Genomic DNA, 115,343 nt, shown 5'->3' with positions numbered 1-115,343 from the left:
AGAAAAAGATGACTTCAACTATGTGAAATATAATTTATATGAAACTGAAATTACACCAATCATTGAAGAAGCATTAACAATGCCATTTTTTTCAGATAAAAAGGCAATTTTAGTTCAGAATGCATATGTCTTTACGGGTGAAAAGGTTACCAAAGAATTGAATCAAAATACCGACCAATTACTTGAATTTATTGAAAAATATGATGGTGAAAACCTTATAGTTTTTGAAGTATTTCAAAATAAATTAGATGAACGAAAAAAATTAACCAAAACACTTAAGAAAAATGGACAATTAAAAAAAGTTGAACAAATGTCTGAAGAAGAAATAAAAAAATGGATTCAATCAAAATTAAATGATAATTTTAAGGACATCAAACAAGACGCACTAAATAATATGATTGAGTTAACCGGTATTAATTTCAATATTATCTCACAAGAATTAGATAAATTAATGCTATTTTTAGGTGATAGACCGACTATAAATAAAGACGATGTGAATCAAATCATTAATCGTAGTTTAGAACAAAATGTATTTCTGTTAACAGAATATATTCAAAAACGCCAAAAAAATAAAGCAATACAACTGGTCAAAGATTTAATTAATATGAAGGAAGAACCAATTAAATTATTAGCATTGATAACTAGTAATTATAGGTTATATTACCAATGTAAGATTTTAAGTCAAAAAGGATATAGTGGGCAACAAATAGCTAAAACAGTCAATGTGCATCCATATAGAGTGAAATTAGCATTGGGGCAGGTAAGACATTATCAGTTAGAAGATCTTTTAAATATTATAAATTCTTGTGCAGAAACTGATTATAAATTGAAATCTTCATATATGTATAAACAACTGATTTTAGAATTGTTTATTTTATCATTATAAGATTGATTGGTTATTACATAAAAAAATAAAAGCTAGTTCGACCTATTAGGCGAACTAGCTTTTATTTATAATTATTTGTTAGCGCTCATCAATTGTGATTTTACGCGATCAGCTTTGTTAGAGTGGATTAAGTTGCTTTGAGCAGCTTTATCTAATTGCTTAATAGCAAAGCTTACTAATTCATTTTTGTTATCGGCATTTGTCTCAATAGCTGATTTCGCACGTTTAACTGCTGTACGCATAGTATTTTTCTTAGAAATATTACGTTCTTCAGCAGTTTGAGTTGTTTTAACACGTTTAACTGCAGATTTAATGTTTGGCATTACTGTCACCTCCTAAAAGTGAACTAACTTATCAAATTAAATTATATTTGATTACAACAAGAAATATTTTATCAAATGTACTATCTTTGTGCAATCATTTATTTAATGGCTACGCTAATAAATGAATATCACATTATAGTATTGGAATTAAGTTCATTACACTTTATAATAAAGTATGCAATATTAAACTTAAACCAATATAAGTATTAGTTTATCAAAGTAAATGGTTTATTTAAACGATTAATTAGATGTTTGCATTTACAATTTAAAAACGTTATCATATCAAAGATGTACAAATACGGGTTATAAATATGAAAGTGAGAAGGATATAATGGATAAGCAAGAACGATACAATAGAAGAGATAAGATTAGAAATTTCTCTATTATAGCTCATATAGACCACGGTAAATCTACCTTAGCTGATAGAATTCTTGAAAATACGAAATCAGTAGAAACTAGAGATATGCAAGATCAATTGTTAGATTCAATGGATTTAGAAAGAGAACGTGGTATCACAATTAAATTAAATGCTGTTAGATTAAAATACGAAGCTAAAGATGGAGAAACATATACATTCCATTTAATCGATACACCTGGACATGTCGATTTTACATATGAAGTTTCAAGATCATTGGCTGCATGTGAAGGTGCTATTTTAGTAGTCGACGCTGCACAAGGTATAGAAGCACAAACACTAGCTAATGTATACCTAGCTTTAGATAATAACTTAGAACTATTACCAGTAGTTAATAAAATTGATCTTCCAGCAGCTGAACCTGAAAGAGTTAAGCAAGAACTTGAAGATGTTATTGGTCTTGACCAAGATGATGTAGTTCTTGCAAGTGCAAAATCTAATATTGGTATTGAAGAAATTCTTGAAAAAATTGTAGAAGTTGTCCCACCACCTGAAGGAGACCTAGAAGCTCCATTAAAAGCATTAATTTTTGATTCAGAATATGATCCGTACCGCGGTGTTATTTCATCAATTAGAATTATTGATGGCGTAGTAAAAGCTGGAGATAAGATTAAAATGATGGCAACAGGTAAAGAATTTGAAGTGACTGAAGTAGGTATTAATACTCCAAAACAACTACCTGTGGACGAATTAACTGTCGGTGATGTTGGTTATATCATTGCAAGTATTAAAAATGTTGATGATTCACGTGTCGGTGATACTATTACTTTAGCGAATAGACCTGCTGAGAAACCATTACAAGGTTATAAAAAAATGAATCCAATGGTTTATTGTGGTTTATTCCCAATTGATAATAAAAATTATAATGATTTACGTGAAGCGCTTGAAAAACTACAATTAAACGATGCTTCATTAGAATTTGAACCAGAATCATCACAAGCCTTAGGTTTTGGTTATAGAACTGGATTCTTAGGTATGTTACACATGGAAATCATTCAAGAAAGAATCGAACGTGAATTTGGAATTGAATTGATTGCAACTGCTCCATCAGTAATTTATCAATGTATATTAAAAGATGGATCTGAAGTCACAGTTGATAACCCAGCACAAATGCCTGAACGTGATCGTATAGAAAAAATTTATGAACCATATGTTAGAGCAACAATGATGGTACCTAATGATTATGTGGGTGCAGTCATGGAACTATGTCAACGTAAGCGTGGCCAATTTGTTAATATGGATTACTTAGATGACATTCGAGTTAACATCGTTTATGAAATTCCTTTATCAGAAGTTGTATTTGATTTCTTTGATCAACTTAAATCTAATACTAAAGGTTATGCATCATTTGATTACGAATTTATTGAAAATAAAGAAAGTGATTTAGTTAAAATGGACATCCTACTTAATGGTGAAAAAGTAGATGCGCTTAGCTTTATAGTCCACAAAGAATTTGCATATGAACGTGGTAAATCACTAGTTGAAAAATTAAAAACATTAATCCCTAGACAACAATTCGAAGTACCTGTACAAGCTGCAATTGGTCAAAAAATAGTAGCACGTACAAACATTAAATCTATGGGTAAAAACGTATTATCTAAATGTTATGGTGGGGACATTAGTCGTAAACGTAAACTTTTAGAAAAACAAAAAGCTGGTAAAGCTAAAATGAAAGCTGTTGGTAATGTAGAGATTCCTCAAGATGCATTCTTAGCAGTACTTAAAATGGATGAAGAATAATAATGACGTTATTAAGTGTGACTTTGTATTTAAAAACACTTTTTAATTAAGATTTAAACATTAACATTTGATACGAGGTGGGACCAGAATTGATTTTTAACTTAATTCTATCCCGCCTCTAATTTTTTAATAAAAATAAAGTCATATCTTGTGGAGGAATTAAAGTGACCATACAAAGTGCTTATATTCATATACCGTTTTGTGTCAGAATATGTACTTATTGTGATTTCAATAAATATTTTATTGATAAGCAACCAGTTGATGACTATTTGGATTCATTACTATTAGAAATGGAAAGACGTACTAAACATTCAAATACCAATTTAAAAACGATGTATGTTGGTGGAGGTACGCCAACTGCATTGAATATAGATCAACTTACAAAATTATTATCAGGAATCAATAATCTATTTAATATTGAAGGCGAATACAGCTTTGAGGCAAATCCAGATGAACTTACATTTGAGAAAGTGAAATTACTAAAATCTTATGGTGTAAATCGCATATCAATGGGTGTACAAACGTTCAAACCAGAACTACTAAATATTTTAGGAAGAACACATAAAACCGAAGATATTTATAATGCAGTTAAAAATGCTAGAGATGCTGGTATAGAATCTATTAGTTTAGATTTAATGTATCATTTACCACAACAAACTCTTCAAGATTTTGAAAATAGTTTAGATTTAGCAATGCAAATGGATATTGATCATATATCTAGTTATGGACTCATACTAGAACCCAAAACCCAATTTTATAATATGTATAGGAAAGGTCATCTCAAACTACCTAACGAAGATTTAGGTGCAGAAATGTATCAATTATTAATGCATAAAATTGAAAATTCAAGATTCCATCAATATGAGATTTCAAATTTTGCTATTGAAGGACACGAATCTGAACACAATAAAGTTTATTGGTTAAATGAGGAATATTATGGTTTCGGTGCGGGCGCAAGTGGATATACAAATGGAGTACGTTATACAAATGTTAACCCTGTTAATCATTATATTAAAGCTATTAAAAATGAAGAAGTACCTCTTCTTACTCAAACTGAACCAACTATAAATGAGCAAATGGAAGAAGAGATGTTTTTAGGACTAAGATTAAATCAAGGCGTTAGTATGACTAAATTCAATGAGAAGTTTAATACATCAATTGAAAATGTATTTGGTCAAACTATTAATGATTTAAAAAATAGAAAGTTGATTGAGGAAAAATCAGATTATATTTATCTTACGGAGAGAGGTAAAGTCATTGGTAACGAGGTTTTTGAAGCATTTTTATTAAATATCTAAAATAAATTTAAATTTCTAATGCTTTAACGTTGACTTACTTTGACCAATTTGATAAATTATAATTAGCACTTAAGAGAAAAGAGTGCTAATGAGGTGAAAACATGATAACAGATAGACAATTAAGCATTCTTAATGCAATTGTTGAAGATTATGTTGATTATGGACAACCCATTGGTTCTAAAACTTTAATTGATCGTCACGACTTAAATGTAAGTCCAGCGACAATTCGGAATGAAATGAAACAACTGGAAGATATGGATTTCATTGAAAAGGTTCATACATCTTCAGGAAGGTCACCATCCGAATTAGGTTTTAGATACTATGTAAATCAATTATTAGAACAAACATCTCATCAAAACTCAAACAAAATTCAACGTTTAAATCAGTTAATGATTGAGAATCATTATGATACTTCTTCTGCATTAACGTATTTTGCAAATGAACTATCTATGATGTCTCAATATGCAACGTTGGTTGTTCGTCCCAACCATAATCAAGACATTATTAATAATATTCATTTGATTCGAGCAAATAATCATTTAATAATAATGATTTTAGTATTTTCATCAGGCTATGTTGAAAATGTGCATCTTACATCTGAATTACCTTTAACTAATGATGAATTGAATAAGATATCCAATTTCCTATCAAATCAATATAATAAGTTAATTAAAGGTCAAATTGATGAAATAGAAAGATTCGCACAAACTCAAAATGAAGCACAATTCATTAAAGAATTAGTTAAAATGATGAATTTACACATTTCCAATCAAAGTAATAGCATTTACATGGGTGGAAAGGTTAAACTGATTGATGCATTGAATGAATCTAATGTATCTTCTATTCAACCAATTTTGCAGTATATCGAATCAAATAGAATTATTGAATTTTTAGATGATATATCCAATTCTCAAATCAATGTAAAAATTGGTAAAGAAATAGATGAAAATTTAAGTGATATATCAATAGTATCAACACAGTATCACTTTGATGAGAAACTCAAAGGTCAAATTGCGGTTATTGGACCAACTGCGATGCATTATCAAAATGTAATTCAATTACTTAACCGAATTTGGTAACGTAATTAGAATTGTATTGGAGGGCACAAAATGACAGAAAAAGATGAATCAGTGAAACAAAATACTGAAACAGAAACAGACAACCAAACAACAGATACACAATCTGAAGAAACAGCGACTTCAGTTGATAACACTGAATCTAATAATACGCAAGATGTAGAAACGCAAGAAGAATCAAACAATGAAACAGTTTCTTCTGAAGAAACTGATAATGAAAGCATTGATCCAAAAGATCAAGAAATTAATGACTTACAAAAGTTAGCAAATGACAACGAAGAGAAATATTTAAGATTATATGCTGAATTTGAAAACTATAAACGTAGAATTCAGAACGAAAATAAAATCAATAAAATGTATCAATCTCAAGGTGTACTAACAGATATTTTACCAACTATCGACAATATTGAACGTGCACTACAAATTGAAGGTGAAGATGAATCATTTAAATCACTTCAAAAAGGCGTTCAAATGGTTCATGAAAGTCTGTTAAGAGCCTTAAAAGACAATGGTCTTGAAGAAATTGAATCTGAAGGACAAGAATTTGACCCTAATGTACACCAGGCAGTAGTTCAAGATGACAATCCTGAATATGGTTCAGGTATTATCACTCAAGAACTACAAAAAGGGTACAAATTAAAAGATAGAGTATTAAGACCATCAATGGTTAAAGTAAACCAATAATATTGGCGAAAAAACATTGAAAACATAAATATAACAATTGGAGGAATTTTATTATGAGTAAAGTAATCGGTATTGACTTAGGAACAACAAACTCTTGTGTAGCAGTATTAGAAGGTGACGAACCAAAAGTTATTCAAAACCCTGAAGGTGCTCGTACAACACCATCTGTTGTGGCTTTTAAAAATGGTGAAACACAAGTCGGCGAAGTAGCTAAACGACAAGCTATTACTAATCCAAATACTGTACAATCTATCAAACGTCATATGGGTACAGATTACAAAGTAGATATAGAAGGTAAATCATACACACCACAAGAAATTTCAGCAATGGTATTACAAAACTTAAAAAACACTGCTGAAAGCTATTTAGGTGATAAAGTAGATAAAGCTGTTATCACAGTACCTGCATACTTCAATGACGCTGAACGTCAAGCAACTAAAGATGCTGGTAAAATTGCTGGTTTAGAAGTAGAACGTATTATCAATGAACCAACAGCTGCTGCATTAGCTTATGGTTTAGATAAAACTGAACAAGATCAAAAAGTATTAGTATTCGACTTAGGTGGCGGTACTTTCGACGTTTCAATCTTAGAATTAGGTGACGGCGTATTTGAAGTACTTTCAACTGCAGGTGACAACAAATTAGGTGGGGATGACTTTGACCAAGTAATCATTGACCACTTAGTATCAGAATTCAAAAAAGAAAACGGTGTAGATTTATCACAAGACAAAATGGCTTTACAACGTCTTAAAGACGCTGCTGAAAAAGCTAAAAAAGACTTATCTGGTGTATCTCAAACTCAAATCTCATTACCATTCATCTCTGCTGGTGAAAGTGGTCCATTACACTTAGAAATCAACTTAACTCGTTCTAAATTTGAAGAGTTAGCAGATTCATTAATCAAACGTACAATGGAACCAACTCGTCAAGCAATGAAAGATGCTGGATTATCAAACACAGATATTGATGAAGTCATCTTAGTTGGTGGTTCAACACGTATTCCAGCAGTTCAAGATGCTGTTAAAAAAGAAATCGGTAAAGATCCACATAAAGGTGTAAACCCAGACGAAGTAGTAGCAATGGGTGCAGCAATTCAAGGTGGCGTAATCACTGGTGATGTTAAAGACGTTGTACTATTAGACGTAACACCATTATCATTAGGTATTGAAATCATGGGTGGACGTATGAATACGTTAATTGAACGTAATACTACTATCCCAACTTCAAAATCACAAGTATACTCAACAGCAGCTGATAATCAACCAGCAGTAGATATTCATGTATTACAAGGTGAACGTCCTATGGCTTCAGATAACAAAACATTAGGTCGTTTCCAATTAACAGACATTCCACCAGCTCCACGTGGTGTACCTCAAATTGAAGTAACATTCGATATTGATAAAAATGGTATTGTAAATGTTACTGCAAAAGACCTTGGTACTAATAAAGAACAAAATATTACTATCCAATCAAGCTCTTCATTATCAGACGATGAAATCGATCGTATGGTAAAAGACGCTGAAGAAAATGCTGAAGCTGATAAAAAACGTCGTGAAGAAGTAGACTTAAGAAACGAAGCAGATAGCCTAGTATTCCAAGTTGAAAAAACTATTAACGACTTAGGTGAAAATATCGGTGAAGAAGATAAGAAAAATGCTGAAGACAAAAAAGAAGCATTAAAATCTGCTCTTGAAGGCGAAGATGTTGAAGACATTAAAGCTAAAAAAGAAGAACTTGAAAAAGTTGTTCAAGACTTATCAGCAAAAGTTTACCAACAAGCTCAAGGTGAATCTGGTGAACAAAATCAAGATAGCACTGTAGAAGATGCTGAATTTAAAGAAGTTAAAGACGACGAAGATAAAAAATAATATTTAAGTCGAACTAATCAACTTCAATTAAAGCTATTTTAAAAAAGTCAAAGTCAATTGTACATTGGCTTTGGCTTTTTATTTGGATAGTTGTTATGAATTAGTTAAACTTATCTTGTTAGTAAAAAAGGAGAGGTTACTGTGGCCAAAAGAGATTATTATGAAGTCTTAGGGGTAAGTAAAAGTGCTTCTAAAGACGAAATTAAAAAAGCTTACAGAAAATTATCAAAAAAATATCACCCTGATATAAATAAAGAAGAAGGCGCAGATGAAAAATTCAAAGAAATATCTGAAGCCTACGAAGTTTTAAGTGATGATAACAAACGAGCAAATTACGATCAATTTGGACATGATGGTCCACAAGGTGGTTTCGGCAGCCAAGGATTTGGCGGCGGTGACTTTGGTGGATTCAGTGGCGGCGGTTTCGAAGATATATTTAGTTCATTCTTCGGAGGTGCCTCTAGACAAAGAGATCCAAATGCACCACGCAAAGGTGACGACTTGCAATATACTATGACGATCACATTTGATGAAGCAGTTTTCGGTGGTAAGAAAGAGATTTCAATTCGTAAAGATGTAACTTGTCATACATGTGATGGTGAGGGTGCTAAACCTGGTACTAAGAAAAAAACATGTAGCTATTGTAACGGAGCAGGTTCTGTTTCAGTTGAACAAAATACGATCTTAGGAAGAGTTAGAACTGAACAAGTTTGCCCTAAATGTGAAGGTAGTGGACAAGAATTTGAAGAGCCATGTCCAACTTGTCACGGTAAAGGTACTGAAAATAAAACAGTTAAATTAGAAGTTACTATTCCAGAAGGTGTCGATAATGAACAACAAATTCGTTTAGCTGGCGAAGGTTCACCAGGTGTAAACGGAGGACCAAGTGGAGACTTATATGTTGTATTCAGAGTTAAACCTTCTGAAGTGTTTAAACGTGATGGAGACGACATTTACTATGATTTAAATATTAGTTTCCCTCAAGCAGCACTAGGTGACGAAGTGAAAATACCAACTTTAAATAGTAACGTTGTATTAACTATTCCTTCTGGAACTCAAACAGGTAAACAATTCCGCCTTAAAGATAAAGGTATTAAAAATGTTCATGGTTATGGACACGGTGATTTATTTGTAAACATTAAAGTGCTTACACCAACTAAAATGACTGAACGACAAAAAGAAATTATGAAAGAATTTGCTGATATTAATGGTGAAGAACTAAATGAACAGCCTTCAAATTTTAAAGATAAAGCTAGAAGATTCTTCAAAGGAGAATAACAAAAATGAATTGGACGGAACTTTCGATCGTAGTTAATCATGAGGTTGAATTCTTGGTTACTGATATACTTGAGAACTACGGGTCTAACGGAGTAGTAGTAGAAGACTCAAATGATTTAATCAATCCCCCAGAAGATAAGTTCGGTGAAATTTATGAACTTAAACCTGAGGACTATCCAGAAAAAGGAGTACGTTTAAAAGCTTATTTCAATGAAGTGAATTTTAATGAGAATTTACGTACTAGTATTGAAGAAGAAATTCTAGCATTAAAAGATATAGATAAATCTATTTTTAATATAAGTGAAACTACAATTGCAGAAGAAGATTGGGAAAATGAATGGAAAAATTATTTTCATCCTTTCCGAGCATCTAATAAATTTACTATCGTTCCTAGTTGGGAAACTTACAATAAAGAATCAGATGAAGAGTTACTTATAGAATTAGATCCAGGTATGGCTTTCGGAACGGGAGACCATCCAACGACGAGTATGTGTTTAAAAGCTATTGAAACATATGTGACTCCACAACACAGTGTCATCGATGTTGGTACAGGTTCTGGAATATTAAGTATAGCTAGTCATTTGATAGGTGTTAAAAGGATAAAGGCATTAGATATTGATCAAATGGCTGTTAATGTAGCCAAAGAAAACTTTGAAAAAAACCATTGTCTAAATGAGATTGAAGCTGTTCCTGGTAATTTATTAAAAGATGAAAATGAAAAATTTGATATTGTCATTGCAAATATTTTAGCTCATATTATTGATGAAATGATTGAAGACGCTTATAATACAGTCAATGAAGAAGGTTACTTTATAACTTCAGGTATAATTGAAGAAAAATATGAAGAAATTGAAGAACATATGAAGCGTGTAGGTTTTAAAATTATTTCAGTTCAACATGACAACGGTTGGGTATGTATCGTTGGTCAGAAAGTGAGTGACTAATTTGCAAAGATATTTTATTAATCAAAACGCTGATGAAAGTCAGCGTTTTTTTATTACAGATAAAGAAGATATGCATCATATTAAAAATGTAATGCGCCATTCTGAAGGACATAAAATAGTAATCACATTTAATGATAAAAATGTTTATACGTGTAAAATAACTAATATATCTGATCAAAATATAGAGTTAGAATTAATCGAAAAGCAAGAAATTAATACTGAGTTACCGCAACATATTACTATTTGCAGTGGTTTGATTAAGGCTGATAAATATGAATGGATGATTCAAAAAGCAACTGAACTAGGTGCCAGTGAATTTTTGGCAGTAGAAATGGACCGATCTATTGTTAAATTAAACAATGCAAAAATCTCTAAAAAACTAGAACGATGGCAAAAAATAATCAAGGAAGCTGCAGAACAAAGCTATAGATTAACAATTCCTCAAATTAATTATCTATCGAATTCAAAGGCAATTTGTGATATCATAATTCAGTATGATTATGTTCTTGTTGCTTATGAAGAACAAGCCAAACATAACGAAAATAGTCATTTCAAACATATGTTAAAACAATTTAAGCCACAAGATCGTGTATTACTTATATTTGGTCCAGAAGGCGGACTTTCTGATGAAGAAGTGTCAATGTTAAAATCAAATTCACAGTTAGTTGGTTTAGGACCAAGAATTTTACGGGCAGAAACAGCGCCACTATATGCATTGAGCGCGTTAAGTTATGAAAAAGAATTAATGGGGTGAACAATATGTCAACAGTTGCGTTTCACACTTTAGGTTGTAAAGTTAACCACTATGAAACTGAAGCAATTTGGCAATTATTTAAAGAAGCAGATTACGAAAGAGTAGATTTTGAAACAAATGCAGATGTATTTGTTATTAATACTTGTACTGTAACGAATACCGGAGATAAAAAAAGTAGACAAATTATAAGAAGAGCAATCAGAAAAAATCCTGATGCTGTAGTATGTGTAACTGGTTGTTATGCACAAACATCTTCTGCTGAAATTATGGAAATTTCAGGTGTAGATGTAGTCGTAGGTACACAAGACCGTCATAAATTACTTGATTACATTGATGAATTCCAAAAAGAACGTCAACCAATTAATGGTGTTGGTAATATTATGAAAAATCGTAAATATGAAGAGTTAGATGTGCCATACTTTACAGATAGAACAAGAGCATCATTAAAAATTCAAGAGGGATGTAATAATTTCTGTACATTCTGTATTATTCCATGGGCTCGTGGATTAATGAGATCTAGAGATCCTGAAAAAGTAGTGGAACAAGCGACTACTTTAGTTAACTCTGGTTATAAAGAAATCGTATTAACTGGTATTCACACAGGCGGATATGGACAAGATTTAAAAAATTATAATTTAGCTCAATTATTAAGAGATTTAGATCAAGTTGATGGTTTAGAGCGTATTCGTATTTCATCAATTGAAGCAAGTCAATTAACTGATGAAGTAATCAGTGTTCTTGAAAGCTCAAATAAGATTGTAAGACATTTACATGTACCTTTACAATCTGGATCAGATACAGTGTTAAAACGTATGAGACGTAAATATACAATGGAACACTTCTCAGAAAGAATTACTAAATTACATCAAGTTTTACCAGATGTAGCTATTACTAGTGACGTTATCGTTGGTTTCCCTGGCGAAACAGAAGAAGAATTCCAAGAAACATACGACTTTATTGTGAAGCATAAATTCTCAGAATTACATGTTTTCCCATATTCATCTCGTATTGGTACTCCAGCTGCAAGAATGGACGACCAAATCGATGAAGAAATCAAAAATGAACGTGTGCATAAATTAATTGAATTAAGTAATCAATTAGCTAAAGAATATGCATCTAAATTTGAAGATGAAGTACTTGAAGTCATTCCTGAGGAAAGTGGAGAAACACCAAACACTTTAGTTGGATATGCTGATAATTACATGAAAGTTGAATTTGAAGGCAATGAAGATTTAATAGGTCAAATTGTGAAAGTTAAAATTCAAAAAGCCAATTATCCTATAAATAAAGGTAAAGCTATTCGTATTGTTGATCATGCTACAAATAAATCTGAACAAGAAGTACTTGTTTAATTATTTTAAAAATATAAATATTAGTAATTGACCGGATATTACAGATATATTATACTAATAAAAGCATAGTTTTACTATGCGATTGAATATAAAGTTCCGTTGATATTTGGAGGGAGGGAAATACAGATGTCTAAAACAGTAGTACGTAAAAATGAATCACTTGAAGATGCTTTACGTCGATTTAAGCGTTCAGTTTCAAAAAGTGGTACTATCCAAGAAGTACGTAAACGTGAATTTTACGAAAAACCTAGTGTTAAACGTAAAAAGAAATCAGAAGCTGCACGTAAACGTAAATTCAAATAATTAATAACACTGTTGACTCCCTCAACAAGAATGTTAATTATAAATATGAAACACCTTAGTTGTAATAACTGAGGTGTTTTTTGTTATCTATAGAAAACTAACTTTTATAAATTGAGTTTAAATTTAATTTAATAAATATTTTTATATATTACTAAATCACTATAATATGTCTGCGTTTTCATGTATAATTATGGTGAGAGTGAGGTGAAATAGTGACATATTCAAATGTAATACATACTTTACTGTTAACTCAATTTTCAACTGAAAATAGTTGGGTTAAAGATATAACTAACGTAATTGTCCATCCGTTGGTATCACTTCTTCTAACATGTATTATTTTTCTAGGGTTTTTATATCAATTATATTCTAAAAAAATAAATATGATTGGTATCTTAGCATCATTATCGTTATTAATTTTGTTTCTAGGTTTTCTTATTAAAGGTGATGTCAACATATTATCTGTAATACTTTTTGCTATTGGCGTTTTATTCGTTATTATCGAATTATTTATTGTTGGTGCAGTCATAGGTATTATTGGCATAATACTCATATCAATTAGTATTGTGATGTTAGGCAATAACCTGCTACTTATGTTAGGTAATGTGATTGTAGCTCTAATATTATCAATAATTGAATGGGTGGTATTAGTGAAAATATTTAAGAAAAATATTCCATTTTTAGATAAAGTTATTTTGAAAGATTCAACTAATGCTGAATCAGGGTTCACTTCTCACGATGATCGCTCTCATTTAGTCGGTAAAACGGCTCAAACCGTCACGGACCTTAGACCTGCTGGTATCATTAAGTTAGATGATGAACGTATTGATGCAGTTTCTGATGGCACATTCATATTAAGAAACAGACAAGTAAAGATACTTGAAGTTGAAGGCACACGTGTCGTAGTAAGAGAAATAGAATAGTTATAAAGGAGAGTTAAAATGATTAGTATTGGATTTATAATAATTGCAGTCATTATTGTTGTAGCTTTATTAATACTATTTTCATTTGTACCTGTAGGCCTATGGATTTCAGCTTTAGCAGCTGGTGTTCATGTTGGTATCGGTACTTTAGTAGGTATGCGTTTAAGAAGAGTATCACCAAGAAAAGTAATTGGTCCTTTAATTAAAGCACATAAAGCTGGTTTAAATTTAAAAACAAATCAACTTGAATCTCATTATTTAGCAGGCGGTAATGTAGATAGAGTCGTTGATGCAAACATTGCTGCTCAACGTGCAGACATAGATTTACCATTTGAACGTGGTGCAGCGATTGACTTAGCAGGTAGAGATGTTTTAGAAGCAGTTCAAATGTCTGTAAATCCTAAAGTAATTGAAACACCTTTTATCGCTGGTGTAGCTATGAATGGTATTGAAGTTAAAGCTAAAGCACGTATCACTGTACGCGCGAATATTGCCCGTTTAGTCGGTGGTGCTGGTGAAGAAACAATTATAGCACGTGTAGGTGAAGGTATTGTTTCTACTATTGGTTCAAGTCAACACCACACTGAGGTTCTTGAAAATCCGGATAATATTTCAAAAACAGTGCTAAGTAAAGGTTTAGATTCAGGAACTGCATTTGAAATTTTATCAATTGATATTGCCGATGTAGATATTAGTAAAAACATTGGTGCCGATCTACAAACTGAGCAAGCACTTGCAGATAAAAATATTGCACAAGCGAAAGCTGAAGAACGTCGTGCAATGGCAGTAGCATCAGAACAAGAAATGAAAGCAAGAGTTCAAGAAATGCGTGCTAAAGTTGTAGAAGCAGAATCAGAAGTTCCATTAGCAATGGCTGAGGCTTTACGTTCTGGAAACATTGGTGTAAAAGATTATTATAATCTAAAAAATATTGAAGCTGACACAGGCATGAGAAATGCCATTAATAAACGTACTGATCAAAATGATGACGAATCACCAGAACAATAATTGTGGGGTGATTAAATGAATATTGGGATAATTATTTTTGTCATATCGATCATAGCAACAATAATTAGTACCCTACGTGATAAGAGTCATGAGGAAAGACAAAATCAAAAACCACCGTCCACACCTAAAGAAAACCAACAACCAAAAAAAGGTGGTTTTTTCGAAGAATTTGAAAAGACATTTAAAGAACTTAGTGATGAAATTAATGGAGAAACATCAAGTGATAAAAAAAGAACATTTGATGATAATCTCCCTCCATTGAATCAAGAAATAGAGAACAGTAAACCTACATCTGAAGAATTACATCGTAGACCTACTGACTATGATGATTCCATTCCTAAACCAGATCCAACACCTTATCATAATGAAAAAGAAGTACGTGAACCTGTAAAACAATCAACATCTAGAGATGAAAGCGCTGAAAATTTACGTAAAGAACTTGAATCAAATTTACATCAAGATTTAAAGAATGTAAGAAGTGAGATAGATAGGGAAAAAGAAAAACAGCTCGCTTTAATTGAGAAAAAGGCGCAAGATATTATTAATGATAAATATCTTTCAGAACGTACGAAAAGAGTCAGATTAAAACAATTACTCAATTCACAAAATGTAGAACGTAATATGAGTAAGTCAGCTTTTCAATTTGATAATGATGAAATAGTGAATGGTATTATTTGGAATGAAATTTTAAATAAACCTAAACAACTTTAATTTGTAATAGCTCGGGGCAGAAATGTCTCGAGCTTTTTTCAACATTAAATACTACTTTTAAATATTGTTTTTAGAAGTATCTTTTTTATTACTTATATTAATAAAATTTGAGTAGATATTTAGAATTTAGTAAAATTTAGTTGTATTACCACTTCTTGTTTTAAAAGGTTAAGTCTACGATAGCTCACTTCGTTATTGAAAAAGCTAGTTTTATAGTAAATTGTTATTTAAATTGAAACGAATCTTAATTAATATATGTTCAAGAATGGTATAATATAAGTATGTTAGCCCTTAAAATGGGTGTATTGAATTATAAAACTGTAATTTGAAAAGGAGCGCGTTTATGCCTGGAATAATTCAAATCGACGACATTAATCAATCCCAAGCTTTAATTGGAAATAATGATGAACATTTAAAAGCTATTGAAGATAGTTTTGATGTCGTAATTCATGCTCGTGGACAAGAAATCGCTGTTAAAGGTGAAAAAATTGAGCATGTAGAAAAAGCCGAATTAGTTCTAACCAATTTATTAAAAGTGATTGAATTGGGAAATAATATTACGCTTAAAGATGTTGAAGCTGCTATTAAGATGGCAGAAAATGGAACCATTCAACAACTTTTAGATTTATATGAAGAAGAAATAACAAAAGATGCGTTCGGCAAAACTATCCGCGCTAAAACAATGGGACAACGTATGTATGTCAATGCTATGAATAGAAATGACTTAGTATTTGGTATTGGACCTGCTGGTACAGGTAAAACATTTTTAGCTGTTGTATATGCTGCTAAACAATTGCGTAAAGGGAATGTTAAACGTATTGTGTTAACACGTCCAGCTGTTGAAGCAGGTGAATCACTAGGTTTCTTACCAGGTGATTTAAAAGAAAAAGTTGATCCATATTTAAGACCACTTTATGATGGATTGAATACTGTATTAGGTAGAGAACAAACAGCTCGATTCATTGAAAGAGGTATTATTGAAATCGCGCCTTTAGCATATATGCGTGGTCGAACATTAGATGATGCATTCGTAATATTAGACGAAGCACAGAATACAACACATGCACAAATGAAAATGTTCTTAACGCGCTTAGGTTTTGGTTCAAAAATGGTAGTAACTGGTGACCAAACACAAATAGATTTACCAAAAGGTGTTAATAGTGGTTTGAAAGAAGCAGTAAAAAAACTACATGGCGTTAAAGGAATTAGTATCATGAAACTAGAGCAAGACGATGTAGTAAGACATCCACTTGTAAGTAAAATCATAGATAGATACGAAGGAGAGGACTAAATGTTTACAATAGATTTTAGTGATCACACAGAATTAGTAAATGATGATTGGTATGAACAAATAGAAAATTTATTGAACTTCGCTAAACAAGAAGAGCAAATTAATGAAAACGCTGAATTATCCATAACCTTCGTTGATAAAACTGAAATTCAAGAAATTAATAAAATGTACAGAGATAAAGATAAAGTGACAGATGTAATATCATTTGCTTTAGAAGAAGATGAGCCAGAAATTGATACAAGCGAATTTGATATTCCAAGAGTATTGGGAGACATTATAATATGTACGGATGTTGCACAAGAACAAGCAGAGTCTTATGGTCACTCTTTTGAACGTGAATTAGGGTTTTTAGCGTTACATGGTTTTCTTCACTTATTAGGATATGATCATATGAATGAAGAAGATGAAAAAGAAATGTTTGGTCGTCAAGATGCTATATTAAATGCTTATGGATTGACGAGAGATTAATCGTGAAAAGATTTAGCTATGCACTCAATGGCTTGAAAACACTATTAATTAAAGACCAAAAGTTTTCTCTTCACATTTATGCTAGTATTATTGCAATTGTTTTTGGCTTCATTTTTCATATCAATCGCTTAGAGTGGTTATTTATTCTATTAGCAATAAGTTTAGTCCTAGCTTTTGAAGCGATTAATACTGCAGTAGAATACGTCGTAGACCTTGTTACATCTGAATATCATGATTATGCCAAATATGCAAAAGACATTGCCGCATTTAGTGTAATGATTGTGTCAATTTTAGCTTTATTAATTGGTTTAATTGTTTTTATTCCATATTTTATTAACTTATTATAGGAGGGCAACATGAGCTATCAATCTCATTATTTTAAAGAAGTCAGAGAAGCACAACAAAGATCTTATTCACCATATAGTCATTTTAAAGTAGGCGCCTATTTAAAAGCTAAGGATGGACGTACATTTTACGGAACGAATGTTGAAAATGCAGCATATTCAATGTCAATTTGTGCTGAAAGAGCTAGTTTAGTTTCTGCGATATCTGCTGGTTATCAGCCCGGTGATTTTGAATCAATTACTGTCACTGTAGACGCTGATCAACCATCTTCACCTTGTGGGGAATGTCGTCAAGTATTGAAAGAATTATGCGACGATGATATGCCAGTATATATGACTAATCACAAAGGTGATATGATTGAATCATCAGTTAAAGAATTATTACCATACGGATTTTCTGGAAAGGATTTAAATAAATGACAGAACATAAATCAGGATTTGTTTCAATTATAGGAAGACCTAATGTAGGTAAATCTACATTTGTAAATAGAGTTATTGGTCATAAAATTGCAATTATGTCTGACAAAGCTCAAACTACACGTAATAAAATTCAGGGTGTAATGACTAGAGATGATGCTCAAATTATTTTTATTGATACACCTGGGATTCATAAACCTAAACATAAATTAGGCGATTATATGATGAAAGTGGCAACAAATACGCTTTCTGAAATAGACGCAATTATGTTTATGGTCAACGTTAATGAAGATATCGGTCGTGGCGATGAATATATCATGAATATGCTAAAAGATTTAAAGACACCTGTATTTTTAGTATTAAACAAAATTGATTTAGTTCATCCAGATGAGCTAATGCCACAAATTGAAAAGTATCAAAAATATATGGACTTTACTGAAATTATTCCAATTTCTGCGTTAGAAGGTTTAAATGTTGATCATTTTATTGATGTTTTAAAATCTTATTTACCAGAGGGACCAAAATATTATCCTGATGATCAAATTTCCGATCACCCAGAACAATTTGTAGTAGGTGAAATCATTCGTGAGAAAATTTTACATTTAACTAGCGAAGAAATTCCTCATGCTATTGGTGTAAATGTTGACCGTATGATTAAAGAAGATGAAGATCGCGTACGTATTGAAGCTACAATCTATGTAGAACGTGATTCTCAAAAAGGTATTGTTATCGGTAAAGGTGGCAAAAAACTTAAAGAAGTAGGTAAACGTGCAAGACACGATATAGAAATGCTTTTAGGTTCTAAAGTTTATTTAGAATTATGGGTTAAGGTTCAGAAAGATTGGAGAAATAAAGTTAATTTTATTCGCCAAATTGGATATATAGAAGATCAAGATTAACTCAAAAGATGGTGAGTTAGTATGTTAATGAAACAAAAAGGGATTATTTTAAAATCTGTAGAATACGGCGAATCAGATAAAATCATTACGATTTTAAACGAACATGGCGCTAAAGTACCGCTGATGGCTAGAAGAGCTAAAAAAGTTAAAACAGGTTTACAAGCACATACACAAATGTTTGTGTATGGCTTATTTATTTATAATAAGTGGCGAGGTATGGGGACACTTAATTCTGTAGATGTCATTGATCAACATTATGAATTACAACTTGATTTGTATGAAAGTAGCTTTGCGACATTGTGTGCTGAAACAATTGACCGTTCAATGGAAGAAGAAGAAATATCAAAATTTAATTTTGACTTATTACAGTTTGTTTTAAATAAAATTTCTTCAGGACAATCTGCACAATTAATGTCTATCATAGTCTTACTCAAATGTATGAATAAATATGGTTTTTCTGCCTCGTTTAATATATGTGCTGTTAGCGGCAATACAGACCAATCTCAATTAATAGGGTATAGTTTTAAATTTGATGGTGCCATTTCAAAAAGTGAAGCATATCAAGACCCTCATGCATTACAATTATCAAATAGAACATTGTATCTATTAGATATATTATTAAAATTACCAATTGATAAGATGAATGAACTAAAAATACATCAAGACATTTTAGATGAAATGTCAGAATTAATGATAATGCTTTATAGAGAATATGCAGGCATGTTTTTTAAAAGTCAAAAGTTAATCAATCAATTGAAAAGATTAGAATTAAATGATTTAGATAAATAATTAGTTTAAAATCTAGATAAAAGACCGCAATCACAAAGCTCTTGTGATTGCGGTCTTTAGTATTAATCAATGAGAAATTATCTCAACATAATTAAAATTTAATTTTTTCTGCTAAGAATGTCTCTAGTTCTGAAATAGGCATACGAACTTGTTCCATAGAATCTCTGTCACGTACTGTAACTTGATTATCTTCTAATGAATCAAAGTCAAATGTAATACAATATGGTGTACCAATCTCATCTTGACGACGGTAACGTTTACCAATAGATTGTGATTCATCAAAATCTATTGAGAATGTTTGACTTAATTGTTCAAAGATTTTAATTGCTTCACTTGATAATTTTTTACTCAATGGTAAGATTGCAGCTTTATAAGGTGCTAAAGCAGGGTGGAATTTTAAGACTGTACGTTCATCTTTACTTCCTTCTACTCCTTCTTGAGCGTAAGCATCACATAAGAATGCTAATGTTACACGATCAGCACCTAAAGAAGGTTCAATACAATATGGGATATATTTTTCATTTGTTTCTGGATCATGATATTTGAAATCTTCACCTGAATGTTCACTATGCTTTTTCAAGTCAAAGTCAGTACGACTTGCGATACCCCATAGTTCTCCCCAACCAAATGGGAATTTGTATTCGATATCAGTTGTAGCATTTGAATAGTGAGATAATTCATCAGCATCATGATCACGTAATTTTATATTGTCTTCATTAATATTTAGATCTTTTAACCATTGACTAGCAAATGTTTTCCAATAATTTTGCCATTCAATTTCTTCACCAGGTTTACAGAAGAATTCAAGTTCCATTTGTTCAAATTCACGTGTTCTGAAAATGAAGTTACCTGGAGTAATTTCATTACGGAAAGATTTACCAATTTGTCCAATACCAAATGGTAATTTTTTACGCATAGAACGTTGAACGTTTTTATAATTTACGAAAATACCTTGTGCTGTTTCTGGGCGTAAGAATAATTCGTTAGTTGAATCTTCAGTTACACCTTGGAATGTTTTAAACATTAAATTGAATTGACGGATATCAGTCCAATTAGCAGTACCACTTACTGGACACACAATACCTTCATCATCAATGATTTTTTTCATTTCATCAAAGCTTAAGCCATCAGCAATAAAGTTTTCATCGCCTTTTTCTTGTTGCATGTAATCTTCAATTAGTTTGTCTGCACGATAACGAATTTTACTATCTTTGTTATCAATCATAGGGTCATTAAAGTTACCTAAATGTCCTGATGCTTCCCATGTTTTAGGGTTCATTAAAATAGCTGCATCTAAACCAACATTATATGGTGATTGTGTAATGAATTTTTGCCACCATGCTTTTTTAACATTATTTTTTAATTCAACACCTAGTGGACCGTAATCCCAAGTATTAGATAAGCCACCATAGATGTCACTACCAGGGAATACGAATCCTCTGTGCTTTGCAAGTTGTACGATTTGTTCCATATCATTTGCCATTAATAATTCTCTCCTTACACATAAAAACGCCCCAAGACAATAAAACACAATTAAATATGCTTAATCATCTTGGGACGAGTTAATTTTTATTTAGTATAATTCATATACATTAAAATATCATTTAACCCGCGGTTCCACCCAAATTAGTGTAGCCACTCGCTTTAAAATAAATTTAATTTTATGCCAATATTTATATGCTAAGCTTACACCATCCTTAGCTCGCTTTATAATTATTCTAATTGATTAAATATTTAATAGCAAGCGTTTATATGTGTTTGTGGCAAATAAAAATAACAGTTATAATATATAATGTATATAAGAGGGGTGAAGACCTATAGAACTGAATCAAAGACAAGAACAAATAGTTGAAATCGTCAAGCAACATGGACCAATAACAGGTGAGCATATCGCCGATCAATTAAATTTAACACGCGCAACATTAAGACCAGATTTAGCTATTCTTACGATGTCAGGATTTTTAGAAGCAAGACCTAGAGTAGGTTATTATTATTCAGGCAAATCTAAAAATAAAATCATCCATGAACAACTACGCCAGTATGTTGTAAAGGATTATATGTCACAACCGGTAGTGGTAAAAGAAGATATGTCGGTTTACGATGCCATTTGTACTATATTTTTAGAAGATGCTGGTACTTTGTTTATCACAAATAAGGATAATGATTTTATTGGAGTTTGTTCACGAAAAGATTTATTGAGAGCTTCAATGATTGGAAATGATATTCATACAATGCCGATTAGCGTTAATATGACTCGTATGCCTAATCTTACTTATTTAGAAGAAAGTGAACTAATTATCTATGCTGCTAATCAAATGATAGATAAAGAAATAGATGCTATTCCCATTGTAAGATTAAAAGATAATCAAAAATATGAAGTCGTTGGAAGAGTATCTAAAACGACAATTACAAAATTATTTGTATCATTATTTAAAGAATAGGTGGTTAATAGATGGATAATATAAACATAATTGTTGCTTCAGATTCAATTGGAGAAACTGCAGAGTTAGTTGCTCGTGCAGGTGTTTCACAATTTAATCCTAAGCAATGTAAACATGAATTTTTACGTTACCCATACATAGAATCATTTGAAAACGTAGATGAAGTGGTTCAAGTAGCCGAAGATACAGATGCTATCATCGTATATACTTTGGTTAAACCAGAAATCAAAAAATATATGGTAGCTAAAGTAAAAGAACATAATTTAAAATCAGTTGATATTATGGGACCTTTAATGGATTTATTATCTGGTTCAATTGAAGAAACACCTTACTATGAACCAGGTATTGTCCATAGATTAGACGATGCCTATTTTAAAAAGATTGATGCAATTGAGTTTGCTGTTAAATATGATGACGGGAAAGATCCTAAAGGTTTACCAAAAGCAGATATCGTCCTTTTAGGTATCTCTCGAACATCAAAGACACCACTATCACAATATTTAGCTCATAAAAGTTATAAAGTCATGAACATACCAATTGTGCCAGAAGTTACACCTCCTGATGCACTATTTAATATTGATTCATCAAAATGTATTGCTTTAAAAATTAGTGAAGAAAAATTAAATAGAATACGAAAAGAAAGATTAAAACAACTTGGTCTTGGTGACACAGCAAGATATGCTACTGAAGCACGAATAAAAGAAGAATTAAATTATTTTGAAGAACTAGTGGAGAAAGTTGGTTGTCCAGTTATAGATGTAACAGATAAAGCAATTGAAGAGACAGCTAATGACATCATCTATTATATTGAAAATAATAAAACAAAATAATTTCATTTAATGCATAAAAAAGGTATAATATTAAGACTAATATTTAATAGGTGATTTATTTTGCGTATAGAACAATCGGTCATTAATGAAATCAAAGATAAGACAGATATACTTGATTTAGTAAGTGAATATGTAAAACTTGAAAAAAGAGGACGCAATTATATCGGTTTGTGTCCTTTTCATGATGAAAAGACCCCTTCTTTTACTGTGTCAGAAGATAAACAAATCTGTCATTGTTTCGGTTGTAAAAAGGGTGGCAATGTTTTTCAATTCACACAAGAAATAAAAGATATTTCCTTTACAGAAGCTGTAAAAGAGTTAGGCGAACGTGTCAATATATCAGTTGATGTGGGTAATAACCAATATCAAAATACAAACACACAAATCGCAACTGATGATTTACAAATGATAGAAATGCATGAACTCATGCAAGAATATTACCATTATGCACTTATGAAAACTGTTGAAGGTGAACAAGCGCTTAATTATTTGAAAGAACGTGATTTTCCAGAACAATTAATTAAAGAAAGAGGAATTGGTTATGCGCCTAATTCGTCTCATTTTTGTCATGATTTTTTAGAGAAAAAAGGTTATGATATCGAATTAGCGTATGAAGCGGGACTTTTATCTCGAAATGAGGAAAACTTTAGCTATTATGATCGATTTAGAGATAGAATTATGTTTCCTCTTAAAAATGCTCAAGGAAGAATTGTTGGATATTCAGCAAGAACCTATACTAATCAAGAGCCTAAATATTTAAACAGTCCAGAAACACCTATTTTCCAGAAAAGAAAGTTATTATATAATCTCGATAAAGCTAGAAAAAATATAAGAAAAAATGATGAAATTATATTACTTGAAGGCTTTATGGATGTTATTAAGTCAGACCATGCTGGTTTGAAATCTGTTGTAGCAAGTATGGGGACTCAACTTTCAAATGAACATATCACATTCATAAAAAAATTAACATCCAATATTACTTTAATGTTTGATGGAGATTTTGCAGGTAAAGAAGCAACATTAAAAACTGGACAAGCGCTTTTAGAGCAAGGTTTAAATGTATTTGTCGTTCAATTGCCTTCTGATATGGACCCAGATGAATATATTAGAAAGTATGGAAATGAAGCATTTCTAGAATTTGTTCAAAAAGATAAAAAATCTTTCGTCTTGTTTAAAGTTCAAACACATAAAGATGAAATTCAAAATAATGATTTGGCTTATGAAAGATATTTAAAAGAAGTAACTCAGGATATAGCTTTAATGCGTTCATCCATACTTCAGAAAAAGGTATTGCAAGACGTTTCAGAATTGTTTAAAGTTAGTTTTGAGACTTTGGACTATGAAGTGGCTCATCAACAGCAAACACAAAATGTTCAGTCTTCTTACCCAGATCAATCTTATTTTTATAACGAGCCACCGCAACAAACGATACAATTCAATCAATTGAATCGCCATGAAAAGGCAGAACGTTCCTTGTTAAAACACTTTATGCAAGATAAAGATACATTTTTAAATTACTATCAAAAAGTCAATTCTGACGACTTTACAAATGAGTATTTCAAGCGTATATTTAATACTTTGCATGATTATTTTTCTAATAATGATGTTTACCAATTAAGTACAATGATTCAATATATAGAAAATAATGACTTAAGAGAAGCGTTGATATCACTTGATTCATATAACTTAAATGAAGAACCATTTGAACAAGAATTAGAAGATTATATTAATATCATGAACGAGAATAAAGATGGCGAATCTTTAGAAGTTTTAAATCATAAATTGCGAGAAGCAACTCGTATAGGAGATACAGAACTACAAAAATATTATCTTCAATTAATTGTTAATAAAAACAAAAGTAGAATGTAATCTTACAAAAATTTATGATATCGTTGTATTTTAGAGATTTATGAATGGTTACCATGTATTTACATTGGGTAAACAAATAATATCTAAAAATGACTATTCAGAATAATTATATGTATTTTAAAGGGAGTTATTTTGACTGATATTTCATAAGAAAGTAATATTTTTCAGAAGATGATTAATCTACTGGTTTATTTAACGCATCATTGAAAATACATTGCTTTTAACTAAACGAAAATATGAAATTTAGTCTATATTTTATTAGCATTACCATCATTATAATCAAATTACTAATAATAAAAATGAATAAATTGAAAGTTTATATTAATACCGGGAGGCCGTTTCATGTCTGATAAAGTTAAAATTAAAAAACAAACAATTGATCCGACTTTAACAATGGAAGATGTTAAAAAACAATTAATTGAAAAAGGTAAAAAAGAAGGTCATTTAAGTCACGAAGAAATTGCTGAAAAATTACAGAATTTCGAAATGGATTCTGATATGATGGATGATTTCTTTGATCAATTAAATGACAATGATATCACATTAGTAAATGAAAAAGACAATTCAGATACAGATGCTAAATTAAATCCTAATGATTTAAGTGCACCTCCAGGCGTTAAGATTAACGATCCAGTACGTATGTATTTAAAAGAAATCGGACGTGTTAACTTATTAAGTGCACAAGAAGAAATTGAGCTTGCTAAAAGAATTGAACAAGGTGACGAAATAGCTAAATCTAGATTAGCTGAAGCAAACTTACGTTTAGTAGTAAGTATTGCTAAAAGATATGTAGGTAGAGGTATGTTATTCCTTGATTTAATTCAAGAAGGTAATATGGGTCTAATTAAAGCAGTTGAAAAATTCGACTTCAATAAAGGATTTAAATTCTCTACTTATGCAACTTGGTGGATTCGTCAAGCAATTACTCGTGCTATTGCTGACCAAGCACGTACTATTCGTATACCAGTGCATATGGTTGAAACAATTAACAAATTAATTCGTGTTCAACGTCAATTATTACAAGATTTAGGACGTGACCCTGCACCTGAAGAAATTGGTGAAGAAATGGATTTACCACCTGAAAAAGTTAGAGAAATCCTTAAGATTGCTCAAGAACCTGTATCATTAGAAACACCTATTGGTGAAGAAGATGATAGTCATTTAGGTGATTTCATTGAAGACCAAGAAGCACAAAGTCCTTCAGACCATGCTGCATACGAGTTACTTAAAGAACAGCTTGAAGATGTTTTAGATACTTTAACAGACCGAGAAGAAAATGTCTTACGTTTAAGATTTGGTCTTGATGATGGAAGAACTAGAACACTTGAAGAAGTTGGTAAAGTGTTTGGCGTAACTAGAGAACGTATCCGTCAAATTGAAGCTAAAGCATTAAGAAAGTTAAGACATCCAAGTAGAAGTAAACGTCTTAAAGACTTTATGGATTAAATAGTTTTGGACTGGGGCATAAAGCTTGTCCCAGTCTTTATTTTTTATAAACCGATGATTTATTATTTTAATACATATAGAGGCATTTATGATTTTAATAAAATAAAGGAGAATACCTTAGTGATCACATTAAACCAAAGATTATTAAAAGTGTCAGAATTTATTAAACAAGGTACACTTGCCGATATTGGGTCCGATCATGCATATCTACCTATTTTTGCTATTCAGTCTAATCTAAGTACTAAAGCAATTGCTGGTGAAGTTATCAAAGGACCTTTTGAAGCTGCCCAAAAAAATGTTAACGCCAATGAACTGGATAATGAAATTGAAGTGCGACTAGGTGATGGTCTTAGCGTAATTCGTGATAACGAACAAATAGATAACATAACGATATGTGGCATGGGAGGGCCTTTAATAGCTAAAATATTAGAAGAAGGCCAACATAAATTACATTCTCATCCTAGATTAATACTACAAAGTAATATTCAAACTCAGAATGTAAGAACATTATTACAAAGTATTCAATACAAAATTTTAGATGAAATCATTTTAGAAGAAAAAGGCCATATCTATGAAATAGTTATAGCCGAATACCAAACTTCACCTTTTGAATATAATGAATATGAACTCAAATTCGGTCCTATTTTACTAGAAAATAAAAATAAACATTTTTATAATAAATGGGAAAGAGAATTGAAGGCATTAGAAAAGATTAAGCAACAACTCAATCCAGAATTACACTTACATCGATATAATGAAATAGAATCAGAAATAAAATTGATTAAAGAGGTGTTAAATAGTGAAAGTTAATGAATTAATGGCTATGTTAGATGAGCATGTTCCGTTTAATACTGCTGAATCATGGGATAATGTAGGTTTATTAATAGGCGATGAATCTCAAGAAGTGAATGGAATATTAACAGCATTAGATTGTACTATTGATGTTGTTCAACAAGCAATTAATGAAAATGTTAATATCATTATTAGTCATCATCCACTTATTTTTAAAGGCATTCAATCAATTACTAATCAAGGATATGGCGAAATAATCAGATTACTTATTCAAAATAATATTAATTTAATAGCTATGCATACAAATTTAGATGTTAATCCTAATGGTGTAAATGCAATGTTAGCTTCCAAAATTGGTTTACAACATACACAGTTAATTAATAAAGAACCAATTCAATACTATAAAGTTCAAACATTTATACCTGAAGATCATCTAGAAACATTTAAACAACAGCTCAATGATATTGGTCTTGCTAAAGAAGGCGATTATGAATATTGTTTCTTCGAAAGTAAAGGGAGAGGTCAATTTAAACCTGTTGGTGATGCAGATCCGTATATTGGTTCAATTGATGAAATAGAATTCGTTGATGAAGTGAAATTAGAATTTATGATATCTTATCAACAACGTCAGTTAACTGAGCGAGCTATCCATCACTATCACCCTTATGAAACACCAGTATATGACTTTATTGAATTGAATAAAGAAGGTAATTACGGTTTAGGAATAATGGGAGAATTAAAAGAACCAATGAAAATTGAGGACTTTGTAGAACAAGTGAAAAGACAACTTCAAATTCCAAGTGTTCGATACGTAGGTAATTCAAATGCTATGATTAGTAAAGTTGCTATGATTGGTGGTTCTGGAATAGGTTTTGAATATAAAGCTGCTCAATTAGGTGCCGATATATTTATTACCGGTGACATCAAACACCATGATGCATTAGATGCGAAAATAGAAGGAATAAATTTATTAGATATCAACCACTATAGTGAATATGTGATGAAAGAAGGATTAAAACTTTTACTACAGGAATGGTTATTAGAAGAAAATTCAAATGATATCAAAGTTGTTGCTTCTAATATTAATACAGATCCTTTCACATATATTTAAAATCTTCATCATTTACATTATAATAGTAAAGATGAACTTATAAGGAGGCCATAACATGGCAAAACATCCATTCGAATACTTCGGTCTTGAAGATAGTATGATTGAAGCAGTTAAAGATTTAAATTTTGAAAAACCGACAGAAATTCAAAATCGAATTATTCCAAGAATTTTAAAGAAAACTAATATTATTGGACAGTCACAAACAGGTACAGGAAAATCACATGCCTTTTTATTACCTTTAATTAGTTTAATAGATATAAATATTCAAGAACCACAAGCTATTGTTGTAGCACCAACTAGAGAACTTGCACAACAACTATATCAAGCCGCTAATCATTTAAGTAGTTTTAAAGAAGGCGTAAGCGTAAAACTATTTATTGGTGGTACTGATATTGAAAAGGACAAGCAAAGATGTAATCAACAACCACAATTAGTTATTGGTACACCAACTAGAATTAATGACTTAGCTAAAAGTGGTCATTTACACACACATTTAGCTTCTTATTTAATTATTGATGAAGCTGATTTAATGATTGATTTAGGTTTAATTGAAGATGTAGACCTTATAGCATCTCGCCTAGAAGATAGTTCAAATATTGCAGTATTTAGTGCAACAATTCCTAAATCTCTACAACCATTTTTAAATAAATATTTAGAACAACCAGATTTTGTAGAAGTTGATAGTCAGTCTCAAAATAAGAAAAATATAGAATTTTATTTAATTCCTACAAAAGGTGCAACCAAAGTTGAAAAAACACTTAAATTAATAGATATTCTAAATCCATACCTATGTATTATATTCTGTAATAGTAGAGACAATGCCGATGAATTAGCACGTTCATTAAATGAAGCAGGTATCAAAGTTGGTATGATTCATGGTGGATTAACACCTCGTGAACGTAAACAACAAATGAAACGTATACGTAATCTTGATTTCCAATTTGTAATTGCGAGTGATTTAGCTTCAAGAGGTATTGATATTGAAGGTGTTAGTCATGTTATTAATTTCGATGTACCAAATGATATAGATTTCTTTACTCATCGTGTTGGACGTACTGGTCGTGGTAATTATCACGGTGTTGCTATTACGTTATATAGTCCTGATGAAGAAGAAAATATTTCAGCAATCGAAGATAGACGATACGTTTTCGAAAATGTTGATATCAAAAATGATGAACTTACACCTATCAAGGCGCATAACACTCGACGTACTAGACAACGTAAAGATGATCATTTAACAAATGAAGTTAAAAATAAAGTACGTAGTAAAACCAAACGTAAAGTTAAACCTGGTTATAAAAAGAAATTTAAGCAGGAAGTTGAGAAAATGAAACGACAAGAGCGTAAACAATACAGTAAACGTCAAAATCGTCAAGATAGAAAGAATAGAAAAGGATAGGTGAAAAAGATGTTATTAGGTTCACATGTATCTATGAGTGGTAAAAAAATGTTAGAAGGGTCTGCAGAAGAAGCACATAAATTTGGCGAATCAACATTTATGATATACACAGGAGCGCCACAAAATACACGTCGTAAAAGTATTGAAGATTTAAATATTACAAAAGGTCATGAAGTGATGGAACAATATGGTCTATCTAATATTGTAGTACATGCTCCATATATCATTAATATTGCTAACACAACTAAACCAGAAGTATTTGAATTAGGTGTCAATTTCTTACAGAACGAAATTGAGCGTACACAAGCAATTGGGGCTAAAGATATTGTATTACATCCCGGTTCTCATGTTGGCGCTGGTGCAGATGTAGGTATACAAAAGATCATCGATGGTCTGAATGAAGTATTAACAAATGATAACAATGTTCGTATCGCTTTAGAAACAATGGCAGGTAAAGGTTCTGAAATAGGTCGTAACTTTGAAGAAATTGCTCGTATCATTGATGGCGTGAAATATAATGAACGCTTATCCATTTGTTTTGATACATGTCATACGCATGATGCTGGATACAATATCAAAGAAGATTTTGATGGTGTTTTAAATGAATTTGATAAAATTATAGGTGTAGACAGAATTAAAGTCGTACACGTAAATGACAGTAAAAATGAACAAGGTGCACATAAAGATAGACACGAAAATATTGGATTTGGTCATATAGGCTTTGATGCATTAAATTACGTTGTTCATCACGATACTTTCAAAGACATTCCAAAAATTTTGGAAACACCTTATGTTGGTGAAGATAAAAAGAATAAGAAACCACCTTATAAACATGAAATTGAAATGTTAAAATCTCAGACATTTGATCCAGATTTAAAAGATAAAATTTTAAACTAATAATATTAAAAGTAGGCGTTACAGATATTTCTGTAACGTCTTTTATTAGTCGTAAGCATTACTATTTACATTAAGTTCATCAACATGTATAGTATACAATGAGGTGAAAAAATGACTACACCAGTATTTGAACTTAAAAATATAGATTACTATTTTGATCATAAACAAGTCTTAGAAAATATAAATATTAAAATTAACAAAGGTGAATTTTTAGCAATTGTTGGTCCTAATGGAGCCGGCAAATCAACACTTTTAAAAATCATACTTGGTTTGCTGCCATTACAATCCGGCGACATTTTTATAGATGGTCATCCTATTAAAAATAATAAATCAGCTCTAAAAATAAGTTATGTTTCACAAAAGGCCTCTTCGTTTACAGCTGGTTTTCCAGCAAGTGTTAAAGAAGTAGTTTTAAGTGGTTTAACTAAAACAAAAAAACTTTTTCAACGTTTTAATAATAAAGACATCAAGAAAGTAGAACATGTTTTAGAAAGATTAAATATAGAACATTTAATTGATAAAAACATTGCAGAATTATCAGGTGGCCAACAACAACGTGTGCTTATTGCACGTGCTTTGATTTCTAATCCTAGCGTGCTTGTATTAGATGAACCTACTAATGGTATTGATGCTAAACATGTAAATGAATTTTATGAAACGCTTGATCGATTAAAAAAGGAAGGCATAACCATTATATTAGTTACACATGATATTGGTGTAGTAGCAGATACAGCAACAGAAGTTGCATGCTTAAATAAACATCTTCATTTTCATGGTACGACTGAAGATTTTAAATCTCTTGATGAGGTTGAAATTTCCAAAATATATGGACACCCAGTTCAATTCGTTGATCATCAACATGATAGAGAATGTTGTACCTAAATTAGAATCGATTCATAGAAATAAATTTGAGGAGTGTAACTCGTGATAGATGCATTATTAAACTTTGATTTTATGAGATACTCCTTGATCAGTGGTATCTTAATAGGATTTATAGCACCATTAATTGGAGCTTTTATAGTAGTACGAAGGTTGTCACTTATTGCTGATGCACTAAGCCATGTAACATTGGGCGGTATATCATTTGGCATGTTTATTATAACAGTATTGCCAGCACTAACTTTCATTAATCCTATGTGGTTTGGAATATTATTCGCCATTATTGGTGCATTATTAATTGAAAAATTGCGTACCTCATATACTAATTATCAAGAAATTGCCATTCCAATTATTATGAGTGCAGGTATTGCCTTAAGTGCTATATTTATTTCATTAGCAGATGGTTTTAATCAAGAGATAGTTGGTCTATTATTTGGTTCAATTAGTGCAGTTAATTTCAGTGATTTAACTACAATTATCTTCATTACAATACTAGTTTTATTATTCATAACTTTATTTTATAAAGAGTTATTTATTTTATCTTTTGACGAAGAGTATAGTAAAGTTATAGGAATACCAAAATGGATTCAGTTTTTATTTATTGTAGTTGTTGCAATGGTTATTTCTGCTTCTATGAGAGTAGTAGGTATATTGTTAGTTAGTGCGTTAATCACTTTACCTGTAGCAATAGCGATGCGTTGGACAAAAGGATTCAAACAATTAATTATCCTTAGTATCATCATAGGTGAATTATCAGTGATACTTGGATTAGTTCTCGCATTTTACATTAATATTTCACCTGGTGGCGTGATTGTAGTACTATTAGTCATTATGCTAATGATTACAATGACTTATCAAAAGTTAAAATTAAAGTCACAAAAAGGGGATCGTAAATATGAACACTAGTGATGCTATTAAAATATTAAAAGATAATGGTTTAAAATATACAGATAAACGTAACGATATGCTTAATATATTTGTTAAAGAAGATAAATACATTAATGCTAAACATATTCAACAAGTTATGGATAAAGATTATCCAGGTATATCTTTTGATACCATCTATAGAAACCTTCATTTATTTAAAGACTTAGCAATTATTGAAAGTACTGAACTAGATGGAGAAATGAAATTTAGAATCGCTTGTACTAATCATCATCACCATCATTTTATATGTGAAAATTGTGGTGATACTAAAGTTATTGATTTTTGTCCAATTGACCAAGTTAAACAATATTTACCAAATGTTGATATTCATACTCACAAACTCGAAGTTTACGGTACTTGTGAAAAATGTCAAAAAGTAAATCATTAATCTTACTAGCCATAGTCTATCGACAAGAAGACTATGGCTAGTTTTTATATTAGAAAGCGAAAATACACATAAATACTAAAAAAACATACTCCATTAGTACGAATTCACTAATTATAGTAAATAAATGTTTAAATATCATCGTTTTGAGATATATAATACATGTAACAATAATTAGCAGTTATATATTAAGCACATTTATTGTCGAAATTGTGACTGCTTGTTATGATTAAGATACAGACATTTTAGGAGGATGATTATTTATGGCATTTGAATTACCAAAATTACCATATGCATTTGACGCATTAGAACCACACATCGATAAAGAAACTATGGAGATTCACCATGATAAACACCATAACACTTATGTAACAAAATTAAACGCTGCAGTTGAAGGTACTGATTTAGAAGCTAAATCAATCGAAGAAATTGTAGCTAATTTAGACAGTGTACCTTCTGATATCCAAACTGCTGTTAGAAATAATGGTGGCGGACACTTAAACCACTCATTATTCTGGGAATTACTAACACCTAACTCAGAAGAAAAAGGTGAAGTAGTAGATAAAATTAAAGAACAATGGGGTTCTTTAGATGAATTCAAAAAAGAATTTGCTGACAAAGCAGCAGCTCGTTTTGGTTCAGGTTGGGCTTGGTTAGTAGTAAATAACGGGCAATTAGAAATCGTTACAACTCCAAACCAAGATAATCCATTAACTGAAGGTAAAACACCTATCTTAGGTTTAGATGTTTGGGAACACGCTTATTACCTTAAATATCAAAACAAACGTCCAGATTATATCAGCGCTTTCTGGAATGTAGTTAACTGGAATAAAGTTGACGAATTATATAACGCTGCAAAATAATTTATATTTTGATGTTAGAGTCTAGAACATTGTTATAATGTTCTAGGCTCTTTTTTCTATGATTAATATGATATTATGTCTATTAATGAAAATGATTTGAATGTAAAATTAATTATAAATAAGGATTACAAAAAGGTCGTCATAAATAAAAAACGATAGTGTTTTAATTAATGTCTGTTCACTTTTTTATCAAAATGATAGAAAAATTTTTGTTTTTCATATATCATTTTAAAGAGATACTTTGAATAGAGGTAGGTTGTTTTGCTTAAAAGATTAAAGGAAAAATCAAATGATGAAAAAGTAAGAAACACGATGAACCGGAGAATTAATTTCATTTTTGGTTTGGTTGTGTTTATATTTGCAATTATAGTACTCAGACTCGGTTACCTACAGATTGCCCAGGGTTCTCATTATAAGCAATTAATCAAAAGCGATGAGAATATCACTGTGAACGAATCTGTGCCTAGAGGTCGTATTGTAGACCGTAATGGTAAAGTATTAGTTGATAATGCCTCTAAAATGGCGATTACATATACTAGAGGTCGTAAAACCTCACAAAAAGAAATGTTAGATACAGCTAAAAAATTATCATCATTAATCAAAATGGATACTGACAAAATTACTGATAGAGACGAAAAAGACTTCTGGGTCACTTTACACCCTGAAAAAGCTAAAGCTTTAATGAAAAAAGAACAATCTCTATTAGAAAATGGTAGCATTACACAAGAACAATATGATGAACAGCAAAGAAAGAAAATTGGTAAAAAACAATTAGATGACTTATCTGACAAAGAGTTACAAATTTTAGCTATATACCGTGAGATGAATGCAGGTAGTACACTAGATCCGCAAACTATTAAAAATGAGGATGTAACAGAAAAAGAATACGCTGCAGTATCTCAACAATTATCTAAGTTACCTGGTGTAAATACATCTATGGATTGGGATAGAAAGTATCCATATAAAGATACGCTTAGAGGTATATTTGGCGAAGTTTCAACATCTACAGAAGGTTTGCCTAAAGAACTAACTGAACAATATTTATCTAAAGGTTATTCACGCAATGATCGTGTCGGTAAATCATATTTAGAATATCAATATGAAGATGTACTTCGTGGTAAGAAGAAACAAATGAAATATACGACTGATAAATCTGGTAAAGTAATAAAATCTGAAGTTATTAATCCAGGTTCTAGAGGACATGATTTACAATTAACAATAGACATTGATTTACAGAAAAAAGTAGAATCATTATTAGATAAACAAATTGAAAAATTACGTAGTCAAGGCGCTAAAGATATGGACAATGCCATGATAGTTGTTCAAGATCCGAAAAATGGTGACATTTTAGCTATGGCTGGTAAACAAATAAGTAAAAGCGGCAAATTAACAGATTATGATATTGGTAACTTTACTGCTCAATTTGCAGTAGGTTCATCGGTAAAAGGCGGAACTTTACTTGCCGGTTATCAAAATCATGCCATTAAAGTAGGAGAAAAAATGGTCGATGAACCATTAAAATTCCAGGGCGGTTTAACTAAACGTTCATACTTTAATAAAGATGGTCGAGTGACAATAAATGATAAAGAAGCACTTATGCATTCATCAAACGTTTATATGTTTAAAACAGCCTTAAAATTAGCTGGAGATCCATATTATTCTGGTATGCCATTACCAAACGATATTACATTAGCTGGTCAAAAGCTTCGAAAAGGTTTAAATCAAGTTGGTCTTGGTGTTAAAACAGGTATAGATTTACCAAATGAAACAAATGGTCAAATTGAACCATTAACTAATAATCCAGGTAATTACTTAGACTTATCTATTGGTCAATACGATACTTATACACCATTGCAACTTTCTCAATATGTATCAACAATCGCAAATGACGGTTATAGAATTCAACCGCATATTGGACTGTCTATACACGATTCAACTAATAAAGATGAACTAGGACCGGTAAAACGAAAAATTAAAGGTAATGTATTGAATAAAGTAAATAATTCTCAAAGAGAAATAAATGAAGTTCAAGACGGATTCAAAATGGCATTTAATGAAAAAGATGGTACCGGTTATGCTAGCTTTAAAAACACAGTTGTACCTTCAGCAGGTAAAACAGGAACAGCAGAAGTATTCCAAGATGGGGAATCTAGAGTAAACTCAACTTATATTGGTTATGCACCAATTAAAGATCCAAAACTAGCATTTTCTATTGTCTATACCAATCAACCAGTTCCACCACCTTGGTTAAACGGTGGAGACTTAGGAAGAGATGTTATCAATTATTATTTCAAAGATAAAGATAAAAATGGAGATAGCACTGAAAATAGTAGTGATAAATAATTAAAATTTAAATAAATTACAAACTATTGATACAGATTCTTAAAATTTACTTTGCAATTAATAAAGTAATTGGTATAATGTAAAGGTCGTATTTAGAAAAGGTAAGGAGGAATAATCATGCGCGTTAACGTTACATTAGCTTGTACTGAATGTGGTGAAAGAAACTACATCACTACAAAAAACAAAAGAACTAACCCTGAACGTATTGAAATGAAAAAATACTGTGCACGTGATAATAAACAAACTTTACACCGTGAAACTAAATAATTAATTTATTTAACAAATATTCAATACCAAAAGACGAAATTCCTCAGACGGAATTTCGTCTTTTTAAATTTTGTAGTCAAATATTTTATGTTTACAAAACCTCATTTTATTCAAAGCTTTTAACAAAATTTGTACAATCGCTTATTTTAATATCATTAAAAAGTTAATATCTTAGTCAATATAATGACATAAAATTAGATAAACGTTATAATATGGGGTAGTAAAAGTAGGTGAAAATTTGAGCAAAAAAAATATAAGAGCTAATATTTTAACTAAAATGAAACAGCATAATAGCATGCAGAAAAATGAGGCAGACAATTGGTTAGCCACAGAACTTATTAATTCTCAAGCATATCAAAATGCATCTTCTATAGGATTTGTGTTGTCATTGTCACATGAAGTAAATACATATCAAATGATTCAACAAGCTTTAAACGATAATAAAGAAGTATATGTACCTGAAGTTAATTATCAGACTAAAGTTATGACTTTTAAACAATTATTAAATATTAATGACATAGAAAAAGATGAAAAAGGTATTAATCATTCAGTTTCTGAATCAAATACTTCCAATCATTTAGATTTAATCGTCGTACCTGGTGTTGGCTTTAGAAAAGATGGCTATCGAATAGGATATGGAGGGGGTTACTATGATCGCTTTCTATCAAATTTCAAGACCAATACAATAAGTTTGCTATATGATTTTCAATTAACTGATTTTCAACCCGATACACACGATCAACCGGTCGATCAATTAATTATTTATAATAGCCACCAATGGAGGCATACATGAACATTAAAAAGCAATTTTGGAAAACCATTTATTACTGGATTAGGTATTTAAACTACGATGTAATTAATAGAGAAAAAGATGACCAAGAAATTTGGTTAAGTAACAAAAGAAAGAAAACAATTGTAATTTTTTCGAATCATATCACTACGACTCAGGAAATTCGGTTTGATAAAAGCAGAGTTATTGAAAATAAGGAAAATATAGAACAACTAGCTGGCTTTCAACCTCAAACAATTCTATTTTATTATTTTACTGATAAATCATTATCGACTGAATCATTAGATGAAACCTATCCGCAAAAAATAAAATTTAGAAGGATTAGTGATGAGAGGGAATTAGAACTTGCAATGCCAAATGTTATTTTATCTAAAATGATAAATCGAGAGGATTCTAAAAAGACATCTATCTTTTATAGAAACAAAGTTCTTTCATCTAATCTCTTAGATAAACATATGCAACGCTTTTCACCAGTTACATATTCCTTAATAATAATTAATATAGTCTTATGGCTATGCATGATACTTTATTTTAATCGTTTTTCTGATGTAAAATTACTTGATGTAGGTGGATTAGTACACTTCAACGTCGTACATGGTGAATGGTATCGTTTAGTTACCTCAATGTTTTTACATTTTAATTTTGAACATATACTCATGAATATGCTTTCACTTTTTATTTTTGGTAAAATAGTTGAATCGGTATTAGGTTCATGGCGTATGTTAGTCATCTATTTATTTGCAGGCATATTTGGAAATTTTGTTTCTTTATCATTTAATACAACAACGATTTCTGTTGGTGCCAGTGGTGCTATTTTTGGGCTTATTGGTTCAATTTTTGCAATTTTATATTTAAGTAAAAGCTTTGATAAAAAAGTAATTGGCCAATTATTAATAGCTTTAGTTATTTTAATCGGATTATCAATATTCATGTCTAATATTAATGTTATGGCACATTTAGGCGGATTTATTGGTGGTCTCTTAATTATCTTAATTGGTTATTATTTTACTGTTAACCGTAATATTTTCTGGATACTACTGATTATTTTATTAGTATTGTTTGTGGCAATGCAGATAAGAATTTTTAGTATTAAAGAAGATAATATTTATGATAAATTAATTCGGGATCAAATGTTATCCGGTAATTATGATGAAGCTAGAAAAATTGTAAATAAATCTATTAAAAAAGATTACGCTGATGATCAAACATATTACCTAAGCGGTTTAATTACAGCTGCTAAAAGTTCTAAAGCTGAAGCAATGGCGGAATGGGAACGTGGATTAAGGCTGTTTCCTAATTCCGGTGCATTGAATTATGAAATGGCAATTGCTAATCGTTCACTAAAAGATAAAAGTAAAGCTTTAAAATATATTAAAAAAGCTAGAAAAGCTAATCCTCAAAATGCTCAATATAAAAATTTAGAAAAAGAGTTGAGTGAGAAAAGTGACTCGTAAAATTAATAATTTCTATGATGTTTTGCAATTATTAAAAAAATATGGATATATCATCTATTTCAAAGATCCAGAAGATATGTATGAAATGATGTTACAAGAAATCAAATCTTTATACAGTTATGAATTATTAACTAAAGATGAATATCTTAAATGTATATTGATAATAAACCAAAGAAGGAATGAACATAAATGACAAAAATTATTTTAGCTGCTGATATTGGTGGGACTACTTGTAAATTAGGTATTTTTAATACTAATCTAGATAGAATTGAAAAATGGTCAATTCATACAGACACTACTGATCATACAGGAAAACTACTTTTAAAAAATATACATGAATCATTTGAAGCAAAAATTGCAGAATTAAATTACAACATGTCTGATGTAATCGGTGTTGGTATTGGAGTTCCTGGACCTGTAGATTTTGAAACAGGCATCGTTAACGGAGCTGTTAACTTACATTGGGACAACAATGTTAATGTCACTGAAATCTATCAAAATTTCATCGATTGTCCAGTGTATGTTGATAATGATGCCAATGTTGCTGCATTAGGCGAGAAACATAAAGGTGCTGGTAATGGTGCTGACGATGTTGTAACTATCACATTAGGTACAGGCCTTGGTGGAGGTATTATCTCAAATGGTGAGTTAGTACATGGTCATAATGGTTCAGGTGCTGAAATTGGCCATTTTAGAGCTGATTTCGACCAACGTTTCAAATGTAACTGTGGCAAATCAGGCTGTATTGAAACGGTTGCCTCTGCTACAGGTGTTGTCAATTTAGTTAACTTTTATTATCCAAAATTAACGTTTAAATCTTCAATTTTACAACTTATAAAAGATAATGAAGTTACAGCTAAAGCTGTGTTTGATGCAGCTAAAGAAGGTGACCAATTCTGTATCTTTATCACTGAAAAAGTAGCAAATTATATCGCTTATTTATGTAGTATTATTAGTGTTACTAGTAATCCTAAATACATTGTACTAGGTGGTGGAATGTCTACAGCTGGTTTAATTTTAGTTGAAAATATTAAAACTGAATATCGTAATTTAACGTTTAATCCAGCTCAACATGAAACAGAAATTGTACAAGCAGAATTAGGTAATGATGCAGGTATTACAGGTGCAGCAGGACTTATCAAAACATATATTTTAGATAAGGAAGGTGTAAAATAATGGCAATTGTTGACGTAGTAGTTATTCCAGTAGGTACTGAAGGGCCAAGCGTTAGTAAATACATTGCTGAAATTCAAACAAAGTTAAAAGAATTTAAAGATCAAGGTAAAATCGATTATCAATTAACACCTATGAATACACTTATTGAAGGTGATTTAAAGGATTTATTCGAAGTTGTACAAGCAATACATGAATTACCATTTGATAAAGGATTAGATAGAGTTTGTACAAATATAAGAATTGATGATCGCAGAGATAAATCTAGAAAGATGAATGATAAATTAAAATCTGTACAAAAACATTTAGATAATAGTGGGGAATAAATCATGAGAATTTCTAGTTTAACTTTAGGTTTAGTAGATACTAATACCTATTTTATTGAAAATGAAAACAAAGTATTACTCGTAGATCCATCTAGTGAATCTGATAAAATTATAAAAAAATTAAATCAAATTAATAAACCTTTAGAAGCTATTATACTGACACATGCCCATTACGATCATATTGGGGCATTAGACGATATTATAGAAAAATATAATGTACCAGTTTATATGCATAAAGAAGAATTCGACTTCTTAAATGATCCAGAAAAAAATGGTGCATCAAAATTCAAACAATATGGTATGCCTCAAGTTATAAGTCAGGCCAAACCAAAATCACTTGATGAGGGACCAGCTCAAATTGGTGATTTTACATTTGATGTATTGCATACACCTGGACATTCACCTGGAAGTTTATCTTTTGTTTTCAAAGAATTCGCAGTAGTCGGTGACACATTATTTAATAATGGCATTGGTAGAACAGATTTATACAAAGGCGATTATGAAACTTTAGTAGATTCTATTAAAGATAAATTATTTGAATTAGATGGAGATTTACCATTATTCCCAGGCCACGGTACTTATACAACTGTTGATGATGAACAATTAAATCCATTTTTAAATGGTTAAAGTAAAACTAACACCTCCTACGTTAATATATGTAGGAGGTGTTTTTATGAAGATTCTATTTCAAGAAATAATTAATAAAGGAATTGCATATAAAGCGAGTGATATACACTTTATTCCTATGGAGCATTATGTTCATATTAAATTTAGAGTAAATGATACATTAACACCTTATGAAACACTTGATATTAATATTTATCGTAAGTTATTGGTGTTTATGAAATTCCAAGCTGGATTAGATGTTTCTACACAACAAATCGCTCAAAGTGGCCGCTATACATATAAATTAAGGTCAGTTTATTACTTACGTATTTCAACCCTTCCTTTATCAATTGGATGTGAAAGTTGTGTTATAAGAATTGTGCCTCAATATTTTCAGAGTAAAAAGGAAACATACGAGTTTAAAGATTTTAAACATTTTATGAATAAGAAGCAAGGTTTATTGCTTTTTACTGGTCCTACAGGTTCAGGAAAGAGTACATTAATGTATCAAATGGTTATGTATGCACAAAAGGAGTTAAACCTAAATGTGATTTCTATTGAAGATCCAGTTGAACAAATTTTAAAAGGTATTACTCAAATTTCTGTTAATAACAAAGCAGGTATTACATACGCTAGTTCATTTAAAGCAATTTTAAGATGTGATCCAGACGTTATTTTAATTGGAGAAATTCGAGATGCCGAAATCGCTAAATATGTCTTTCAAGCTAGTCTAAGTGGTCATTTGGTATTAAGTACATTACACGCCAATGATTGTAGAGGGGCTTTACTTAGATTATTAGAAATGGGAGTAACAGTTCAAGAATTATCTCAAGCTATCAATTTAATTTCCAATCAACGATTAATTACAACATCACATAATCATAGACAATTAGTGTGTGAACTAATGTTTAAAAATCAAATTAATTACTTTTTTGAACATAACCAAACGATGCCAAAATCTTTTAAACGATTAGCATCAAAATTAGATGATATGACTAAAGAAGGTATTATATGTGAAACCATTGCTGATAAATATATTTAAATTTAGACAAGCCAAATGCCTAACTAAATCTGAACAATTAGATTTAGTGTATAGATTACATCAATTACTTAAACATGGATTTACTCTTTACGAATCATTTAAATTTTTAAATTTACATTTTAAATATAGAGGAGATAAATGACATGATGAAGTTTTAAATAAAATAGAACAAGGTGCAACTTGCTGGGAAGTATTTAAATACTTAGATTATTCAAGTGACATTGTTACTCAAACATATTTAGCTGAAAGATTTGGAAATTTAGAACTTTCTCTATTGGAATCTAATAGATATTTAAAAAAGCAACTACAAGTTACTCAAAATGTTTTAAAGACCATACAGTATCCCATCGTATTAATAATTACTTTTATATTAATATTAACGTTACTCAATTTTACAGTTATACCTCAATTTAAAGAATTATACCAATCTATGAATATAGAACTTTCTCCATTACAATCTATTCTTTCTTATTTTATTACGACATTCCCTTTATTCATCATAATTTTATCCAGCGTAATATGTATATTATCTATCATATTTAAATATCGTTTTAATAAGATGACTATAGAAAATCAAATTCAATTTTTGTGTCACATTCCAATTATTAAGCATTATTATAAAATTTTAAAAACGTATCAATTATCAAATGAGTTTGCTCATTTTTATAGAAATGGTGTTAATTTACAGATAATCGTTAGAATATATAAACAATCAGAGAATAACCAATTTCATCAATTTTTAGGAGACAAATTACTCAAGCAGTCAAATCAAGGAGAAAATCTACCTAATATATTAAAAAAACTGAATTGCTATGAAAATGACTTGATTAAATTTATAGAACAAGGAGAAAAAAGTGGGAAACTTGATATCGAATTAACGCTATATAGCCAAATACTTATACAACAATTCGAAGCTATGGCTAAAAGACACATTAAATTCATTCAACCAGTTATCTTTTTAGTATTAGGATTATTTATCGTTGCACTTTATTTAACTATTATGCTACCTATATTTGACATGTTGCAGTCAATTAAATAGTTAGGAGGACTTATAAATTGAAGATATTCAAAACACTGTTTAACAAAAAGGCATTTACATTAATTGAAATGTTACTAGTTTTATTAATAATTAGCTTATTGCTTATTCTAATTATTCCCAATATAGCTAAACAAACCGCTCATATACAAACTACTGGTTGTGATGCTCAAGTGAAAATGGTTAATAGTCAAATTGAAGCATATACTTTAAAACATAATAGAAATCCTAATACCATCCAAGACTTAATTTCTGAAGGATTTATTAAAGAAAACCAAAAAAATTGCAAATCAGGAGAAACTATTAGTATTAATAATGGCGAAGCGGTTGCAAATTAAATATTTAGCATCATTTACTTATCTAGAGATGTTAATGGTTATGTTTATTCTAGCTATACTAACTGCATGTACACTTATTGGTAAAACACTATTATCAGTATCAGCTTCTAATGATGAACTAAACATTAATCATCTGATAACTCAAATGAATTATTTAAAGTCTAAAGCTATCAATGATAAACAATCAATTTCATTAATATTTACTAATCAAACAAATTCTATAAAAGTAAAAGAAGAACATGGTTCAAAATATCAGTTGAAAATTAAAGGCGGAAAAATAGTAAATATAGCTAAGATACAATTATTAACATTTAATAAAGATGGACATATTAATAATTTTGGTTCAATAAACTTAAAAATGAAACATGGGAATTATAAATTAATATTTCACATAGAAAAGGGGCGTATAAGGTATATTAAAATATAAAATTAAGGGGAGTGTTCTATTAGATAGTTTATTGGCCTTTTTAATCATGAGTACGATTACGCTTGTGTTCATGAGTTCAATTAATCATCTTATTAAAACTTATCAAAATCAATTAGATTTATTAGAAATGCAAAAAGTCATTATAGTAGCCTTAAATAAATTCGATATAAAACAAATAAAGCAAGGAGTATTTATTGATCAATTTCAAGTTACAATGTCTAAACAAAAAATTTGTGTTTCAAATTAGGCGAAAAAGAAAAACTATTGTGTTAAGAAATAGGTTACAAGGGTTTACTTTTATTGAAATGATTTTTGCTCTACTTATTACCATAGTAATCCTTACTTCACTCCCCTTAACTATAAAACTAGTGAGTCATTATAAAGCGTTAGCTAACGAAAACAGTTCAATAGAATTTGAATTCTTTCATAGAGATTTAATAAGAGACATAAATCAACATAATCTTAAATTATTTATGAAAAACAATCATACATTAATTTTAAGGAATAATGAAAGCAGTATAGAATATACATTTAAAAACAATAAAGTATATAAACAAATTAACGGCAAGGGGAATGTTAATTTATTAAATCAAGTTATTGTAGAAAAAATAATAAAGTCGAATGATAACGTAATCAAAATTATACTAAAGGTAGGAAATCCGAATTATAAACAAATTAAAACCCTCTATTTATAAGCAAAAAGCATTTATAAGTCCTTTTTTAATGATTATATTTTTCATTTATTTAACCATTATATCTTTTTATGTAAGCCAATATAGTTTAAAATTAAAGACAACACATAACTTAGAAAAAACATATCAAGAAGTTATAGTTAATAAGCTTAAAGAGGTAGATGTTGTTGCAATTAAATAAAACACCAATTATATTAATAGGCTTCATGGGTACTGGTAAAACTACAGTAGGAAGTTACATGAGAAATCAATTAAATCTTAGTTATGTGGATTTAGATCAATATATTGAACTAAAAGAACATATGACAATACCTCAAATCTTTGATGAAAAAGGTGAAACACACTTTAGAGATTTAGAGTATAAATATTTAGAAGACACTTTAAATAAGTTTGATATTATTTCTACAGGTGGTGGAATAATTGAAAATCAAGCTTCTCTTGATTTATTAAAATTACAAAAAAATGTAATATGGTTAGATTGTGACATTGAAACTGTATTTGAAAGAATCGTTAATGATCCTCATAGACCAAATGCTAATAATAAGTCACTAAATCAACTAAAAAACTTGTATTCATCAAGGATTTCAAGATATAATGAAATCGCATTCATGAAAGTGAATAGTAATCAAAATGTATCAAATATTTATCAAGAAATTACAACTTCATTAACTAGCGATTGATCAGTATTAGAGAGAATAAAAGATAGCTTTTATCGCCGAAGGTGCAAGTAGCAATACTACGAAACTCTCAGGCAAAAGGATAATACTGTTACGCGTTCCTGGAGAATAACTTTAAACAGGGTAGCAATTGATTTGCTACTCTGTTTTTAAATAAATATAGGGGGTTTTGACATGACAAGCGAGTTAAAAAAGACGCCATTATATCAAAATTATGTAGACAGTGGTGCTAAGATAGTAGAATTTGGTGGATGGGCAATGCCTGTTCAATTTTCAAGTATTAAAGAAGAGCACAATGCTGTTCGTTATGAAATTGGTTTATTCGATGTAAGTCATATGGGAGAAGTTCAAATTCAAGGTACAGATGCAAAAGCATTAGTACAATATATTTTATCGAATGATACTAACAATCTAACTGATTCAAAAGCAATATACACTGCTTTATGTAATGAAGAAGGCGGCATTATTGACGACTTGGTTACATATAAATTAGCAGATAATGACTATTTATTAGTTGTTAATGCCGGAAATACCGATAAAGACTTCCAATGGATTGAAAAACAATCTAAAAAATTTGATGTTGAAGTTAAAAACGTTTCTAAAGATTATGGTCAATTAGCATTACAAGGACCAAAAGCTAGAGACCTAATGCAAAAATTAGTAGATATAGATATTTCTGAAATGGGTATGTTTGAATTTAAAAAAGATGTTCAACTTTTAAATAAAAACGTTATTCTTTCACAATCAGGTTATACAGGTGAAGACGGTTTTGAAATTTATTGTGATGCTAAAGATACTGTAGATATCTGGAATGGTTTATTAGAATACGACGTAGTTCCTTGTGGTTTAGGTGCTAGAGATACTTTAAGATTAGAAGCTGGTTTACCACTACATGGTCAAGATTTAACTGAATCAATTACTCCATATGAAGGTGGAATTGCATTTGCTGCTAAACCTTTAATTGAAGAAGATTTTATCGGTAAATCTGTATTAAAAGACCAAAAAGAAAATGGTTCAACAAGACGTACTGTTGGATTAGAAATTTTAGATAAAGGTATTGCTAGAACTGGATACGAAGTTTTAGATTTAGATGGTAATCAAATTGGAGAAGTAACTTCAGGAACAAAATCACCTTCTTCTGATAAATCAATCGCATTAGCTATTATCAATAGAGATGAGTTTGAAATGGGTAAAGAAGTACTAGTTCAAATTAGAAAAAGACAAGTAAAAGCAAAAATTGTTAAGAAGAACCAAATTGAAAAATAGAACAAAGGGGTGGACGAATTGAGTGATCGTTATATACCGTTAACTGATAAAGATAAGCAAGAAATGTTAGACACTATAGGTGCAAAATCAATTGATGAATTATTTGGAGATGTTCCTTCAGATATTTTATTAAATAGAGATTTAGGCATTGGAGAGAGTGAATCTGAAACAACTTTATTAAAACGTTTAAATAAAGTTGCTAGTAAAAACGTTACAAAAGAAACTCACGCATCTTATCTTGGTGCTGGCGTGTACGACCACTATGCACCTTCTGTTGTAGATGCAATGATTTCTAGATCAGAATTTTATACTGCTTACACACCATATCAACCAGAAATTTCACAAGGCGAACTACAAGCTATTTTCGAATTTCAAACATTAATTTGTGAATTAACTAATATGGATGTAGCAAACTCTTCTATGTATGATGGTATGACTAGTTTTGCTGAAGCATGTATTTTAGCTTATAGTCACACTAAAAAGAATAAAATTGTTGTATCAAAAGGATTACATTATCAAGCATTACAAGTATTAAATACGTATGCTAAAACACGTCAAGAATTTGAAGTCGTAGAAGTAGATTTAGATGGTACTATAACTGATTTAGAAAAACTAGAACAAGCAGTTGACGATGAAACTGCAGCATTAGCTGTACAATATCCAAATTTCTTTGGTTCAATAGAAGACTTAGAGAAAATTCAAAGCTTTATAGAAGATAAAAAAGCATTATTTATTGTTTATGCAAATCCTTTAGCATTAGGTTTATTAACACCTCCTGGATCATTCGGTGCTGATATAGTAGTTGGGGATACACAACCATTTGGTATTCCATCTCAATTCGGTGGACCACATTGTGGTTACTTCGCTACTACTAAAAAGCTAATGCGTAAAGTACCAGGTAGATTAGTTGGTCAAACCCAAGATGATGAAGGAAACAGAGGTTTTGTATTAACTTTACAAGCACGTGAACAACATATTCGTCGTGATAAAGCAACTTCAAATATTTGTTCTAACCAAGCGTTAAATGCTCTAGCTTCATCTATTGCAATGTCAGCTTTAGGTAAACAAGGTATATATGATATAGCTGTACAAAACTTTGAACATGCTAACTATGCTAAACAATCATTTAAAGACGCTGGATTTAATGTTTTAGAAGGTACTTCATTCAATGAATTCGTAGTAGAATTTAATAAACCAATTACCGAAGTTAATAAAGCTTTAGCTGAGGAAGACATTATTGGTGGCTTTGACTTGAGTGTAGTTTCAAGTGAATTCAATAACCATATGCTAATTGCAGTTACTGAATTAAGAACTAAAGAAGAAATCGATACATTTGTTAAGAAAGCTGGTGAAATTAATGGTAAGTAAATCAAGTCCACTTATTTTTGAAAGATCTAAAGAGGGTAGATATGCCTATTCTTTACCGCAAAGCGAAATTAACAACAATTCATTTGAATCGATTTTAGATGATAAATTTATTAGAAAAGATAAAGCTGAATTCCCTGAAGTAGCTGAATTAGATTTAGTACGTCACTATACAGAGTTATCTAACAAAAACTTCGGTGTCGACACTGGTTTTTATCCGTTAGGCTCATGTACAATGAAATACAATCCTAAAATTAATGAAAAGGTAGCAAGAATTCCTGGTTTCAGTGAAGCACACCCACTTCAAGATGAAAACCAAATCCAAGGATCTCTTGAAATTATTTATAGTTTACAAGAAGAACTTAAAGAAATTACAGGTATGGATGAAGTTACGCTTCAACCAGCTGCAGGGGCACATGGTGAGTGGACTGCATTAATGATTTTCAAAGCTTACCACCAAAATAATGGTGAAGGTCATCGTGATGAAGTTATCGTTCCTGACTCAGCTCACGGAACAAACCCTGCGTCAGCATCATTTGCTGGGTTCAAATCAGTTACCGTAAAATCAAACGAACGTGGAGAAGTCGATATTGAAGACTTAAAACGTGTTGTAAATGAAAATACAGCAGCGATCATGTTAACGAATCCTAATACATTAGGTATTTTTGAAAAAAATATTATGGAAATTAGAGAAATTGTCCATGAAGCTGGTGGTTTATTATACTATGATGGCGCTAACTTAAATGCTATTATGGATAAAGTTCGCCCAGGAGACATGGGATTTGATGCAGTTCATTTAAATCTTCATAAAACATTTACTGGTCCACATGGTGGCGGTGGCCCTGGTTCTGGACCTGTGGGAGTTGTAAAAGAATTAGCAAGTTATTTACCAAAACCAATGGTAATTAAAGAAAATGACTATTATAAATATGATAATGATATCAAAAACTCTATTGGACGAGTTAAACCATTCTACGGTAACTTTGGTATTTATCTAAGAGCTTATACTTATATTAGAACAATGGGTGCAAAAGGCCTTAAAGAAGTTTCAGAAGCTGCGGTATTAAATGCTAACTACTTAAAAGCACGCTTAAATGATCATTTTGAGATTCCATATCAACAATATTGTAAACACGAATTTGTGTTAAGTGGTATTAAACAAAAACAATATGGTGTTAGAACATTAGATATGGCTAAAAGATTATTAGACTTCGGTGTACATCCGCCAACAATTTACTTCCCATTAAATGTGGAAGAAGGTATGATGATTGAACCTACAGAAACTGAATCTAAAGAGACATTAGATCATTTTGCAGATACTTTAATCCAAATTGCTAATGAAGCTAAAGACGATCCAGATAAAGTTCTTGAAGCCCCTCATACTACAATAATAGACAGATTAGATGAAACAACAGCTGCAAGAAAACCAATTCTTAAATTTGAAAATCTACATGCTGAAAAATAATAATTTTTATAGAGCCCGTTAGTGTATCATTCCAGTACACTAACGGGCTCTTTTTACATAAAAAAGAGTAAAGATAATGCGACTTTATATAAGTCACATTATCTTTACTCCGAAATCATTTAATATTTTCATAAAAATATCAAATGACTATTTTTTGGACTTAATTTTACCAGTCCATTTTTTATAGCCGCCTTTAAGCATATAAATATCATTATAGCCATTTTTTCTTAACATACGAGCAGCACGATAGCTTGCTATACCGTTCGCATCACAAAGATATATAGGTTGATCTTTTCTTAAACCTTGGAATCTTTGTTTAAACATAGTAATTGGAATATTTCGAGCACCGTTAATGTGACCATAATCATAATCAACTTTTTCTCTCACATCAACTACTTGTGCTTTACGTAAACCTTTATGAAATTCATTTTGGTCTAATTCTTTAACAGCTCGTTTATTAAGAATTTGTTGAACGACCATATAACCAATTATTATTATTAAAATAATAATTGCAATATACAAAGAGATACTCATGTTGCATCCTCCCTAATTTACCGATATTATAATTATAAGACTGTTAGAACAAATTATCAAAATATTTTTATACATTTACAGATGTTTTAATAATTTATTCGTAATTATAGGGCTATAATCAAATTTGTTACTAAAGCAATTATTAATGGGGGATTTAATCATGACAGAAACATGGAATTTTATTAACACTGGTAGTAAAGATCCATATTACAATATGGCAATGGATGAAGCACTACTTAATTTCGTTTCTAGGGGGGAAATTGATCCGGTCATACGGTTTTATACATGGAATCCTGCGACACTATCAATAGGTTACTTCCAACGATTAAAAAAAGAAATAGATATTGAAAAGGTAAAAGAAAAAGGCTATGGACTAGTGAGACGACAAACAGGTGGAAGAGGAGTGTTACACGATAAAGAACTAACTTACAGTGTTATTGTTCCTGAATCACATCCTAAAATGCCTACAACCGTAACAGAAGCTTATAGAGTTATTTCTCAAGGATTATTAGAAGGCTTTAAAAATTTAGGTTTCGAAACTTATTTTGCTGTTCCTCGTTCCAAGGAAGAAAGAGAAAAATTAAAACAACCACGTAGTTCAGTTTGCTTCGATGCACCTAGTTGGTATGAACTCGTTGTTGAAGGTCGTAAAATTGCTGGAAGTGCACAAACACGACAAAAAGGCGTGATTCTGCAACATGGATCTATTTTACAAGACATTGATGTAGACGAACTTTTTGACTTATTTATTTTTAAACATGATCGATTAAAAAACAAAATGAAAGAAGCATTTGTAGATAAAGCGGTAGCGATTAACGACATCTCAGAAAAGCACATAACCCTAAATGAAATGGAAGATGCATTTAAAGAAGGTTTTAAAGAAGGTTTACAAATTGAATTTAAACCATTAACACTTACCGATGAACAAATGAACAAAGTTAAAGAACTAGAAGAAAAATTCCGTTCAGATGAATGGACATATAGAAAGTAATATAATCAATAATAAAGCAGTAGTCATCATCAAATTAATGATATCAATGACTACTGCTTATTTTTATTACTATTTATTTCTTTTACGATATTTTCTTGCAGCTCGTTTATACTTTCTTTGATCTTCTGTTAAAAAGAAAAAGTAGTATATTAGATAAATAATTAACACTAAAACTGCGAAACTAATTAACATTTTAACGATTGAAAACAAAAATACGTCTAAATTCATTATCAAACCAAATGCTGCAATCGCTATAACGATATAAAACATTATATTTTTCATTTAAATCCACCTAATTCTAATTAACTTCACTTTGTACACTAGCTAATTTTTTCTGTCCTTTATTAATTTTCTTTTTATTTTTTTCTTGATAACCTTGTTCGATGTCACTAAAGGCTGAAGTTATATTTTTATTTATCTTATTAATACTTTTTTTCGTTGATTTATCTTCACTTGTCATTGAGTCTTCATCTATATCAGATTTATATGTACTATAAGCATCGTTTAAATCAGATGTAATTGTTGATAATTTCTTTTGGATAGAGTTACTTCCTTTATTTTTAGTCACATCCGCATCTATGTCATTATACTTCTCTATAGATTTTGCAACTTTATTATAATAAGAAGAGCTTGCATTTAAATTCTTTTCTTTTTTCTTATTAGTAGCTGTTTGCTTACTATTTTCTTTATCTTTTTGTAATCCTGCAATTTTAGATTTTTGATCGCTAATATCTTGATTTAATTGCTGAATATCTAATTTTAATTGATGATTGTCATCTCTAAGTTTTGTAGTTTTATCTTCTAGTGGTGCAAGATTTTGACTACCACAACCAGCTAATAAGCAAGATGCGCCAATCACGATTATATATTTCTTCATGATTATCTCCCTAAACTAAAAACTATTATATTATTTATTGATTATGCTATCATTTTAATGTATTCAAATAAAATGTACAAACGTTATACTAATTATGGAGGTATTATATGAATAAATTAGAGCAAGTTCAACAATTATTAAAATCTAAAAAACTAGATGCAATTGTCATCCTTTCAGATTACAACAGAAGATATTTATCAGAATTTACTGGTACAAGTGGGGCATTGATTATTTCATCAAACCACAAATATTTAGTTACAGATTTTAGATATACAGAACAAGCTAAAAAACAAGCTACTGAGTTTGAAATTGTAAATAGAAAAAATGATATGATTTCCGAAATCAAATCTATTCTTGAAAAAGAAAAATTAGAAAATGTAGGTTTTGAAGGTCATGAGGTGAGTTATGATACGTACCTCGAATTAAATAAAGGTATGATTACATTAATCAGTATTTCTGATGCAATTGAAAAAATTAGAGAAGTAAAATCAGAAGAAGAAATTGATATAATTAAAAAAGCTGCACAAATCGTTGACGAAACATATGACTATATATTAACAGTTGTAAAAGCTGGTATGTCAGAACGTGAAGTCAAAGCTGCCTTAGAAAGTAAAATGTTACAATTAGGAGCAGATGGTCCTTCTTTTGATACGATTGTAGCATCAGGTTATCGAGGCGCTTTACCTCATGGTGTGGCAAGTGATAAAATTATTGAGCAAGGCGATATGATCACATTGGATTTTGGCGCATATTACAAAGGTTATTGTTCTGATATAACAAGAACATTTGCGATAGGTGAACCAGATCCAAAAATGAAAGAAATTTATGATATAGTATTAAAAGCACAAATAAAAGCTATCGATGAAATTAAACCGGGCTTAACTGTTAAAGAAGCAGATGCATTATCCCGTAATTACATTGAAGCAAAAGGATATGGTGAGCATTTTGGCCATTCATTAGGTCACGGTATTGGTTTAGACATACACGAAGGACCATTGCTTTCACAAAAAGCATCTGGACATCTTCAAGTTAATAATTGCGTTACGATTGAACCAGGTATTTATGTTGATGGATTAGGTGGCGTTAGAATTGAAGATGATATTTTAATTACAGAAAATGGTTGTGAAGTCTTTACTAAATGCACAAAAGACCTTATTATTTTAGAATAAGCGTGTATATTGAGGAGGAAACTGAATGATTTCAGTAAATGATTTTAAAACAGGTTTAACAATATCAGTAGATAATGGTATTTGGAAAGTAATTGATTTCCAACATGTAAAACCAGGAAAAGGATCTGCATTCGTTCGTTCTAAATTACGTAATTTAAGAACTGGTGCTATTCAAGAAAAAACATTTAGAGCAGGCGAAAAAGTTGAACAAGCTATGATTGAAAATCGTCGTATGCAATACCTATATGCAGATGGTGATAATCATGTATTCATGGATAATGAAACATTCGATCAAACAGAATTACCAGGCGATTATCTAAAAGATGAATTAAATTATTTAAAAGCTAATATGGAAGTTCAAATTCAATCTTATGATGGAGAAGTAATTGGACTTGAATTACCAAAAACTGTTGAATTAGAAGTTACTGAAACTGAACCAGGTATTAAAGGTGATACTGCAACTGGTGCTACAAAATCAGCTACAGTTGAAACTGGTTATACATTGAACGTACCTTTATTCGTTAACGAAGGTGACATTCTAGTAATTAATACTGGAGACGGAAGTTACATTTCAAGAGGATAGTCATCAAATTGATGTTCTTCAACACTCATAACTGTCAGAAATGATAGTTGTGAGTGTTTTTTTGCATTTTAATTAACTAAAATATTATATTGTAGGCTTGATAATTTTATAAGTATACAATGTAATTGTATAAAAATACGAAAAGAGGTTTAAGTATGCGTATTAGTATTGTGGGGATTACTGGTTATTCTGGATTAGAATTAGTGCGACTTATCCATTCGCATAACCACTTAGAAGTTGTTTCTATACATGCGACTCAATCTACTGGCACTAAACTATCTGAAATCTATCCACATTTAAAAGGTATCTGTGACTTAGTAATTAAACCATTTGATGCTCGTTACATAATGAAACATGCAGATTTAGTAGTATTTGCCACACCTAGCGGAATAGCAAGTCAATTATCTTCATACTTTATTAATTATCAATTTCCAGTCGTTGATATATCCGGAGATCATAGACTGCCTCCTGATGATTACCAATTATGGTACAAGAAAGAAGTAGTTTCATTAGATATACAAGAACAATTTACATATAGTCTTCCTGAATTTTCTAATATAAAAAACCAAAAATTCATTTCAAACCCAGGTTGTTACGCAACAGCAGTAGAACTTGCACTTATACCACTAGTAAAAGATAAATTAATTCAGTTAGATTCAATCATCGTTGACGCAAAGAGTGGATTATCTGGAGCAGGTAAAAACCCAACCACTACTAGTCATTTTGTAAATATAAACAATAATTATATTACATATAAATTGAATGAACATCAGCATATACCAGAAATTCTACAAATGCTAAAAAAGTACGATAAAAATTTACAGAATATTCAATTTTCTACATCATTAATACCTGTTAATAGAGGAATTATTTCTACTATTTATTGCAAGTTAAATAGTGACATTCATCCAAGTAAAATTAAACTTAGTTATGACTCAGCATATAAAGATAAGTATTTTATACGTATAGTGAATAACATGCCTCAATTGACAGATGTGATTGGTTCAAATTTTGTAAATATTGGTTTTAAATATAATAAATCTATGAATATTTTAACAATTATGGTAGTGTTAGATAATTTAATCAAAGGCGCTTCTGGACAAGCCCTTCAAAATATTAATCTTATGTATGGGTTTGATGAAACAGAAGGTCTTCGCACTTTACCATCAATAGTGTAGTAAGGAGTAACAACATGATAGAAATCACAGGAAACATAGCAAGTCCTATTGGTTATACCGCAGATGGTATTCATTCAGGCATAAAAAAGAAAAACTTAGATTTAGGATGGATTGTGTCTGAAATACCCGCAAGTGTTGCATATGTACAAACAACTAATAAAGTTAAAGCCGCTCCCTTAATTTTAAATAATGAAACTATTCAGGCAAATGGTAAAGTACAAGCTATTATTGTTAATTCTGGTATTGCAAATGCATGTACTGGCTCTCAAGGTATGGAAGATGCTGTCTCAATGCAACAACTCACTGCTAATGCACTGAACATTAATCAAAATCTAGTAACTGTCGCATCTACAGGTGTCATTGGTAAACACTTGCCAATGGATATCATCGACAATGGGATTAGACGGTTAAATAAAAATGGTAACGCTCATCATTTTGCAAAAGCTATATTAACTACTGATTTAACTACTAAAACATGTGTGGTCACTGAAACCATTCATCAACAGAAAATCACTATGGCAGGTGTCGCAAAAGGATCAGGTATGATACATCCAAATATGGCTACGATGTTAGCGTTTATCACTTGTGATGCCAATATATCAACTGAAACATTACAGCTGGCATTACAAACTAATGTCAATAAAACGTTCAATCAAATCACAATAGATGGAGACACATCAACTAATGATTTAGTACTTGTATTATCAAATGGCTTAGCACGTAATCAGGAAATTTTACCGAACACGGAGGAATACATAACGTTTTGCAATATGTTAGAGCACGTCATGCGAAATCTTGCTATGAAAATCGCTAAAGATGGAGAAGGTGCAACCAAACTAATAGAAGTTAAAGTAATGGGAATGCCTACAGAAACATCTGCTAGAATGATTGCTAAAACAGTAGTGGGGTCTAGTTTGGTTAAATCAGCAATTTTTGGAGAAGACCCGAATTGGGGACGTATTCTTGCCTCTATAGGCTATACAAAGACAAACTTTGATGTAACAAATATAGACATTGCTATTGAAGATATACTTGTTATGACTCATTCAACTCCTGAAGCTTTTGATAAACAACAAATGCAACATCTATTAAAAAAAGATCATATTAAAATTTCTATCAATATGCATCAAGGAAATCAAAATGGAACTGCTTGGGGATGTGACCTAACTTATGACTATGTAAAAATAAACGCTTTATATACAACTTAGAGGTAATAATATGAATAAAATTATAGTAATAAAAATGGGCGGTATTGCAACAAAAAACATTACACCTGAAACAATTCAACAATTAAAAATTTGGATTAAACAACGATATAAAATTATTATCGTACATGGCGGAGGAAAAGTGATTGAAGAATTATTAATCAATGCTGGCCATACTACAATAAAAAAAGATGGTCTTAGAATAACATCACAATCAGATCTTCCTATAATAAAAGAAGCACTTTTCAATCATGTCGGGGCACAATTAACTGCATATTTAAAGAAGCAAAACATAGCAGTCAATCACTTAAAAGATAAGCAACTCTCTTTTATACAAGCAGAGTATTTGAATTATAAAATATATGGTTCTGTAGGTACATCTATACAAATTAATCCAAATTATATTAACGATCTTTTAAATAAAAATAATATCCCAGTATTAGCATCATTAGGAACTCATATAAATGGTGAATTAATCAACATTAATGCGGACCATTTAGCAACTGCCATAGCTATTTCACTAAAAGCACAAAAATTGATTCTAATGACAGATGTAAAAGGTGTCTTAGAAAACGGAAAACTTATCAATCGATTACATATAAATGAGGTACAAACTAAAATAAAAGAAAACATTATTACTGGTGGAATGATACCTAAGATTGAAAGTGCTGTTGATACAGTAAAATCAGGGGTCAAGAAAGTTATCATAGGTGACAACTTGTTAACAGGGACAGTCATAGAGGGGAACATCTAATGAGTTATTTATTTCAAAATTATAAACTATCAAATATTGAATTCGTAAAAGCACAGGGCAATGAACTAATCGATGAAAATGGTAATAAATATCTCGATTTTTCATCAGGAATTGGTGTTACAAACTTAGGATTTCATCCACTACTTATTGATGCATTACAACAGCAAATTAACCTTATTTGGCACACGCCTAATTTATACATAAATACATTACAAGAAGAAGTTGCAAAATCGTTAGTAGATGATCAAGACTATTGTGTTTACTTTTGTAATAGTGGTGCCGAAGCAAATGAAGCAGCCATTAAATTAGCACGAAAATTCACTAGTAAACAATCTATAATTTGCTTTGAACAATCATTTCACGGTAGGACTTATGGTGCAATGTCAGCGACAGGACAATCTAAAATTAAATATGGATTTGGTGATGGTGTTCCACATTTTTCGTTTGCCAAATTCAATGATATTGAAAGTGTTAAATCATTAATTTCTAGTGATACTGCAGCAATTATGCTCGAATTAATTCAAGGTGAATCAGGTATACATCTGGTGCAATCAACATTTATTAATCAATTAAATCAGTTATGCAAAGACAACAACATATTATTGATAATAGATGAAATTCAAACTGGAATAGGTCGCACTGGAACGCTATTTGCATATGAACAGTATGGTATTCAACCTGATATTATTACATCTGCTAAAGGGCTTGCAAATGGTATACCGTGTGGTGCTATGATAGGACATCGTCGTTTGAGCCATGCCTTTGATTATGGTAGTCATGGATCTACATTTGGCGGAAATAAATTAGCAATGACAGTGGCTAAAGAAACCCTCTCAATAGTAAAAGATAAAGAATTTTTAAATCAAATTAGTTTAAAAGGTAAAACTTTACTTGCTAAATTAAAAAAACAATTAAATGATAATCCAAATATTATAGACATCCGTGGTAAAGGGTTAATGATTGGTATTGAAACAACATTAAATATAGAACAATTAGTTAACGAAGCTCGTCGCCGAGGATTAATTGTTTTACCAGCAGGCCAAAATGTTATTCGATTACTACCTCCACTTACTATTACTTCACAACAAATTGATAAAGCAATAAGCATTTTAAATCAAATTTTCAATAAAAAATATTAAACTAACACAATAACGTGAAAGCAATCAACATACGATCTTTCACGTTTTTTATGTTTTACAAATGACTATATACGATTAATCTATTTATATTACTTATCAATTTAATCGTTGATATATCGCTCTCAATTTAAAATGAAATTAGAGGATATCTTCTCATGCTTGAATTGAGCGGTTTACTCAAGTAAAATAGACGGGTAGATGAAAACAAACTGAAGGAGTCAGTAATAATTATGAACTTTAAAGAAATAAAAGAATTAATTGAGATTCTTGATCAATCAAACTTAACTGAAATTAACATTGAAGATAACAAAGGTAGCGTAGTTAACTTAAAAAAACAAAAAGAAACTGAAATTATAACGCCACAAGTAGCACAAGCGCCAGCGCAATCAATAGCACAACCTCAACATGCTACTCAACCTGTGCAACAACCTAGTGAAGATAATCAAACTCAAGAAACAGCTTCAGACAATTACGAAACAATTAACGCACCAATGGTAGGAACGTTTTATAAATCACCTTCTCCAGAAGAGGGTGCATATGTACAAGTTGGAGATAAAGTTTCCAACGATACAACTGTTTGTATCTTAGAAGCAATGAAGTTATTCAATGAAATTCAAGCTGAAATTTCAGGAGAAATAGTAGAAATATTAGTAGAAGACGGACAAATGGTAGAGTATGGCCAACCGTTATTCAAGGTGAAATAATGAAGAAAATACTCATCGCTAATCGTGGTGAAATTGCTGTAAGAATTATAAGAGCATGCCATGAGTTAGGTATTCAAACAGTTGCAGTCTATTCAGAAGGAGACAAAGACGCTTTACATACTCAAATTGCTGATGAAGCATACTGCGTCGGTCCAACCCTGTCTAAAGACTCATATTTAAACATTCCCAATATCCTATCAATTGCAACATCAACTGGTTGTGATGGCGTACATCCTGGCTATGGATTTTTAGCTGAAAATGCTGACTTTGCAGAATTATGTGAAGCATGTCAGCTAAAATTTATCGGACCTAGCTATGAATCAATCCAAAAAATGGGTATCAAAGACGTTGCGAAAGCAGAAATGATAAAAGCTAATGTACCTGTTGTACCTGGTAGTGAAGGCTTAGTTCATAATATCGATGATGCAAAGAAAGTCGCTAAGAAAATTGGTTACCCAGTCATTATTAAAGCTACTGCAGGTGGCGGCGGTAAAGGTATCCGTGTTGCTCGTGATGAGAAAGAACTTGAAACTGGATATAGAATGACACAACAAGAAGCGGAAACTGCATTTGGTAATGGCGGTTTATACTTAGAAAAGTTCATCGAAAACTTCCGTCATATTGAAATCCAAATTATTGGTGATAGTTTCGGAAATGTTATCCATTTAGGTGAAAGAGACTGTACAATTCAACGTCGTATGCAAAAATTAGTTGAAGAAGCACCATCACCTATATTATCTGAAGAAACACGCCAAGAAATGGGTAATGCAGCTATTAGAGCAGCTAAAGCTGTAAACTATGAAAACGCAGGTACAATCGAATTTATATATGACTTAAATGATGATAAATTCTACTTTATGGAAATGAATACACGTATCCAAGTTGAACACCCAGTAACTGAAATGGTAACAGGTGTTGATTTAGTTAAATTACAATTAAAAGTTGCAATGGGTGAAGCATTACCATTCAAACAAAAAGACATCAAAATTAATGGTCATGCTATTGAATTTAGAATAAATGCTGAAAATCCATATAAAGATTTTATGCCTTCTCCAGGTAAAATTACTCAGTATTTAGCACCGGGTGGATTCGGAGTAAGAATCGAGTCTGCATGTTATACTAATTATACAATTCCACCTTATTATGATTCTATGGTAGCGAAATTAATCGTTCATGAATCAACGCGCGATGAAGCTATCATGACAGGTATTAGAGCTTTAAGTGAGTATTTAGTTTTAGGAATAGATACGACAATACCTTTCCACCTAAGATTATTGAATAATGATGTATTCAGAAGTGGTGAATTTAATACGAAATTCCTTGAAAAATATAATATTATGGCTGATGACAAACAATAGGAGGTTAAAACAATGGTCAATGTTGCAGATTATTCTCATACAAATTTAGGCAAAATCGAAATTGCTCCAGAAGTTTTATCTGTTATTGCAAGTATTGCCACATCAGAAGTAGATGGCATTACAGGACATTTTGCAGAACTTAAAAATACTAACTTAGAAAAAATTAGTCGTAAAAATTTAAATAGAGATTTAAAAATAGATGCAAGAGAAGACGGTATTTATATTGATGTTTATTGTGCACTTAAGCATGGTATCAATATCTCCAAAACCGCAAATCAAATTCAAACTGCTATTTTTAATCAAATATCAACAATGGCAGCCATTGAACCACAACAAATTAATGTTCATATTACTCAAATAGTAATAGAAAAATAAATATTAACTTAAGATAGGTACTTGTTCAGAGATTTTAAAATTAAAATAATATTTCTCAACAGTACCTTGTCTTTTATAAAAACGTTTGAAGGAGTAATTTATGAGTCGTAAAGAATCAAGAGTCCAAGCTTTCCAAACTTTATTTCAATTAGAGATAAAAGATACAGATTTAACAATTAATGAAGCTATAAACTTTATCAAAGATGATTATCCAGATTTAGATTTCGATTTTATTCATTGGCTTGTAACTGGAGTTAAGGATCATGAACCTGTTTTAGATGAAAAAATAAAACCATACCTTAAAGATTGGTCACTTGAAAGATTACTAAAAACAGATCGTATCATCTTACGTATGGCAACATTTGAAATTTTGCATAGTGAAACTCCAGCAAAAGTAGTCATTAACGAAGCCGTAGAACTAGCTAAGCAATTTAGTGATGACGACCATTATAAATTTATCAATGGTGTATTAAGTAATATAAACTAATAAAATTGAGTGATAATTATGACTGATTACTTAACAGTTTCAACATTAACCAAATATATTAAATACAAATTTGATCAAGATCCACATTTACAATCAGTTCTAATCAAAGGCGAGTTATCCAATTTCAAAAAACATTCTAGCGGCCACTTATATTTTAATGTGAAAGATAAAGAAAGTGTCATAAGTGCAATGATGTTTAAAGGTAGTGCGTCAAAACTTAACTTCGAACCTAAAGAAGGCGACGAAGTTTTATTAGAAGCACGAGTCTCTGTTTATGAGCGTAGAGGTAACTATCAAATTTATGTTAATAAGATGCAGTTGGATGGAATAGGCAATTTATATCAAAAATTAGAAGAACTCAAAAAGAAACTTTCAAAAGAAGGTTATTTTGATAATAGTAATAAAAAATCTATTCCTAAATTCCCTAAGAAAATTGCGGTATTAACAGCATGTACAGGAGCAGCTATTAGAGATATATATTCAACAATTAATAGTAGATATCCTTTAGTTGAACAAGTACAAATAAGTACACTGGTACAGGGACAACAAGCAAAAGAAGACATTATAGAGAAAATTAAATATGCTGATAGTCTTGATGTTGATACAATTATAGTTGGTCGTGGCGGTGGTTCCATAGAAGATTTATGGAATTTCAATGAAGAAGAGGTTGTTAAAGCAATCTTCGAATGTGAAACACCTATTATTTCTGCAGTTGGGCACGAAACAGATTTTACATTAAGTGATTTTGTGGCGGATGTACGCGCTGCAACGCCAACTCAAGCTGCTGTCATGGCAACGCCAGACCAGTATGAATTATTGCAACAAATCAAACAATATCAATTCACATTAACTAGACACATTAAACAATATGTCGAACAGCAAAAGAAACATCTTGAGCATTTGTCATCATATTATAAATTCAAACAACCATCTTTATTATATGATCAACAAATTCAAAAAAGAGACGATTTAGAAAAGCAATTAAAACAAAAATTAACGATTAAATTAGAACAACAACAACATCAACTCAATTTATTAAAGCAACGATTTAATCCTAAACACATACAAACATCTATTATTAGAAATCAGCAACAAAATGATCAATTCAAATCTCGTCTGTCACAAAAGATGAATTATGATTTAACTCAATATAAAAAAGAACTTAAATCTAAGCTAGAACAACTTAATCAGTTAAGTCCAACAAATACGATGTTACGTGGTTACGCTATTGTTAATAAAGATGACAATGTTATAACTAGTACTAAAGATATGTCTGAAAATGATGACATAGTATTAACTATGAAAGATGGTCAAGTCGACGCCATTGTTAAGAAAGTAAGGTGTAATGATGAGTAAAGAAAAACAAAGCTTTGAAGAAATGATGCAAGAATTAGAAAGTATCGTACAAAAATTAGATAATGAAACCGTCTCATTAGAGGAATCTTTAGATTTATATCAAAGAGGAATGAAACTATCTACAGCGTGTGACTCAACATTAAAAGATGCCGAGAAAAAGGTAAACAAATTAATGCAAGAGGAAAACGAGGAGCAAGATAATGAAGAATCTACAAATGAATGATTTAATTAATGAGATTAATATCGCTCTAAAAGAAACTATTCCACAGTCGAATTTAAATACTGATTTAGAGGAAAGTATGCTTTATTCACTTAATGCAGGCGGCAAAAGACTCCGTCCAGTTCTCCTGCTTCTTACATTAGATATGTTAGAAGTAGATTACCAAAAAGGAATGCAAACTGCTTTAGCATTAGAAATGATTCATACATATTCGCTTATTCATGATGATCTTCCAGCGATGGATAATGATGATTACCGTAGAGGTAAACTAACAAATCATAAAGTATATGGCGAATGGAAAGCAATTTTAGCAGGTGACGCACTTTTAACAAAAGCTTTTGATCTAGTATCGAATGACACAAATATAAACGATACAACTAAAATCAAAGTCATCCAACGTCTAGCATATGCTAGCGGACACTTAGGCATGGTCGGTGGACAAACTCTTGATATGCAAAGTGAAGACAAAGCAATAGATTTATCAACTTTAGAAGCAATTCACCGAACAAAAACAGGCGCACTATTAACTTTTGCAATTATGAGTGCAGTAGATATTGCTCATACTGACGAACAAACTTCAGAAATGTTAAACGAATTTAGTGATCATTTAGGATTAATGTTCCAAATTAAAGATGATTTATTAGATATCTATGGTGACGAACAAAAATTAGGTAAAAAAGTTGGTAGTGATTTAGAAAATGATAAAAGTACGTATGTATCACTATTAAATAAAGACGGTGCAGAAGAAAAGTTAAATTATCATAAAAATGAAGCACTTAAATCTTTAGAAAATATTAATGATAAATATGATACTTCTAACTTAAAACAAATCGTAGAATTATTTTACAATCGAGATCACTAAACCATTTAGTACTTATAATAATTTTTCAATAAGAGGTTAACAGAAATTACATTCAATTTTTGTTAACCTTATTTTATGTTTTAATTAGAATCTCACTGTCGTTATACAATAAATATTCACTATATTTCTAAAATGCATATAATTAACTATTAATTAATTTATCTTCAGTTGTTATTACATCATTATCATCATGCCTATTGAACTTAATTTATAGTAGTATTTCGAATGGTGATGAGTAGTAGATATGAAATGCATATGTTAAAATAATTGTATAAATATTCGTAACTAGAGGTGTTAATTTTGCCAAAGAAATCTGTAAGACATATAAAGATTAGAGAAATTATTTCGAATGAACAAATTGAAACACAAGATGAATTAGTAAAACGTTTAAATGAATACGAACTTAATGTAACACAAGCAACTGTTTCACGAGATATTAAAGAACTACAATTGATCAAAGTTCCTGCTGCTTCAGGTCAATACGTATATAGTTTACCAAATGATCGTAAATATCATCCTTTAGAAAAATTAGGAAGATATTTAATGGATTCATTTGTAAATATAGAAGGAACTGGTAATCTTCTTGTACTCAAAACATTACCAGGAAACGCTCAATCTATAGGCGCAATTTTAGACCAAATTGATTGGGAAGAAGTATTAGGAACAATTTGTGGTGATGATACTTGCCTTATTATTTGTCGTAATGAAGAAGCAAGTGAAGAAATTAAAACTAGAATTTTCAATTTATTATAAGGATGCGATGAATTTATGTTACAAACCTTATCAATAAAACAATTTGCAATCATCGATGAATTAGAAATTCAATTTTCAGATGGTTTAAATGTTTTAAGTGGTGAAACTGGTGCAGGTAAATCAATCATTATCGATGCAATTGGTCAACTCATTGGTATGCGAGCTTCATCAGATTATGTTAGACACGGTGAAAAGAAAGCTATAATTGAAGGTATTTTTGATATCGATAACAGTAAAGATGCAATTCATGTCTTACAAAATCTAAATATTGATATAGATGAAGATTTTTTATTAGTAAAGAGAGAAATTTTTAGCTCAGGTAAAAGTATTTGTAGAATTAATAATCAGACAATAACTTTACAAGATTTAAGAAAAGTGATGCAAGAATTATTGGATATTCATGGCCAACATGAAACACAATCTTTATTAAAGCAGAAGTATCACTTACAGTTACTCGATGATTATGCTGGTGACCAATATAGTCAGTTACTTTCAGAATATCATAGTGTATTTAATCAATATAAAGCTAAACGTAAAGAGCTAGAGGAATTAGAATCAGCTGACCAAGCGTTATTACAAAGATTAGATTTAATGAAATTCCAATTAGAAGAGATATCTGAAGCTTCATTAAAAGAAGGTGAAGTTGAACAGTTAGAAACAGATATTAAAAGAATACAAAACTCAGAAAAATTAAGTCTTGCTTTAAATAATGCGCATTTAACACTAACTGATGAAAATGCTATCACTGATCGATTATACGAATTAAGCAATTTTCTAAATGAAATTAATGATATTGTTCCAGATAAATATGTAAAATTAAAAGAAGAAGTGGATCAATTTTACTATACTTTAGAAGATGCAAAACATGAATTATACGATGAAATGACAAATACAGAATTTGATGAGCAAATGTTAAATGAACTAGAATCGCGTATGAATTTACTTAATAATCTAAAAAGAAAATATGGTAAAGATATTTCTGAACTCATCGCATACCAAGGTAAATTAGAAAATGAAATAAGTAAAATTGAAAATTATGAAGAAAGTACTTCTCAATTACGCGAAGAAATTAACGATTTATATAAACAAGTGATTAAAATAGGTAAATCTTTATCAGGAGAAAGACGAAAAGTTGCAAGAGAATTAAGAGACCACATCGTCGCAGAAATTCAAAATCTCCAAATGAAAGACGCAAATCTTGAAATATCTTTCAAACCCTTAGATGAAACTAATATCGAAGGTATAGAATTTGTAGAATTTTTAATCAGTCCTAACAAAGGTGAACCTCTAAAAAGCTTAAATAAAATAGCTTCAGGAGGAGAATTATCTAGAATTATGTTAGCGTTAAAAAGTATATTTGTTCAATCTAGAGGACAAACTGCTATTTTATTTGATGAAGTTGATTCTGGAGTATCTGGTCAGGCAGCCCAAAAAATGGCAGAAAAAATGCGTGATATTGCTGAATATATTCAAGTTATATGTATTTCTCACTTACCACAAGTTGCAACAATGAGTGATCATCATTTACTTATTTCTAAACAGACAACAGAAGATCGTACGACGACTCAAGTAAAAGAATTAGAAGATGATGATAGAATTGATGAAGTTGCACGTATGATTTCGGGAGCTAGCGTAACTGATCTTACCCGAGAAAATGCAAAAGAAATGATTGCTCAAAATCAAAGAAAATCATAAACTTTGAAATTTCTTTTAAACAAATAATGTGTTTAGTCACTTTTTATTCAAAAAAATGAACATTTTAGAATTTCTAAAATGTTTTAACTGATGTAAAATATTAAAGTATTGTTTTATTTGAGAGAACGTTAGATAGTTAATAACAATTTATATGAGAATATTCAATAACACATGTATATTGAATTTCTCTATACATAGAGTTAGGAGTAAGCAAATGTCTGAAAAACAATATGATTTAGTAGTACTCGGTGGAGGAACTGCTGGTTATGTGGCAGCAATTCGTGCATCACAACTTGGTAAGAAAGTTGCAATTGTAGAAAAGTCTCTTTTAGGTGGTACATGCTTACATAAAGGTTGTATCCCTACAAAATCATTACTAAAATCTGCAGAAGTCTTCCATACAGTGAAACACGCTAAGCAATTTGGGATCGAAGTTCCTGAATATAGCCTTAATTATGAACGAATATTAGAAAGAAAAGACGAAATTGTCAATCAAATGTATCAAGGTGTACAACATTTGATGAAACAAAACCATATCGACATTTATAATGGAACTGGACGCATATTAGGTGAGTCTATCTTTTCACCACAAAGTGGAACTATCTCAGTAGAATTTGAAGATGGCGAAAATGAAATGATTCCTAATCAATTTGTATTAATAGCTACCGGTTCAACTCCTTCAGAATTGCCATTTTTACAATTTGATCATCAAGTTATTTTATCTAGCGATGATATCTTAAAAATGGATCAATTACCTAATAGTATAGCTATTATAGGTGGGGGCGTAATTGGATTAGAATTTGCCTCATATTTAACTGATTTAGGTGTTTCAGTTACCGTAATTGAGGCTAATGAGCGTATTTTACCGAATGAAAGTAAACAAATTGCTAAAACAATTAAGAATGAGCTCGAAAATCGAGGAACTAAGTTTTTTGAAAATGTTGCCTTAGATAATCAAAGTGTTTCTATTAATGATGAAACTAATGAAGCAACAATTAAAATTAATGATGAACAAATCACTGTTGAACGTATCCTATTATCAGTTGGTAGAAAGCCTAATACAACTGATATTGGACTTAATAATACTAAAATTAAGACAACAAAATCTGGTCACATTATTACGAACCAATATCAACAAACTGAAGATAAACATATATATGCAGCAGGTGATTGTATTGGTAAACTTCAGCTTGCTCATGTTGGTTCTAAAGAAGGAATAGTGGCAGTTGAACATATGTTTGATAATGCTCCACTTCCAGTTAATTATGATTTAATGCCAAAATGCATTTACACTTATCCTGAAATTGCATCAATTGGTAAAAATTTAGAACAAGCTAAAAATGATAATATTAAAGCCAAGAATTTTAAAGTATCTTTTAAAGCAATTGGGAAAGCCATGATTGATTCAATTGATAATCAAAATGGTTTTTGTGAAATCATTATTGATCAAGAACAAGATGAAATTATTGGACTAAATATGATAGGTCCACATGTAACTGAGTTAATTAATGAAGTATCATTACTACAATTTATGAATGGGTCTTCATTAGAACTCGGATTAACTACACATGCCCATCCATCACTTTCTGAAGTATTGATGGAACTTGGACTAAAAGTTGAAGACAGAGCAATTCACGTATAATTAGGGAGGAAATGACATGATTGACTATAAGTCAGCAGGCCTTACAGAAGAAGACCTAAAAAATATGTATAAATGGATGGATCTTGGCAGAAAACTGGACGAAAGACTTTGGTTACTCAATAGAGCTGGGAAAATTCCTTTCGTTGTTAGTGGTCAAGGACAAGAAGCAACTCAAATAGGAATGGCTTACGCTATGAAACAAGGTGATATATCTTCTCCTTATTATAGAGATTTAGCTTTCGTAACATATATGGGTATTACACCTTTAGATACGATGTTAGCTTCTTTCGGTAAAAGAGATGATGTTAATTCAGGTGGTAAACAAATGCCATCCCACTATAGTCACAGAGAAAAGGGGATTTTATCACAAAGTTCACCCGTGGCTACTCAAATACCACATTCAGTTGGTGCAGCTTTAGCTTTAAAAATGGACAACAAACAAAACATAGCAACTGCAACAGTTGGTGAAGGTAGTTCAAACCAAGGTGATTTTCATGAAGGTTTAAATTTTGCAGGTGTACATAAATTACCTTTTGTTTGTGTCATTATTAATAACAAATATGCTATTTCTGTTCCAGATTCTTTACAATATGCTGCTAAAAATCTATCAGATAGAGCAATAGGTTATGGTATGCATGGAGAACAAGTTGATGGTAATGATCCAATAGCTGTATATAAAGCGATGAAAGAGTCACGTGATCGCGCACTTAACGGAGAAGGTGCTACACTAATAGAAGCCGTAACTTCTCGAATGACTGCTCATTCATCTGATGATGATGATAAATATAGAACACAAGAAGAACGTGATGGATTAAAAGAAGCAGATTGTAATATTCATTTTAAAAACCATTTATTAGATTTAGGAATTATTGATGACGCTTGGTTAGCAGAAATTGAAGAGGAGCATAAACAAATCATTAATCATGCTACTAAAGCTGCTGAAGAAGCACCATATCCTTCTGTAGAAGAAGCTTATGCCTATGTTTATGAAGAAGAAGGGAGTATCAATCATGACTAAGATGACTTATTTAGACGCGATTCGCCAAGCTCAAGATGTAGCTATGGAAAAAGACCAAAATACTTTTATTCTTGGAGAAGATGTTGGTAAAAAAGGTGGCGTATTCGGTGCTACTCTTGGTCTACAAAGTAAATATGGTAAAGAACGCGTCATTGATACACCTTTAGCAGAATCTAATATAGTTGGTACAGCTATTGGTGCTGCAATGTTAGGTAAACGTCCTATTGCAGAGATTCAATTTGCCGACTTTATTTTACCTGCAACAAACCAAATTATTAGTGAAGCTGCAAAAATGCGTTATCGTTCAAATAATGATTGGCAATGTCCAATTACTATAAGAGCGCCTTTTGGTGGTGGCGTGCATGGTGGTTTATACCATTCACAAAGTATTGAAAGTATTTTTGCATCAACACCAGGTTTAACAATCGTTATCCCTTCATCTCCATATGATGCTAAAGGATTATTATTGTCTTCAATTGAATCAAATGATCCAGTACTTTTCTTTGAACATAAAAAAGCATATCGTTTCTTAAAAGAAGAAGTACCAGAAAAATATTATACAGTTCCTTTAGGTAAAGCTGATGTAAAACGTGAAGGTGATGATATCACTGTATTTTGTTATGGTTTAATGGTTAATTATTGCTTACAAGTTGCCGATATTCTTGCAGAAGATGGTATCAATGTAGAAGTTGTTGATTTAAGAACTGTTTATCCATTAGATAAAGAAACAATCATTGATCGTGCTAAGAAAACAGGAAAAGTACTACTAGTAACTGAAGATAACTTGGAAGGTAGCGTAATGTCAGAGGTTTCAGCTATTATTGCTGAAAATTGCTTATTCGAATTAGATGCACCAATTATGCGTTTAGCAGGTTCTGATGTACCATCAATGCCATTCTCTCCAGTATTAGAAAACGAGTTAATGATGAATCCAGAAAAAATACAAGCGAAAATGCGAGAACTCGCAGAATTTTAAGGAGGCTTAATAATGGATATCAAAATGCCAAAACTAGGCGAGAGTGTACATGAAGGTACTATAGAACAATGGCTAGTATCTGTTGGCGATTATGTTGAAGAATATGAACCGTTATGTGAAGTAATTACTGACAAAGTAACTGCTGAAGTGCCTTCTACTGTTGCAGGTACAATTACTGAAATAGTTATTAGCGAAGGTGAAACAGTAGAAATTAATACTGTTATTTGTAAAATCGATTCACCTAATGAAAATAATGTAGAAAATACTTCTAATGATAATAAACAACAAGAGAAAACTGAAAACACTCAAGTAAATCATCAAGATACACAATCTAGTGTCCAACAAAACTCGACATCAAAAGAAAACTCAGACAAACCTAAAAATAATGGACGATTTTCACCAGTAGTATTTAAATTAGCTTCTGAAAATCAAATCGATTTATCACAGGTTACGGGTACAGGTTTTGAAGGTAGAGTTACAAAAAAAGATGTATTAGCTTATATTAATAATCCAACTGAAAATCAAACTAATAACAATCATGCACAACCACAAAATGAACCAAAATCAACTACTATACCTAATCATTCACAAGATCAAATCGAATCTACTCAAAATGCAATGCCAGTGAATGGTGTGCGTAAAGCGATTGCTCAAAATATGGTTACAAGTGCTACTGAAATTCCACACGGTTGGATGATGATTGAAGCTGATGCAACTAACCTAGTGAAAACTAGAAATCACTTTAAAAATAGCTTTAAGAAAAATGAAGGTTATAATCTTACATTCTTTGCTTTCTTTGTAAAAGCAGTAGCGGATGCATTAAAAGCTTATCCAATGTTAAACAGTAGTTGGAATGGTAACGAAATTAAAATTCATAAAGATATTAATATTTCTATAGCAGTAGCTCATGAAAATAAATTATTCGTTCCAGTCATTAAACATGCTGACGAAAAATCAATTAAAGGTATAGCAAGAGAAATTAATGAACTTGCTCAAAAAGCTAGAAATAACAAATTAACTCAAGAAGATATGCAAGGTGGAACATTTACAGTGAATAATACTGGCTCATTCGGCTCAGTATCTTCTATGGGTATTATTAATCATCCTCAAGCTGCTATATTACAAGTTGAATCAATCGTTAAGAAACCTGTTGTTATCGATGATATGATTGCAATTAGAAGCATGGTTAATTTATGTATTTCTATTGATCATAGAATTTTAGATGGCTTACAAACTGGTCAATTTATGAATCATATTAAGCAACGTGTTGAACAATATACTGTAGAAAATACAAATATTTATTAAACTTACTATATAGTTAACTCTATACAATAACATTACCGTTCATAAGGTCAGAATGATTAAAAGATATTTAGATTTATAAAGCAAGAGTAAATTCAACTATAAGATTAGGCATAAATGCTTTCATATGTTAGGAAGTATTTATGCCTATTATCATATAGGTTAATCAAGCATGTTGAAGTATGTAACTATAATTAGTAAAATAAAGACAGTAAATTAAAAAAATGAAAGGTGATTCTAATTTATGGATTTAAATTTTGATTTATATATGAATGGAGTCGTAGATCAAGCTAGAAATGAAATTGAAGAAGCTGGTTATGAACAATTAACTACAGCAGACGAAGTAGATAAAGTTTTAAAACAAGATGGCACAACATTAGTTATGGTTAATTCTGTATGTGGTTGTGCGGGTGGTATTGCTCGTCCTGCGGCTACACATGCACTTCATTATGATAAATTACCTGATAGACTCGTAACAGTGTTTGCTGGTCAAGATAAAGAAGCAACACAACAAGCAAGAGATTATTTTGAAGGTTATGCACCATCAAGTCCTTCTTTCTCACTTATTAAAGATGGTAAAATCACTGAAATGATTGAACGTCATCAAATCGAAGGACATGATGTAATGAATGTCATTAGTCAATTACAAGGATTATTTGATCAATATTGTGAAGAAAGATAAGAGGTCATAATTAGATGCTCAAGTTAAATCCTTATAAGATTGGATTTAGAACACTCAAGACAGCTGTTGGTATGACTCTAGGCGTTATTATTTGTAAACTACTAGGCCTTGATAATTATGCTTCAAGTGCGATCCTAGTAGTTCTTTGTATAAAACATACAAAAATACATTCTTTAACTGCTATTATTTCACGTTTAGTATCTTGTTTATTAATATTATTTTTAGGTTCTGCAATATTTTCCATACTTGGACAACACGCAATTGTGTTAGGTTTAATAGTATTGCTATTTATACCGTTAACAGTTGTATTGAATGCACAAGAAGGTGTCATTACAAGTTGTGTTATTTTATTACACGTTTTTAATGCTAAAACAATCGATGGACATCTTATAATAAATGAAATACTATTACTCATTGTTGGGCTAGGTATAGCATTTATTATGAACTTAATGATGCCAAGTTTAGATAAAACATTAAAACGCTATAAAAATGACATTGAACACCAAATTACTGATGTATTTATTGCATTTGACAAAGCTTGCAAACAACAAAACCATGACCTAAATATAACGTTCGAACCACTGGTTTTAAATATTAAAAAAGCAAAATCTTTAGCTTTTAGAGATGTTAAAAACCACTTCGTGAGAAATGAAAACTCATATTATCATTATTTTGATATGCGAGAAGAACAAGTTGAATTATTAAAACGAATGAAATTTTTAATAGAAAATATTCAAACTAAAGATCCTATTTTAGAGCATATTTCACAATTGCTTTGTGAAATTGGTCATAACGTCAATAGTAATGATTATACTGCTTTAAGATTACATTCCTTATATGAAATACGACTATCATTAGATGAATTACCTTTACCAACATCACATCAAGCACTCAATTCACGTGCTAATATCATTCAGTTGTTAAATGAATTAGAAGAATATTTGAATATTAAATCTCACTTTGGTTCATTAAAAATGCATAGTGAAATTAAGAACTTCGCATAAAAAACTAATAAGTATATTAAAAAATAGCCAGTGGCATATATGCCACTGGCTACTTCTATTAAGAACATCTTTTAATATCAGATTAATTCATCATAGGAACTAAACTTGTAAGTAGTAGTGCTAAAACTACAGCAACTAACATAACAATAATAATAATACGTAAAACTTTATTCATCATAAGGTGTTCCTCCAATTGCCTAATACATATTAAATTGTGTCTTAATTTAATACGAAATCTAATTATAAGATAACATTATATGATTTAAATCGAGAATGCAATCAATTTATTTTTGATATATTCAGAATTCAGTTAAACTATAGTTATATGATTAAGGGGGAATATTAAAGATGAATAAAGAACGTCTCTTAAATACATTTTTAGAATTAGTAAAAATTGACTCAGAAACTGGACATGAACAAGTCATCCAACCCATTTTAAAAGAGAAATTTGAATCACTTGGTTTAGAGGTTAAAGAAGATCAAGCAAGTGAAACAGAAGGATTAGGTTCTAACAATCTTGTTTGTACATTAAGAAGTAATTTATCAGATAAAGATGTTCCGAAGTTGTATTTTACAAGCCATATGGACACAGTTGTGCCAGGAATTAAAGTTCAACCTAATGTAGCGGATGATGGCTATGTATACTCAGATGGAACAACAGTTTTGGGGGCTGATGATAAAGCAGGTTTAGCCGCTATTATAGAGGCAATCACTACAATTAACGAACAAAATTTATCACATGGACAAATCCAATTCGTTATTACTGTAGGTGAAGAATCAGGATTACTTGGTGCCCAAGCACTAGATACTTCTTTATTAGATGCTGATTTTGGCTATGCAATTGATGCGAGTGTTGACGTTGGAACTACAGTTGTTGGTGCGCCAACACAAATGAAAATCAACACAACGATAAAAGGGAAAACCGCACATGCTAGTACGCCAAAAGAAGGTATAAGCGCTATAAATATTGCAGCTAAAGCGATTAGTAAAATGAAACTTGGTCAAATTGATGACTTAACAACTGCTAATATAGGTAAGTTTCATGGTGGTTCTGCTACTAATATAGTGGCTGATGAAGTTGTTATAGAGGCAGAAGCACGTTCACATAATGACCAAAGTATTGAACAACAAGCTCAACACATGAAAGATACTTTTGAACAAACTGCAAGTGAACTTGGAGGTCAAGCTCAAGTAGAAATCGAGAAAAGTTATCCTGGTTTCAAAATTAGTGATGATGCCGAAGTAACTAAATTTGCTAAAGCAAGTGCAATTAGTTTAGGTCTTAAAGGTGATACTGTTATTTCTGGTGGTGGATCAGATGGTAGTATTATCAATACTTATGGAATACCATCTGTCATTTTAGGTGTTGGTTATGAAAATATCCATACTACTAGTGAAAGAATAGCAGTAAAAGACCTTAATTTATTAACAAATCAAGTTCTAAAAATAATTGAACTCGTAGCAGAATAGCACGGTCAATTTAGTGAAGTAAATACTTAATTTGTGATACAATACTATTGAAATATTCGAATAAGAGAGGTAAGTAATATGACACAACAAATAGGTGTAGTAGGTTTAGCCGTAATGGGTAAAAACCTTGCATGGAACATCGAATCACGTGGTTACAGTGTATCTGTTTATAACCGTTCAAGACAAAAAACAGATGAAATGGTGGAAGAATCAAAAGGAAAAAGTATCCACCCAACATATTCATTAGAAGAATTTGTTAATTCTTTAGAAAAACCCCGTAAAATTTTATTAATGGTTAAAGCCGGACCTGCTACTGATGCAACAATAGATGGTTTATTACCTTTATTAGATGATGATGATATTCTTATTGATGGCGGTAATACTAACTATCAAGATACAATCCGTCGTAATAAAGCTTTAGCTGAAAGTGGTGTTAACTTTATTGGTATGGGTGTATCTGGTGGAGAAGTTGGTGCCTTAACTGGTCCTTCATTAATGCCAGGTGGACAAGAAGATGCATATAATAAAGTTAGTGATATCCTTGATGCTATTGCAGCAAAAGCTCAAGATGGCGCTTCTTGCGTAACTTATATTGGACCAAATGGTGCTGGACACTATGTAAAAATGGTTCATAACGGTATTGAATATGCAGATATGCAATTAATTGCTGAAAGTTATGCAATGATGAAAGACTTGTTAGGTATGAGTCATAAAGAAATTTCTCAAACTTTCAAAGATTGGAATGCAGGAGAACTTGAAAGTTACTTAATTGAAATTACTGGTGATATTTTCACTAAATTAGATGAAGATAACGAACCTTTAGTTGAAAAGATTCTAGACACAGCTGGTCAAAAAGGTACTGGTAAATGGACTTCTATTAACGCATTAGAATTAGGTATTCCATTAACAATTATTACTGAATCAGTATTTGCTCGTTTCATCTCATCTATCAAAGAAGAACGTGTAAATGCATCAAAATCACTAAATGGTCCAACTGCTTCATTTGATGGTGATAAACAACAATTCTTAGAAAAAATTAGAAAAGCTTTATACATGAGTAAGATTTGTTCATACGCACAAGGTTTTGCTCAAATGAGAAAAGCAAGTGAAGATCATGAATGGAATTTAAAATTAGGCGAGCTTGCAATGATTTGGAGAGAAGGTTGCATTATTCGTGCTCAATTCTTACAAAAAATTAAAGATGCCTATGATAACAATCCAAACCTTGAAAACTTATTATTAGATCCTTACTTCAAAAATATCGTAACAGATTATCAAGACGCTTTAAGAGACGTTGTTGCAACAGGAATTAAAAATGGTGTTCCAACACCAGGTTTCTCTGCAAGTGTAAACTATTACGATAGTTATCGTTCAGAAGATTTACCTGCTAACCTTATCCAAGCACAACGTGACTACTTCGGTGCTCACACTTATGAACGTAAAGATCGACAAGGTGTATTCCATACACAATGGGTTGAAGAAGAATAAATAAATTATTTTAACGTCTTACATACATATGTAAGGCGTTTTTTATAATCTTTTTATTACTCCTAAAGATATAAGTAACTGATTTACTATATAAAATAAATATTTTGACGACGTTTCATTTTAAAGATAAAATAATTACTAAAGAAACCGGTTTCATTACAAAATATTAATAGAGGTGTGTTTTCAAATGACAAAAAATTGGTGGAAAGAGGCAGTAGCATATCAAGTATATCCAAGAAGTTTCAAAGATAGTAATAATGATGGTATCGGGGATTTACCAGGTGTTATTGAGAAATTAGATTACTTAAAAGACCTAGGCATTGATGTCATTTGGTTAAGCCCAATGTATAAATCTCCTAATGATGATAATGGGTACGATATTAGTAACTATCAAGATATAATGGATGAATTTGGTACAATGGATGATTTTAATCGTTTATTGGAAGGCGTTCATCAAAGAGGTATGAAATTAATACTTGATTTAGTTGTTAATCATACTTCTGATGAGCATCCATGGTTTATCGAATCTAAATCAAGTAAGGACAATCCTAAACGTGATTGGTACATTTGGGAGGACCCGAAAGAAGATGGCTCCGAACCAAATAACTGGGAAAGCATTTTTAACGGGTCAACTTGGGAATATGATGAGCATACTGGGCAATACTATTTCCATCTATTTAGTAAAAAACAACCAGATTTAAATTGGAATAATAAAGAAGTAAGACAAGCTGTATTCGATATGATGAATTGGTGGTTTGAAAAAGGTATCGACGGCTTTAGAGTTGATGCTATTACGCATATTAAGAAAACTTTTGAAGCAGGTGATTTACCAGTACCAGAAGGTAAAACATATGCGCCGGCATTTGATGTAGATATGAACCAACCTGGTATTCAAGATTGGTTACAAGAAATGAAAGATGAATCATTATCTCAATACGATATTATGACTGTTGGAGAAGCAAATGGTGTAACACCAGATAATGCCGATGAATGGGTTGGCGAAACTAATGGTAAATTTAATATGATTTTCCAATTTGAACATCTAGGTTTATGGAGTACAGGAGATTCACAATTTGATGTTACTGCTTATAAAAATGTATTAAATCGTTGGCAAAAGCAACTAGAAGGTAAAGGTTGGAACGCGCTCTTTATTGAAAATCATGACCAACCTCGTCGTGTGTCCACATGGGGTAATGATAGTCAATATTGGTACGAATCTGCCACTAGCCATGCTGTTGTCTATTTCCTTCAACAAGGCACGCCGTTTATTTATCAAGGTCAAGAAATTGGTATGACAAATTATCCATTCGAAAGTATAGAAACCTTTAATGATGTTGCAGTTAAAAACGAATACCAAATCGTAAAAGAAAATGGTGGAGATGTTAATCAATTATTAGATAAGTATAAAATGGAAAACAGAGATAATTCACGTACGCCTATGCAATGGAATAGCAATAATTATGCCGGATTTACCAATGTAGAACCATGGTTCCCAGTCAATCCAAATTATAAAGAAATCAACGTTGCTGACCAATTAGAAGATGAAAATTCTGTTCTAAATTTTTATAAATCATTAATTCAATTAAAAAAATCAGCTGATATTTACACATACGGTCAATTTGATTTAATTGATGCTGATAATCCAAATATATTTGCTTATACTAGAACGCTTGATAACAAAAAAGTATTAATTGTTGGTAACTTAACTGATAAAGAAAGTAAACTTAATTTAGATGACGACATCAAAGCATTCGATATATTACTTCACAATTATGATACTGATATTAATTTTGATAAGATTCAACCTTATGAAGCTTTTGTGCTTAAAATTTAATTATATTTAATGAAAAACATGCCTTTAATACTGACATATAGTCATTATTAAGGGCATGCTTTTTTATACATTTTCAATTGTCATAATCATAATTTTCTTGTTCTACAGGTAACCACAGTTGTATTTTTGTAAAAGGATCATCAAATGATATATCTAATGGGTATACCTCCACATATAAACTATCTCTTTGATAAGGTAAAGTTAATTGCAAACTTGTTTCAATATAATACCAAGCTTCATTCACCGTATAATCAATTTCACCTTGTAAATTAAACTTAGCATAATGCCTACCAGGTAGGAATCTACTTTCTAAATGAGCAGGGTATCGTTCACTTGGTACACCTACAAAAATTTCTAAACCAGAATCAAGAGGGCAACTTATGACGAATAATTCAAATGGACTTACATCATTATAACGCTGTAACTCTTTTAATTGACCATCTAACAACAAATCTTCTAAAAAATCAGGAACATTAAAAGGATTTGATAAATCCTTAGCGTCAATATAACGTGCATATCCAACTAACGAAATATCATCAGTCTTTTCATGTCTATATGGATAAGGTGCTCTTTCTGTAGTTGTCAATTTTATATAAATTCGTTCTTGCATTTTGAGTTCATCTTTTTTAGTTGATGCTTGAATTGGTGAAACGCCATGAAAATCACTAAAGTCATTTGCAAAATCATTTGAATTTGCATATCTATACTTTTTAGAAACATCTACCAAGCGACTCGCACTATGTTTAACATCTATAGCAGCTAATGTGAGTTTTCTTGCCCGTGCATACGCCTCTGGTGATAACCCTACAATCATTTTAAAAGATTGTTCAAGGTGAAAGGGGGAGAGACCAACGTAATCACTTAATTCTTGCAAATTAAACGGCTCAAGTAGACGGTCTTCGATATAAACAATTGCCTGTTGTATTTGCTTGATAACGTCCAATATATTCACTCCAATTATTTTCAATCATTAACTTTTATTCTACATTATTTTGACTAAATATACACCTGAAAGCCTATCAATAAATCAAATTAATAAAAAAGTGAACGACTACAGAAACTGAGATGTTGATGAACTCAACTCACTTGTTTGGAGATAAGATATCAAACATCACAGTTATACTATAATCATTCACTATTTGATTTATTTAGTCACATTTTCAATTTAAACTTTTTATTGAATATCGTCCCACCAATGATTACCATCTCTACTTAGTAGTAAGTCACTTTCTAATGGACCGTTCGTACCAGATTCATAGTTAGGGAATTCTGGTTCCACCATTGACCATTGTTCTTGAATAGCATCAACAAATTTCCAAGTTGATTTAAGTTCTTCCCAATGAGTAAAGTTAGTTGGATCGCCTTTAAGACAATCGAAAAGTAAATTTTCATATGCATCAACTGTATTCATTTTATCTTGTGCACCCATAGCATAAGAAAGTTGTACAGGTTCTGTATCAATGCCTTGAATGTTTTTCTTAGCATTTAAATGTAGTGATACACCTTCATTTGGTTGAATATTAATAACTAATAAGTTTGAATCTAATAATTTGTCAGTTTGATAATATAAGTTCATTGGAACTTCTTTAAATTCTACAACGACTTGAATCGTTTTAGATTTCATGCGTTTACCAGTTCTAATATAGAACGGTACGCCTGCCCATCTAAAGTTGTCGATAGTTAATTTACCAGATACAAATGTAGGTGTAATAGAGTCTTCTGCAACACGATCTTCATCGCGATAAGCTTTAACTTGTTTACCATCAATTACTCCTTCGCCATATTGTCCACGAACGAAATTCTTTCTAACATCTTGTGGACGTAATTGACGCAATGATTTTAATACTTTAACTTTTTCAGCTCGTATATCCTCACTATTCAAACTAATAGGGGCTTCCATAGCTAATAAAGCAACCATTTGTAACATATGGTTTTGAACCATATCTTTTAAAGCGCCACTAGATTCATAATAGCCGCCACGATCTTCTACACCTAAAATTTCTGAAGATGTTACTTGAATATTAGAAATATATTTATTATTCCAAAGAGGCTCAAACATTGCATTAGCAAAGCGTAATACCTCAATATTTTGAACCATATCTTTACCTAAGTAATGGTCTATACGATAAATTTCTTCTTCTTTAAATGAACGACGAATTTGATTGTTTAGTGACTCTGCTGATTTTAAATCACTACCGAATGGTTTTTCAATAACTAAACGTTTGAAACCACTAGTATTAGTTAATCCAGATGATTTTAAATAATCTGAAATGACTCCGAAAAACTGTGGCGCCATAGCAAGATAAAACAGACGATTACCTTTTAAACTGAATTGAGTATCTAATTGATTACTAAACTCTAGTAATGATTGATAACTTTCTTCATCACTCACATCATGTTTATGATAAAACACATGTTCCATGAATTCATCAATTCGTTGTGTTTCTTTAACGTGATTTTGGATTGACGCTTTAACTTGTTCACGGAATGTATCGTTACTAATATCACGACGTCCAATCCCTATAATAGCTATATGTTCATCTAAGTTGTCTTGTTGGAAAAGATGGAAAATGGAAGGGAATAACTTTCTATGACTTAAATCACCAGTTGCTCCGAAAATTGTAATTAAACAAGGTATGTGTTTTTGTTTTGTACTCAAGAATAAAACCTCAATTCTATAAAAGATATATGATTATTATATTATATGATAAAGAAAACTTATGGTCATATAATATGCTTTATTAAAGTTCATAAGCAATTTATCATTTAAATAAATGATAATCGATATCATACATATTTACCAAATTATACGACTCACAAACATGTGTAAAACTATGATATGAAATTAAAACTAATACGTTGTACTCAAATGGAATATTGATAATTATATTTTATTTCTTATTATAAAAATTGTCATTATATATGATAGAATGAATCGAAGAGAGGGAGGTGTGAGCATGGAAGTCACATTTTTCGGTACTAGTGCCGGACTACCAACTAAAGAGAGAAATACGCAAGCAATTGCTTTAAATCTAGAACCCTATTCCAATTCAATTTGGTTGTTTGATGTAGGAGAAGGTACCCAACATCAAATTCTTCATCATTCAATAAAATTAGGTAAAGTTGATCATATTTTTATTACTCATATGCATGGAGATCACATTTTTGGGCTTCCAGGATTACTAACGAGTAGGTCCTTTCAAGGTGGAGAAAATAAACCTCTTACATTAATTGGACCTAAAGGAATACAACAGTATGTAGAAACAACATTATCGTTGTCAGAATCACATCTCAATTATCCAATTACATACATAGAAATCGATGAACGTTTAGATTATCATCATGACGGTTTTACAGTACATGCTGAAATTTTGAATCATGGGATAACGTCATACGGTTATCGATTAGAAACACCTACAACACCTGGAACAATTGACGTAGAATCACTTAAATCAATAGGTCTTGAGCCTGGCCCTAAATATCAAGAAGTTAAAATGAATGATACTTTTGAATTTAATGGGAAGATATACCAATCTGATCAGTTTAAAGGAAATGCTAAATCTGGACCAATTGTTGCTATTTTTGGAGATACCAAGCCATGTCATAACGAACATATCATAGCGAAAGATGCTGATGTTATGGTACATGAGGCAACATACATTGAAGGGGAAAAGACGCTCGCAAATAGCTATCATCATAGTCATATAGATGATGTCTTTGAACTGATGCGCAAAGCAAATGTTAAACAAAGTTTGATAACACATATGAGCAATAGATATACAAAAGAATATATTGATGAAGTTTATAATGAGTTGAAAAATACCACAGACACACCTAAATTTACATTCGTTAATGATTTTGACTCATTCAAAATTTAAATTTAAAACGCCACAGAGACAAATTCTGCGGCGTTTTAGTATATAATAAATTAATCTTCAGTTTTAGATAATTCAACACTGCGATTAACAGCTGCACTTAAACAATCCTCAAAAATAGCTACTAAGTCATATTGAGATAAGGCATCTAAACCAGCTTGTGTTGTACCACCTTTAGAAGTAATATTCTTTCTTAATTGTTCCATACTTAAATCTGAACGTTCAATCATCTTACTCGTACCTATAATTAAATTACGTATAGACTCTTCAACTTGATCTTTTTCCAAACCTAATTCAGTACCTGCTTTAACATATTGTTCAAATACATGATATAAAAATGCAGGTCCGCTTCCAGTTATAGCTGTTACCTGATGTAAATGGTTTTCTGAAACTTCAATAACTGAACCAAATGCGTTAACTAATTCATTAACTTCATCTTTAGATTTAGGACCAAAATTGTTAGAGTAACTTATACCTGTTACAGAATGACCTACTTGGGCATTAGTATTAGGCATAATACGTGCTAAAGGATTATTAGTATTCAATTGTTCTCTAATATAATCTATTGATAATCCAGCCATAATAGAAATAAAACGGTTATTTTCTGTAATTGAATCTTTAATTCTCTCAGCTAAAGCTTCAAAATCATGAGGTTTAGTGCCTAAAAATACGTAATCTGCATCTTTAAGTAATGCTTCATCATCATAACTATAATTGACACCTAATTTGTCAGCAAAATCTTTTAAAGCTTTCTCGTTAGACTTATTAGTTAAATAAATGTCATTAGGATCTAAATTACTAGAGTTTATTATACCTGTAAAAATCGCTTGTGCCATATTACCAGCACCATAAAATACAAGTTTCATATACTTCACATCACCTTCATTTTAATTATAAAATAATGATACTTTAAGAATATAAATATATAGTAACATAAATTATAAACGGTATATACGAAGGAGGGATTAAACATGATAGGACAACATTATATAGTTACAGGAGGAACAAGTGGACTGGGATTAGAAATTGTACATCAACTTATTAAAAGAGGTGCTAAAGTAACAATTCTTGCACGTAATATTGAAAAATTTCAGCAAATCAATTTTGGTTCTCAATCCTATTTAGTTAATGTTTTAAAATGTGATTTACAAAATCAAAATGATATTAGGGCTTTATCAAATAAAATGAAATCTCCAATTCATGGACTAGTGTATAGTTCTGGTTTAGGATACTTTAAATCTTTATCGGATCATACAACCGATGAAATCATAGAAACGTATAATATAAATATCATCAGCTTCAATTTACTTTTTAAAATACTAAAACCTCATCTAGTAGAACACGCACATATTATAGGTATTTCAAGCCAAGCTGCTTTTGTCACACAAGCGCATGCAGCACATTACGGTGCATCTAAAGCTGCTTTTAACCAAATTCTTAATGCTTTACGATTAGAAGAACCACATCTTCATGTGATGACTGTTAACCCAGGTCCAATCGATACACCTTTTCATCAAAAAGCTGATCCGTCATTATCTTATTTTAATCAATATCGCTCAATCATGATTAATTCGAAACAACTAGCTTCTAGAATAGTAGAAGGTATCATTTTAGAGAAAGAAGAAATTAACCAACCATCATGGATGCACAATATGTTAAAACTATATCAATTAGCTCCAAGATTTTTAGAGAAACATTTTTCTTCATTGTTTAAGAATAAAACGAATCACTAAGTAAATAGAATATAATTCATAAAAGAAAAAGAGCCATTAATCAATGTTATATGACATCAATTAATGGCTCAAACTATAATTAATTTATTTTAAATGTTGTGTATACTGTAAGTCTTTCACACGTTCTCTTGCAGCTTTAATTTGATCTAAGCTAACATCTTTATAGTAGTTCTTAACATTTTCTTCTAATTGTTCAACACTACTTGCACCAACAATGATTGAACCTAATGCATCATGAGAAGTTAAGTAATTAAATGAAAGGGCAGTAAGGTTACTTTCAATTTCTTTAATAGATGCAATTGTTTCTCCTAACTCATCATTTGTATAATCGAAAATACCATCAGCAAACTTTTTATCCAATGCATTATTACTATTAGATGTTAGTAATCCTTTAAATACAGGACCTCTAGCTAATACTTTAACTTGCTTTTCGTGAACATCATCTAATAGACTTTCGGGACGATTATCGATTAGATTAAATTGAGACATCAATGTTTCAATTTGACTATGTTTTAAGTAGTAGTCTATAACGTTAGGGCGAATAGAAGATATACCATATGCTCGAATGACACCTTCTTGTTTTAATTCATCAAATGCACTGATTGTCTCATCTAATGGATCGTCTATAGTACCACCATGTAATTGATATAAATCTAAATTGATCTAATCCAAGACGTTGTAATGAACCTTTTACGCCTTCTTTAATATGCTTTTTAGATGGGTCCCAAGTGATATTACCATCCTCAGTGAGTCGATTTCCAACTTTTGTACCGATGACAATATCATCTCGGTTTTGATATTGTTTCAATGCTTTGCCAACGATTTCCTCATTTATACCTTGATCATACATATCTGCAGTATCAAAATAAGTAATACCGTTTTCGATTGCACTTTCAATAATAGGTTGGGCATTTTTAAAATCAGTACCTAAACTCATACAACCTAAACCTAACTCAGAAATTTCTAAACCACTTTTCAAAATATTCTTTTGCATGTAGTTTCTCCTTTCGATACACTTTAACTAACGCATTAAGTTTATCAATTTATTAAAACATTTAAAAGGACCGTGATTATAAATGGAATTTAACGAAAAAACGATAGATAGAACTGTGATTTATAATGGTAAAATTATAGATTTAGAAATCCACGATGTTGAATTACCCGATGGACAAACATCTAAACGTGAATTGATTTATCATAACGGCGCAGTTGCAATATGTGCAGTTACTCCTGAAAATGAAGTATTACTTGTAAAACAATTTAGAAAACCAGTAGAAAAACCACTACTTGAAATACCTGCGGGTAAATTGGAAAAAGATGAAGAACGTGAAGAAGCAGCAAAAAGAGAACTTGAAGAAGAAACAGGATACATTGCTAAAGATTTACAGTATGTTACTGATATGTATGGTTCTCCTGGCTTTTCAAATGAGAAATTAACGATTTATTTTGCTGATAATTTAGAAGTAGGCGAAATGAATCTAGATGACGATGAATTCGTTGAAGTTCATAAATTCTCAATTGAAGAAGTGAGAAAAGCCTTGCAAAACGCTGAAATTGAAGATGCGAAAACAATTATCGCACTTCAGCATCTATTATTAAATTATAATCATTCTAAATAATAAAGGAATATCCTTGCGTTTTATTGAGAATACTGGTAATTTATATTGTGAATCATACTTTAGATTAAAATGATTATAATTCTTAGTAGAGGAGTGAGGCTTCCGTGGAAGAACGATTAAATCGCGTGAAGCAACAATTACAACAGTCTTCATATAAATTAACTCCACAACGTGAGGCTACTGTAAGAGTTCTAATAGAAAATGAGAAAGACCATTTAAGTGCCGAAGATGTATATTTAAAAGTTAAAGATAAATCTCCAGAAATAGGTTTAGCAACTGTATATCGTACCTTAGAATTATTAGCAGAATTAAAAGTTTTAGATAAAATCAATTTTGGTGATGGGGTTGCACGTTTTGATCTACGTAAAGAGGGCGCTAAACATTTCCATCACCATTTAGTTTGTATGGAATGCGGTAAAGTAGAAGAAATTGAAGAAGACCTATTACCAGAAGTTGAAAATCGTGTTGAAAAAGAATTTAACTTCAAAATTTTAGATCACCGCTTAACTTTCCACGGTGTATGTTCAGATTGCCAAGCTAAAAAGCAATCCGAACAGAAATAATAAAGATTATTCTCACTATAGTTAATTACACAGCCAATAATACAATCATATTGCATTATTAACTGAGAAAGTCTTTATATCTCTAATGGTGAAGTAATTTAATTAAGAAGCCACCGCTTCAAAAGAGGTGCTTTATGATAGATACAATCATAGAAGAGTATTTAAAATTTATACAAATTGAAAAAGGATTAAGCGTAAATACAATTGGTGCTTATCGAAGAGATTTAAATAAATACAAAGAGTTTTTAGAACTACAAAAAATAGCGAATATTGACTTTGTAGACCGACAAATAATTCAAGAATGCTTAGGTTATTTAATAGATCAAGGTCAATCTTCAAAATCTATTGCACGTTTCATCTCAACAATACGCAGTTTTCACCAATTTGCATTACGCGAAAAATATGCTGCAAAAGATCCTACAGTATTAATCGAAACGCCCAAATATGAGAAAAAATTACCAGACGTATTAGAAGTCGACGAAGTTATTCAATTATTAAATGCACCAGATTTAAATAAAAATAATGGCTACCGTGATCGCACAATGTTAGAACTACTTTATGCAACTGGTATGCGGGTATCTGAAGTGATACAAATTGAAATTGAAGACGTTAATTTAATGATGGGCTTTGTAAGAGTATTTGGTAAAGGTGATAAAGAGCGTATTGTTCCTTTAGGTGATACAGTTATAGATTATTTAACGACTTATATCGAAACAGTTAGACCTCAATTATTAAAACAAACTGTAACGAATGTTTTATTTTTAAATATGCATGGGAAACCATTATCAAGACAAGGTATTTGGAAAATGATTAAACAAAATGGTCTTAAAGCTAATATCAACAAAACATTAACACCACATACACTAAGACATTCATTTGCTACTCATTTACTTGAAAATGGTGCTGATTTACGTGCAGTACAAGAGATGCTAGGACATTCAGATATTTCAACAACTCAGTTATATACACATGTATCAAAATCTCAAGTCAGAAAAATATATAATCAATATCATCCTAGAGCATAGTTATTATATTATAAAAGGCCAGTAATAATAGGGTAAATACACCTATATTACTGGTCTTTCTTATTATCAATATCTTTTATTTTATAATGTCTTTCTTCTAATGCCGCTTGTCTAGCTAATTCTACTTCGCTACGGTCTCTCAACAAATGATGATGAACAATGTTTTCATTTTTTACAGGTGTGGACATAAAGTAATAATCTGGAAATGTTAATTCTAATTGATTTAACATTTGAATATTTATTGGTAACTGGATAGGTATAAATGGTAATTGTTGTTCAACTCTATCTATTTGCATTTCAAGCAATTGAATATACATGGCAATGTCTAAATGAAGTGTCATTTGATCTTTTCGTGAAGCATGAGTAATCACTTGCTTTGCTTTATTAAAAGATTTTATTGCGCCTTTGAAATTACGTCTTCTATAGTGATAGCATGCTGTTGCACATAAGATTAAACTTACAACAGCATCTTGTTTACTGTAATCATTATTTTCTTTCCACGCTTCTTCCAAAATATCATGGCATAAAAAATAATGTTGATTTTTATGAAACTGATAGTAAAACTGAATTAATGCTTGTTCCATCTGATTTTCACCTTAATTTTAAAAGTTATATAAATTCATGCTATAATATTTTAGTGAAATATGCACATAAGTTGCAATATGAGGTAGATACTATGTATGAAGTAAAACTGGACGCATTTAATGGTCCTCTAGATTTGTTATTACATTTAATTCAAAAATTTGAAATAGATATTTATGATATACCTATGAAATCTTTAACAGAACAATACATGCAGTATGTTCACGCTATGAATCAATTAGAAATTAACGTTGCTAGCGAATACTTGGTTATGGCTTCTGAATTATTAATGATAAAAAGTAAATTATTATTACCACAATCAGAAGAAAATTTAGACTTAGATGAAGACCCTCGTGAAGATTTAGTAGGTAGGTTAATTGAATACCAAAATTATAAAGAATACACTGAAATTCTAAATGACATGAAAGCAGAACGTGATTATTATTATACAAAACATCCAACTGATTTATCACATTTGGAAACAGATGAATCATGGGATCCATCTAATACAATTGACTTAACCGAATTAATAGTCGCTTATCAACGTGTTAAAAATCGTGTTGAAATTAATAAACCTCATTCAGTAGAAATCAGAAAAGAAACATTTACAATTCAACAAGCTACACATCAAGTAACTGATAGATTAAAGAACAATGCATCATTTAATTTCTTTAGTCTATTTACATTTACAGAACCAATCGAACAAGTGGTCACACACTTTTTAGCAATTTTAGAAATGTCTAAATCAGGTATCATTAATATTGAACAACACCATAATTTTGATGATATTAACATTTTAAGAGGAGTGAATTACAGCGTTGAATAAGCACGGCATATTAGAAGCTTTGTTATATACCTCTGGTGATGAAGGACTAGAAGTTAAACAGTTGCTCGAAATATTAGAAGTAAATGAAGATGAATTAAAAAAGTTAATCGAAACTTATGAGTCAAATGGTCTCATCATTCAACAATTTGGAACAACTTGTGTTCTTACTACTAAGAAAGAAGCGGCAAATTATATCGAAGCACTCATAGAGCAGAAGTCTAAAATGAAATTATCTCAAGCAGCGATGGAAACTTTATCTATCATTGCTTATAATCAACCACTAACTAGAAGCGATATTGAAATGATTAGAGGTATCAATTCTGACGGCGCTGTTAAAACACTTATTGCAAGAGGTCTAGTTGAAGCAAAAGAAGTCCAAAATTCACGTAGTCAACAATTAATTACAACAGATCTATTTTTAAATGTATTTGGTATAGAAAAATTAGAAGATTTACCAACCACTCAAGAAGATGACGAAGAAATGGACGCATTCTTTAGTAACTTGGTAAATCAAAAAGGAGATACAAATGAGTAAAGAATTAGAAAGATTACAAAAAAGAATTGCAAGTAGTGGTTATACGTCACGCCGTAAAGCAGAAACACTAATTACAGATGGCAAGGTTAAAGTAAACGGTCAAGTAGTTACTGAATTAGGAACTAAAGTTTCAAGTTCTGACACTGTAGAAGTTGAAGGAATTAAATTAGAACAAGAAGATAAACTTTATATTTTATTTAATAAACCAGCTCAAGTTATTACGAGTGTATCTGACGATCGTGGTCGTAAAGTTGTTACTGATTACTTTAAAGATATCGAAACACGTATATACCCAGTTGGTAGATTAGATTACGATACATCAGGTGTATTATTGTTAACTAATGATGGTGAATTTACTAATTTAATGACACACCCTAGATACCATATTAAAAAGAAATATGTAGCTAAACTTAAAGGTTATTTGATGCGTGAAGAAGTGAAAGCTTTAGAAAAAGGTATTGAACTTGAAGATGGGTTTACACAACCAGCTCAAGTTAAAGTTAAAAATCAAGATAAAGACAAGAATACTACATTAGTGGAAATAACAATAAGTGAAGGTAGAAATAGACAAGTACGTCGTATGTTTGAACATTTCGGCCATCAAGTTAGTAAATTAACTCGTATCCAGTTTGGACCGTTAGATTTAAAAGGGTTAAATGCTGGTGAAGGGCGAGTACTTACACCACATGAAGTTAAAACTATTAGACATTTAGCTGAAAATGGTAATGTATAAGATAGTAGAGATTAATGTTTGAGATTTTTTTCACAAAGTTATTTTAAATACTAACTTAAATATTATTTCATATGCTATAATAACAAATGAAATGAACAGCATGTGTGGGAGGTAAATTAGTATTATGACGAATGAAATACTTATCGTTGACGACGAAGACAGAATCAGAAGATTACTAAAGCTTTATTTAGAAAGAGAATCTTTTGAAACACATGAAGCAAGTAATGGTAAAGAAGCTTTACAACTTGCAATGGAAAATGATTATGCGTGCATTCTTCTAGATTTAATGTTACCGGAATTGGACGGTATCGAAGTAGCCACTCAATTACGTGAGCATAAAGATACTCCTATCATAATGCTTACTGCTAAAGGTGAAGAAACAAATCGTGTTGAAGGATTTGAGTCAGGTGCCGACGACTATATTGTAAAACCATTCTCACCAAGAGAAGTGGTATTAAGAGTCAAAGCGTTATTAAGAAGAACACAATCAACAACACCTGAGAAAAGTGAACCTCATGCAAGAGATGTAATTGAATTTAATCATTTAATTATAGATAACGATGCACATAGAGTATTAGCTGATAATGAACAGGTAAATTTAACGCCAAAAGAATACGAACTTTTAATTTATTTAGCAAAAACACCTAACAAAGTTTTTGAAAGAGAACAATTATTAAAAGAAGTTTGGCATTATGAATTCTATGGCGATTTGCGTACAGTAGATACGCATGTTAAAAGATTGAGAGAAAAACTTAACAAAGTATCAAGTGACGCAGCTCATATGATACAAACGGTTTGGGGAGTCGGCTACAAATTTGAGGTTAATGCTAACGATGAACCGGCTAAATAGTGTAGTAATAAAACTGTGGTTAACTATAATCTTTATAGTAACGACAGTTTTAATTTTATTAAGTGCCGCGCTCATTACGTTTATTCAATATTATTATACTCAAGAAGCTGAAGACTCAATTAAAGAAGACGCCAAACGAATTAGTCATTTAGTAGAAAGCTCTCAAAATCAAAATATAGCCATTAAAAATAGTCAAACGCTAATAGATAATCCAGGTGGTTTAATTATTATGAAAAATAATAACACTGCCTATCAACAAACAACGTCATCATCAAAGCAATCCATGCTTAAAGAAATTAAAAATAATAAAGAATTTAATAATGTATTTGAACATGGTGAACCATTAACACGTAATGTCACTATTAATGAAAAGGGGAAATCTCATCCTTATATACTTGTTGGTTATCCAATGAAAGCTCAAGATGGTAGTGATTCAAACTATAGTGGTGTATTCATTTTTAAAGATTTAAAATCTATTGAGGATACAAATAATGCGATTACTATCATTATATTAATAACAGCAATTATATTCTTAGCGGTGAGTACTGTTTTTGCATTTTTCTTATCATCACGAATCACAAAACCTTTACGTCAACTTAGAAATCAAGCTCAAAAAGTATCGCAAGGTGATTATTCACAAATTACATCTGTTACTACAAAAGACGAAATTGGTGAATTGTCTCGTGCATTTAATAACATGAGTTTTGAAATTCAAGAGCATGTTGAAGCATTATCAACATCTAAGAATATACGTGATAGTTTAATTAATTCAATGGTTGAAGGTGTAATAGGTATTAATGAGCAAAAAGAAATCATTATATCTAATAAAATGGCAGACCAAGTCTTCCATAACTTAGATGAATGTGCCGTTGAATCAATAGAACAACAAATTGAACAAACCTTTAATACAAAAGAAACACAATTCCAAGAATTGGAAGCTAATACAAGATACTACGTCGTTATTATGAGCTATATTGATAGAATCCAAAATGATGGAAGAAGCGGTATTGTAGCGATTATTCGTGATATGACAAATGAACATAATTTAGATCAAATGAAAAAAGATTTCATAGCTAATGTATCTCACGAATTACGTACTCCAATAGCGCTATTACAAGGATATACTGAATCTATTGTAGATGGTATAGTGACAGAACCTGACGAGATTCATGAATCCTTAGCTATTGTTCTAGATGAATCTAAACGATTAAATCGATTAGTAAACGAATTATTAAATGTTGCACGTATGGATGCAGAAGGCTTATCAGTAGAAAAAGAAATACAACCTATTTCAGATTTATTAAATAAGATGAATATGAAATACCGCCAACAAGCTACTGATTTAGAATTAAACATGTATTTCGATGTGAACAATGATAATTTATGGAGCTATGATATGGATAGAATGGATCAAGTGTTAACTAACTTGATAGATAATGCGTCAAGATATACTCAACCTGGCGACACTATATCAGTTACTACAGATGAAAATGACAATCAAGATATTTTACGCATTCAAGATACAGGTACTGGTATAGCTCCGGAACATTTACAACAAGTATTTGACCGCTTTTATAAAGTAGATGCCTCAAGAAAAAGAGGCAAACAAGGTACTGGTTTAGGACTATTTATATGTAAAATGATCATTGAGGAGCATGGTGGTTCTATTGAAGTAGAAAGCCAACTAGGAGAAGGTACTACATTTATTATTAAATTACCTAAAATTGATCAGTCCAAAATGTAATTAACAAGCTAAAAGCACTAAGGTGATTAACATGAAATCATCTTAGTGCTTTTTTGAATGCGATATTAAAAATGTATAACTTGGATTTTAAACTTAAATTAATAATATAAACTATTAGAAATCCATATCAATCTATTTAGTGTCACTATTAGGAATGAGACCAACACTCTAACGAGCAAACGCATTGTGCATTACAGAGTTATCATGTATGATATATTTAAATAAAAAAATAATATTCAATTCATCTTCGGGGTCGGGTGTAATTCCCAACCGGCAGTAAATAAAGCCTGCGACGCTAGAAGAACACTATGTATAAATATATGCGTTTTTCTTGCTTGATTCAGTGAGATTCTGAAGCCGACAGTATAGTCTGGATGGGAGAAGATGGAGGTTTTTTGTTGTGCAAATTTCCTCCTTTTCTAGCAAGATGAATGAAAGGAGAAAATTTAATATGCAACAAAAGCAAAACAGACGTTTAATTACAATAAGTATGTTAAGTGCAGTGGCATTTGTATTAACTTTCATTAAATTTCCATTGCCATTTTTACCACCATACTTAACTTTAGATTTTAGTGATGTACCTACATTGCTAGCTACATTTTTATTAGGACCAGTGGCAGGGATAATTGTAGCTTTTATTAAGAACTTACTTAACTTTTTCTTTAACATGGGAGATCCAGTTGGGCCAGTTGCCAACTTCCTTGCAATTACAAGTTTCCTATTAACTGCTTACTATATTTATAAAAATAAACGTAGTAATCAATCTTTAACAATGGGACTTATTGTCAGTACAATTGTTATGACAATCGTGTTAAGTATCTTAAATTATTTCGTTTTACTACCACTTTACGGTATGATATTTAACTTAACAGACATTGTCCATAACCTAAAAGTAATTATCGTATCTGGTGTTATTCCTTTCAATATTATTAAAGGAATTGTTATCTCACTGATATTCTTCTTCATATATAACAGAGTTAAAAATAATATACATTTATAATATAAAAATATAGGGCAGTATTAATGTGCTGACTCCCAAAGGAACAGTACTAGTTGAAGACTAAATAAATTCTTACAGATTTATCTGTATAGAATTATAGGCTGAAACTGTACCTTGGAAAAATATGTACATATAAAGCTGCCTGCAAAGTCAATAACTTTGTCGACTATTTAAAAAATCTCCCTTCACAAAATGTGATAGGGAGATTTAAATATTTATTATTCAAATTTAAGCGCGTCACCATCGAACGGCTCTTCTTCAATTTTAATAGAGTCAGTAGGACAACCTTCTAGTGCATCTTCCATATCTTCATATAACTCTTCAGGCACTTCTGCAGTACCTTGGTTATCATCAAGGATTACGTATGCTATACCTTCGTCATCATAATCATAGATATCTGGAGCTGCTGCACCACATGCACCACATGCAATACAAGTATCCATATCAACGATTGTATATTTAGCCAATTTCATTCGCCTCCTTTGAAAAAAATGCTACACTAGTAATTACAATACTACTATTGTAGACATCGATAGTCTAATTTTCAATATATTCGTTTTATAGAGTGAGGGTTCATTTTGTATCAAATTATCAAACATGCTTATCAACATGCATTCAACTACAAAACAAATAAAAGTATATATAATATTTTGATGGGAAAGAAATCTCATCAAACATTTTTCGACGCTTGTAGTCAACAACTTTTGTCATTATATCATAGTTTCCCCCGATTAAAATATCCGTCTTTTGAGCGATATTTAAATGAACTAGATAATTATGATGCTTTATACGAAATTAAAATGCATCCTAGATTTACTTATGACAGTCTTATTAAGACATTTAATTGTATACAGTTACTTATTCAAACAGTTTCCCAAAGTCAACATCAAGCATATAAATTTGTCCCTGTTGCTCAACAAACTTACATACAACAACGTGTTAAAGATATATACAAACTAATCAGAGAACAGCAGCTAGAAACACAAGTTTATAACGAAATTCATCAACTATTTGATAAATTAGCAAGTAAAAATGCCCATATTTATTTGCATTATTATTTACAAGGCTATGAAGAGCCTATGTATACTAGACAACAAGTAAGTTTAATAGAATCCATAAGCCAAGAAGAATTATTTGAATTGGAAATGAATCAATTAGTAGACCTGATGTATGAACTCGAAAATAATAACGATTATCCCATACTACATCAGACAATTATTTTACCTACATTACTAAACAAAACAAAAATGACATACAGACAACTACAACAAGGTCAATCACCCCAAGAAATTGCAACTATTCAAAACGTCAAAATTAACACTATAGAAGACCACTTATTAGAATTATTTATCAAAGGATATATGCACGATTATGAAACATTTATTGATTTATCGGAAAAAGACATTTTTATAAATTACTATAGCTCAAATTTAGGATTGAAACTTCGAGAATATAAACAACAATTCTCTGAACTATCATACTTTCAAATTAAATTGATGATTGTTGGTATAGAAAGAGGTGACATAGTTGCTACAAGAGAAACTTAAACAATGGTTCGGATTTGATTCATTTAAACCCGGACAAGAAGAAATAATAACTAGTGTTTTAAATCAACAACATACACTTGGCATATTGCCAACAGGCAGCGGTAAAAGCTTATGTTATCAGCTACCTACATATATTTTAGAAAAACCTACACTTGTTATTTCACCTCTAATTTCATTAATGGATGATCAAGTTATGCAAATGAAATTAAATGGAGAACATGCCGTTAGTTGTATACACTCAGGTATGGATGAAAATGAAAAACGACAAAATTTTAAAAAGATTAATCAAAGTAAATTTATATATCTCAGTCCGGAATTTATTTTACAAACTCAAAACTTCAAACTGATTGCAAATATTGATTTTGGTTTAATCGTTCTCGATGAAGCCCATTGTTTATCAGAGTGGGGCTATGATTTCAGACCACATTATGCTCTAATTGGAAAAATCACTTCTCATTTTAAATCATCAACAATTTTAGCTTTAACAGCCACAGCACCACCACATTTAGAAAATGATTTAAAAGAGATATTAAATGTTAATCTTCATACAGTTAAAACAAGTATGAACCGTCTAAACATCTCTTTAAGACATATGAACTTTGCATCTGACGAAGAAAAAATAAATTGGCTTTTACCACAACTTACGTCTACCGGACCCACAATCATATATGTGTCATCTAAAAAAATGTGCTTAACTTTAGCTAATCTAATATATGATTCTGGTTTTTTAACTGGTATTTATCATGGAGATTTAAGTTATCAAGAGAGACATACTGTTCAACAACAATTTTTAAATAATGATATACCCGTTATTGTCGCAACAAGCGCATTTGGCATGGGTATAAATAAAAAAGACATAAGAACAGTGATCCATTTCCATTTATCTTCAAGTCCATCTAATTATTTACAAGAAATTGGACGAGCGGGTCGAGATGGTCGTCAAAGCCAAGCTATAAGTCTATATCAACCTGACGATGCATATATATTAGAAACTATTTTATTTGCAGATAGAATTACGCCCGAAGATATTAATCAATTTGAATTAGGTCAATTTATACCTCCGGAGAAAAAAACTATTTTGTCCATATTGTACAATCAATATACTATTGCTAAACTTCATTATATTTTTGATCAATCTTATAAACGAAAGAAATTAGGATATAGTCGAATGTTAGGTTATAAACAATTAGATCAATGTCGTCGTAAATATTTATTAGAATTTTTTAATGAACAACCAGAAATCCCAAATCAATGTTGTGATAATGATACAGAACTATCTGAAATTAAAGTCATTAACCGTAAAAAGGTAAAACGTAAGCTAAATTATAAAGAAAAGCTTCAAAATTTATTAGAGCTATAGATTTCATTTTGCTTAACGAAATATTCAAGCTATAATTAATCTATGAACAATTCTTTAATACCTTTAAAAATTCTTGATTAACATACATAATCATTTATTTTGTGGGTATAGTTTATGTATCAAAACAAAATTAAAATAGAGAGGATGATGAATGTGTCTAATAATAACTTCAAAGATGATTTTGAAAAGAATCGTCAATCTATAGACTCAGAAGATCATAAAGAACAGACATCTTCAAACGAACATCATGAAGACAAACCTACAGACAAAGTAGAAGAAAAAGCGAATCAACAATTCCCACCAAGAAATGCGCAGAGACGTAAACGTCGTAGAGATGTCGCTACAAATAATAATCGTCAATCTGAATCACAAACTAGTTCTAACCAAGATGGCTCATTAGATGATAGATTCGATGATACATCATTACATAACGGAGACAACAAAAACTATGATGCTTCATCTAAGGATGTTTCAAGCAAATCACAAGAGCATCAAACAGTAAATAATGATCACAGACAAGAAACAACACATGACAATACTTCAAACCACGAATCTGACAAAGACTCACGACAAGACGAAACATTAAAACGTAGTCATAAAGATGAAGATACTCGTCATGAAGATGTTGACCATCAAGATAAAAAAGATAATAAAGGTAAAAAAGCAGCTGCAACAGGCGTTGGGGTTGCTGGCGCTGCAGGTGCTGCCGGACTAGCTAAACATCAGCACAATAAAAATGATAAGCATGATGACAAACATGATTCAAAACACGATGATAAGCATGATGACAAACATGATCATAAAGATGATAACAACGAAACTAAAAAAGATAACGAAAAATCAGGCAAAGGTAAAAAAGCTGCTGCAGTAGGTGCAGGTGCTGCTGGCGCTGCTGGTGCCGCTGGGTTAGCTAAACATCATCATGATAAAAATGAAGCAAAAGATCATGACCATGATAACAATCATAATGATGATCATGACCATGATGATAATAATCATGGTAAGAAAAAAGGCGGCTTCATGAAGATTATCTTACCAATTATCGCTGCTGTATTAATATTAGGTGCTATAGCTATTTTTGCTGGTATGGCTTTAAATAACCACAACAATAGTGGAAATAATGATAATAAAGTAGCTAATGAAGACAGCAAAGACGGCATGAAAAATAATGATACAAGCAAAGACAAAGATAGCAATAAAGATAAAGATAGCTCTAAAGACAAAGATAAATCAAGTGATTCTGATAAAGATAAAGCAACATCAAATGATTCTTCAAATAGTAATTCAGCATCTGATTCAGATTCAGACGACAATGGCTCAAGTAGTAATAGCTCAAATGATGATAGTAATAGTGCTAATTCTCAAGCTACAAATAGTCAAAATAGCAGCAATAACCAAAATGGCCAAAGTCAAAATTCTCAACAAAACGGTCAACAATCAAATAATAGTCAAAGCAGTAATAGCCAACAAGGTAAACAAACACATACTGTTAATGGTAAAGAGAACTTATACAGAATTGCAATTCAATATTATGGCAGTGGTTCACCAGCCAATGTACAAAAAATTAGACAAGCAAATGGTATAAGTGGTAATGATATCCATGATGGTCAAACATTAGTAATACCATAGGTTTTATTTATAACCATTTATAGACTGTGAGTAATGTTAAATCATTGCTCACAGTTTTTTTATTTATCCAAAATCATTTATTTTCCATTTCTTAAAACGTCACTAAAATTATAAATTTTTCTTAATCAAGGACTTCGCGTAAATAGATCATAACTGATATAATAGTTTGGTGATTAAAGGAGGCCGTATGACATGCAAAAAATAGAAAGTATCATCATTGGTGGTGGACCTTGTGGCTTAAGTGCAGCCATTGAACAAAAGAAAAAAGGTATTGAAACATTAGTTATTGAAAAAGGTAATGTTGTTGAAGCTATTTACAATTATCCAACACATCAAACATTCTTTTCTTCAAGCGATAAATTATCAATTGGCGATGTACCATTCATCGTTGAACAAAGTAAACCACATAGAAACCAAGCATTAGTATACTATCGTGAAGTAGTTAAACATCATCAATTAAATATTAATCCATTTGAAGAAGTATTAACTGTTAAAAAGATGAATAACCGATTTACAATTACAACTACTAAAGATGTGTACGAATGTAAATTTTTAACTGTAGCGACAGGATATTATGGTCAGCATAATACATTAGAAGTTGAAGGTGCTGATTTACCAAAAGTAAGTCATTATTTTAAAGAAGCACACCCTTATTTCGACCAAAATGTAGTCATTATAGGCGGTAAAAATTCTGCTGTAGATGCAGCCTTAGAATTGGAAAAAGCTGGCGCAAATGTCACTGTAATATATCGAGGAGATCGTTATCCTAAAGCAATTAAACCGTGGATTCTTCCTAATTTTGAATCACTAGTCAATCATGAAAAAATTACAATGGAATTTAATGCCAATGTAACTCAAATTACAGAGGATAAAGTAGTTTACGAAAAAGATGGTAACACTATTGAAATACCTAATGATTATGTATTTGCTATGATAGGTTATCACCCTGACTATGAATTCTTAAAATCTATCGGAATAGATATTAATACGAATGAATTCGGCACTGCACCCGTATATAACCGCGAAACATACGAAACAAATGTTGAAAACTGTTATATTGCCGGAGTAATTGCAGCAGGCAACGATGCCAATACTATCTTTATAGAAAATGGTAAATATCATGGTGGTTTAATAACACAAAGTATTCTTGCTAAAAAGCAAACACCTTTAGAATCATAAATAAATGGCGTAGATTGATAGTATCAAATCAATTCTACGCCATTATTTTTTATTTTACTCTTCAAAATATTGTCTAATATCGTGTCGTTCAAGTTCATTACTTAAACTCACTAATAATTTCAACCGTGCTTTAGGTCCATTCAACCCATTAGAAAATATTAACCCTTTGTCAGCAAGTTGATACCCGCCACCTTCATAGGCATAAACTGGACTTACAATGCCATTAAATGAGCGAGATACCATGACGATAGGAATATTCTTATCTATGCAGGCATTTAGTCCATCTAAACAAGTAGGTGGAAGATTACCTTGTCCCATAGCTTCGATTACTAAACCATCGATTTCTTGTGATGCATAAAATTTAAATATATCACTTGGCATATCCATGTATGATTTAACGAGTGGGACATTTAAGCCAGGATTTATATTATGATAACTTGTATGACTTAAAGGATGATGGTGATATTGTACATTATCTTTTGTTAGTACACCTAATGGGCCATGGTTAGGGCTTTGGAATGTATTTGTATTAGATGTATGTGTCTTAGTCACATTGCGTGCTGTATGTATTTCATCGTTAAATACGACCATAACACCCATACGACGAGATTTTGCAGAAGAGGCCACTCTAATCGCTGAAATAAAATTGTATAGACCATCAGAACCTATTTCATTGGAAGATCTCATAGCACCTGTAATGACAACTGGTTCCTCTATATCTAATAATAAATCTAAAAGGTATGCAGTTTCTTCAAGAGTATCTGTTCCATGAGTAATGACAAATCCGTCATATGAATTGTCTTTATCATGATGAGCTTCTACAATGATATCTCTTAATTGCTTCACATGTTGTATAGACATATGTGGAGATGGTACATTCATAGGATGAATCTCATCTACTTGTGCATATTGTTTAATGATATCTTGATGTTGTGAAATCGGATTTTCTTTATTTGTAATAACTCTATTAGAACTATCCTGTGACATGCTGATTGTGCCACCGGTATGAATAACAAGTAGACGTTTCATACTTTTCCTCCTATTAATAAAATACATATTTATGATAAAATATTATTCATCAAACAACAAGGTAGGTATTTCGATAATGAGTTTAATTAATATTGCTTTAGATGGTCCTGCAGCTGCAGGTAAAAGTACAATTGCTAAACAAGTTGCTAGTAAGCTTTCTATGATTTATGTAGATACTGGTGCTATGTATAGAGCAATTACATACAAATATATACGTACTAACCAAACAGAAGATTTTGAAGCACTGATTAAAAATACAACATTAGAATTAACTTATGACGAAACAAAAGGCCAACGTGTGATGCTTGATAATGAAGATGTAACAGATTATTTAAGAGAAAATGATGTTACTAACAACGTTTCATATGTCGCTTCAAAAGAACCAGTTAGATCATTTGCAGTTAAAAAGCAAAAAGACTTAGCTGCTAAAAAAGGTATAGTTATGGATGGAAGAGATATCGGTACAGTTGTACTTCCAAATGCCGAACTAAAAGTATATATGATTGCTTCTGTTGAGGAACGCGCTGAACGTCGTCAAAAAGAAAATGAATTACGTGGCATCGAGTCAAACTTGGAACAATTAAAAACTGAAATTGAACAACGAGATAACTATGACATGAATAGAGAGATTTCACCACTAAGAAAAGCTGATGATGCCGTTACATTAGATACAACAGGTAAATCTATTGAAACAGTAACTAACGAAATTTTAAAAATGGTTGATCAAATTAAATAATTAACTGAAAGCTATGTAAACGTTATAAGCAGAAACGTTTATATAGCTTTTATTATCCCTTATAATAGAATTAGATTGAATCTTAATATAAATAAACACTATAAATATACATCTTCAACTTTAAATTGAAATTTATTTAAAAAATTCACTTTTTAATTGCATCTATGAAATCAACATAAAGTTTCTTAAAGTGTAAAAGGGGAATTTCTTGACAATTCAGTCAGTTTGTAAGATGTTATACTTATGTAGTGTATAAGGAGGCAGACAAGATGACTGAAGAATTCAACGAATCAATGATTAAAGATATTAAAGAAGGTGACAAAGTCACTGGAGAAGTACAACAGGTTGAAGATAAACAAGTAGTTGTGCATATTAATGGTGGAAAATACAATGGTATAATCCCTATTAGCCAATTATCCACACATCATATTGAAAAACCTAATGAAGTAGTTAAAGAAGGCGATGAAATAGAAGCCTATGTAACGAAAATTGAATTTGATGAAGAAAATGATTCAGGTGCATATATTTTATCTAAAAGACAACTTGAAACTGAAAAATCATATGACTATTTACAAGAAAAACTTGATAACAATGAAATAATTGAAGCTAAAGTAACAGAAGTTGTGAAAGGTGGATTAGTTGTCGATGTAGGACAACGTGGTTTCGTACCTGCTTCATTAATTTCAACAAACTTTATCGAAGATTTCTCTGACTTTGAAGGACAAACAATCAAAATTAAAGTTGAAGAATTAGATCCTGAAAATAACCGTGTAATCTTAAGCCGTAAAGCTGTTGAACAAGCTGAAAATGACGTTAAAAAAGCATCATTATTAGAATCACTTAATGATGGAGACGTGATTGAAGGTACAGTTGCTCGCTTAACAAACTTTGGTGCTTTTATTGATATTGGTGGTGTAGATGGATTAGTTCACGTTTCTGAATTATCACATCAACATGTTCAATCTCCAGAAGAGGTTGTTTCAGTTGGCGAAAAAGTGAAAGTAAAAGTAAAATCAGTTGATAAAGATACTGAACGTATTTCATTATCAATCAAAGATACTTTACCAACACCATTCGAACAAATTAAAGGTCAATTCCACGAAAATGACGTTATCGAAGGTACAGTTGTAAGATTAGCTAACTTCGGTGCATTCGTTGAAATTGCTCCTGGAGTACAAGGCTTAGTTCATATCTCAGAAATTGATCATAAGCACATTGGTACACCAGGTGAAGTATTAGAACCAGGTCAACAAGTTAGTGTTAAAATCTTAGGTATTGATGAAGATAATGAACGTGTATCATTATCTATCAAAGCTACTTTACCAAACGAAGATGTAGTTGAAAGCGATGCTTCTACAACACAATCTTATTTAAATAAAGATACTGAGGAAGATAACCCTACTTTAGGTGATGTCTTTGGTGATAAATTTAAAGACCTTAAATTTTAATAAACAATAAATTATATTTACACTCCAATTAGAGTTATCTCTTTAATTGGAGTGTTTTTTTACATCTTCTCAAGTATTATTTAATATATTTAGTCGTTTGTTACAAACGTATTTTGAATCAGTGCTTGCATGTGATAAAATTATAGAGATTAAGAAAGAGAGGAAGTTAACAAATGACTAAACCTATAGTAGCAATTGTAGGCAAGCCTAATGTAGGGAAATCTACAATTTTTAATAGAGTAGTCGGCGAACGTGTTTCTATCGTTGAAGACACGCCTGGTGTAACCAGAGACCGAATCTATTCATCAGGTGAATGGTTAACTCATGAATTCAATATTATAGATACAGGTGGTATTGAAATAGGAGATGCACCATTCCAAACACAAATTAGAGCACAAGCAGAAATAGCCATCGACGAAGCGGACGTTATCGTATTTATGGTTAATGTTAGAGAAGGATTAACACAAAGCGATGAAATGGTAGCACAAATGCTCTATAAAAGTAAAAAACCTGTCGTTCTCGCAGTAAACAAAGTAGATAACTTAGAAATGCGTAACGACATCTATGATTTTTATTCTTTAGGATTTGGAGAACCTTATCCAATTTCAGGTTCGCACGGTTTAGGTTTAGGTGATCTATTAGATGCCGTCGTTGAAAACTTTGGTGAAGAACAAGAAGACCCATACGATGATGATACAATTCGTTTATCAATTATTGGTCGCCCAAATGTAGGGAAATCTAGTTTAGTCAATGCCATTTTAGGTGAAGAACGTGTCATTGTTTCTAATGTTGCTGGTACTACAAGAGATGCTGTCGATACAGAATATTCATTCGACGGTCAAGATTACGTGTTAATAGATACAGCTGGAATGCGTAAAAAAGGTAAAGTATACGAATCTACAGAAAAGTATTCAGTCTTAAGAGCATTAAAAGCAATTGAACGTTCAAATGTCGTCTTAGTTGTTATCGATGCAGAACAAGGTATTATTGAACAAGATAAACGTGTCGCTGGATATGCGCATGAAGAAGGTAAAGCAATCGTCATTGTTGTTAATAAATGGGATACAGTAGAAAAAGACAGTAAAACGATGAAGAAATTTACAGAAGACGTTAGAAAAGAATTCCAATTCTTAGACTACGCACAAATTGCCTTTGTCTCAGCTAAAGAACAATTAAGATTGAAAACGTTATTCCCTTATATTAAAGAGGCAAGTGAAAATCATAAAAAACGTGTACAAAGTTCAACATTAAACGAAGTAGTGACTGATGCAATTTCAATGAATCCTACTCCAACAGATAAAGGTAGAAGACTAAATGTCTTTTATACAACACAAGTTGCGATTGAACCGCCAACATTTGTTGTATTTGTTAATGACGTTGAATTAATGCATTTTTCTTATAAACGTTATCTTGAAAATCAAATTAGACATGCCTTTGGATTTGAAGGTACACCTGTTCATATCATTCCAAGAAAAAGAAATTAAAACGGAGGGGAATATTAATATGACTAAAATATCAGTATTTGGTATGGGAAGTTTTGGTACAGCATTAGCCAATGTATTAGCACAAAATGGCCATGATGTACTAATGTGGGGTAAAAATGACGAAAACGTCGAAGAATTAAATACACATCATATGAATAAAAATTATTTAAAAGAAGCAAAACTAGATCCATCTATTAAAGCCAGTACAGATTTAAGCAAAGTTGTAGATTTTGCAGATATATATTTAATGGCTTTACCTACTAAAGCAATGAGAGAAGTTGCTAGTAAAATCGATGGATTACTAACTACTAAAAAGACTTTTATTCATGTTGCAAAAGGTATTGAAAATGGTACGTTCAAACGTGTATCTGAAATGTTGGAAGATTCAATCTCTCCTGAACACAATGCAGGTATTGGTGTATTATCAGGACCAAGTCACGCTGAAGAAGTTGTTATCAAACAACCTACAACTGTGGCAGCATCATCAAAAGATGAAGCAGTAAGCAAATTAATTCAAGATTTATTTATGAATGATTATTTAAGAGTATATACAAATAATGATTTAGTCGGTGTTGAGCTAGGTGGCGCATTGAAAAACATCATTGCAGTAGCAAGTGGTATCGTAGCTGGAATGGGATTTGGTGATAATGCAAAAGCAGCTCTTATGACACGTGGTTTAGCTGAAATTAGTCGCTTAGGAGAAAAATTAGGTGCCGATCCTATGACATTCTTAGGTTTAGGTGGCATAGGTGACTTAATTGTAACTTGTACATCAACTCATTCTCGTAACTTTACATTAGGTTATAAATTAGGCCAAGGTAAAACAACAGATGAAGCACTTGAAGAAATGAAAATGGTAGTTGAAGGAATTTATACAACTAAATCTGTTTATTATTTAGCACAAGAAGTTAATGTTGATATGCCAATCACTACAGCATTATACAAAGTGTTATTCGAGGATGTTCCTGTTAAAGAAAGTATTAAAGAATTAATGGGTAGAGACAAAAAATCAGAATAATAAAGTGTCATTTTACACTTTATTGATGTGTTTTCCAAAAAAATTAATTCTAATCGTATTATTTTAAGGTTTTTAATATATAAATCGTTGCGGTGACAGTAATCAGTGTGTTAAAGTCTAACCATAATGATATAATGATATCATTATCAAACCTCAGGAGGTGAATTCATAATGAATAAAACTGATTTAATCAATGCAGTTGCAGAACAAGCTGATTTAACTAAAAAAGAAGCTGGTTCAGCAGTAGACGCTGTTTTTGAATCTATCCAAAACTCACTTGCTAAAGGTGAAAAGGTACAATTAATCGGTTTCGGTAATTTTGAAGTACGTGAGCGTGCTGCTCGTAAAGGCCGTAACCCTCAAACAGGTAAAGAAATCGACATTCCTGCAAGTAAAGTTCCAGCATTCAAAGCTGGTAAAGCATTAAAAGATGCAGTAAAATAATTTTACTTAAAAAAGCCCTTCGAGGGCTTTTTTCTTTTTGTATAAAATAAAAATTTAGTTCTCTATCAAAAAGAGAAAAATTAATTAACTATTTAACATAACTCCAAATACATAATCATATAATACATAAAAAGCGTTACTTTTTACATAAGTATAAATTCTGTAATCTAATAAAGATGAGAAGGGACTCTAATATTTAATTTTTTGATATATAATGTTAATATAAATAGTGATAATATCGTGAGGTGTGAACATGGAAATTACTGTAAGCAAATTAAATATAGATATTAAGCAAAGGCTTAAGGGTATAGTTGATTATGAAACCATACAAATCAATGAAAAGTTGGGTCAATTTTTAGACACATGCTCACTACCTGAAAAAGCAAAGTTAGCTTGCCTCACAATCGACACTTCGATGAAACATCTAGATGACATATCTAACAATCGTTTATCAAAGCATTCTATTCTAGTTGGAGATTTATTAAGTGCACATTTCTATACTATACTAGCTGAAATAAATGATCCTGAATATCAACTAGCAATGAGTAAAGCTATTGTTGAAGTGAGCGAGCTTAAATCTTCACTACATCAACATGTATTAACTGATGAAGAAGCGAGTGACGCAATTTTTAAAATTGAAACATTATTCCCATATATTACGTTAACTCATTTTAATAATGAAGGAAATGCAACTCAGATATATGACTTTTTATATGACGATGTACATGACTACTATCCATCATATTTAAAAAATTATAATAAAGAACGTGTTAATCTAATTATGAAAGACATCAAACAAACGCTAGATAAAAGAAGAGGTAATTAAAGATGGCTGAAAATAACGCTAAAAAAGAACAAGTTCATACAGTATTCCAAAATATTTCAAAAAAATACGATAGACTTAATAACATTATTAGTTTCGAACAACACAAAGTGTGGAGAAAACATGTTATGAAAGAAATGTCAGTCAAAAAAGGGAGTAAAGCCCTTGATGTATGTTGTGGTACTGCTGATTGGACAATCGCTTTAAGTAAAGCTGTAGGTCCTGAAGGAGAAGTAACTGGTATTGATTTCAGTGAAAACATGTTAGAAGTAGGAAAAGAAAAAACATCAAATATGGACAATATTAATTTAGTCCATGGAGATGCCATGAACTTACCATTTGATGATAATTCATTCGATTATGTCACAATCGGATTCGGCTTAAGAAATGTGCCAGACTATTTAGGCGCATTAAAAGAAATGAATCGTGTACTTAAACCAGGCGGTATGGTTGTATGCTTAGAAACGAGTCAACCAACATTACCTGTATTCAAACAAGTATATCGTTTATATTTTAAATTTGTGATGCCAATCTTTGGTAAATTATTCGCTAAATCAAAAGAAGAATATGAATGGTTACAACAATCTACTTTTGATTTTCCAGGTAAAGAAAAATTAAAACGACTATTTCAACAAGCAGGATTTAATAACATAAAAGTACGTAGCTTCACAGGTGGCGTTGCTGCAATGCACCTTGGCTATAAACAAAAATGATACGACCAAAGGTGATTAACGTGGCAAAGTTAAACATGAACAATGAAATAAAAAAAGTTGAAAAGCGTTTAGAACAATCAATTCATAGTAATGATAAAGTACTTGAAGAAGCCGCTTTTCATTTACTTTCTTCAGGTGGAAAACGTGTTAGACCAGCTTTCGTCATTCTTAGTAGCCAGTTCGGTAAAGAAGAAGGCGTTTCAGAAGATACGTATAAAGTGGCTGTAGCATTAGAACTCATTCATATGGCAACATTAGTCCATGATGATGTTATCGATAAAAGTGATAAACGACGTGGAAGACTTACAATTTCTAAGAAATGGGACCAAACAACAGCGATTATCACAGGGAACTTCTTACTTGCGTTAGGTTTACAACATTTATCAGAAATTAAAGACCAACGTGTTCATGAAATTTTATCTGAATCTATCGTGGACGTATGTCGTGGTGAATTATTCCAATTCCAAGATCAATTCAATAGCGAACAAACGATTACTAACTATTTAAGAAGAATTAACCGTAAAACTGCTTTACTAATTCAGTTAGCTACAGAAGTAGGTGCTATTACGTCTCAATCTGACAAAGAAACAATTAGAAAGTTAAAAATGATTGGTCATTACATCGGAATGAGTTTTCAGATTGTCGACGATATACTCGATTTTACTAGCACTGAAAAGAAATTAGGTAAGCCTGTAGGTAGCGATTTGATGAATGGTCACATCACATTGCCAGTTTTGCTTGAAATGAGAGATAATGCATCTTTCAAAGATATGATTGCTCACTTAGATAGAGACAGTAATAAAGAAGAATTTGAAAAATGTATAGATATTATACGCAATTCAAATAATATTCAAGTTTCAAAAGATATAAGTGAAAAATACTTGAATAAAGCGCTCAATCTAATTGATGAATTAGATGATAATCAAGCCCGAAACTTATTTAAAAAGTTAATTAAAAAAATGGGTTCTAGAAATGTGTAAATCAGCTTGAAAGCGCTTTAATTAATTGGTAGTATATAAGTTAGCTACTTTATAATTAGCGGACAAGTTAATTTATACATACTTCAGAAGCTTGTTATTTTAAATTACAGGGGGACAACACAAAGTGGAACGTACATTTTTAATGATTAAACCAGATGCAGTACAAAGAAATCTTATCGGAGAAATAATTTCTCGTATTGAGAACAAAGGATTAAAACTTGTAGGTGGCAAATTAATGCAAGTACCACAAGAATTAGCTGAAAAGCATTATAGCGAACATGAAGGTAAACCTTTCTACAACAATTTAATTTCTTTCATTACTTCTGCACCAGTTTTTGCAATGGTTGTTGAAGGTGAAGATGCTGTAGCGGTTTCTCGTCATATCATCGGAAGCACAAACCCATCTGATGCTACTCCTGGATCTATTAGAGGAGATTTAGGTTTAACAGTTGGTAGAAATATCATTCATGGTTCTGATTCAGTGGAATCTGCTCAAAGAGAAATTAGTTTATGGTTTAATGATGAAGAAGTAAATACTTATGAATCTCCTAGAGATGCTTGGTTATACGAATAAAAAAATAAAATTTAAAAAAGTAATTCATTTTATCCTTAGAGCCTGAGACATAAATCAATGTCTCAGGCTTCAATTATATATTGGCAGTTGTTGCATTAGTTATAACTTATTGAATACCTTAGCTAAAACTAATGCGTAAATATCACTAACCCAATTTAGGAAGTGGTACTTTATCATTTTTTTATTTGGTTCTTTAACAAAATAATATGCAAGTAATTATAATTCAATCAAAACTTGTACAAAATAATATCATCTGTTATCAATCAATTAATTTCATTTAGAAATAAATCTTAAACTCATATTTTTGATTTGTAATAAAAATGACGTTAGCTCGATAAACTTATATTGATTTATTGATTGTGATATTATTAAACACATATAATAATTCATAAAAGAACTAAAAGGAAAGGAGTGTGCTTTAGTGAGATATTTAACTTCAGGAGAATCACATGGCCCACAACTAACAGTAATAATTGAAGGTGTTCCAGCTAATTTAGAAATTAAAGCTGAAGATATTAATAAAGAAATGTTTAAACGACAAGGCGGATATGGTAGAGGCCGTCGTATGCAAATTGAAAAAGACGCTATCGAGATTGTTTCAGGTGTAAGAAATGGCTATACACTAGGAAGCCCGATTACACTAGTCGTAACAAACGATGATTTTACTCATTGGAGAAATATCATGGGTATTGAACCAATTAGTGAAGAAGAACGAAAAAATATGAAACGTACTATTTCTAAACCAAGACCAGGACATGCTGATCTTGTTGGCGGAATGAAATATAACCACAGAGATTTACGAAACGTCTTAGAACGTTCTTCAGCTAGAGAAACAGCTGCTCGTGTAGCAGTGGGTGCTGTTTCTAAAATATTATTAGCTCAATTAGATATTCATATATATAGTCGTGTTGTAGAAATCGGCGGCATAAAAGATGAAGGTCTATACGATGCTGAGACATTTAAATCTAATATCGATAAAAATGACGTTCGAGTTATTAATGAAGATATTGCTCAACAAATGAGAGATAAAATTGATGCAGCTAAAAAAGAAGGCGACTCAATTGGTGGCGTGGTTCAAGTAATGGCAGAAAATATGCCTGTAGGAATCGGAAGCTATGTTCATTATGATCGAAAATTAGATGGTCGTATAGCTCAAGGTGTAGTAAGTATTAATGCCTTTAAAGGAGTTAGCTTTGGCGAAGGATTTAAAGCCGCTGAAAAGCCTGGTAGCGAAATTCAAGACGAAATTATGTATAACGAAACTCAAGGATACTATAGAGCTTCAAACCACTTAGGTGGATTTGAAGGTGGTATGTCAAACGGAATGCCTATCATTGTTAATGGTGTAATGAAACCTATTCCTACATTATATAAACCATTAAACTCAGTAGATATCAACAAAAAAGAAGATTTCAAAGCAACGATTGAACGCTCAGATAGTTGTGCTGTTCCAGCAGCAAGCGTTGTTTGCGAACATGCCGTAGCTTTTGAATTAGCTAAAGCATTATTAGAAGAATTCCAAGCTAATCACATTGATCAACTAAAAGCACAAATCGCAGAACGTCGACAGTTAAATATCGAATTCTAATCATTTAAATCAGGTGAATAAATATGAAGTTAAATACAACTTATCAAGATAACAATTATCCAATTATTGTTGAGCATGGTGCTATTAATCAACTACATGATTTCACTCAATCTTATGATCAGTCATTTTTTATCATTGATGAAACAGTGTATCAACATTTCAAAGATAAAATAGATTACTTTATTAGTGTGAATAACGCTCATAAAATAATCATCCCATCAGGTGAACAAACGAAATCTTTTAATTACTTCCATGAAATTGTCGAACATATTTTAAGCTTTAAAATTACGAGAAATACAGCAATTATCGCTATTGGCGGAGGCGCAACAGGTGACTTTGCAGGATTTATAGCTGCAAGTGTATTAAGAGGTGTGTCATTTATACAAATACCAACAACTATCTTAGCCCATGATTCAAGTATTGGTGGTAAAGTTGGAATTAATTCTCAACATGGTAAAAACTTAATAGGTGCATTTTATCGACCTAAAGCTGTTATTTATGATTTAGATTTCTTAACAACATTACCATATAGTGAAGTACTTAGTGGTTATGCAGAAGTCTATAAACACGCATTACTGAATGGTCAAGAAGACACTAGCAATATCGAACAACATTTTCCTAATAAAGAAGTATTAGCGTCATTAGATGATATTGAAACGTATATTTATAAAGGTATCGAAACAAAGTTAAATATCGTTGTGAATGATGAAAAAGAGCAAGGTATGCGTAAGTTTTTAAATTTAGGGCATACATTTGGCCATGCTATAGAATATAAATATAAAATTCCACATGGTCATGCTGTTATGATAGGTATTGTTTATCAATTTATTGTGTCTAATCAAATATTACAAACCACATTTGATATTGATCATTATCTTAATTATTTAGAATCACTAGGATATCCAATTAATATTATAAAAGAATTGGAATTCGATGATATTTATCAATATATGCTTTTAGATAAAAAGAATAATCAAGATGGCATTCAAATGGTACTAATGAAATCATTAGGTCATGCAGTTGTAGAACATGTAGACAAATCTACACACTTAGCTGCATTTAACGAACTTCAATCAAAAATAAAGTAGGTGAATAAATGATGTCGACTACACAAACAATTGATATTAATGGTCCTTTAACAGGGAACATTGAGGTGCCTGGTGACAAATCCATCACGCACAGAGCAATTATGCTCGCATCATTAGCAACAGGACAAACAACTATATATAAACCATTATTAGGTGAAGATTGTAAAAGAACGATGGCCATCTTTGAACTTTTAGGTGTAACAATCACCGAAGAAGAAGATCGTATTATTGTTGATTCACCTGGTTATCAAAATTTTAAAACGCCACATCAAGTTCTGTATACAGGTAATTCAGGCACAACAACACGTTTATTAGCCGGATTGTTAAGTGGTGTTGGTCTGGAAAGTGTATTATCGGGAGATGTTTCAATCGGTAAACGTCCAATGGATAGAGTATTAAAACCATTACTAAAAATGAACGCACAAATTAGTGGCGTGGATGGTAATTACACACCCTTAATTATTAAGCCTTCAAACATTAAAGGCATGCAATATACTATGGAAGTAGCTAGTGCTCAAGTAAAAAGCGCTATCTTATTTGCTAGTATCTTTTCTCAAGAATCTTCTAGCATCACAGAAATAGATGTTAGCCGTAACCATACAGAGACTATGTTTGAACATTTTAATATTCCTATTTCAGTTAATGATAAAACGATTACTACCAAACCATTAGCAGTACAACATATACAACCACGTGATTTTCATGTTCCAGGCGATATTTCTTCTGCTGCATTTTTCATCGTTGCAGCCTTAATCACACCTGGCAGTGATGTTACAATTCATAATGTTGGCATTAACCCAACTCGTTCAGGTATCATAGACATCGTTAAACAAATGGGTGGTCATATTGAACTTAGTGACATTACAGAAGAATCGGAACCGACTGCATCTATACGTGTGCGTTATACACCAAATTTAAAACCCATTCAAATACATGGAGAACTTGTACCGAGAGCAATTGATGAATTACCCGTCATTGCATTACTTTGTACACAAGCTTCAGGTACGAGTGTGATTAAAGATGCTGAAGAATTAAAGGTTAAAGAAACAAACAGAATTGATACGACAGCAGATATGCTAAATCAATTAGGTTTTGAATTGCAACCAACAAATGATGGTCTTATAATCCATCCTTCTGAATTTAAAACTAGTGTCACAGTTGATAGTCAAACCGATCACCGTATAGGAATGATGTTAGCTGTTGCATCACTACTCAGCTCAGAACCTTTATCCATAGAACAATTTGATGCAGTTAATGTTTCATTTCCAGGTTTCTTACCAAAATTCAAGCTTTTAGAAAATGAGGGAAAATAGTAATGGAAGATATCTATAAATTAATAGACGATATCAATTTACAAAAATTAACAAATTTAGATACTCGCGTTAATGAAGTGTTGAGTTCAAATAACGATGATGCACTATTCATTTTAGGTGAAACACTTTACAACTTTGGTTTAACACCACAAGGTTTAGAAGTATTCCGAACGCTCTATCACAGATATCCAGACGAAAGTGAATTACTTATTTACTTTATTGAAGGACTAATGTCAGAGAACCAAACAGACGAAGCGTTAGAGTATTTAAGTCAAGTTGAAGAATCTACAGAAAAATTAATGCTCGAAGCAGATTTATATCAACAAATTAATATGCTTGAAGTCGCTATCGATAAAATTCAAGCCGCGATTCAATTAGAACCTAATGATCCAATTCTACATTTCGCTTTAGCAGAATTACTATATTTCGATGGGCAATATTTACGTGCTAGCACTGAATATGAAACAGTACTTGAAACTGGTGAATATGAAGTCAATGGTATTAACTTATTCTCTAGACAAGCAGATTGTAGCTTACAAAGCGGAAATTATAGTGATGCTATTCGCCTATATGATGAAATTAATGAAACTGAGATGAATTCTGAAGATTATTTCAAAAAAGCAATTGCTTATGAAAAAAATGACATAACACAAGAAGCCATTAAAATAATGAAAACGTTATTAACGAAAGACCCTGATTTCTTACAAGGTTATTTCTATTTACAATCATTATACGAAAACGAAAAAAATTATCCGGATGCTATTGAAATTGGTAAAGAAGGATTACGTTTAAGTCAATTTTATAAAGAATTAATGGTTTCAACAGGTAGTATAGAAATTGAACATGGCGATGCAAATGAAGGTGTCACTTTATTAAAACAAGCACTAGAAGTAGATAATGCATATCATGAGCCATTATTGATTTTAAGTGATTTATATAGAAGTGAAGAAGATTATGAAGCACTTATCGACTTGCTCACATATGTAGATGAAGAAGATTTAGACCCAGTGTTTATGTGGCATTTAGCATATGCCTACGGACAAGAAGAACGTGACAAAGAAGCACAACATTTCTTTGAATTAGCTTATCCAACTTTAAAAACACAATCTGAATTCTTAAGCGACTACTATTTCTATCTCTTAGAAATAGGGCAAAAAGAACAAGCTAAATCTATTCTTGATCAACTACTTGAAATGGATCCAAGCAATGAAACATGGCATGATGAAGCAATGCGTTTACAATCTTAAAAGGAATGGTACGAAATGAATAGCTCCCTTACAAAAATGAAACAAAGTTTTATCGAATATTTGCTATTCCATTATGAATTTAAATCTCGTATTTCAGCATGGGTATTAAATTATTTAAAAGCTAGTCCAAAAAAACTACAACGTATACATTTCGTCGAGGAAAAAATACAACAACATATGACATTACAAATTGCAGAAGTAAATTCAGATGCTTCTGCAATTCAATTTAACGACCATCAACAAGCACTCGTTAACACAAATGAAATTTTCGAAGTCATTGCAAATAACGATATGACTTTTGATATCCAATTGCATTTTTCTTCTGAACATCAACGTGAAAGTCGATTAGACGATTTAATTTTAGCGCAATTAATCCATTCGCCACATTATACATCGTATGTTCAAGATTTGTATTCAATCTCTATGAGTGATCGTAAACAAACAACCTTAATTGAAACACTTCAAGATAATATAGATTTAAGTCTACAGATGAAAGAACAAGAAAGATTTTACCAACTTACACAAATACTTAATATTTTAAAAGCTAAGAAAACTAAACATGATATCGGAGATAACAATAATGACTATTAAACAATACTGGGAAGTTTCATTATATTATCGACCGTTTTTAATATTTTTACTTGTATGTAATGCGATAGGTACAATATATGGCTATGACTGGTATAGTGGTCAGTTGTATATAACACCATCTTATTTTGTTCCTTTTGTTCCAGATAGCCCAACCGCTTCCTTATTTTTAACTATAGCCATTGCATTATTGTTATTAAATAAATCATCATCCATAATTGAAGCTCTAGCATTTGTAACTTTAATAAAATATGGTGTTTGGGCAGTGATTATGAACTTGATTATGTTTGTAATAGATGGAGAGGTAACTATTAATGGATTAATGCTTTTGATATCACATGGCATTATGGCATTACAAGCATTTTACTTTTATCCTCGCTTTAAAATAACTATTTTGGGTTTTGTAATTTCATTAATTTGGGTGTTTTTAAACGATTATATGGACTATGTTAAAATGCAATTTCCTTATTATAAGTTTATTGCTTCCCATGTTATTGAAATTGGGGTATTATCTATTTGTCTAAGTATCATTTCGCTATTTTTATATTTATTTCTTAAACAAGTATTGAAAGTTAAATCATTTGATTAAAGTGCATTTTGACAGTAAAATATGATTAAAGGAGAGTGAGTTTATTGTCTTTAATATCAATGATTATTTATTTTGTAATATTAATGGTCATTCCAATGTGGGCTCAACATAAAGTTAAATCTAACTATGAAAAATACTCACAAGTTAGATCCACAAGTGGTAAGACTGGTCGTGAAGTAGCTGAAGAAATCCTACATGCAAACGGCATTTATGATGTCGATGTAGTTAAAGGTGATGGTTTCTTAACAGACCACTATGACCCAAACAAAAAAGTTGTTTGTTTATCTCCTGCAAACTACGATAGACCTTCTGTTGCTGGTACAGCCATTGCAGCCCACGAAGTTGGTCACGCAATTCAACACCAACAAGGTTATGTATTCTTGAGATTCAGATCAGCATTAGTACCTGTAGCTAACTTAGGTAGTTCATTAAGTTACATTGTTATTATGTTAGGTATTGTGTTAACTGCATTAGGTAGTGCCTTTGGATCTACTGCATTATGGATTGGTGCTGGATTAATGTCACTAGCAGTTTTATTCTCAATCGTGACATTACCCGTTGAATTTGATGCCAGTTCACGTGCAATGAAACAAATTACAGCATTGAATATCGTAAATGAGAAAGAGTACAAACACGCTAAAAAAGTATTATCAGCTGCAGCAATGACTTACGTTGCATCAACAGCAGTTGCATTAGCTGAATTAGCACGTATTATTTTAATCGCTAGATCAAGTGATTAATAACTATATGATTTAAATTTAGACACATCCACTGGTTGATATTGTCATACAGACATTATTAACCAGTTTTTTTTATGCTTTTTCATATTAATCATCATTAATCACCATCCCAATAAGCAATAAAAATAAATTACCAACCTTAAATTGCACTAAGAATGCATATCACTTTATTTTGATATATACTATATTAGAAATGCATTCAAAGGAGAGAATTTAATTGAAATCAATGACTCAAATGCAAAAAGAAGTAGATGATTATATTAGTCAATTTAAAGCAGGTTATTTTTCTCCCTTAGCTAATCTCGCTAGACTAACAGAAGAAGTTGGAGAACTTTCTCGAGAAATTAATCATCATTACGGTGAGAAGAAAAAGAAAGATACTGAAGAAGATAATACGATTAAAGCAGAGTTAGGCGATAACTTATTTGTATTACTATGTATTGCCAATTCATTAGGAATCGATATGACTGAAAGTTTTGATGAAACTATGCAAAAATTCAATACACGTGATTATAATCGATTCGAGAGAAAGTAACTATTTTATAAATTGATAATAGAAAGGATGGGACATAAATGAAGATAGGAATAACGTGTTACCCGTCCATGGGTGGCTCAGGTATCATTGCCACAGAATTAGGTATTAAAATGGCTGAGCGAGGTCATGAAGTTCATTTTATTACGTCAAACATACCATTTAGAATCCGCAAACCATTACCTAATATCATTTTCCATCAAGTTGAAGTAAACCAATATGCCGTTTTCCAATATCCACCATATGATATTACGTTAAGTACTAAAATTTCAGAAGTGATAAAAGAGTATGACTTAGATATTTTACATATGCATTATGCTGTACCACATGCGATTTGTGGTATTTTAGCAAAACAAATGTCAGGTAAAGATATTAAAATTATGACGACACTTCATGGTACTGATATAACAGTTCTTGGCTATGACCATTCACTTAAAGGTGCTATTAAATTCGGTATTGAAGAGAGTGATATCGTTACAAGTGTCAGTCATTCATTAGCAGAACAAACTAAAGAAATTATTCATACTGAAAAAGAAATTATACCTATATATAACTTCGTCAGAGAAAATGAGTTTCCAACTCGTCATGATGAAAGCTTCAAATCTGATTACGGTATTGAACCACATGAAAAGGTATTGATTCATGTTTCTAACTTTAGATCAGTAAAACGAATTGATACAGTCATTGAAACATTTGCTAAAGTTCATCAACAAATCCCAAGTAAATTAATTTTACTAGGTGATGGCCCAGAACTCATTGATATGCGTCAAAAAACACGAGATCTTGGTGTAGAAGAGAATGTTCTCTTTTTAGGCAAGCAAGATAACGTTAGTGCATTCTATCAATTATCAGACTTAGTTTTATTATTAAGTGAAAAAGAGAGCTTTGGATTAACGCTTTTAGAAGCTATGAAAACAGGTGTCGTTCCTATTGGTTCAAATGCAGGTGGTATTAAAGAAGTCATTAAACACGGTGCAACTGGATATATTGTCGATGTAGGTGACAGTGACAAAGCGGCTGAATATGCACTTAAACTATTACAAGACAATGAGCTTTATCAACAATTACAATCACAAATG

Annotated in this window: 117 protein-coding genes, 3 pseudogenes and 2 riboswitches (2 of these 122 cut by a window edge); of the genes and pseudogenes, 107 read left to right on the top strand and 13 right to left on the bottom strand. The window is 31.1% G+C overall.

Features of this window, described 5'->3' with window-relative positions; all coding sequences use genetic code 11:
• On the top strand, window positions 1-886 hold the 3' portion of the coding sequence (holA, locus tag HMPREF3125_RS11145; RefSeq protein ID WP_070453891.1) for a DNA polymerase III subunit delta. It extends 89 nt beyond the left edge of the window; 886 of the gene's 975 nt are visible here — the last part of the coding sequence; its start codon lies off the left edge, out of view; it ends in the stop codon at window positions 884-886.
• A 71-nt stretch (window positions 887-957) separates the two neighbouring features.
• Here the strand turns inward: holA and rpsT are convergent, their stop codons facing one another.
• On the bottom strand, window positions 958-1,209 hold the full coding sequence (gene rpsT / locus HMPREF3125_RS11140) for a 30S ribosomal protein S20 (protein WP_002451849.1): 252 nt from the start codon (window positions 1,207-1,209) through the stop codon (window positions 958-960).
• Between the two features lie 331 nt (window positions 1,210-1,540).
• Between rpsT and lepA the strand changes: the two genes are divergently transcribed.
• The 19 genes from lepA to recO all read left to right on the top strand — a co-directional run bounded on the left by lepA (window position 1,541) and on the right by recO (window position 19,768).
• Window positions 1,541-3,364 (top strand): translation elongation factor 4, encoded by a 1,824-nt coding sequence (lepA, locus tag HMPREF3125_RS11135; protein WP_070453889.1) that lies wholly within the window; start codon window positions 1,541-1,543, stop codon window positions 3,362-3,364.
• A 164-nt stretch (window positions 3,365-3,528) separates the two neighbouring features.
• Window positions 3,529-4,662, top strand: a complete 1,134-nt coding sequence (gene hemW / locus HMPREF3125_RS11130) for a radical SAM family heme chaperone HemW (protein WP_070453887.1) — start codon at window positions 3,529-3,531, stop codon at window positions 4,660-4,662.
• 101 nt (window positions 4,663-4,763) lie between these two features.
• On the top strand, window positions 4,764-5,741 hold the full coding sequence (gene hrcA / locus HMPREF3125_RS11125; RefSeq protein WP_070453885.1) for a heat-inducible transcriptional repressor HrcA: 978 nt from the start codon (window positions 4,764-4,766) through the stop codon (window positions 5,739-5,741).
• A gap of 30 nt (window positions 5,742-5,771) precedes the next feature.
• Window positions 5,772-6,422, top strand: a complete 651-nt coding sequence (grpE, locus tag HMPREF3125_RS11120) for a nucleotide exchange factor GrpE (protein WP_017636288.1) — start codon at window positions 5,772-5,774, stop codon at window positions 6,420-6,422.
• Window positions 6,423-6,475: 53 nt separating this feature from the next.
• The gene (gene dnaK, locus HMPREF3125_RS11115) at window positions 6,476-8,290 is read left to right on the top strand and encodes a molecular chaperone DnaK (protein ID WP_070453884.1); all 1,815 of its coding nucleotides are present in this window, start codon (window positions 6,476-6,478) and stop codon (window positions 8,288-8,290) included.
• Between the two features lie 141 nt (window positions 8,291-8,431).
• Window positions 8,432-9,568 (top strand): molecular chaperone DnaJ, encoded by a 1,137-nt coding sequence (dnaJ, locus tag HMPREF3125_RS11110; RefSeq protein ID WP_029055731.1) that lies wholly within the window; start codon window positions 8,432-8,434, stop codon window positions 9,566-9,568.
• A gap of 5 nt (window positions 9,569-9,573) precedes the next feature.
• Window positions 9,574-10,512, top strand: coding sequence for a 50S ribosomal protein L11 methyltransferase (gene prmA / locus HMPREF3125_RS11105; protein ID WP_017636285.1), 939 nt, complete (start codon window positions 9,574-9,576; stop codon window positions 10,510-10,512).
• A 1-nt stretch (window position 10,513) separates the two neighbouring features.
• Window positions 10,514-11,266: a 16S rRNA (uracil(1498)-N(3))-methyltransferase gene (locus HMPREF3125_RS11100; protein WP_017636284.1), complete on the top strand. Its 753-nt coding sequence runs from the start codon at window positions 10,514-10,516 to the stop codon at window positions 11,264-11,266.
• Window positions 11,267-11,271: 5 nt separating this feature from the next.
• The gene (gene mtaB / locus HMPREF3125_RS11095; RefSeq protein ID WP_070453882.1) at window positions 11,272-12,618 is read left to right on the top strand and encodes a tRNA (N(6)-L-threonylcarbamoyladenosine(37)-C(2))-methylthiotransferase MtaB; all 1,347 of its coding nucleotides are present in this window, start codon (window positions 11,272-11,274) and stop codon (window positions 12,616-12,618) included.
• 126 nt (window positions 12,619-12,744) lie between these two features.
• The gene (rpsU, locus tag HMPREF3125_RS11090) at window positions 12,745-12,921 is read left to right on the top strand and encodes a 30S ribosomal protein S21 (protein WP_000048060.1); all 177 of its coding nucleotides are present in this window, start codon (window positions 12,745-12,747) and stop codon (window positions 12,919-12,921) included.
• Window positions 12,922-13,163: 242 nt separating this feature from the next.
• Window positions 13,164-13,841 carry an NfeD family protein gene (locus HMPREF3125_RS11085; protein ID WP_254388032.1) on the top strand — a complete coding sequence of 226 codons (678 nt, stop codon included), beginning with the start codon at window positions 13,164-13,166 and terminating at the stop codon, window positions 13,839-13,841.
• A gap of 18 nt (window positions 13,842-13,859) precedes the next feature.
• Window positions 13,860-14,849 carry a flotillin-like protein FloA gene (gene floA / locus HMPREF3125_RS11080; RefSeq protein WP_017636281.1) on the top strand — a complete coding sequence of 330 codons (990 nt, stop codon included), beginning with the start codon at window positions 13,860-13,862 and terminating at the stop codon, window positions 14,847-14,849.
• A 15-nt stretch (window positions 14,850-14,864) separates the two neighbouring features.
• Entirely contained in the window at window positions 14,865-15,560 is a 696-nt protein-coding gene (locus HMPREF3125_RS11075) for an iron transporter (protein WP_070453878.1), read from the top strand.
• Between the two features lie 343 nt (window positions 15,561-15,903).
• On the top strand, window positions 15,904-16,851 hold the full coding sequence (locus tag HMPREF3125_RS11070) for a PhoH family protein (protein ID WP_017636279.1): 948 nt from the start codon (window positions 15,904-15,906) through the stop codon (window positions 16,849-16,851).
• Window positions 16,852-17,319, top strand: coding sequence for an rRNA maturation RNase YbeY (gene ybeY / locus HMPREF3125_RS11065; protein ID WP_017636278.1), 468 nt, complete (start codon window positions 16,852-16,854; stop codon window positions 17,317-17,319). It abuts the gene before it with no gap.
• Window positions 17,320-17,321: 2 nt separating this feature from the next.
• A complete protein-coding gene (locus tag HMPREF3125_RS11060) occupies window positions 17,322-17,666 on the top strand; it encodes a diacylglycerol kinase family protein (RefSeq protein WP_017636277.1) in 345 nt (114 codons plus the stop codon).
• Window positions 17,667-17,675: 9 nt separating this feature from the next.
• Window positions 17,676-18,083 (top strand): cytidine deaminase, encoded by a 408-nt coding sequence (gene cdd / locus HMPREF3125_RS11055; protein WP_017636276.1) that lies wholly within the window; start codon window positions 17,676-17,678, stop codon window positions 18,081-18,083.
• The gene (gene era / locus HMPREF3125_RS11050; RefSeq protein ID WP_070453876.1) at window positions 18,080-18,979 is read left to right on the top strand and encodes a GTPase Era; all 900 of its coding nucleotides are present in this window, start codon (window positions 18,080-18,082) and stop codon (window positions 18,977-18,979) included. Before cdd ends, era begins: the two co-directional genes overlap by 4 nt.
• A 27-nt stretch (window positions 18,980-19,006) precedes the next feature.
• On the top strand, window positions 19,007-19,768 hold the full coding sequence (gene recO, locus HMPREF3125_RS11045; RefSeq protein ID WP_176745296.1) for a DNA repair protein RecO: 762 nt from the start codon (window positions 19,007-19,009) through the stop codon (window positions 19,766-19,768).
• A 91-nt stretch (window positions 19,769-19,859) separates the two neighbouring features.
• On the opposite strand, the gene HMPREF3125_RS11040 is transcribed toward recO, so the two are convergent.
• Entirely contained in the window at window positions 19,860-21,251 is a 1,392-nt protein-coding gene (locus HMPREF3125_RS11040) for a glycine--tRNA ligase (RefSeq protein ID WP_029055737.1), read from the bottom strand.
• Window positions 21,252-21,585: 334 nt separating this feature from the next.
• Here HMPREF3125_RS11040 and HMPREF3125_RS11035 point away from each other — a divergent pair, with 334 nt between their 5' ends.
• From HMPREF3125_RS11035 to gcvPB, 29 genes and pseudogenes are all read left to right on the top strand, one after another.
• Window positions 21,586-22,209 (top strand): transcriptional regulator CcpN, encoded by a 624-nt coding sequence (locus HMPREF3125_RS11035; RefSeq protein WP_081581202.1) that lies wholly within the window; start codon window positions 21,586-21,588, stop codon window positions 22,207-22,209.
• 11 nt (window positions 22,210-22,220) lie between these two features.
• The gene (locus tag HMPREF3125_RS11030) at window positions 22,221-23,039 is read left to right on the top strand and encodes a pyruvate, water dikinase regulatory protein (RefSeq protein WP_017636271.1); all 819 of its coding nucleotides are present in this window, start codon (window positions 22,221-22,223) and stop codon (window positions 23,037-23,039) included.
• A gap of 60 nt (window positions 23,040-23,099) precedes the next feature.
• Window positions 23,100-24,908, top strand: coding sequence for a DNA primase (gene dnaG, locus HMPREF3125_RS11025; RefSeq protein WP_070453874.1), 1,809 nt, complete (start codon window positions 23,100-23,102; stop codon window positions 24,906-24,908).
• A gap of 342 nt (window positions 24,909-25,250) precedes the next feature.
• Complete coding sequence (gene rpoD, locus HMPREF3125_RS11020; RefSeq protein ID WP_029055739.1) at window positions 25,251-26,354, top strand: RNA polymerase sigma factor RpoD; 1,104 nt, start codon at window positions 25,251-25,253, stop codon at window positions 26,352-26,354.
• 120 nt (window positions 26,355-26,474) lie between these two features.
• Window positions 26,475-27,164, top strand: a complete 690-nt coding sequence (locus HMPREF3125_RS11015) for a tRNA (adenine(22)-N(1))-methyltransferase (protein ID WP_070453872.1) — start codon at window positions 26,475-26,477, stop codon at window positions 27,162-27,164.
• Complete coding sequence (locus HMPREF3125_RS11010) at window positions 27,154-28,257, top strand: Nif3-like dinuclear metal center hexameric protein (RefSeq protein WP_070453870.1); 1,104 nt, start codon at window positions 27,154-27,156, stop codon at window positions 28,255-28,257. Before HMPREF3125_RS11015 ends, HMPREF3125_RS11010 begins: the two co-directional genes overlap by 11 nt.
• 55 nt (window positions 28,258-28,312) lie before the next feature.
• Window positions 28,313-29,656 (top strand): DEAD/DEAH box helicase, encoded by a 1,344-nt coding sequence (locus HMPREF3125_RS11005; protein ID WP_070453868.1) that lies wholly within the window; start codon window positions 28,313-28,315, stop codon window positions 29,654-29,656.
• A 9-nt stretch (window positions 29,657-29,665) separates the two neighbouring features.
• A complete protein-coding gene (locus tag HMPREF3125_RS11000) occupies window positions 29,666-30,553 on the top strand; it encodes a deoxyribonuclease IV (protein ID WP_070453866.1) in 888 nt (295 codons plus the stop codon).
• A gap of 111 nt (window positions 30,554-30,664) precedes the next feature.
• Window positions 30,665-31,435: a metal ABC transporter ATP-binding protein gene (locus HMPREF3125_RS10995; protein WP_017636264.1), complete on the top strand. Its 771-nt coding sequence runs from the start codon at window positions 30,665-30,667 to the stop codon at window positions 31,433-31,435.
• A gap of 42 nt (window positions 31,436-31,477) precedes the next feature.
• A complete protein-coding gene (locus tag HMPREF3125_RS10990) occupies window positions 31,478-32,338 on the top strand; it encodes a metal ABC transporter permease (RefSeq protein ID WP_017636263.1) in 861 nt (286 codons plus the stop codon).
• Window positions 32,328-32,747 carry a Fur family transcriptional regulator gene (locus HMPREF3125_RS10985; RefSeq protein ID WP_017636262.1) on the top strand — a complete coding sequence of 140 codons (420 nt, stop codon included), beginning with the start codon at window positions 32,328-32,330 and terminating at the stop codon, window positions 32,745-32,747. Before HMPREF3125_RS10990 ends, HMPREF3125_RS10985 begins: the two co-directional genes overlap by 11 nt.
• A 260-nt stretch (window positions 32,748-33,007) precedes the next feature.
• Window positions 33,008-33,607, top strand: a complete 600-nt coding sequence (locus HMPREF3125_RS10980; RefSeq protein WP_017636261.1) for a superoxide dismutase — start codon at window positions 33,008-33,010, stop codon at window positions 33,605-33,607.
• Window positions 33,608-33,868: 261 nt separating this feature from the next.
• The gene (locus tag HMPREF3125_RS10975) at window positions 33,869-35,950 is read left to right on the top strand and encodes a peptidoglycan D,D-transpeptidase FtsI family protein (protein ID WP_070453864.1); all 2,082 of its coding nucleotides are present in this window, start codon (window positions 33,869-33,871) and stop codon (window positions 35,948-35,950) included.
• A 117-nt stretch (window positions 35,951-36,067) separates the two neighbouring features.
• Window positions 36,068-36,217, top strand: coding sequence for a 50S ribosomal protein L33 (gene rpmG / locus HMPREF3125_RS10970; RefSeq protein ID WP_017636259.1), 150 nt, complete (start codon window positions 36,068-36,070; stop codon window positions 36,215-36,217).
• 238 nt (window positions 36,218-36,455) lie between these two features.
• Window positions 36,456-37,010: a 5-formyltetrahydrofolate cyclo-ligase gene (locus tag HMPREF3125_RS10965; RefSeq protein ID WP_029055745.1), complete on the top strand. Its 555-nt coding sequence runs from the start codon at window positions 36,456-36,458 to the stop codon at window positions 37,008-37,010.
• Window positions 37,007-38,461 (top strand): rhomboid family protein, encoded by a 1,455-nt coding sequence (locus tag HMPREF3125_RS10960; RefSeq protein WP_070453861.1) that lies wholly within the window; start codon window positions 37,007-37,009, stop codon window positions 38,459-38,461. Before HMPREF3125_RS10965 ends, HMPREF3125_RS10960 begins: the two co-directional genes overlap by 4 nt.
• Window positions 38,451-38,654, top strand: a complete 204-nt coding sequence (locus HMPREF3125_RS10955; protein WP_017636256.1) for a YqgQ family protein — start codon at window positions 38,451-38,453, stop codon at window positions 38,652-38,654. The genes HMPREF3125_RS10960 and HMPREF3125_RS10955 overlap by 11 nt, the downstream gene beginning before the upstream one ends.
• Window positions 38,651-39,637 carry an ROK family glucokinase gene (locus tag HMPREF3125_RS10950; RefSeq protein WP_017636255.1) on the top strand — a complete coding sequence of 329 codons (987 nt, stop codon included), beginning with the start codon at window positions 38,651-38,653 and terminating at the stop codon, window positions 39,635-39,637. The genes HMPREF3125_RS10955 and HMPREF3125_RS10950 overlap by 4 nt, the downstream gene beginning before the upstream one ends.
• A complete protein-coding gene (locus tag HMPREF3125_RS10945; protein ID WP_017636254.1) occupies window positions 39,637-39,960 on the top strand; it encodes an MTH1187 family thiamine-binding protein in 324 nt (107 codons plus the stop codon). Before HMPREF3125_RS10950 ends, HMPREF3125_RS10945 begins: the two co-directional genes overlap by 1 nt.
• 3 nt (window positions 39,961-39,963) lie before the next feature.
• Window positions 39,964-40,587 carry an MBL fold metallo-hydrolase gene (locus tag HMPREF3125_RS10940; protein ID WP_017636253.1) on the top strand — a complete coding sequence of 208 codons (624 nt, stop codon included), beginning with the start codon at window positions 39,964-39,966 and terminating at the stop codon, window positions 40,585-40,587.
• Between the two features lie 46 nt (window positions 40,588-40,633).
• Entirely contained in the window at window positions 40,634-41,608 is a 975-nt protein-coding gene (comGA, locus tag HMPREF3125_RS10935) for a competence type IV pilus ATPase ComGA (protein WP_070453859.1), read from the top strand.
• A pseudogene (comGB, locus tag HMPREF3125_RS10930) lies at window positions 41,580-42,647 on the top strand (competence type IV pilus assembly protein ComGB). Before comGA ends, comGB begins: the two are co-directional and overlap by 29 nt.
• Before the next feature lie 23 nt (window positions 42,648-42,670).
• Window positions 42,671-42,982, top strand: coding sequence for a competence type IV pilus major pilin ComGC (comGC, locus tag HMPREF3125_RS10925; RefSeq protein WP_029055749.1), 312 nt, complete (start codon window positions 42,671-42,673; stop codon window positions 42,980-42,982).
• Complete coding sequence (gene comGD, locus HMPREF3125_RS10920) at window positions 42,960-43,409, top strand: competence type IV pilus minor pilin ComGD (RefSeq protein WP_083279990.1); 450 nt, start codon at window positions 42,960-42,962, stop codon at window positions 43,407-43,409. Before comGC ends, comGD begins: the two co-directional genes overlap by 23 nt.
• 31 nt (window positions 43,410-43,440) lie before the next feature.
• Window positions 43,441-43,656, top strand: a complete 216-nt coding sequence (locus tag HMPREF3125_RS12865) for a hypothetical protein (RefSeq protein WP_186802324.1) — start codon at window positions 43,441-43,443, stop codon at window positions 43,654-43,656.
• 606 nt (window positions 43,657-44,262) lie between these two features.
• Window positions 44,263-44,781: a shikimate kinase gene (locus HMPREF3125_RS10905; RefSeq protein ID WP_070453853.1), complete on the top strand. Its 519-nt coding sequence runs from the start codon at window positions 44,263-44,265 to the stop codon at window positions 44,779-44,781.
• Window positions 44,778-44,874, top strand: a riboswitch (glycine riboswitch). It overlaps the preceding gene by 4 nt.
• A 78-nt stretch (window positions 44,875-44,952) precedes the next feature.
• Window positions 44,953-46,044, top strand: coding sequence for a glycine cleavage system aminomethyltransferase GcvT (gene gcvT, locus HMPREF3125_RS10900; RefSeq protein WP_070453851.1), 1,092 nt, complete (start codon window positions 44,953-44,955; stop codon window positions 46,042-46,044).
• An 18-nt stretch (window positions 46,045-46,062) separates the two neighbouring features.
• Window positions 46,063-47,412, top strand: a complete 1,350-nt coding sequence (gene gcvPA, locus HMPREF3125_RS10895) for an aminomethyl-transferring glycine dehydrogenase subunit GcvPA (RefSeq protein ID WP_070453849.1) — start codon at window positions 46,063-46,065, stop codon at window positions 47,410-47,412.
• The gene (gcvPB, locus tag HMPREF3125_RS10890) at window positions 47,402-48,874 is read left to right on the top strand and encodes an aminomethyl-transferring glycine dehydrogenase subunit GcvPB (protein WP_017636956.1); all 1,473 of its coding nucleotides are present in this window, start codon (window positions 47,402-47,404) and stop codon (window positions 48,872-48,874) included. The genes gcvPA and gcvPB overlap by 11 nt, the downstream gene beginning before the upstream one ends.
• Window positions 48,875-49,021: 147 nt before the next feature.
• Here the strand turns inward: gcvPB and HMPREF3125_RS10885 are convergent, their stop codons facing one another.
• Complete coding sequence (locus HMPREF3125_RS10885) at window positions 49,022-49,408, bottom strand: rhodanese-like domain-containing protein (protein WP_017636957.1); 387 nt, start codon at window positions 49,406-49,408, stop codon at window positions 49,022-49,024.
• Window positions 49,409-49,568: 160 nt separating this feature from the next.
• Here HMPREF3125_RS10885 and HMPREF3125_RS10880 point away from each other — a divergent pair, with 160 nt between their 5' ends.
• Window positions 49,569-50,399, top strand: coding sequence for a lipoate--protein ligase family protein (locus HMPREF3125_RS10880; protein ID WP_070453847.1), 831 nt, complete (start codon window positions 49,569-49,571; stop codon window positions 50,397-50,399).
• A 69-nt stretch (window positions 50,400-50,468) separates the two neighbouring features.
• Here HMPREF3125_RS10880 and HMPREF3125_RS10875 read toward each other — a convergent pair whose 3' ends face one another.
• Together HMPREF3125_RS10875 and HMPREF3125_RS10870 are read right to left on the bottom strand one after the other, a co-directional pair.
• A complete protein-coding gene (locus tag HMPREF3125_RS10875; RefSeq protein ID WP_029055294.1) occupies window positions 50,469-50,681 on the bottom strand; it encodes an SA1362 family protein in 213 nt (70 codons plus the stop codon).
• Between the two features lie 16 nt (window positions 50,682-50,697).
• A complete protein-coding gene (locus HMPREF3125_RS10870; protein ID WP_029055295.1) occupies window positions 50,698-51,276 on the bottom strand; it encodes a hypothetical protein in 579 nt (192 codons plus the stop codon).
• A 107-nt stretch (window positions 51,277-51,383) separates the two neighbouring features.
• On the opposite strand from HMPREF3125_RS10870, the gene HMPREF3125_RS10865 reads away from it, so the two are divergent.
• The 21 genes from HMPREF3125_RS10865 to HMPREF3125_RS10765 all read left to right on the top strand — a co-directional run bounded on the left by HMPREF3125_RS10865 (window position 51,384) and on the right by HMPREF3125_RS10765 (window position 71,738).
• Window positions 51,384-52,445: a M24 family metallopeptidase gene (locus tag HMPREF3125_RS10865; RefSeq protein WP_017637911.1), complete on the top strand. Its 1,062-nt coding sequence runs from the start codon at window positions 51,384-51,386 to the stop codon at window positions 52,443-52,445.
• Between the two features lie 25 nt (window positions 52,446-52,470).
• Entirely contained in the window at window positions 52,471-53,028 is a 558-nt protein-coding gene (gene efp / locus HMPREF3125_RS10860) for an elongation factor P (RefSeq protein ID WP_017637912.1), read from the top strand.
• Window positions 53,029-53,183: 155 nt separating this feature from the next.
• The gene (gene argC, locus HMPREF3125_RS10855) at window positions 53,184-54,206 is read left to right on the top strand and encodes an N-acetyl-gamma-glutamyl-phosphate reductase (RefSeq protein WP_070453845.1); all 1,023 of its coding nucleotides are present in this window, start codon (window positions 53,184-53,186) and stop codon (window positions 54,204-54,206) included.
• A gap of 14 nt (window positions 54,207-54,220) precedes the next feature.
• Window positions 54,221-55,414 carry a bifunctional glutamate N-acetyltransferase/amino-acid acetyltransferase ArgJ gene (gene argJ / locus HMPREF3125_RS10850; RefSeq protein ID WP_070453844.1) on the top strand — a complete coding sequence of 398 codons (1,194 nt, stop codon included), beginning with the start codon at window positions 54,221-54,223 and terminating at the stop codon, window positions 55,412-55,414.
• Between the two features lie 10 nt (window positions 55,415-55,424).
• Window positions 55,425-56,165, top strand: coding sequence for an acetylglutamate kinase (gene argB / locus HMPREF3125_RS10845; protein WP_070453842.1), 741 nt, complete (start codon window positions 55,425-55,427; stop codon window positions 56,163-56,165).
• Window positions 56,165-57,304 (top strand): acetylornithine transaminase, encoded by a 1,140-nt coding sequence (locus HMPREF3125_RS10840; RefSeq protein ID WP_070453840.1) that lies wholly within the window; start codon window positions 56,165-56,167, stop codon window positions 57,302-57,304. Before argB ends, HMPREF3125_RS10840 begins: the two co-directional genes overlap by 1 nt.
• Window positions 57,305-57,534: 230 nt before the next feature.
• Window positions 57,535-58,008: an acetyl-CoA carboxylase biotin carboxyl carrier protein gene (accB, locus tag HMPREF3125_RS10835; protein ID WP_017637917.1), complete on the top strand. Its 474-nt coding sequence runs from the start codon at window positions 57,535-57,537 to the stop codon at window positions 58,006-58,008.
• Window positions 58,008-59,366, top strand: coding sequence for an acetyl-CoA carboxylase biotin carboxylase subunit (gene accC, locus HMPREF3125_RS10830; protein WP_017637918.1), 1,359 nt, complete (start codon window positions 58,008-58,010; stop codon window positions 59,364-59,366). The genes accB and accC overlap by 1 nt, the downstream gene beginning before the upstream one ends.
• A 12-nt stretch (window positions 59,367-59,378) precedes the next feature.
• Window positions 59,379-59,741, top strand: coding sequence for an Asp23/Gls24 family envelope stress response protein (locus HMPREF3125_RS10825; protein WP_017637919.1), 363 nt, complete (start codon window positions 59,379-59,381; stop codon window positions 59,739-59,741).
• 100 nt (window positions 59,742-59,841) lie between these two features.
• Complete coding sequence (nusB, locus tag HMPREF3125_RS10820) at window positions 59,842-60,228, top strand: transcription antitermination factor NusB (protein WP_017637920.1); 387 nt, start codon at window positions 59,842-59,844, stop codon at window positions 60,226-60,228.
• A gap of 18 nt (window positions 60,229-60,246) precedes the next feature.
• On the top strand, window positions 60,247-61,584 hold the full coding sequence (gene xseA, locus HMPREF3125_RS10815) for an exodeoxyribonuclease VII large subunit (RefSeq protein WP_070453839.1): 1,338 nt from the start codon (window positions 60,247-60,249) through the stop codon (window positions 61,582-61,584).
• Window positions 61,577-61,807 (top strand): exodeoxyribonuclease VII small subunit, encoded by a 231-nt coding sequence (locus tag HMPREF3125_RS10810; RefSeq protein WP_017637922.1) that lies wholly within the window; start codon window positions 61,577-61,579, stop codon window positions 61,805-61,807. Before xseA ends, HMPREF3125_RS10810 begins: the two co-directional genes overlap by 8 nt.
• A complete protein-coding gene (locus HMPREF3125_RS10805; protein ID WP_017637923.1) occupies window positions 61,785-62,666 on the top strand; it encodes a polyprenyl synthetase family protein in 882 nt (293 codons plus the stop codon). The genes HMPREF3125_RS10810 and HMPREF3125_RS10805 overlap by 23 nt, the downstream gene beginning before the upstream one ends.
• A 300-nt stretch (window positions 62,667-62,966) precedes the next feature.
• Window positions 62,967-63,419, top strand: coding sequence for a transcriptional regulator AhrC/ArgR (gene ahrC / locus HMPREF3125_RS10800; RefSeq protein WP_017637924.1), 453 nt, complete (start codon window positions 62,967-62,969; stop codon window positions 63,417-63,419).
• Between the two features lie 15 nt (window positions 63,420-63,434).
• Complete coding sequence (recN, locus tag HMPREF3125_RS10795) at window positions 63,435-65,114, top strand: DNA repair protein RecN (protein ID WP_070453838.1); 1,680 nt, start codon at window positions 63,435-63,437, stop codon at window positions 65,112-65,114.
• 214 nt (window positions 65,115-65,328) lie between these two features.
• Entirely contained in the window at window positions 65,329-66,756 is a 1,428-nt protein-coding gene (gene lpdA / locus HMPREF3125_RS10790) for a dihydrolipoyl dehydrogenase (RefSeq protein WP_070453836.1), read from the top strand.
• Between the two features lie 16 nt (window positions 66,757-66,772).
• Window positions 66,773-67,774, top strand: coding sequence for a thiamine pyrophosphate-dependent dehydrogenase E1 component subunit alpha (locus HMPREF3125_RS10785; RefSeq protein ID WP_017637927.1), 1,002 nt, complete (start codon window positions 66,773-66,775; stop codon window positions 67,772-67,774).
• Entirely contained in the window at window positions 67,767-68,750 is a 984-nt protein-coding gene (locus HMPREF3125_RS10780) for an alpha-ketoacid dehydrogenase subunit beta (protein ID WP_070453834.1), read from the top strand. Before HMPREF3125_RS10785 ends, HMPREF3125_RS10780 begins: the two co-directional genes overlap by 8 nt.
• A gap of 12 nt (window positions 68,751-68,762) precedes the next feature.
• Window positions 68,763-70,055 (top strand): dihydrolipoamide acetyltransferase family protein, encoded by a 1,293-nt coding sequence (locus tag HMPREF3125_RS10775; RefSeq protein ID WP_017637929.1) that lies wholly within the window; start codon window positions 68,763-68,765, stop codon window positions 70,053-70,055.
• Between the two features lie 241 nt (window positions 70,056-70,296).
• Window positions 70,297-70,734: a bacilliredoxin BrxB gene (gene brxB / locus HMPREF3125_RS10770; RefSeq protein ID WP_070453832.1), complete on the top strand. Its 438-nt coding sequence runs from the start codon at window positions 70,297-70,299 to the stop codon at window positions 70,732-70,734.
• A gap of 14 nt (window positions 70,735-70,748) precedes the next feature.
• Window positions 70,749-71,738 carry an aromatic acid exporter family protein gene (locus HMPREF3125_RS10765; RefSeq protein WP_070453831.1) on the top strand — a complete coding sequence of 330 codons (990 nt, stop codon included), beginning with the start codon at window positions 70,749-70,751 and terminating at the stop codon, window positions 71,736-71,738.
• An 82-nt stretch (window positions 71,739-71,820) separates the two neighbouring features.
• Here HMPREF3125_RS10765 and HMPREF3125_RS13125 read toward each other — a convergent pair.
• Window positions 71,821-71,931: pseudogene (locus HMPREF3125_RS13125) on the bottom strand (hypothetical protein); the annotation flags it as partial.
• A 155-nt stretch (window positions 71,932-72,086) separates the two neighbouring features.
• Here HMPREF3125_RS13125 and HMPREF3125_RS10760 point away from each other — a divergent pair.
• From HMPREF3125_RS10760 to HMPREF3125_RS10750, 3 genes are all read left to right on the top strand, one after another.
• On the top strand, window positions 72,087-73,208 hold the full coding sequence (locus HMPREF3125_RS10760; RefSeq protein ID WP_046466714.1) for a M20/M25/M40 family metallo-hydrolase: 1,122 nt from the start codon (window positions 72,087-72,089) through the stop codon (window positions 73,206-73,208).
• 78 nt (window positions 73,209-73,286) lie between these two features.
• Window positions 73,287-74,696, top strand: coding sequence for an NADP-dependent phosphogluconate dehydrogenase (gndA, locus tag HMPREF3125_RS10755; protein ID WP_070453829.1), 1,410 nt, complete (start codon window positions 73,287-73,289; stop codon window positions 74,694-74,696).
• A 187-nt stretch (window positions 74,697-74,883) separates the two neighbouring features.
• A complete protein-coding gene (locus HMPREF3125_RS10750; RefSeq protein WP_070453827.1) occupies window positions 74,884-76,530 on the top strand; it encodes a glycoside hydrolase family 13 protein in 1,647 nt (548 codons plus the stop codon).
• Window positions 76,531-76,603: 73 nt separating this feature from the next.
• Here the strand turns inward: HMPREF3125_RS10750 and HMPREF3125_RS10745 are convergent, their stop codons facing one another.
• Entirely contained in the window at window positions 76,604-77,473 is an 870-nt protein-coding gene (locus HMPREF3125_RS10745) for an AraC family transcriptional regulator (protein WP_070453825.1), read from the bottom strand.
• A 231-nt stretch (window positions 77,474-77,704) separates the two neighbouring features.
• Window positions 77,705-79,189, bottom strand: a complete 1,485-nt coding sequence (gene zwf / locus HMPREF3125_RS10740) for a glucose-6-phosphate dehydrogenase (protein WP_017637937.1) — start codon at window positions 79,187-79,189, stop codon at window positions 77,705-77,707.
• Between the two features lie 298 nt (window positions 79,190-79,487).
• On the opposite strand from zwf, the gene rnz reads away from it, so the two are divergent.
• Window positions 79,488-80,408, top strand: coding sequence for a ribonuclease Z (gene rnz / locus HMPREF3125_RS10735; RefSeq protein ID WP_070453823.1), 921 nt, complete (start codon window positions 79,488-79,490; stop codon window positions 80,406-80,408).
• 50 nt (window positions 80,409-80,458) lie between these two features.
• Here the strand turns inward: rnz and proC are convergent, their stop codons facing one another.
• A complete protein-coding gene (gene proC / locus HMPREF3125_RS10730; protein ID WP_029055310.1) occupies window positions 80,459-81,271 on the bottom strand; it encodes a pyrroline-5-carboxylate reductase in 813 nt (270 codons plus the stop codon).
• A gap of 105 nt (window positions 81,272-81,376) precedes the next feature.
• On the opposite strand from proC, the gene HMPREF3125_RS10725 reads away from it, so the two are divergent.
• Complete coding sequence (locus HMPREF3125_RS10725; protein WP_070453822.1) at window positions 81,377-82,138, top strand: SDR family NAD(P)-dependent oxidoreductase; 762 nt, start codon at window positions 81,377-81,379, stop codon at window positions 82,136-82,138.
• Window positions 82,139-82,222: 84 nt separating this feature from the next.
• Here the strand turns inward: HMPREF3125_RS10725 and HMPREF3125_RS10720 are convergent.
• Window positions 82,223-83,132, bottom strand: a pseudogene (locus HMPREF3125_RS10720) (aldo/keto reductase).
• Between the two features lie 82 nt (window positions 83,133-83,214).
• Between HMPREF3125_RS10720 and HMPREF3125_RS10715 the strand changes: the two are divergent.
• The 3 genes from HMPREF3125_RS10715 (at window position 83,215) to xerD (ending at window position 85,345) form a co-directional block, all read left to right on the top strand.
• Entirely contained in the window at window positions 83,215-83,757 is a 543-nt protein-coding gene (locus HMPREF3125_RS10715) for an NUDIX domain-containing protein (protein ID WP_017637942.1), read from the top strand.
• 104 nt (window positions 83,758-83,861) lie between these two features.
• Window positions 83,862-84,320, top strand: a complete 459-nt coding sequence (locus tag HMPREF3125_RS10710) for a ferric iron uptake transcriptional regulator (RefSeq protein WP_017637943.1) — start codon at window positions 83,862-83,864, stop codon at window positions 84,318-84,320.
• A 137-nt stretch (window positions 84,321-84,457) separates the two neighbouring features.
• Entirely contained in the window at window positions 84,458-85,345 is an 888-nt protein-coding gene (xerD, locus tag HMPREF3125_RS10705; protein WP_026083518.1) for a site-specific tyrosine recombinase XerD, read from the top strand.
• Window positions 85,346-85,392: 47 nt separating this feature from the next.
• Here xerD and HMPREF3125_RS10700 read toward each other — a convergent pair whose 3' ends face one another.
• On the bottom strand, window positions 85,393-85,929 hold the full coding sequence (locus HMPREF3125_RS10700; protein ID WP_070453819.1) for a DUF309 domain-containing protein: 537 nt from the start codon (window positions 85,927-85,929) through the stop codon (window positions 85,393-85,395).
• A 92-nt stretch (window positions 85,930-86,021) separates the two neighbouring features.
• Here HMPREF3125_RS10700 and HMPREF3125_RS10695 point away from each other — a divergent pair, with 92 nt between their 5' ends.
• The 6 genes from HMPREF3125_RS10695 (at window position 86,022) to HMPREF3125_RS10670 (ending at window position 91,615) form a co-directional block, all read left to right on the top strand.
• On the top strand, window positions 86,022-86,753 hold the full coding sequence (locus tag HMPREF3125_RS10695; RefSeq protein WP_017637946.1) for a segregation and condensation protein A: 732 nt from the start codon (window positions 86,022-86,024) through the stop codon (window positions 86,751-86,753).
• Window positions 86,746-87,288, top strand: coding sequence for an SMC-Scp complex subunit ScpB (scpB, locus tag HMPREF3125_RS10690; RefSeq protein WP_070453817.1), 543 nt, complete (start codon window positions 86,746-86,748; stop codon window positions 87,286-87,288). Before HMPREF3125_RS10695 ends, scpB begins: the two co-directional genes overlap by 8 nt.
• The gene (locus HMPREF3125_RS10685; RefSeq protein ID WP_017637948.1) at window positions 87,281-88,021 is read left to right on the top strand and encodes a pseudouridine synthase; all 741 of its coding nucleotides are present in this window, start codon (window positions 87,281-87,283) and stop codon (window positions 88,019-88,021) included. Before scpB ends, HMPREF3125_RS10685 begins: the two co-directional genes overlap by 8 nt.
• A 124-nt stretch (window positions 88,022-88,145) precedes the next feature.
• Complete coding sequence (locus tag HMPREF3125_RS10680) at window positions 88,146-88,871, top strand: response regulator (RefSeq protein WP_017637949.1); 726 nt, start codon at window positions 88,146-88,148, stop codon at window positions 88,869-88,871.
• Window positions 88,855-90,615 (top strand): ATP-binding protein, encoded by a 1,761-nt coding sequence (locus tag HMPREF3125_RS10675; RefSeq protein WP_070453816.1) that lies wholly within the window; start codon window positions 88,855-88,857, stop codon window positions 90,613-90,615. The genes HMPREF3125_RS10680 and HMPREF3125_RS10675 overlap by 17 nt, the downstream gene beginning before the upstream one ends.
• A 239-nt stretch (window positions 90,616-90,854) precedes the next feature.
• A riboswitch (FMN riboswitch) is annotated at window positions 90,855-91,005 on the top strand.
• A gap of 61 nt (window positions 91,006-91,066) precedes the next feature.
• Window positions 91,067-91,615 (top strand): ECF transporter S component, encoded by a 549-nt coding sequence (locus tag HMPREF3125_RS10670; protein ID WP_070453814.1) that lies wholly within the window; start codon window positions 91,067-91,069, stop codon window positions 91,613-91,615.
• 218 nt (window positions 91,616-91,833) lie between these two features.
• On the opposite strand, the gene HMPREF3125_RS10665 is transcribed toward HMPREF3125_RS10670, so the two are convergent.
• The gene (locus HMPREF3125_RS10665) at window positions 91,834-92,082 is read right to left on the bottom strand and encodes a ferredoxin (protein WP_017637952.1); all 249 of its coding nucleotides are present in this window, start codon (window positions 92,080-92,082) and stop codon (window positions 91,834-91,836) included.
• A 111-nt stretch (window positions 92,083-92,193) separates the two neighbouring features.
• On the opposite strand from HMPREF3125_RS10665, the gene HMPREF3125_RS10660 reads away from it, so the two are divergent.
• From HMPREF3125_RS10660 to ypdA, 4 genes are all read left to right on the top strand, one after another.
• On the top strand, window positions 92,194-93,162 hold the full coding sequence (locus HMPREF3125_RS10660) for a YpbB family protein (RefSeq protein ID WP_070453812.1): 969 nt from the start codon (window positions 92,194-92,196) through the stop codon (window positions 93,160-93,162).
• Window positions 93,143-94,522, top strand: a complete 1,380-nt coding sequence (locus HMPREF3125_RS10655; RefSeq protein ID WP_070453810.1) for a RecQ family ATP-dependent DNA helicase — start codon at window positions 93,143-93,145, stop codon at window positions 94,520-94,522. The genes HMPREF3125_RS10660 and HMPREF3125_RS10655 overlap by 20 nt, the downstream gene beginning before the upstream one ends.
• A gap of 153 nt (window positions 94,523-94,675) precedes the next feature.
• Window positions 94,676-96,151, top strand: coding sequence for an elastin-binding protein EbpS (gene ebpS, locus HMPREF3125_RS10650; RefSeq protein ID WP_070453808.1), 1,476 nt, complete (start codon window positions 94,676-94,678; stop codon window positions 96,149-96,151).
• Between the two features lie 192 nt (window positions 96,152-96,343).
• Complete coding sequence (gene ypdA / locus HMPREF3125_RS10645; RefSeq protein ID WP_029055321.1) at window positions 96,344-97,330, top strand: bacillithiol disulfide reductase YpdA; 987 nt, start codon at window positions 96,344-96,346, stop codon at window positions 97,328-97,330.
• A 54-nt stretch (window positions 97,331-97,384) separates the two neighbouring features.
• On the opposite strand, the gene HMPREF3125_RS10640 is transcribed toward ypdA, so the two are convergent.
• The gene (locus tag HMPREF3125_RS10640) at window positions 97,385-98,359 is read right to left on the bottom strand and encodes an asparaginase (protein WP_070453806.1); all 975 of its coding nucleotides are present in this window, start codon (window positions 98,357-98,359) and stop codon (window positions 97,385-97,387) included.
• Between the two features lie 76 nt (window positions 98,360-98,435).
• On the opposite strand from HMPREF3125_RS10640, the gene cmk reads away from it, so the two are divergent.
• The 18 genes from cmk to bshA all read left to right on the top strand — a co-directional run.
• A complete protein-coding gene (gene cmk, locus HMPREF3125_RS10635; protein WP_017637958.1) occupies window positions 98,436-99,095 on the top strand; it encodes a (d)CMP kinase in 660 nt (219 codons plus the stop codon).
• A gap of 269 nt (window positions 99,096-99,364) precedes the next feature.
• Window positions 99,365-100,543 carry a 30S ribosomal protein S1 gene (gene rpsA / locus HMPREF3125_RS10630; protein ID WP_070453803.1) on the top strand — a complete coding sequence of 393 codons (1,179 nt, stop codon included), beginning with the start codon at window positions 99,365-99,367 and terminating at the stop codon, window positions 100,541-100,543.
• 173 nt (window positions 100,544-100,716) lie between these two features.
• On the top strand, window positions 100,717-102,027 hold the full coding sequence (der, locus tag HMPREF3125_RS10625; protein WP_017637960.1) for a ribosome biogenesis GTPase Der: 1,311 nt from the start codon (window positions 100,717-100,719) through the stop codon (window positions 102,025-102,027).
• Window positions 102,028-102,046: 19 nt separating this feature from the next.
• Complete coding sequence (locus tag HMPREF3125_RS10620; RefSeq protein ID WP_070453801.1) at window positions 102,047-103,045, top strand: NAD(P)H-dependent glycerol-3-phosphate dehydrogenase; 999 nt, start codon at window positions 102,047-102,049, stop codon at window positions 103,043-103,045.
• 171 nt (window positions 103,046-103,216) lie between these two features.
• A complete protein-coding gene (locus HMPREF3125_RS10615) occupies window positions 103,217-103,489 on the top strand; it encodes an HU family DNA-binding protein (RefSeq protein ID WP_001043863.1) in 273 nt (90 codons plus the stop codon).
• Between the two features lie 253 nt (window positions 103,490-103,742).
• A complete protein-coding gene (locus HMPREF3125_RS10610; RefSeq protein WP_070453799.1) occupies window positions 103,743-104,315 on the top strand; it encodes a heptaprenyl pyrophosphate synthase subunit A in 573 nt (190 codons plus the stop codon).
• 2 nt (window positions 104,316-104,317) lie between these two features.
• The gene (locus HMPREF3125_RS10605; RefSeq protein ID WP_017637963.1) at window positions 104,318-105,025 is read left to right on the top strand and encodes a demethylmenaquinone methyltransferase; all 708 of its coding nucleotides are present in this window, start codon (window positions 104,318-104,320) and stop codon (window positions 105,023-105,025) included.
• 20 nt (window positions 105,026-105,045) lie between these two features.
• On the top strand, window positions 105,046-106,005 hold the full coding sequence (locus HMPREF3125_RS10600; RefSeq protein ID WP_037536644.1) for a polyprenyl synthetase family protein: 960 nt from the start codon (window positions 105,046-105,048) through the stop codon (window positions 106,003-106,005).
• Between the two features lie 124 nt (window positions 106,006-106,129).
• Window positions 106,130-106,579 (top strand): nucleoside-diphosphate kinase, encoded by a 450-nt coding sequence (gene ndk, locus HMPREF3125_RS10595; RefSeq protein ID WP_017637965.1) that lies wholly within the window; start codon window positions 106,130-106,132, stop codon window positions 106,577-106,579.
• Between the two features lie 421 nt (window positions 106,580-107,000).
• Window positions 107,001-108,167 carry a chorismate synthase gene (aroC, locus tag HMPREF3125_RS10590; protein ID WP_070453798.1) on the top strand — a complete coding sequence of 389 codons (1,167 nt, stop codon included), beginning with the start codon at window positions 107,001-107,003 and terminating at the stop codon, window positions 108,165-108,167.
• Between the two features lie 23 nt (window positions 108,168-108,190).
• Complete coding sequence (gene aroB / locus HMPREF3125_RS10585) at window positions 108,191-109,255, top strand: 3-dehydroquinate synthase (protein ID WP_070453796.1); 1,065 nt, start codon at window positions 108,191-108,193, stop codon at window positions 109,253-109,255.
• 11 nt (window positions 109,256-109,266) lie between these two features.
• Window positions 109,267-110,568 carry a 3-phosphoshikimate 1-carboxyvinyltransferase gene (gene aroA, locus HMPREF3125_RS10580; RefSeq protein WP_070453794.1) on the top strand — a complete coding sequence of 434 codons (1,302 nt, stop codon included), beginning with the start codon at window positions 109,267-109,269 and terminating at the stop codon, window positions 110,566-110,568.
• Between the two features lie 2 nt (window positions 110,569-110,570).
• Window positions 110,571-111,815: a tetratricopeptide repeat protein gene (locus HMPREF3125_RS10575; RefSeq protein WP_070453792.1), complete on the top strand. Its 1,245-nt coding sequence runs from the start codon at window positions 110,571-110,573 to the stop codon at window positions 111,813-111,815.
• A 15-nt stretch (window positions 111,816-111,830) separates the two neighbouring features.
• Window positions 111,831-112,406: a YpiB family protein gene (locus HMPREF3125_RS10570; RefSeq protein ID WP_070453791.1), complete on the top strand. Its 576-nt coding sequence runs from the start codon at window positions 111,831-111,833 to the stop codon at window positions 112,404-112,406.
• Window positions 112,396-112,992 (top strand): DUF1405 domain-containing protein, encoded by a 597-nt coding sequence (locus HMPREF3125_RS10565; RefSeq protein WP_017637970.1) that lies wholly within the window; start codon window positions 112,396-112,398, stop codon window positions 112,990-112,992. Before HMPREF3125_RS10570 ends, HMPREF3125_RS10565 begins: the two co-directional genes overlap by 11 nt.
• Window positions 112,993-113,036: 44 nt before the next feature.
• Window positions 113,037-113,732 carry a zinc metallopeptidase gene (locus HMPREF3125_RS10560; RefSeq protein ID WP_017637971.1) on the top strand — a complete coding sequence of 232 codons (696 nt, stop codon included), beginning with the start codon at window positions 113,037-113,039 and terminating at the stop codon, window positions 113,730-113,732.
• 217 nt (window positions 113,733-113,949) lie between these two features.
• Window positions 113,950-114,267, top strand: a complete 318-nt coding sequence (locus HMPREF3125_RS10555; protein ID WP_017637972.1) for a nucleotide pyrophosphohydrolase — start codon at window positions 113,950-113,952, stop codon at window positions 114,265-114,267.
• 38 nt (window positions 114,268-114,305) lie between these two features.
• On the top strand, window positions 114,306-115,343 hold the 5' portion of the coding sequence (gene bshA, locus HMPREF3125_RS10550; RefSeq protein WP_070453789.1) for an N-acetyl-alpha-D-glucosaminyl L-malate synthase BshA. It continues 102 nt past the right edge of the window; 1,038 of the gene's 1,140 nt are visible here — the first part of the coding sequence; it begins with the start codon at window positions 114,306-114,308; the stop codon falls past the right edge of the window.

Source organism: Staphylococcus sp. HMSC13A10, assembly GCF_001808005.1.
Lineage (GTDB): Bacteria > Bacillota > Bacilli > Staphylococcales > Staphylococcaceae > Staphylococcus > Staphylococcus pasteuri.
This window is presented reverse-complemented; position numbering and strand designations above follow the sequence as displayed.

Bases quoted from the DNA above. Each gene is read 5' to 3' on its own strand.
- HMPREF3125_RS10875 (WP_029055294.1), bottom strand. From the start codon at position 50,681: ATGAAAAATATAATGTTTTATATCGTTATAGCGATTGCAGCATTTGGT.
- HMPREF3125_RS10775 (WP_017637929.1), top strand. From the start codon at position 68,763: ATGGATATCAAAATGCCAAAACTAGGCGAGAGTGTACATGAAGGTACT.
- HMPREF3125_RS10695 (WP_017637946.1), top strand. From the start codon at position 86,022: ATGTATGAAGTAAAACTGGACGCATTTAATGGTCCTCTAGATTTGTTA.
- HMPREF3125_RS10670 (WP_070453814.1), top strand. From the start codon at position 91,067: ATGCAACAAAAGCAAAACAGACGTTTAATTACAATAAGTATGTTAAGT.
- HMPREF3125_RS10715 (WP_017637942.1), top strand. From the start codon at position 83,215: ATGGAATTTAACGAAAAAACGATAGATAGAACTGTGATTTATAATGGT.
- hrcA (WP_070453885.1), top strand. From the start codon at position 4,764: ATGATAACAGATAGACAATTAAGCATTCTTAATGCAATTGTTGAAGAT.
- HMPREF3125_RS10725 (WP_070453822.1), top strand. From the start codon at position 81,377: ATGATAGGACAACATTATATAGTTACAGGAGGAACAAGTGGACTGGGA.
- HMPREF3125_RS10760 (WP_046466714.1), top strand. From the start codon at position 72,087: ATGAATAAAGAACGTCTCTTAAATACATTTTTAGAATTAGTAAAAATT.
- rpsA (WP_070453803.1), top strand. From the start codon at position 99,365: ATGACTGAAGAATTCAACGAATCAATGATTAAAGATATTAAAGAAGGT.
- lpdA (WP_070453836.1), top strand. From the start codon at position 65,329: ATGTCTGAAAAACAATATGATTTAGTAGTACTCGGTGGAGGAACTGCT.
- brxB (WP_070453832.1), top strand. From the start codon at position 70,297: ATGGATTTAAATTTTGATTTATATATGAATGGAGTCGTAGATCAAGCT.
- grpE (WP_017636288.1), top strand. From the start codon at position 5,772: ATGACAGAAAAAGATGAATCAGTGAAACAAAATACTGAAACAGAAACA.
- HMPREF3125_RS10570 (WP_070453791.1), top strand. From the start codon at position 111,831: ATGAATAGCTCCCTTACAAAAATGAAACAAAGTTTTATCGAATATTTG.
- HMPREF3125_RS10575 (WP_070453792.1), top strand. From the start codon at position 110,571: ATGGAAGATATCTATAAATTAATAGACGATATCAATTTACAAAAATTA.
- dnaK (WP_070453884.1), top strand. From the start codon at position 6,476: ATGAGTAAAGTAATCGGTATTGACTTAGGAACAACAAACTCTTGTGTA.
- accC (WP_017637918.1), top strand. From the start codon at position 58,008: ATGAAGAAAATACTCATCGCTAATCGTGGTGAAATTGCTGTAAGAATT.
- argC (WP_070453845.1), top strand. From the start codon at position 53,184: ATGCGTATTAGTATTGTGGGGATTACTGGTTATTCTGGATTAGAATTA.
- mtaB (WP_070453882.1), top strand. From the start codon at position 11,272: ATGTCAACAGTTGCGTTTCACACTTTAGGTTGTAAAGTTAACCACTAT.
- rpsU (WP_000048060.1), top strand. From the start codon at position 12,745: ATGTCTAAAACAGTAGTACGTAAAAATGAATCACTTGAAGATGCTTTA.
- HMPREF3125_RS10765 (WP_070453831.1), top strand. From the start codon at position 70,749: ATGCTCAAGTTAAATCCTTATAAGATTGGATTTAGAACACTCAAGACA.
- cmk (WP_017637958.1), top strand. From the start codon at position 98,436: ATGAGTTTAATTAATATTGCTTTAGATGGTCCTGCAGCTGCAGGTAAA.
- HMPREF3125_RS10880 (WP_070453847.1), top strand. From the start codon at position 49,569: ATGACAGAAACATGGAATTTTATTAACACTGGTAGTAAAGATCCATAT.
- gcvT (WP_070453851.1), top strand. From the start codon at position 44,953: ATGACAAGCGAGTTAAAAAAGACGCCATTATATCAAAATTATGTAGAC.
- HMPREF3125_RS10945 (WP_017636254.1), top strand. From the start codon at position 39,637: ATGGCAATTGTTGACGTAGTAGTTATTCCAGTAGGTACTGAAGGGCCA.
- aroA (WP_070453794.1), top strand. From the start codon at position 109,267: ATGTCGACTACACAAACAATTGATATTAATGGTCCTTTAACAGGGAAC.
- gcvPB (WP_017636956.1), top strand. From the start codon at position 47,402: ATGGTAAGTAAATCAAGTCCACTTATTTTTGAAAGATCTAAAGAGGGT.
- recN (WP_070453838.1), top strand. From the start codon at position 63,435: ATGTTACAAACCTTATCAATAAAACAATTTGCAATCATCGATGAATTA.
- rpmG (WP_017636259.1), top strand. From the start codon at position 36,068: ATGCGCGTTAACGTTACATTAGCTTGTACTGAATGTGGTGAAAGAAAC.
- rpoD (WP_029055739.1), top strand. From the start codon at position 25,251: ATGTCTGATAAAGTTAAAATTAAAAAACAAACAATTGATCCGACTTTA.
- floA (WP_017636281.1), top strand. From the start codon at position 13,860: ATGATTAGTATTGGATTTATAATAATTGCAGTCATTATTGTTGTAGCT.
- HMPREF3125_RS10675 (WP_070453816.1), top strand. From the start codon at position 88,855: ATGAACCGGCTAAATAGTGTAGTAATAAAACTGTGGTTAACTATAATC.
- HMPREF3125_RS10985 (WP_017636262.1), top strand. From the start codon at position 32,328: ATGAACACTAGTGATGCTATTAAAATATTAAAAGATAATGGTTTAAAA.
- HMPREF3125_RS11070 (WP_017636279.1), top strand. From the start codon at position 15,904: ATGCCTGGAATAATTCAAATCGACGACATTAATCAATCCCAAGCTTTA.
- HMPREF3125_RS10980 (WP_017636261.1), top strand. From the start codon at position 33,008: ATGGCATTTGAATTACCAAAATTACCATATGCATTTGACGCATTAGAA.
- HMPREF3125_RS11000 (WP_070453866.1), top strand. From the start codon at position 29,666: ATGTTATTAGGTTCACATGTATCTATGAGTGGTAAAAAAATGTTAGAA.
- HMPREF3125_RS10680 (WP_017637949.1), top strand. From the start codon at position 88,146: ATGACGAATGAAATACTTATCGTTGACGACGAAGACAGAATCAGAAGA.
- comGD (WP_083279990.1), top strand. From the start codon at position 42,960: ATGGCGAAGCGGTTGCAAATTAAATATTTAGCATCATTTACTTATCTA.
- HMPREF3125_RS10840 (WP_070453840.1), top strand. From the start codon at position 56,165: ATGAGTTATTTATTTCAAAATTATAAACTATCAAATATTGAATTCGTA.
- HMPREF3125_RS10810 (WP_017637922.1), top strand. From the start codon at position 61,577: ATGAGTAAAGAAAAACAAAGCTTTGAAGAAATGATGCAAGAATTAGAA.
- rnz (WP_070453823.1), top strand. From the start codon at position 79,488: ATGGAAGTCACATTTTTCGGTACTAGTGCCGGACTACCAACTAAAGAG.
- HMPREF3125_RS10640 (WP_070453806.1), bottom strand. From the start codon at position 98,359: ATGAAACGTCTACTTGTTATTCATACCGGTGGCACAATCAGCATGTCA.
- HMPREF3125_RS10620 (WP_070453801.1), top strand. From the start codon at position 102,047: ATGACTAAAATATCAGTATTTGGTATGGGAAGTTTTGGTACAGCATTA.
- gndA (WP_070453829.1), top strand. From the start codon at position 73,287: ATGACACAACAAATAGGTGTAGTAGGTTTAGCCGTAATGGGTAAAAAC.
- nusB (WP_017637920.1), top strand. From the start codon at position 59,842: ATGAGTCGTAAAGAATCAAGAGTCCAAGCTTTCCAAACTTTATTTCAA.
- HMPREF3125_RS10685 (WP_017637948.1), top strand. From the start codon at position 87,281: ATGAGTAAAGAATTAGAAAGATTACAAAAAAGAATTGCAAGTAGTGGT.
- HMPREF3125_RS10805 (WP_017637923.1), top strand. From the start codon at position 61,785: ATGAAGAATCTACAAATGAATGATTTAATTAATGAGATTAATATCGCT.
- lepA (WP_070453889.1), top strand. From the start codon at position 1,541: ATGGATAAGCAAGAACGATACAATAGAAGAGATAAGATTAGAAATTTC.
- ybeY (WP_017636278.1), top strand. From the start codon at position 16,852: ATGTTTACAATAGATTTTAGTGATCACACAGAATTAGTAAATGATGAT.
- recO (WP_176745296.1), top strand. From the start codon at position 19,007: ATGAAACAAAAAGGGATTATTTTAAAATCTGTAGAATACGGCGAATCA.
- comGA (WP_070453859.1), top strand. From the start codon at position 40,634: ATGAAGATTCTATTTCAAGAAATAATTAATAAAGGAATTGCATATAAA.
- HMPREF3125_RS11030 (WP_017636271.1), top strand. From the start codon at position 22,221: ATGGATAATATAAACATAATTGTTGCTTCAGATTCAATTGGAGAAACT.
- era (WP_070453876.1), top strand. From the start codon at position 18,080: ATGACAGAACATAAATCAGGATTTGTTTCAATTATAGGAAGACCTAAT.
- HMPREF3125_RS10615 (WP_001043863.1), top strand. From the start codon at position 103,217: ATGAATAAAACTGATTTAATCAATGCAGTTGCAGAACAAGCTGATTTA.
- aroB (WP_070453796.1), top strand. From the start codon at position 108,191: ATGAAGTTAAATACAACTTATCAAGATAACAATTATCCAATTATTGTT.
- HMPREF3125_RS10610 (WP_070453799.1), top strand. From the start codon at position 103,743: ATGGAAATTACTGTAAGCAAATTAAATATAGATATTAAGCAAAGGCTT.
- HMPREF3125_RS10785 (WP_017637927.1), top strand. From the start codon at position 66,773: ATGATTGACTATAAGTCAGCAGGCCTTACAGAAGAAGACCTAAAAAAT.
- efp (WP_017637912.1), top strand. From the start codon at position 52,471: ATGATTTCAGTAAATGATTTTAAAACAGGTTTAACAATATCAGTAGAT.
- HMPREF3125_RS10960 (WP_070453861.1), top strand. From the start codon at position 37,007: ATGAACATTAAAAAGCAATTTTGGAAAACCATTTATTACTGGATTAGG.
- prmA (WP_017636285.1), top strand. From the start codon at position 9,574: ATGAATTGGACGGAACTTTCGATCGTAGTTAATCATGAGGTTGAATTC.
- HMPREF3125_RS10825 (WP_017637919.1), top strand. From the start codon at position 59,379: ATGGTCAATGTTGCAGATTATTCTCATACAAATTTAGGCAAAATCGAA.
- der (WP_017637960.1), top strand. From the start codon at position 100,717: ATGACTAAACCTATAGTAGCAATTGTAGGCAAGCCTAATGTAGGGAAA.
- HMPREF3125_RS10605 (WP_017637963.1), top strand. From the start codon at position 104,318: ATGGCTGAAAATAACGCTAAAAAAGAACAAGTTCATACAGTATTCCAA.
- argJ (WP_070453844.1), top strand. From the start codon at position 54,221: ATGATAGAAATCACAGGAAACATAGCAAGTCCTATTGGTTATACCGCA.
- HMPREF3125_RS10750 (WP_070453827.1), top strand. From the start codon at position 74,884: ATGACAAAAAATTGGTGGAAAGAGGCAGTAGCATATCAAGTATATCCA.
- argB (WP_070453842.1), top strand. From the start codon at position 55,425: ATGAATAAAATTATAGTAATAAAAATGGGCGGTATTGCAACAAAAAAC.
- proC (WP_029055310.1), bottom strand. From the start codon at position 81,271: ATGAAACTTGTATTTTATGGTGCTGGTAATATGGCACAAGCGATTTTT.
- HMPREF3125_RS10940 (WP_017636253.1), top strand. From the start codon at position 39,964: ATGAGAATTTCTAGTTTAACTTTAGGTTTAGTAGATACTAATACCTAT.
- accB (WP_017637917.1), top strand. From the start codon at position 57,535: ATGAACTTTAAAGAAATAAAAGAATTAATTGAGATTCTTGATCAATCA.
- HMPREF3125_RS10950 (WP_017636255.1), top strand. From the start codon at position 38,651: ATGACAAAAATTATTTTAGCTGCTGATATTGGTGGGACTACTTGTAAA.
- HMPREF3125_RS10700 (WP_070453819.1), bottom strand. From the start codon at position 85,929: ATGGAACAAGCATTAATTCAGTTTTACTATCAGTTTCATAAAAATCAA.
- HMPREF3125_RS10905 (WP_070453853.1), top strand. From the start codon at position 44,263: ATGTTGTTGCAATTAAATAAAACACCAATTATATTAATAGGCTTCATG.
- HMPREF3125_RS11005 (WP_070453868.1), top strand. From the start codon at position 28,313: ATGGCAAAACATCCATTCGAATACTTCGGTCTTGAAGATAGTATGATT.
- HMPREF3125_RS10995 (WP_017636264.1), top strand. From the start codon at position 30,665: ATGACTACACCAGTATTTGAACTTAAAAATATAGATTACTATTTTGAT.
- HMPREF3125_RS10870 (WP_029055295.1), bottom strand. From the start codon at position 51,276: ATGAAGAAATATATAATCGTGATTGGCGCATCTTGCTTATTAGCTGGT.
- xseA (WP_070453839.1), top strand. From the start codon at position 60,247: ATGACTGATTACTTAACAGTTTCAACATTAACCAAATATATTAAATAC.
- HMPREF3125_RS10780 (WP_070453834.1), top strand. From the start codon at position 67,767: ATGACTAAGATGACTTATTTAGACGCGATTCGCCAAGCTCAAGATGTA.
- HMPREF3125_RS11040 (WP_029055737.1), bottom strand. From the start codon at position 21,251: ATGGCAAATGATATGGAACAAATCGTACAACTTGCAAAGCACAGAGGA.
- rpsT (WP_002451849.1), bottom strand. From the start codon at position 1,209: ATGCCAAACATTAAATCTGCAGTTAAACGTGTTAAAACAACTCAAACT.
- HMPREF3125_RS11075 (WP_070453878.1), top strand. From the start codon at position 14,865: ATGAATATTGGGATAATTATTTTTGTCATATCGATCATAGCAACAATA.
- cdd (WP_017636276.1), top strand. From the start codon at position 17,676: ATGAGCTATCAATCTCATTATTTTAAAGAAGTCAGAGAAGCACAACAA.
- HMPREF3125_RS10885 (WP_017636957.1), bottom strand. From the start codon at position 49,408: ATGAGTATCTCTTTGTATATTGCAATTATTATTTTAATAATAATAATT.
- HMPREF3125_RS10865 (WP_017637911.1), top strand. From the start codon at position 51,384: ATGAATAAATTAGAGCAAGTTCAACAATTATTAAAATCTAAAAAACTA.
- ypdA (WP_029055321.1), top strand. From the start codon at position 96,344: ATGCAAAAAATAGAAAGTATCATCATTGGTGGTGGACCTTGTGGCTTA.
- HMPREF3125_RS10565 (WP_017637970.1), top strand. From the start codon at position 112,396: ATGACTATTAAACAATACTGGGAAGTTTCATTATATTATCGACCGTTT.